The sequence below is a fragment of the Actinoallomurus vinaceus genome (genome assembly GCF_039542055.1).
Taxonomy (GTDB): Bacteria; Actinomycetota; Actinomycetes; order Streptosporangiales; family Streptosporangiaceae; genus Actinoallomurus; species Actinoallomurus vinaceus.
Window position 1 is genome coordinate 274,646 of the sequence record NZ_BAABHK010000008.1, and the last position, 114,057, is coordinate 388,702.

Annotated in this window: 103 protein-coding genes and 4 tRNA genes (1 of these 107 running past the window's edge); 54 read left to right on the top strand and 53 right to left on the bottom strand. The window is 70.0% G+C overall.

Features of this window, described 5'->3' with window-relative positions; all coding sequences use genetic code 11:
- The 5 genes from ABEA24_RS27960 to ABEA24_RS27980 form a co-directional block, all read right to left on the bottom strand.
- On the bottom strand, positions 1-622 hold the beginning of the coding sequence (locus ABEA24_RS27960; RefSeq protein WP_345434116.1) for a dihydrolipoamide acetyltransferase family protein. Its footprint begins 827 nt before the window's first position; the window shows 622 of its 1,449 coding nt (coding positions 1-622); it begins with the start codon at positions 620-622; its stop codon lies off the left edge, out of view.
- A 2-nt stretch (positions 623-624) separates the two neighbouring features.
- Positions 625-1,602, bottom strand: a complete 978-nt coding sequence (locus ABEA24_RS27965; protein ID WP_345434117.1) for an alpha-ketoacid dehydrogenase subunit beta — start codon at positions 1,600-1,602, stop codon at positions 625-627.
- A gap of 48 nt (positions 1,603-1,650) precedes the next feature.
- Positions 1,651-2,772 (bottom strand): pyruvate dehydrogenase (acetyl-transferring) E1 component subunit alpha, encoded by a 1,122-nt coding sequence (gene pdhA / locus ABEA24_RS27970; protein WP_345434118.1) that lies wholly within the window; start codon positions 2,770-2,772, stop codon positions 1,651-1,653.
- 219 nt (positions 2,773-2,991) lie between these two features.
- Positions 2,992-4,602 carry a hypothetical protein gene (locus ABEA24_RS27975; RefSeq protein WP_345434119.1) on the bottom strand — a complete coding sequence of 537 codons (1,611 nt, stop codon included), beginning with the start codon at positions 4,600-4,602 and terminating at the stop codon, positions 2,992-2,994.
- Between the two features lie 44 nt (positions 4,603-4,646).
- A complete protein-coding gene (locus ABEA24_RS27980) occupies positions 4,647-6,494 on the bottom strand; it encodes a hypothetical protein (RefSeq protein WP_345434120.1) in 1,848 nt (615 codons plus the stop codon).
- A gap of 121 nt (positions 6,495-6,615) precedes the next feature.
- Between ABEA24_RS27980 and purS the strand changes: the two genes are divergently transcribed.
- The 4 genes from purS (at position 6,616) to purL (ending at position 10,509) form a co-directional block, all read left to right on the top strand.
- Complete coding sequence (gene purS / locus ABEA24_RS27985; protein ID WP_252845398.1) at positions 6,616-6,858, top strand: phosphoribosylformylglycinamidine synthase subunit PurS; 243 nt, start codon at positions 6,616-6,618, stop codon at positions 6,856-6,858.
- A gap of 130 nt (positions 6,859-6,988) precedes the next feature.
- Positions 6,989-7,432 carry an ATP-binding protein gene (locus ABEA24_RS27990; RefSeq protein ID WP_345434122.1) on the top strand — a complete coding sequence of 148 codons (444 nt, stop codon included), beginning with the start codon at positions 6,989-6,991 and terminating at the stop codon, positions 7,430-7,432.
- 51 nt (positions 7,433-7,483) lie between these two features.
- On the top strand, positions 7,484-8,161 hold the full coding sequence (purQ, locus tag ABEA24_RS27995) for a phosphoribosylformylglycinamidine synthase subunit PurQ (RefSeq protein ID WP_345434123.1): 678 nt from the start codon (positions 7,484-7,486) through the stop codon (positions 8,159-8,161).
- A complete protein-coding gene (gene purL, locus ABEA24_RS28000) occupies positions 8,158-10,509 on the top strand; it encodes a phosphoribosylformylglycinamidine synthase subunit PurL (RefSeq protein ID WP_345434124.1) in 2,352 nt (783 codons plus the stop codon). Before purQ ends, purL begins: the two co-directional genes overlap by 4 nt.
- Positions 10,510-10,547: 38 nt before the next feature.
- Here purL and ABEA24_RS28005 read toward each other — a convergent pair whose 3' ends face one another.
- Positions 10,548-11,216, bottom strand: coding sequence for a TetR/AcrR family transcriptional regulator (locus ABEA24_RS28005; RefSeq protein ID WP_345434125.1), 669 nt, complete (start codon positions 11,214-11,216; stop codon positions 10,548-10,550).
- Between the two features lie 83 nt (positions 11,217-11,299).
- On the opposite strand from ABEA24_RS28005, the gene ABEA24_RS28010 reads away from it, so the two are divergent.
- Positions 11,300-12,727 carry an MFS transporter gene (locus ABEA24_RS28010; RefSeq protein ID WP_345434127.1) on the top strand — a complete coding sequence of 476 codons (1,428 nt, stop codon included), beginning with the start codon at positions 11,300-11,302 and terminating at the stop codon, positions 12,725-12,727.
- A gap of 71 nt (positions 12,728-12,798) precedes the next feature.
- Here ABEA24_RS28010 and ABEA24_RS28015 read toward each other — a convergent pair whose 3' ends face one another.
- Together ABEA24_RS28015 and ABEA24_RS28020 are read right to left on the bottom strand one after the other, a co-directional pair.
- Positions 12,799-14,001 (bottom strand): helix-turn-helix domain-containing protein, encoded by a 1,203-nt coding sequence (locus ABEA24_RS28015; protein ID WP_345434128.1) that lies wholly within the window; start codon positions 13,999-14,001, stop codon positions 12,799-12,801.
- On the bottom strand, positions 13,998-14,306 hold the full coding sequence (locus ABEA24_RS28020; protein WP_345434129.1) for a putative quinol monooxygenase: 309 nt from the start codon (positions 14,304-14,306) through the stop codon (positions 13,998-14,000). Before ABEA24_RS28020 ends, ABEA24_RS28015 begins: the two co-directional genes overlap by 4 nt.
- A gap of 153 nt (positions 14,307-14,459) precedes the next feature.
- On the opposite strand from ABEA24_RS28020, the gene ABEA24_RS28025 reads away from it, so the two are divergent.
- Together ABEA24_RS28025 and ABEA24_RS28030 are read left to right on the top strand one after the other, a co-directional pair.
- Positions 14,460-14,867, top strand: a complete 408-nt coding sequence (locus tag ABEA24_RS28025; RefSeq protein WP_345434130.1) for an ATP-binding protein — start codon at positions 14,460-14,462, stop codon at positions 14,865-14,867.
- On the top strand, positions 14,864-15,043 hold the full coding sequence (locus tag ABEA24_RS28030; protein ID WP_345434131.1) for a hypothetical protein: 180 nt from the start codon (positions 14,864-14,866) through the stop codon (positions 15,041-15,043). The genes ABEA24_RS28025 and ABEA24_RS28030 overlap by 4 nt, the downstream gene beginning before the upstream one ends.
- Positions 15,044-15,109: 66 nt before the next feature.
- Here the strand turns inward: ABEA24_RS28030 and ABEA24_RS28035 are convergent, their stop codons facing one another.
- Positions 15,110-15,949, bottom strand: a complete 840-nt coding sequence (locus ABEA24_RS28035) for a helix-turn-helix transcriptional regulator (RefSeq protein ID WP_345434132.1) — start codon at positions 15,947-15,949, stop codon at positions 15,110-15,112.
- A gap of 22 nt (positions 15,950-15,971) precedes the next feature.
- Here ABEA24_RS28035 and ABEA24_RS28040 point away from each other — a divergent pair, with 22 nt between their 5' ends.
- Positions 15,972-16,115: a hypothetical protein gene (locus tag ABEA24_RS28040; protein WP_345434133.1), complete on the top strand. Its 144-nt coding sequence runs from the start codon at positions 15,972-15,974 to the stop codon at positions 16,113-16,115.
- A gap of 6 nt (positions 16,116-16,121) precedes the next feature.
- On the opposite strand, the gene ABEA24_RS28045 is transcribed toward ABEA24_RS28040, so the two are convergent.
- Positions 16,122-16,694 carry a hypothetical protein gene (locus ABEA24_RS28045; RefSeq protein WP_345434134.1) on the bottom strand — a complete coding sequence of 191 codons (573 nt, stop codon included), beginning with the start codon at positions 16,692-16,694 and terminating at the stop codon, positions 16,122-16,124.
- Positions 16,695-17,081: 387 nt separating this feature from the next.
- Positions 17,082-19,424, bottom strand: a complete 2,343-nt coding sequence (locus ABEA24_RS28050; RefSeq protein WP_345434135.1) for an amidase domain-containing protein — start codon at positions 19,422-19,424, stop codon at positions 17,082-17,084.
- An 819-nt stretch (positions 19,425-20,243) separates the two neighbouring features.
- Here ABEA24_RS28050 and ABEA24_RS28055 point away from each other — a divergent pair.
- The gene (locus ABEA24_RS28055; protein WP_345434136.1) at positions 20,244-20,399 is read left to right on the top strand and encodes a hypothetical protein; all 156 of its coding nucleotides are present in this window, start codon (positions 20,244-20,246) and stop codon (positions 20,397-20,399) included.
- Between the two features lie 610 nt (positions 20,400-21,009).
- On the opposite strand, the gene ABEA24_RS28060 is transcribed toward ABEA24_RS28055, so the two are convergent.
- Positions 21,010-22,155: a S8 family peptidase gene (locus tag ABEA24_RS28060; protein ID WP_345434137.1), complete on the bottom strand. Its 1,146-nt coding sequence runs from the start codon at positions 22,153-22,155 to the stop codon at positions 21,010-21,012.
- A 186-nt stretch (positions 22,156-22,341) separates the two neighbouring features.
- On the opposite strand from ABEA24_RS28060, the gene ABEA24_RS28065 reads away from it, so the two are divergent.
- Positions 22,342-22,794 carry a sterol carrier family protein gene (locus tag ABEA24_RS28065; protein ID WP_345434139.1) on the top strand — a complete coding sequence of 151 codons (453 nt, stop codon included), beginning with the start codon at positions 22,342-22,344 and terminating at the stop codon, positions 22,792-22,794.
- 171 nt (positions 22,795-22,965) lie between these two features.
- Here the strand turns inward: ABEA24_RS28065 and ABEA24_RS28070 are convergent, their stop codons facing one another.
- Both ABEA24_RS28070 and ABEA24_RS28075 read right to left on the bottom strand, forming a co-directional pair.
- Entirely contained in the window at positions 22,966-23,529 is a 564-nt protein-coding gene (locus ABEA24_RS28070; RefSeq protein ID WP_345434140.1) for a hypothetical protein, read from the bottom strand.
- 221 nt (positions 23,530-23,750) lie between these two features.
- Entirely contained in the window at positions 23,751-24,107 is a 357-nt protein-coding gene (locus ABEA24_RS28075) for a DUF4190 domain-containing protein (RefSeq protein WP_345434141.1), read from the bottom strand.
- A 179-nt stretch (positions 24,108-24,286) separates the two neighbouring features.
- On the opposite strand from ABEA24_RS28075, the gene purF reads away from it, so the two are divergent.
- The 6 genes from purF to ABEA24_RS28105 all read left to right on the top strand — a co-directional run bounded on the left by purF (position 24,287) and on the right by ABEA24_RS28105 (position 30,090).
- On the top strand, positions 24,287-25,723 hold the full coding sequence (purF, locus tag ABEA24_RS28080) for an amidophosphoribosyltransferase (protein WP_345434142.1): 1,437 nt from the start codon (positions 24,287-24,289) through the stop codon (positions 25,721-25,723).
- Positions 25,720-26,763, top strand: coding sequence for a phosphoribosylformylglycinamidine cyclo-ligase (gene purM / locus ABEA24_RS28085; RefSeq protein WP_345434143.1), 1,044 nt, complete (start codon positions 25,720-25,722; stop codon positions 26,761-26,763). Before purF ends, purM begins: the two co-directional genes overlap by 4 nt.
- 78 nt (positions 26,764-26,841) lie before the next feature.
- Positions 26,842-27,498: a SanA/YdcF family protein gene (locus ABEA24_RS28090; protein ID WP_345434144.1), complete on the top strand. Its 657-nt coding sequence runs from the start codon at positions 26,842-26,844 to the stop codon at positions 27,496-27,498.
- A 236-nt stretch (positions 27,499-27,734) separates the two neighbouring features.
- Positions 27,735-28,658 carry an RNA polymerase sigma-70 factor gene (locus ABEA24_RS28095; RefSeq protein ID WP_345434145.1) on the top strand — a complete coding sequence of 308 codons (924 nt, stop codon included), beginning with the start codon at positions 27,735-27,737 and terminating at the stop codon, positions 28,656-28,658.
- 158 nt (positions 28,659-28,816) lie between these two features.
- A complete protein-coding gene (locus ABEA24_RS28100; RefSeq protein ID WP_345434146.1) occupies positions 28,817-29,395 on the top strand; it encodes an NADPH-dependent FMN reductase in 579 nt (192 codons plus the stop codon).
- Entirely contained in the window at positions 29,395-30,090 is a 696-nt protein-coding gene (locus ABEA24_RS28105; RefSeq protein ID WP_345434147.1) for an NAD(P)-dependent oxidoreductase, read from the top strand. The genes ABEA24_RS28100 and ABEA24_RS28105 overlap by 1 nt, the downstream gene beginning before the upstream one ends.
- 106 nt (positions 30,091-30,196) lie before the next feature.
- Here ABEA24_RS28105 and ABEA24_RS28110 read toward each other — a convergent pair whose 3' ends face one another.
- The 6 genes from ABEA24_RS28110 to ABEA24_RS28135 all read right to left on the bottom strand — a co-directional run bounded on the left by ABEA24_RS28110 (position 30,197) and on the right by ABEA24_RS28135 (position 39,603).
- Complete coding sequence (locus tag ABEA24_RS28110; RefSeq protein ID WP_345434148.1) at positions 30,197-31,675, bottom strand: SulP family inorganic anion transporter; 1,479 nt, start codon at positions 31,673-31,675, stop codon at positions 30,197-30,199.
- Positions 31,676-31,702: 27 nt separating this feature from the next.
- Entirely contained in the window at positions 31,703-32,308 is a 606-nt protein-coding gene (locus tag ABEA24_RS28115) for a carbonic anhydrase (protein WP_345434149.1), read from the bottom strand.
- Between the two features lie 188 nt (positions 32,309-32,496).
- Positions 32,497-32,865 carry a hypothetical protein gene (locus tag ABEA24_RS28120; RefSeq protein WP_345434150.1) on the bottom strand — a complete coding sequence of 123 codons (369 nt, stop codon included), beginning with the start codon at positions 32,863-32,865 and terminating at the stop codon, positions 32,497-32,499.
- Positions 32,866-33,243: 378 nt separating this feature from the next.
- The gene (locus ABEA24_RS28125) at positions 33,244-37,437 is read right to left on the bottom strand and encodes a carboxypeptidase regulatory-like domain-containing protein (protein ID WP_345434151.1); all 4,194 of its coding nucleotides are present in this window, start codon (positions 37,435-37,437) and stop codon (positions 33,244-33,246) included.
- A 634-nt stretch (positions 37,438-38,071) separates the two neighbouring features.
- A complete protein-coding gene (locus ABEA24_RS28130; protein ID WP_345434152.1) occupies positions 38,072-38,299 on the bottom strand; it encodes a DUF3073 domain-containing protein in 228 nt (75 codons plus the stop codon).
- Between the two features lie 236 nt (positions 38,300-38,535).
- Entirely contained in the window at positions 38,536-39,603 is a 1,068-nt protein-coding gene (locus ABEA24_RS28135; protein ID WP_345434153.1) for a Glu/Leu/Phe/Val dehydrogenase dimerization domain-containing protein, read from the bottom strand.
- Positions 39,604-39,936: 333 nt separating this feature from the next.
- On the opposite strand from ABEA24_RS28135, the gene ABEA24_RS28140 reads away from it, so the two are divergent.
- Both ABEA24_RS28140 and bldC read left to right on the top strand, forming a co-directional pair.
- Positions 39,937-40,803: a DUF8083 family protein gene (locus tag ABEA24_RS28140; protein WP_345434154.1), complete on the top strand. Its 867-nt coding sequence runs from the start codon at positions 39,937-39,939 to the stop codon at positions 40,801-40,803.
- A 240-nt stretch (positions 40,804-41,043) separates the two neighbouring features.
- Positions 41,044-41,247 carry a developmental transcriptional regulator BldC gene (gene bldC, locus ABEA24_RS28145; RefSeq protein ID WP_141956617.1) on the top strand — a complete coding sequence of 68 codons (204 nt, stop codon included), beginning with the start codon at positions 41,044-41,046 and terminating at the stop codon, positions 41,245-41,247.
- Positions 41,248-41,500: 253 nt separating this feature from the next.
- Here the strand turns inward: bldC and ABEA24_RS28150 are convergent, their stop codons facing one another.
- Positions 41,501-42,202 carry a TetR/AcrR family transcriptional regulator gene (locus ABEA24_RS28150; protein ID WP_345434155.1) on the bottom strand — a complete coding sequence of 234 codons (702 nt, stop codon included), beginning with the start codon at positions 42,200-42,202 and terminating at the stop codon, positions 41,501-41,503.
- Between the two features lie 226 nt (positions 42,203-42,428).
- Between ABEA24_RS28150 and ABEA24_RS28155 the strand changes: the two genes are divergently transcribed.
- From ABEA24_RS28155 to ABEA24_RS28175, 5 genes are all read left to right on the top strand, one after another.
- The gene (locus ABEA24_RS28155; RefSeq protein ID WP_345434156.1) at positions 42,429-43,466 is read left to right on the top strand and encodes a LacI family DNA-binding transcriptional regulator; all 1,038 of its coding nucleotides are present in this window, start codon (positions 42,429-42,431) and stop codon (positions 43,464-43,466) included.
- Between the two features lie 321 nt (positions 43,467-43,787).
- Entirely contained in the window at positions 43,788-44,024 is a 237-nt protein-coding gene (locus ABEA24_RS28160; RefSeq protein WP_345434157.1) for a hypothetical protein, read from the top strand.
- 137 nt (positions 44,025-44,161) lie between these two features.
- Complete coding sequence (locus tag ABEA24_RS28165; RefSeq protein WP_345434158.1) at positions 44,162-45,031, top strand: N-acetylmuramoyl-L-alanine amidase; 870 nt, start codon at positions 44,162-44,164, stop codon at positions 45,029-45,031.
- A 2-nt stretch (positions 45,032-45,033) separates the two neighbouring features.
- Positions 45,034-46,473: a DUF7059 domain-containing protein gene (locus ABEA24_RS28170; protein ID WP_345434159.1), complete on the top strand. Its 1,440-nt coding sequence runs from the start codon at positions 45,034-45,036 to the stop codon at positions 46,471-46,473.
- Between the two features lie 2 nt (positions 46,474-46,475).
- Positions 46,476-47,570, top strand: coding sequence for a DUF711 family protein (locus ABEA24_RS28175; RefSeq protein WP_345434160.1), 1,095 nt, complete (start codon positions 46,476-46,478; stop codon positions 47,568-47,570).
- 200 nt (positions 47,571-47,770) lie between these two features.
- Here the strand turns inward: ABEA24_RS28175 and ABEA24_RS28180 are convergent, their stop codons facing one another.
- Complete coding sequence (locus tag ABEA24_RS28180; protein WP_345434161.1) at positions 47,771-48,661, bottom strand: alpha/beta fold hydrolase; 891 nt, start codon at positions 48,659-48,661, stop codon at positions 47,771-47,773.
- 88 nt (positions 48,662-48,749) lie between these two features.
- Here ABEA24_RS28180 and ABEA24_RS28185 point away from each other — a divergent pair, with 88 nt between their 5' ends.
- Both ABEA24_RS28185 and ABEA24_RS28190 read left to right on the top strand, forming a co-directional pair.
- A complete protein-coding gene (locus ABEA24_RS28185) occupies positions 48,750-49,241 on the top strand; it encodes a 2-thiouracil desulfurase family protein (RefSeq protein ID WP_345434162.1) in 492 nt (163 codons plus the stop codon).
- Positions 49,242-49,398: 157 nt separating this feature from the next.
- Positions 49,399-51,069 (top strand): MFS transporter, encoded by a 1,671-nt coding sequence (locus tag ABEA24_RS28190; protein ID WP_345434163.1) that lies wholly within the window; start codon positions 49,399-49,401, stop codon positions 51,067-51,069.
- Between the two features lie 187 nt (positions 51,070-51,256).
- Here ABEA24_RS28190 and ABEA24_RS28195 read toward each other — a convergent pair whose 3' ends face one another.
- Entirely contained in the window at positions 51,257-51,895 is a 639-nt protein-coding gene (locus ABEA24_RS28195; RefSeq protein WP_345434164.1) for a DUF1707 SHOCT-like domain-containing protein, read from the bottom strand.
- Between the two features lie 70 nt (positions 51,896-51,965).
- Between ABEA24_RS28195 and ABEA24_RS28200 the strand changes: the two genes are divergently transcribed.
- Together ABEA24_RS28200 and ABEA24_RS28205 are read left to right on the top strand one after the other, a co-directional pair.
- Complete coding sequence (locus ABEA24_RS28200; protein ID WP_345434165.1) at positions 51,966-52,682, top strand: L,D-transpeptidase family protein; 717 nt, start codon at positions 51,966-51,968, stop codon at positions 52,680-52,682.
- A 58-nt stretch (positions 52,683-52,740) separates the two neighbouring features.
- Positions 52,741-53,514, top strand: a complete 774-nt coding sequence (locus ABEA24_RS28205; protein ID WP_345434166.1) for an arylamine N-acetyltransferase family protein — start codon at positions 52,741-52,743, stop codon at positions 53,512-53,514.
- A 46-nt stretch (positions 53,515-53,560) separates the two neighbouring features.
- Here the strand turns inward: ABEA24_RS28205 and ABEA24_RS28210 are convergent, their stop codons facing one another.
- Entirely contained in the window at positions 53,561-54,040 is a 480-nt protein-coding gene (locus ABEA24_RS28210; protein WP_345434167.1) for an SRPBCC family protein, read from the bottom strand.
- Positions 54,041-54,212: 172 nt separating this feature from the next.
- Between ABEA24_RS28210 and ABEA24_RS28215 the strand changes: the two genes are divergently transcribed.
- Entirely contained in the window at positions 54,213-55,874 is a 1,662-nt protein-coding gene (locus tag ABEA24_RS28215) for a carboxylesterase/lipase family protein (protein WP_345434168.1), read from the top strand.
- Positions 55,875-55,976: 102 nt separating this feature from the next.
- On the opposite strand, the gene rodA is transcribed toward ABEA24_RS28215, so the two are convergent.
- The 4 genes from rodA to ABEA24_RS28235 all read right to left on the bottom strand — a co-directional run bounded on the left by rodA (position 55,977) and on the right by ABEA24_RS28235 (position 59,474).
- Entirely contained in the window at positions 55,977-57,164 is a 1,188-nt protein-coding gene (gene rodA / locus ABEA24_RS28220) for a rod shape-determining protein RodA (RefSeq protein ID WP_345434169.1), read from the bottom strand.
- Positions 57,165-57,406: 242 nt separating this feature from the next.
- The gene (locus tag ABEA24_RS28225) at positions 57,407-57,991 is read right to left on the bottom strand and encodes a carbonic anhydrase (RefSeq protein ID WP_345434170.1); all 585 of its coding nucleotides are present in this window, start codon (positions 57,989-57,991) and stop codon (positions 57,407-57,409) included.
- A gap of 93 nt (positions 57,992-58,084) precedes the next feature.
- Positions 58,085-58,486 (bottom strand): hypothetical protein, encoded by a 402-nt coding sequence (locus ABEA24_RS28230; protein WP_345434172.1) that lies wholly within the window; start codon positions 58,484-58,486, stop codon positions 58,085-58,087.
- A 268-nt stretch (positions 58,487-58,754) separates the two neighbouring features.
- On the bottom strand, positions 58,755-59,474 hold the full coding sequence (locus ABEA24_RS28235) for a hypothetical protein (protein WP_345434173.1): 720 nt from the start codon (positions 59,472-59,474) through the stop codon (positions 58,755-58,757).
- Positions 59,475-60,508: 1,034 nt separating this feature from the next.
- Between ABEA24_RS28235 and ABEA24_RS28240 the strand changes: the two genes are divergently transcribed.
- Both ABEA24_RS28240 and ABEA24_RS28245 read left to right on the top strand, forming a co-directional pair.
- On the top strand, positions 60,509-61,198 hold the full coding sequence (locus tag ABEA24_RS28240) for a phosphatase PAP2 family protein (RefSeq protein WP_345434174.1): 690 nt from the start codon (positions 60,509-60,511) through the stop codon (positions 61,196-61,198).
- A 447-nt stretch (positions 61,199-61,645) separates the two neighbouring features.
- The gene (locus ABEA24_RS28245; RefSeq protein WP_345434175.1) at positions 61,646-62,428 is read left to right on the top strand and encodes a phosphatase PAP2 family protein; all 783 of its coding nucleotides are present in this window, start codon (positions 61,646-61,648) and stop codon (positions 62,426-62,428) included.
- Positions 62,429-62,498: 70 nt separating this feature from the next.
- Here ABEA24_RS28245 and ABEA24_RS28250 read toward each other — a convergent pair whose 3' ends face one another.
- Positions 62,499-64,013, bottom strand: coding sequence for an alpha/beta hydrolase (locus ABEA24_RS28250; RefSeq protein ID WP_345434311.1), 1,515 nt, complete (start codon positions 64,011-64,013; stop codon positions 62,499-62,501).
- A gap of 281 nt (positions 64,014-64,294) precedes the next feature.
- On the opposite strand from ABEA24_RS28250, the gene ABEA24_RS28255 reads away from it, so the two are divergent.
- Entirely contained in the window at positions 64,295-65,263 is a 969-nt protein-coding gene (locus ABEA24_RS28255) for an RCC1 domain-containing protein (RefSeq protein ID WP_345434176.1), read from the top strand.
- Here the strand turns inward: ABEA24_RS28255 and ABEA24_RS28260 are convergent.
- Complete coding sequence (locus tag ABEA24_RS28260; protein ID WP_345434177.1) at positions 65,260-66,504, bottom strand: MFS transporter; 1,245 nt, start codon at positions 66,502-66,504, stop codon at positions 65,260-65,262. The two genes, ABEA24_RS28255 and ABEA24_RS28260, sit on opposite strands and share 4 nt — an antisense overlap.
- Before the next feature lie 69 nt (positions 66,505-66,573).
- Between ABEA24_RS28260 and ABEA24_RS28265 the strand changes: the two genes are divergently transcribed.
- Positions 66,574-67,539 (top strand): ArsR/SmtB family transcription factor, encoded by a 966-nt coding sequence (locus ABEA24_RS28265; RefSeq protein ID WP_345434178.1) that lies wholly within the window; start codon positions 66,574-66,576, stop codon positions 67,537-67,539.
- A gap of 4 nt (positions 67,540-67,543) precedes the next feature.
- On the opposite strand, the gene ABEA24_RS28270 is transcribed toward ABEA24_RS28265, so the two are convergent.
- The 6 genes from ABEA24_RS28270 to ABEA24_RS28295 all read right to left on the bottom strand — a co-directional run bounded on the left by ABEA24_RS28270 (position 67,544) and on the right by ABEA24_RS28295 (position 74,606).
- Complete coding sequence (locus ABEA24_RS28270; protein ID WP_345434179.1) at positions 67,544-68,200, bottom strand: hypothetical protein; 657 nt, start codon at positions 68,198-68,200, stop codon at positions 67,544-67,546.
- A gap of 51 nt (positions 68,201-68,251) precedes the next feature.
- Positions 68,252-71,002: an alpha-amylase family glycosyl hydrolase gene (locus ABEA24_RS28275; protein WP_345434180.1), complete on the bottom strand. Its 2,751-nt coding sequence runs from the start codon at positions 71,000-71,002 to the stop codon at positions 68,252-68,254.
- Positions 71,003-71,163: 161 nt separating this feature from the next.
- Positions 71,164-72,105, bottom strand: coding sequence for a CPBP family intramembrane glutamic endopeptidase (locus ABEA24_RS28280; protein ID WP_345434181.1), 942 nt, complete (start codon positions 72,103-72,105; stop codon positions 71,164-71,166).
- A gap of 147 nt (positions 72,106-72,252) precedes the next feature.
- Positions 72,253-72,963, bottom strand: a complete 711-nt coding sequence (locus ABEA24_RS28285; RefSeq protein WP_345434182.1) for an FAD-dependent monooxygenase — start codon at positions 72,961-72,963, stop codon at positions 72,253-72,255.
- 171 nt (positions 72,964-73,134) lie between these two features.
- Positions 73,135-73,707 (bottom strand): YbhB/YbcL family Raf kinase inhibitor-like protein, encoded by a 573-nt coding sequence (locus ABEA24_RS28290; RefSeq protein ID WP_345434183.1) that lies wholly within the window; start codon positions 73,705-73,707, stop codon positions 73,135-73,137.
- A gap of 26 nt (positions 73,708-73,733) precedes the next feature.
- Positions 73,734-74,606, bottom strand: a complete 873-nt coding sequence (locus ABEA24_RS28295; RefSeq protein ID WP_345434184.1) for a CE1 family esterase — start codon at positions 74,604-74,606, stop codon at positions 73,734-73,736.
- 104 nt (positions 74,607-74,710) lie between these two features.
- On the opposite strand from ABEA24_RS28295, the gene ABEA24_RS28300 reads away from it, so the two are divergent.
- Positions 74,711-75,160 (top strand): MarR family winged helix-turn-helix transcriptional regulator, encoded by a 450-nt coding sequence (locus ABEA24_RS28300; protein WP_345434185.1) that lies wholly within the window; start codon positions 74,711-74,713, stop codon positions 75,158-75,160.
- 13 nt (positions 75,161-75,173) lie between these two features.
- Here ABEA24_RS28300 and ABEA24_RS28305 read toward each other — a convergent pair whose 3' ends face one another.
- The 3 genes from ABEA24_RS28305 to ABEA24_RS28315 form a co-directional block, all read right to left on the bottom strand.
- Positions 75,174-76,154 carry a 1-acyl-sn-glycerol-3-phosphate acyltransferase gene (locus ABEA24_RS28305; RefSeq protein WP_345434186.1) on the bottom strand — a complete coding sequence of 327 codons (981 nt, stop codon included), beginning with the start codon at positions 76,152-76,154 and terminating at the stop codon, positions 75,174-75,176.
- Between the two features lie 6 nt (positions 76,155-76,160).
- Positions 76,161-76,994, bottom strand: coding sequence for a patatin-like phospholipase family protein (locus ABEA24_RS28310; RefSeq protein WP_345434187.1), 834 nt, complete (start codon positions 76,992-76,994; stop codon positions 76,161-76,163).
- Positions 76,995-77,166: 172 nt separating this feature from the next.
- A complete protein-coding gene (locus tag ABEA24_RS28315; protein ID WP_345434188.1) occupies positions 77,167-77,583 on the bottom strand; it encodes a LapA family protein in 417 nt (138 codons plus the stop codon).
- Positions 77,584-77,849: 266 nt separating this feature from the next.
- Between ABEA24_RS28315 and ABEA24_RS28320 the strand changes: the two genes are divergently transcribed.
- The 5 genes from ABEA24_RS28320 to ABEA24_RS28340 all read left to right on the top strand — a co-directional run bounded on the left by ABEA24_RS28320 (position 77,850) and on the right by ABEA24_RS28340 (position 82,658).
- Positions 77,850-78,503, top strand: coding sequence for a class I SAM-dependent methyltransferase (locus ABEA24_RS28320; RefSeq protein ID WP_345434189.1), 654 nt, complete (start codon positions 77,850-77,852; stop codon positions 78,501-78,503).
- 2 nt (positions 78,504-78,505) lie between these two features.
- Positions 78,506-79,411: a fructosamine kinase family protein gene (locus ABEA24_RS28325; protein ID WP_345434190.1), complete on the top strand. Its 906-nt coding sequence runs from the start codon at positions 78,506-78,508 to the stop codon at positions 79,409-79,411.
- Positions 79,412-80,233: 822 nt separating this feature from the next.
- Positions 80,234-80,647 (top strand): hypothetical protein, encoded by a 414-nt coding sequence (locus ABEA24_RS28330; protein WP_345434191.1) that lies wholly within the window; start codon positions 80,234-80,236, stop codon positions 80,645-80,647.
- Between the two features lie 378 nt (positions 80,648-81,025).
- Entirely contained in the window at positions 81,026-81,163 is a 138-nt protein-coding gene (locus tag ABEA24_RS28335; protein ID WP_345434192.1) for a hypothetical protein, read from the top strand.
- A 475-nt stretch (positions 81,164-81,638) separates the two neighbouring features.
- Positions 81,639-82,658: an aldo/keto reductase gene (locus ABEA24_RS28340; protein ID WP_345434312.1), complete on the top strand. Its 1,020-nt coding sequence runs from the start codon at positions 81,639-81,641 to the stop codon at positions 82,656-82,658.
- Positions 82,659-82,781: 123 nt separating this feature from the next.
- Here the strand turns inward: ABEA24_RS28340 and ABEA24_RS28345 are convergent, their stop codons facing one another.
- On the bottom strand, positions 82,782-84,086 hold the full coding sequence (locus ABEA24_RS28345; protein ID WP_345434193.1) for a M20 metallopeptidase family protein: 1,305 nt from the start codon (positions 84,084-84,086) through the stop codon (positions 82,782-82,784).
- Between the two features lie 320 nt (positions 84,087-84,406).
- Entirely contained in the window at positions 84,407-86,395 is a 1,989-nt protein-coding gene (locus ABEA24_RS28350; RefSeq protein WP_345434194.1) for a trypsin-like serine peptidase, read from the bottom strand.
- A gap of 36 nt (positions 86,396-86,431) precedes the next feature.
- Between ABEA24_RS28350 and ABEA24_RS28355 the strand changes: the two genes are divergently transcribed.
- The 5 genes from ABEA24_RS28355 (at position 86,432) to ABEA24_RS28375 (ending at position 90,606) form a co-directional block, all read left to right on the top strand.
- A complete protein-coding gene (locus ABEA24_RS28355) occupies positions 86,432-87,334 on the top strand; it encodes a hypothetical protein (protein ID WP_345434195.1) in 903 nt (300 codons plus the stop codon).
- 618 nt (positions 87,335-87,952) lie between these two features.
- A complete protein-coding gene (locus ABEA24_RS28360; RefSeq protein ID WP_345434196.1) occupies positions 87,953-88,720 on the top strand; it encodes a M4 family metallopeptidase in 768 nt (255 codons plus the stop codon).
- Positions 88,721-89,261: 541 nt separating this feature from the next.
- Positions 89,262-89,519 (top strand): type II toxin-antitoxin system Phd/YefM family antitoxin, encoded by a 258-nt coding sequence (locus tag ABEA24_RS28365; RefSeq protein WP_345434197.1) that lies wholly within the window; start codon positions 89,262-89,264, stop codon positions 89,517-89,519.
- Positions 89,504-89,902 (top strand): type II toxin-antitoxin system VapC family toxin, encoded by a 399-nt coding sequence (locus tag ABEA24_RS28370; protein WP_345434198.1) that lies wholly within the window; start codon positions 89,504-89,506, stop codon positions 89,900-89,902. Before ABEA24_RS28365 ends, ABEA24_RS28370 begins: the two co-directional genes overlap by 16 nt.
- A 482-nt stretch (positions 89,903-90,384) precedes the next feature.
- On the top strand, positions 90,385-90,606 hold the full coding sequence (locus ABEA24_RS28375) for a hypothetical protein (protein WP_345434199.1): 222 nt from the start codon (positions 90,385-90,387) through the stop codon (positions 90,604-90,606).
- Positions 90,607-91,022: 416 nt separating this feature from the next.
- On the opposite strand, the gene ABEA24_RS28380 is transcribed toward ABEA24_RS28375, so the two are convergent.
- Positions 91,023-91,084 (bottom strand) — tRNA-Ser (locus tag ABEA24_RS28380).
- A gap of 230 nt (positions 91,085-91,314) precedes the next feature.
- Between ABEA24_RS28380 and ABEA24_RS28385 the strand changes: the two genes are divergently transcribed.
- Together ABEA24_RS28385 and ABEA24_RS28390 are read left to right on the top strand one after the other, a co-directional pair.
- On the top strand, positions 91,315-93,552 hold the full coding sequence (locus tag ABEA24_RS28385; RefSeq protein ID WP_345434200.1) for a DEAD/DEAH box helicase: 2,238 nt from the start codon (positions 91,315-91,317) through the stop codon (positions 93,550-93,552).
- A gap of 101 nt (positions 93,553-93,653) precedes the next feature.
- Positions 93,654-93,875, top strand: coding sequence for a hypothetical protein (locus ABEA24_RS28390; protein ID WP_345434201.1), 222 nt, complete (start codon positions 93,654-93,656; stop codon positions 93,873-93,875).
- A gap of 56 nt (positions 93,876-93,931) precedes the next feature.
- Here ABEA24_RS28390 and ABEA24_RS28395 read toward each other — a convergent pair.
- The 4 genes from ABEA24_RS28395 to ABEA24_RS28410 form a co-directional block, all read right to left on the bottom strand.
- Positions 93,932-94,005, bottom strand: a tRNA-Phe gene (locus ABEA24_RS28395).
- Between the two features lie 24 nt (positions 94,006-94,029).
- A tRNA-Asp gene (locus ABEA24_RS28400) sits at positions 94,030-94,104 on the bottom strand.
- A 30-nt stretch (positions 94,105-94,134) separates the two neighbouring features.
- A tRNA-Glu gene (locus ABEA24_RS28405) sits at positions 94,135-94,207 on the bottom strand.
- Between the two features lie 96 nt (positions 94,208-94,303).
- On the bottom strand, positions 94,304-95,878 hold the full coding sequence (locus ABEA24_RS28410) for a metallophosphoesterase family protein (protein WP_345434202.1): 1,575 nt from the start codon (positions 95,876-95,878) through the stop codon (positions 94,304-94,306).
- Positions 95,879-95,925: 47 nt separating this feature from the next.
- On the opposite strand from ABEA24_RS28410, the gene ABEA24_RS28415 reads away from it, so the two are divergent.
- Both ABEA24_RS28415 and ABEA24_RS28420 read left to right on the top strand, forming a co-directional pair.
- Positions 95,926-96,267 carry a metallopeptidase family protein gene (locus ABEA24_RS28415; protein ID WP_345434203.1) on the top strand — a complete coding sequence of 114 codons (342 nt, stop codon included), beginning with the start codon at positions 95,926-95,928 and terminating at the stop codon, positions 96,265-96,267.
- A 143-nt stretch (positions 96,268-96,410) separates the two neighbouring features.
- The gene (locus ABEA24_RS28420) at positions 96,411-97,643 is read left to right on the top strand and encodes an MFS transporter (RefSeq protein WP_345434204.1); all 1,233 of its coding nucleotides are present in this window, start codon (positions 96,411-96,413) and stop codon (positions 97,641-97,643) included.
- Here the strand turns inward: ABEA24_RS28420 and ABEA24_RS28425 are convergent.
- The gene (locus ABEA24_RS28425) at positions 97,640-97,909 is read right to left on the bottom strand and encodes a PspC domain-containing protein (protein WP_345434205.1); all 270 of its coding nucleotides are present in this window, start codon (positions 97,907-97,909) and stop codon (positions 97,640-97,642) included. The two genes, ABEA24_RS28420 and ABEA24_RS28425, sit on opposite strands and share 4 nt — an antisense overlap.
- Positions 97,910-98,067: 158 nt before the next feature.
- Here ABEA24_RS28425 and ABEA24_RS28430 point away from each other — a divergent pair, with 158 nt between their 5' ends.
- Together ABEA24_RS28430 and ABEA24_RS28435 are read left to right on the top strand one after the other, a co-directional pair.
- Positions 98,068-99,219 (top strand): acyl-CoA dehydrogenase family protein, encoded by a 1,152-nt coding sequence (locus ABEA24_RS28430; RefSeq protein WP_345434206.1) that lies wholly within the window; start codon positions 98,068-98,070, stop codon positions 99,217-99,219.
- Positions 99,220-99,376: 157 nt separating this feature from the next.
- Positions 99,377-99,772, top strand: a complete 396-nt coding sequence (locus tag ABEA24_RS28435; protein ID WP_345434207.1) for a DUF7144 family membrane protein — start codon at positions 99,377-99,379, stop codon at positions 99,770-99,772.
- Between the two features lie 256 nt (positions 99,773-100,028).
- On the opposite strand, the gene ABEA24_RS28440 is transcribed toward ABEA24_RS28435, so the two are convergent.
- On the bottom strand, positions 100,029-100,433 hold the full coding sequence (locus tag ABEA24_RS28440; RefSeq protein ID WP_345434208.1) for a VOC family protein: 405 nt from the start codon (positions 100,431-100,433) through the stop codon (positions 100,029-100,031).
- Positions 100,434-100,521: 88 nt separating this feature from the next.
- Between ABEA24_RS28440 and ABEA24_RS28445 the strand changes: the two genes are divergently transcribed.
- The 3 genes from ABEA24_RS28445 (at position 100,522) to ABEA24_RS28455 (ending at position 105,711) form a co-directional block, all read left to right on the top strand.
- Entirely contained in the window at positions 100,522-101,466 is a 945-nt protein-coding gene (locus ABEA24_RS28445; protein WP_345434209.1) for a helix-turn-helix transcriptional regulator, read from the top strand.
- Between the two features lie 270 nt (positions 101,467-101,736).
- A complete protein-coding gene (locus ABEA24_RS28450; protein WP_345434210.1) occupies positions 101,737-103,356 on the top strand; it encodes a serine/threonine-protein kinase in 1,620 nt (539 codons plus the stop codon).
- Between the two features lie 81 nt (positions 103,357-103,437).
- Positions 103,438-105,711, top strand: a complete 2,274-nt coding sequence (locus ABEA24_RS28455) for an NACHT domain-containing protein (protein WP_345434212.1) — start codon at positions 103,438-103,440, stop codon at positions 105,709-105,711.
- A gap of 52 nt (positions 105,712-105,763) precedes the next feature.
- Here the strand turns inward: ABEA24_RS28455 and ABEA24_RS28460 are convergent, their stop codons facing one another.
- Entirely contained in the window at positions 105,764-106,342 is a 579-nt protein-coding gene (locus ABEA24_RS28460; protein WP_345434213.1) for a helix-turn-helix domain-containing protein, read from the bottom strand.
- Between the two features lie 46 nt (positions 106,343-106,388).
- Here ABEA24_RS28460 and ABEA24_RS28465 point away from each other — a divergent pair, with 46 nt between their 5' ends.
- Positions 106,389-106,895 (top strand): GNAT family N-acetyltransferase, encoded by a 507-nt coding sequence (locus ABEA24_RS28465; protein WP_345434214.1) that lies wholly within the window; start codon positions 106,389-106,391, stop codon positions 106,893-106,895.
- Positions 106,896-106,904: 9 nt separating this feature from the next.
- Here the strand turns inward: ABEA24_RS28465 and ABEA24_RS28470 are convergent, their stop codons facing one another.
- From ABEA24_RS28470 to ABEA24_RS28480, 3 genes are read right to left on the bottom strand one after another with little or no spacing between them, the layout of a single operon-like run.
- Positions 106,905-107,351, bottom strand: coding sequence for a nitroreductase family deazaflavin-dependent oxidoreductase (locus ABEA24_RS28470; RefSeq protein WP_345434215.1), 447 nt, complete (start codon positions 107,349-107,351; stop codon positions 106,905-106,907).
- 12 nt (positions 107,352-107,363) lie between these two features.
- Entirely contained in the window at positions 107,364-109,427 is a 2,064-nt protein-coding gene (locus tag ABEA24_RS28475; RefSeq protein WP_345434216.1) for an NAD(+) synthase, read from the bottom strand.
- Entirely contained in the window at positions 109,424-110,383 is a 960-nt protein-coding gene (locus ABEA24_RS28480; RefSeq protein WP_345434217.1) for an SMP-30/gluconolactonase/LRE family protein, read from the bottom strand. The genes ABEA24_RS28475 and ABEA24_RS28480 overlap by 4 nt, the downstream gene beginning before the upstream one ends.
- A gap of 224 nt (positions 110,384-110,607) precedes the next feature.
- On the opposite strand from ABEA24_RS28480, the gene ABEA24_RS28485 reads away from it, so the two are divergent.
- The gene (locus tag ABEA24_RS28485; protein ID WP_345434218.1) at positions 110,608-112,332 is read left to right on the top strand and encodes a serine/threonine-protein kinase; all 1,725 of its coding nucleotides are present in this window, start codon (positions 110,608-110,610) and stop codon (positions 112,330-112,332) included.
- Between the two features lie 39 nt (positions 112,333-112,371).
- On the opposite strand, the gene ABEA24_RS28490 is transcribed toward ABEA24_RS28485, so the two are convergent.
- Positions 112,372-113,859 carry a nitrilase-related carbon-nitrogen hydrolase gene (locus ABEA24_RS28490; protein ID WP_345434219.1) on the bottom strand — a complete coding sequence of 496 codons (1,488 nt, stop codon included), beginning with the start codon at positions 113,857-113,859 and terminating at the stop codon, positions 112,372-112,374.
- Between the last annotated feature and the right edge of the window lie 198 nt (positions 113,860-114,057).

A 114,057-nucleotide genomic window follows, 5' to 3' on the forward strand; every position in this document is an offset into this window, starting at 1 on the left:
TGGCCAGCTTGCGGACCGGGGGCTTGGCGAGCACCGCGACGCGTCCCCCGGCGGGTGCCGGCGCGGCGGCAGGCTCCGCCCGTACGGCCGCACTCACGGAAGCGGCCACGGCCGGGCTCGGGCCACCGGACGCGGCCTGGCTCGGCGCGGCGGCTGCCGCCGCCGGGCTCGGGCCGCCGGCTGCGGCCGGCGCGGCCTTACGCGGGCGGCGCTGGGTGGAGCCCGCCTTCACGCCGTAGCCGACCAGCACCGGGACGCGCTTCTGCTCCGGGGCGGACGGGTCGACCGCCGGGGCGGGGCTGCCCTCCATGCCCGGCTCCCGCGCACCCTCGGCAGGCGCGGTCCCCTCCGCGGGCGTCCCGGTGACCGGCACGTCGCCGCCGACGGCGACCGAGATGATCGGGACGCCGACGTCGACCGTCGTGCCCTCCTCGACGAGGAGTTCGGCGACGGTCCCCTCGTACGGGCAGGGCAGCTCGACGACGGCCTTGGCCGTCTCGATCTCCACGATCGTCTGGTTGACCTCGACGGCGTCACCTGGCCGCACGTGCCACTTGACGATGTCGGCCTCGGTCAGGCCCTCACCGACGTCCGGCAGCTTGAACTGCTTCAGCTCGCCCATGCTCACCACGCGAAGGTCCGGTCGACGGCGTCCAGGACGCGGTCGAGGTCGGGCAGGTAGTGGTCCTCGAGACGGGACGGCGGGTACGGCGTGGAGAAGCCGCCGACCCGCAGCACCGGTGCCTCCAGGTGGTAGAAGCACTTCTCGGTGATCCGCGCGGCCAGCTCGGCGCCGTACCCGTTGAAGACCGGGGCCTCGTGCACGACGACGCACCGCCCGGTCTTGCGTACGGAGGCGAGCACCGTCTGCTCGTCGAGCGGGTTGAGCGAGCGGATGTCGATGACCTCGATCGAGTGCTGCTCGTCGGCCTGCGCGGCCTCCAGCGAGGTCTTGACCATCGGCCCGTACGCGAGCACGGTCACGTCCTCGCCCGGACGCGCCACGACGGCCTTGTCGAACGGCGCGGCGTTGGACAGGTCGCGGTCGACGGGGGCCTTGTCCCAGTAGCGGCGCTTCGGCTCGAAGAAGATCACCGGGTCGGGGCACTCGATGGCCTGCTGGATCATCGTGTACGCGTCGGCCGGGTTCGAGCACGCGACGACACGCAGGCCGCCGGTGTGGGTGAAGTACGCCTCCGGCGACTCGCTGTGGTGCTCGACGGCGCCGATGCCGCCGCCGCACGGGATGCGGATGACCACCGGCAGCTCGAGCGTGCCGAGCGAGCGCATCCGCATCTTGGCGAGCTGCGAGGTGATCTGGTTGAACGCCGGGAACACGAACCCGTCGAACTGGATCTCGCACACCGGCCGGTAGCCGCGCAGGGCGAGGCCGATGGCCGTGCCGACGATGCCGGACTCGGCCAGCGGCGTGTCGATGACGCGGGCCTCGCCGAAGTCCTTCTGCAGGCCGTCGGTCACCCGGAACACACCGCCGAGCTTTCCGACGTCCTCACCCATGATGAGGACCTTCGGGTCGTTCTCCATGGCCTTGCGAAGGCCCTCGTTCATGGCCCTGGAAAGAGTCAGCGTCTCAGCGCTCACCGTCGCACTCCCCTCCGCGCGTACCCCCGGCCTGGGTCGGCCGCCCCCTCATCGGGACACATCCTCGAACGTCGACAGGTAGGACATGAACTGGTCGCGTTCCTCCGCGAGCAGCGAGTGCTCGGTCGCATAGACGTTCTCCCAGATCGCCGTCGCCTCGGGGTCGGGCAATTCTAGGCACCGTTTCCGCAGGTCCGAGCCGACCTCTTTGGCTTCGGCCTCGATCGCGTCGAAGAAGTCGCGGTCGGCCATCTGGTTCTTCACGAGGTACGCCTTGACGCGCTCGATCGGGTCCTTGAGCTTCCAGGACTCCAGCTCGGCCTGGAGCCGGTAGCGCGTCGGGTCGTCGGTCGTGGTGTGGGCGCCCATCCGGTACGTGAACGCCTCGATGAGCGTGGGGCCCTGGCCGCTGCGGGCGTTCTCAAGGGCCTTCCTGGTCACGGCGAGGACGGCGAAGACGTCGTTGCCGTCGACGCGGATGCCGGGGAACCCGAAGCCCTCGGCCCGGCGGTACAGCGGGATCCGGGACTGCTTCTCCAACGGCTCGGAGATCGCCCACTGGTTGTTCTGGCAGAAGAAGACGATCGGGGCGTTCTGCGCGGCCGACCAGACGAACGCCTCGTTGACGTCGCCCTGGCTGGTGGCGCCGTCGCCGAAGTAGACGATCGTGGCGTCCTCGGTGCCGTCCCGCTGGATGCCCATGGCGTAGCCGGTGGCGTGCAGGGCGTGGCTGCCGATGACGATCGTGTAGAGGTGGAAGTTGTGCTCTTTCGGATTCCACCCGGCGTGGTTGACGCCGCGGAACAGGCCCAGGAGGTCGAGCGCGTCGACGCCCCGGCACCAGGCCACCCCGTGCTCCCGGTAGCTCGGGAACGCCATGTCGCTCGGCCGCAGGGCGCGGGCGGAGCCGATCTGCGCGGCCTCCTGGCCGAGCAGTGAGGCCCAGATGCCCAGCTCGCCCTGGCGGGTCAGCGCGACCGCCTCAGTGTCGATCCGGCGGACGATCACCAGGTCCCGGTAGAGACCCTTGATCTCGTCGGGGGTCAGGTTCACGTCGTAGTCGGGATGCTCGACCCGCTCGCCCTCAGGCGTGAGCAGCTGGACGAGCTCCGATGGGGGAGACTGTGCGTCGGTGCCCAGGGGCGCACCGCGCGCGGCGTCGACGGTCACGTGCCACTCCTCGTGCGTTCAGGGCCGTTCGCGGGATCGCCGCGGTCGGCCTGGTTGCGCGTCACCCTTCCCGCGGGGTCCCGGCGGTTGCGGGAGACGTAGTCGTCATCGTGACAGACCTCACGTACCCGGGCGCAAGCCTCGGGTTCTACGGATTCGTACCCGCAAGGTTGTGCCCTGCCACCAACGCGAATCACGCTCCGATTCGGTAAACGTGGATCACTCGCGGGACAGTACGCGCGTCGCGCCGGCGGCGACGGTCAAGCCGAGGATGAAGCCCGCGACGACGAGCGCGTCGGATATCCACAGGTAGATGCCATGCGGCGCGAACTCTCCCTCCTGGCCGAGCGAGCCGATCGGCAGCAGCACGTCGAGTGTGTAGAGGAACGGGTTGAACTGCGTGTTGTGCCCCGGCTCCTGGATCATCGGGTGGTGCTGGAAGATGACGGTGCCGAACGCCAGCAGCGCCACCAGCCACGCGGTGGCGAGGAACGGCCGGTAACCGTAGCCGACCGTCCAGTCCTGGAGGTAGCCCCACACCCGGCCCGGCACCGGCTGCGTCGTACGGCGGTGCCGCTGCTTGGCGAGCAGGACGGTGCGCCGCTCGCCGTCGTGCCCGAGGGCGCGGTAGGTCTCGGCGAGCTTCTCGTACGGCTGGGGAATGTAGCCGTCCGTGTCGCGGCGCACCCACTTCAGCCGCTCCTTCGCGATCAGCGGCGGGTCGATCATCTCGTACGTGAGGCCGTCGAGCTGGTACCTCGGCGCCCAGGACAGCGGGTCGTCGCGCAACAGCTTGAAGTGCGCGTAGCTCAGGTCGACGACGCCCTTGATCGGCTCGGCGGGCCGCAGCAGCACCTCTTCGGCCTGGGCCCGCTGGAGGTTCAGCGCCACCCCGGCCGGGTTGCTCAGGCGTCCGCCGCGCAGGTTGAACAGGCCGCCGATGTGCGCGCCCGCCAGGCTGACCACACCCTCGGCACGGAAGCCGTCCGAGCAGTAGATGTCGGTCTCGATGCTCATGTCGTCGCAGTTGAGCGCCGCACGCGCCGGGTTGGACACCGACGCGCCGACCAGGGACAGGTAGCCGCCGATCCGCGCGCCGCGCAACCGGATCTCCCCCTCGGCGCTGAACCCGCCGTCGCAGAAGACGTTGGCCGCGACCGCGAGCCGGCTCGCGTACAGCGCCTGCCCCTTCGGGTTGCGCAGCCGCGCCCCGCGGAAGATCAGCTGCCCGCCGACGTTCGCGCCCGGCAGCCGGACCTCGCCCTCGGCGGTGAACCCCTGGTCGCAGTAGACGTTGTTGTCCACGACGAGGCGGTCGGCCAGCAGCGGTGCGTCACCGCCCGGGTGGGACAGGTGGGCGCCGGTCAGGTTGAGGATGCCGGTGATGTGGGCGCTGTCGAGCCAGACGCCGCCGTACACGTGACTGCCCTCGAGCCACAGGTGCCCGTCGATTCGCGCACCGGAGGCGACGAGGCCGGGCAGCCGGCAGCGCATGAAGTGGACGCTGCGCAGCTGCGCCCAGTAGAGGTGCGGGGCCTCGGTGAGCTGGCAGCCGGTGAGCGCGAGCGGCACGGTCACGTGGGCGTGCCCGAGGTTCAGCGTCCCGGCGATCCGCGCGCCCGTCAGGCGGACGGCGGCGACATGGCCGGGCTCGTTCTCCCGCGCGCCGAGCAGCAGCGCGGAGATCACCTCGGCGCGGATGGTGCGCTCGGGGCCCCAGGCGTTCGTGCTGTCGAAGTCCTGATCGCCGCCGGACAGGTCGACCGTCTCACCGCGGGGGAACGCGTCCCACAGCACGCGCTCGGGCGGGGTCAGCTCATCGCTCAGCATCAGACGAACTCCGGGGGAAGACGAGAGAACTTCCATGTATATCGCTACTGCCGCGAAAGAACTCGTGTGACGCCCGTGGCGATCGTGGTTGCGAGGATCCAACCCGACGCGACGAGCCCGGCGGCGAGCCACTGCTGCCAGCCGCGCGGCCCGAAGGCGTCCTCCTGCCCGAAGCCGATGATCGGCAGCAGCAGGTCGAGCGTGTAGAGCACCGGGTTGAACGGCGGTGCCTCGCCTGCCTTCAGCGGCGGCGGGTGGTGGGCCCCGAACGCCACCACACCGACGGTCAGCAGCCCCGCCAGCCACAGCACCGCCCGCTGTGGCCGGTAGCCGTACCCGACCGTCCAGTCCTGCACGAGGCTCCAGACGGCGAGCCAGCGCGGCAGCGTACGACGCCGGCGGCGCTGCCGGGCGAGCTGGACTCTACGGGCGTCGGCGTCCTGCCCCAGCCGCCGGTAGACGCCTGCCAGCTGCTCGTACGGCTGTGGCTGGTACCCGTCGGCGCGGTCCAGCCAGCCGAGCCGGTCGGCGCCCGCGCCGGGATCCTCGATCGTCTCGTACGTGAAGCCCTCGAGCCGGGAGCGCGGCGGCCAGCCCGCCGGAGCGTCGCGGAGCACCTCGACGCGCGCGTGCCGTACGTCGATCGCGCCGTCCACGTCCCGCGTCCTGAGTCGCAGCGTGGCGGAACGCAGCTGCCGGCAGCTGATGGCGGTCTCCCCGGGCGCGCTGATCGTCGCATTGTCGAAGCACAGGTCACCGCCGATCCGCGCGCCGGCGAACGAGACCCGGCCCTCGGCGGTGAACCCGTCGCAGCAGTCCACCACGCCGCCGACGTTGATCCCGTGCGCCTTGAGCGCCCGGGTCCCCGGCGCGGTGAGCCGGGCGCCGGACAGGTCGACGCTGGCCCCGACCCGCGTGTCCACCAGGTGGATGGCCCCGTCGGCGACGAACCCGTACTTGCCGAACAGGCCGCCGGTGATCTCCGCGCGGGAGGCCCGCAGCGCGATGCCGCCCGGGTTGGACAGGTGCGCCCCGTCGAAGTCGATCGATCCCTTCACGTGGGCCGCGTCGAGGTAGATCTGCCCGGTCGCCCGGAAGCCGTCCGAGGCCCGCAGGCTGCTCCCGACGGTGACCAGGTGCCCGCGCAGCGCCATGCCCGAGGGATTGACCAGCTCCGCGCCGTTCAGATCGAGCATGCCGCCGATCACGGCCGAGCGCAGGCTGACCATCCCCTCGGCGCGCAGGCGCCCGAGATCGAGGACGTCCTCCACCCGGACCCGGTCCAGGTTCAGCGCCATGCCGCCCGGACAGGACAGCCGAGCGCCGTCGAGGACGATCGCGCCCTGCACCCGGATGCCCCGAAGGAAGACCTCTCCGGAGACCTGCAGATCGTCCGCGATCAGGTCACGGGACACCGTCAGGCCGTCCGCGCGGAGCGCCGGCCCGCCGTCGATCCGCGCCGAGCTCAGCGACAGCGCGCCGTTGACCTCAGTGCCGACGAGTATCACCGGACCGTCGAAGCGGCACTCTTCCAGCCAGAGCAGGCCGTCGACGTGGGCGTCGGAGGCCTGCAGACCCGGCAACCGTGAGCCGATGAGATTCACCTGTCGCAGGCGCGCGCCGTACAGGGTGGGCCTCTCGGTGAACTCGCAGCCGCGCAGCAGGGCGGCGTACGGGACGTCGGCGAAGGACAGGTCGAGGAGCCCCGTGATCCGGGCGCCGGTCAGCCGGACCGCCGGGACGCGGCCCGGCTCGGGCGGTCGCGCGCCCAGCAGCAGGGCCGCGATCACCTCGGCGCGCACCTCGCCCTGGCCGCCGAGGTCGACGGTCCGCGCCGCGGGGAACGCCTCCCAGAGAGCGGACTCCGGCTCGGTCAGTTCCTCGGCACGCATGACGACTCCTCGGGGGGCGGGGGATCGGCCCTTACGATCCCATCGGCCGAGGGTTCGCGTCACCGGCGGCGCGGAGTGCCGTACGCTTCGGTGCCGTAGCTGCAGATCAGAGGGGGTTGTCATGGCGCGTTTCATCGTCGACGTCATGTTGAAGCCGGAAATTCTCGATTCCCAGGGCCAGGCCGTCGCCCGGGCGTTGCCACGGCTCGGTTTCGAGGGCGTCACTGGGGTACGCCAAGGCAAGAGGTTCGAGATCGAAGTCGAAGGGCCGGCCGACGAAGCGGCCACCGAACGTGTACGGAAGATGGCTGAGACGCTGCTGGCCAACCCCGTCATCGAGACGTTCGAACTCCGCGCAGAATAGTCGCCTAAAGTTAGCTCGGTCCCGCGATTACGCCAGTTTCCACCGGGGAAGCCTTAGCTTCGTTGAAAGAATCAGAAGACGGGGTCGACCCCAGGTCGGGGGTCAAGATGACACGAGGTGTCCGGTGGATATGAAGTTCTCACTCGACTTGCCGCGTGAGACTCTGAGCATCCCGGTGATCCGACGGGTCCTGGGCGATACGCTGCGCGGGTTGGGGGTTTCGGAAGGCTGTATTGCCGACCTTCTCGTGGCCGCATCCGAAGCCTGCACCAATGTCGTGCAGCACGTTGATTCGGCGACCCACTATGAAGTGATCGCCAGTATCGCCGGTGACCACTGCGTGCTGAAGGTCGCCGACACCGGTCGCGGCTTCCAGAGCGACAGGCAGAAAGGCGCGGGGCTCGATTCGGAGTCCGGGCGCGGGATCAAGATCATGCAGGCGCTCGTCGACGACGTCACCTTCGACAGCCGCCCCGACGCCGGCACGGTCGTCTACCTCCAGAAGAGACTGAGCTGGCAGGAGGAGTCCCCGATGCGCCTCCTGGAGCCCGAGCTGTTGAAAACCGCAGGCTAGACCCCGGATAAGCTGGGGCACGTCCCGACCGTTCCTGATCGGAGTGTGCCCATGTCAGCCCGTGTGGGCGTCATCACCTTTCCCGGTTCGCTGGACGACCGGGACGCCGCACGCGCGGTCCGCCTCGCCGGCGCCGAGCCGGTGTCCCTCTGGCACGCCGAGGCCGACCTCCTCGGTGTCGACGCCGTCGTCCTCCCCGGTGGCTTCTCCTACGGCGACTACCTTCGCGCGGGCGCCATCGCGCGGTTCGCCCCGCTCATGGACAAGCTCGTCGCGGCCGCCGGTGACGGCCTTCCGGTGCTCGGCATCTGCAACGGCTTCCAGGTGCTGTGCGAGTCGCACCTGTTGCCGGGCGCGCTGACCCGCAACGCCGGCCTCCACTTCGTGTGCCGCTCCCAGCGCCTGCGCATCGAGAACGCCGACACCGCCTGGACCACCGACTACGAGCAGGGCCAGGAGGTCGTCATCCCGATCAAGAACATGGACGGCTGCTACGTCGCCGACGAGGCCACCCTCGAGGAGCTGGAGTCCACCGGCCGGGTCGTCGCCCGCTACGTCGACGTCAACCCCAACGGCTCCCTGAACGACATCGCCGGCATCTGCAACGAGGCGGGCAACGTCGTCGGTCTGATGCCCCACCCCGAGCACGCGGTCGAGATCCTGACCGGCACCTCCACCGAGGGGCTCGGGTTCTTCACCTCGGTCCTCAAGAAGATGGTCCTTTCATGACTGAGCAGGTCCACACCTCCGTCAACGAGCCGGGCGACGAGCGGCCCGGCGCCGACCCGTCGGTGACCGATCCCGACCTGTCGGCCTCGGAGCCCGCCGTGCCGCCGGTCGACGTGGACACCGTCGCCCGCGCGGAGCGGACGCCCGAGCGCGAGCTGCCGTACGCCGAGCTCGGCATGAAGGACGACGAGTTCGCCCGCGTCGTGGAGATCCTGGGCCGGCGGCCCACCTCCGCCGAGCTGGCCATCTACTCCGTCATGTGGAGCGAGCACTGCTCGTACAAGAGCTCGCGCGTCCACCTGCGGCAGTTCGCCGACAAGGCGCCCGAGAGCGACGCGCTGCTCGTCGGCATGGGCGAGAACGCCGGGGTCGTCGACGTCGGCAACGGCTGGGCCGTCACCTTCAAGATCGAGTCGCACAACCACCCGTCGTACGTCGAGCCGTACCAGGGTGCGGCCACCGGCGTCGGCGGCATCGTCCGCGACATCATCTCGATGGGCGCCCGGCCGGTCGCGGTCATGGACTCCCTGCGCTTCGGCCCGCCCGAGGCCCAGGACACGCGCCGGGTGCTCGACGGCGTCGTCCGCGGCGTCGGCGGCTACGGCAACTGCCTCGGCCTGCCGAACATCGGCGGCGAGGTCGTCTTCGACCCCTGCTACGCCGCGAACCCGCTGGTCAACGCCCTGTGCGTCGGCGTGCTCAGGCCCGAGGACATCAAGCGGGCGATCGCGCCGGGGCCGGGCAACAAGGTGATCCTGTTCGGCGCGGGCACCGGGCCGGACGGCATCGGCGGCGCGTCCGTGCTGGCGAGCGCGACCTTCGACGAGGAGTCTCACCAGAAGCGGCCGTCGGTGCAGGTGGGTGACCCCTTCATGGAGAAGGTCGTCACCGAGTGCTGCATGGAGATCTTCGCCGAGGATCTCGTCGTCGGCATCCAGGACCTCGGCGCGGCGGGCGTGTCCTGCGCCACCACGGAGCTGGCCGCGGCCGGCACCGGCGGCATGGACATCGACCTGACCCTGGTGCCCCTGCGCGACGCGACGCTGCGGCCCGAAGAGATCCTGATGAGCGAGTCTCAGGAGCGCATGATGGCCGTGGTCGAGCCGGCCAAGGTCGAGCGCTTCCTCGAGCTCTGCAGGAAGTGGGACGTCCCCGCCACCGTGATCGGCGAGGTCACCGACACGGGCCGGCTGCGGATGACCTGGCACGGCGAGACGATCGTCGACATCCCGCCGGGCACCGCCGCCGACGAGGGTCCGGTGTACGAGCGGCCGTACGAGCCGCCGGCCGACCTGGGGCAGCTGCAGGCCGACGGCCCCGGCCGCCTGCCGCGCCCCGCCACCGCGGAGGACCTGCGCAACACGGTCGTGTGGCTCGTCGGCTCGCCGAACCTCGCCGACAAGACGTTCGTCACCTCGCAGTACGACCGGTTCGTGCTCGGCAACACCGTGCTGGCCATGCCGGAGGACGCCGGGGTGATCCGCATCGGCGACGGGCCGCAGGGCATCGCGCTGGCCACCGACGGCAACGGCCGCTACACCCGGCTCGACCCGTACGCCGGCGCGCAGCTCGCCCTGTCGGAGGCGTACCGCAACGTCGCCACCACGGGCGCGCGGCCGCTCGCGGTCACCAACTGCCTCAACTTCGGCTCGCCGGAGGACCCGGGCGTGATGTGGCAGTTCGCGCGCGCCGTCGAGGGCCTCGCCGACGCCTGCCAGGCGCTGGGCGTCCCGGTGACCGGCGGCAACGTCAGCTTCTACAACCAGACGGGCAGCACGCCGATCAACCCCACCCCGGTGATCGGCGTCCTGGGTGTCCACGACGACGTCGACCGCCGCGTGCGGATGTCGTTCAACGTCGAGGGCACCACGCTGCTGCTGCTCGGCGAGACCCGGCCGGAGTTCGGCGGGTCCGAGTGGGCGAACGTCGTGTTCCAGCACCTCGGCGGGCTGCCGCCGCGCGTCGACCTCGCGGCCGAGGCGGCGCTGGCGTCCGTGCTCGTCGCCGGGGCGCGGGAAGGGCTGCTGAGCGCCGCCCACGACCTGTCCGACGGCGGCCTGTCGCAGTCGCTGGTCGAGTCCTGCCTGCGCGGCGGGCTCGGCTGTGTGATCAGCCTGCCGGACGACCCGTTCACCGAGCTGTTCAGCGAGTCCGTGGCCCGGGCCGTCGTGGCCGTCTACCCGGAGCACGAGGAGCGGGTCACCGCCCTCGCCCAGGCCGCCGGGATCCCGGTACGCCGTCTCGGCACGGTCGGCGGCGACGCCTTCGAGGTGGAGGGCCTGTTCTCCATCCCGCTGAGCGAGCTGCGCGAGGTTCACCAGGGCGCCCTGCCCGCCCTGTTCGGCTGAGCGAGAGGCCGCGCCGGGCCAGGGCTTGTCCGGCGCGGTCAGCCGTTCGGGGCCAGGGCCCGGACGCCGGCGATGAAGATGTCGATCCCGAGGGCGATCTCGGCGTCGGAGTCCTGCCCGGCGGAGAGCGCGGGCGCGGCGGCGATGACGTGGCCGTACCGCTCGGGGGACATCGTCTCGAGCATGATGCGCTTGTGGCGGCGGATCTCGGCGACCTCCTCGCCCGTCATCGTGGGCTTGACCTGCGCGTCGCCGATGACGAGCGTGATCCCCGTGCGGAGGCCGTACTTGCAGATGGCGGCCGCCGTCTCGGGCTTGAATCCGCCCTCCGCGAGGATCGCCAGCCCAGCCTCCATGGAGTCATAACAGTGCGGGGCGTCGATCCAGGCGGCCATCAGCAGGCGAGCGGCGCTCGGATGCGCGCGTAGCACGCTCACGGCGGACGCCATCAACGCGTGGAGCCGGTCGTACCACGGCGCTTCCGGGTCGACCTTCGTGTCGACCAGCGACCACACGCGGTCGACGAGCGCGACGTGCAGCTCGTCCTTGTTCTTGAAATGCCAGTAGAGCGCCATGGGCGTGACACCCAGGCGCTGGGCGAGCCGGCGGATCGTCAGCCCTTCGAGACCCTCTTCGTCGGCGAGCGCCAGGGCGCCGTCCACCACTGTCTCCCGGCTCAGGCGAGCCCGTTCCTCATCTGCGGCCACTTGACAACTATACGCCGTACAAGCTTCCCTATACGAGGTACATGTACGACGTATAAGAACGCTGTATAGGAGAGTCGGGGACGATGGAATCTCGTCGACGCTGGTGGACCTTGACCGGGGTCGCGCTGGCGACCTTCATGACCTACCTGGACAACAACGTCGTCAACGTGGCGCTGCCGTCCATCCAGCGCGACATGCACCTGACGCTGTCCGGGCTGGAGTGGATCGTCAGCAGCTACATCCTGGTGTTCTCCGGCCTGATGCTCGTCGGCGGCAGGCTCGGCGACGTGTACGGCCGCCGCCGGCTGTTCCTGGCCGGGCTGACCGTCTTCACCGCCGCGTCGCTTCTCGCCGGGATCGCGGGGAACGAGACGACGCTGATCGTCGCCCGGGTCCTGCAAGGGGTGGGGGCGGCCGCGTCGGCGCCGTTGACGCTCGCGATCATCTCCTCGACCTTCCCCGACCCGCGCGAGCGTACGAGGGCGGTCGGGGTGTGGAGCGCGGTCGGCGCGCTCGCGCTGGCACTCGGGCCGCTGACCGGCGGGTTCATCTCCGAGCGCTGGCACTGGGGCTGGATCTTCCTGATCAACGTCCCCGTGGGCGCCGTGACGATCGCCATCATCGCCTTCTCGATGCGCGAGACCGGCGAGGCCGTACGCCGCCGCCTGGACGTTCCCGGCCTGCTGACCTCCGCGGTCGCGCTGTTCTCCGTCACCTACGCGCTGATCGAGGGCCACGACCGGGGCTGGACCTCGGCCCTGATCCTCGGCGCGTTCGCCCTCGCCGCGGTCTCGGCGGCGGTGTTCATCGCGGTCGAGACCCGCACGGACGACCCGATGGTGGACCTGTCGATGTTCCGCGAGCGCGTCTTCAGCGGCGGCCTCGGCGCGATGGTCCTCTGGGGCTTCGGCGTGATGGGCGTCTACCTCTTCACCGCGATGTACCTGCAGAACATCCTGGGGTTCTCCCCGACCAAGGCGGGGGCGTCCATCATCCCGATGGCGCTGATGATGATCGTGGTAGCGCCGTTCGCCGGAACGGTCGCGCGGCGCTTCGGCACGAATGTCACCGTCGCGGCGGGCCTCGCCCTCAACGTCGTCGGAATGGTCATGGTCTCGTTCGTCGGCGAGGGTGGCAGCTTCATGGACCTGCTGCCCGCGTTCGTGGCCTTCGGCATCGGCTCCGGCTTCACCATGATGCCGCTGACCGACGCGGTCATCGGCGTGCTCCCGCCCGCGCGGGCCGGCGCGGCCTCCGGCGTGCTCAACGCCTCCCGCGAGGTCTCGGGGCTGCTCGGCGTCACGATCATCGGCGCGATCCTGACCTCACGCCAGTCCGCGGTCCTGCGCGGCGGCTCCACGCCGATCCACGCCTTCCTGTCGGGCTACCAGCTCGCCATCCTGGTCGGCGCCGCGATCGTCTTCGTCGGCGTCCCCCTCAGCCTCTACACCCTGCGTACCCGCCGTGAGACTCCGATGGAGGCGGTTCCGGTGCCGGAACCGATCGCCTGAAGGCCAACAGGGAGATCACCGGTGATCGCTGTCATTGGAGACGCAGCGATCGCCGGTGGATCCTGGGACGGTTACGCGCCAGCCCTTTGAGCCAGTTCGCGTAGTTTGGGGCTGGGCGGGTTCTGCATGGTCATCAAATCGGAGACGAGTCGGTGGACGAGGGGATGGGTGTGGATCTGTTCGGGGGTGATGCCCTCGCCTTGCCGGAGCACGTTCACCGCCTCGTCGACCTGGCGCCGCTGGGCGTGGGCGCGGGCCACATCGATGAGCATGCGTCCGCGGCGTTCGGCTGACAGACGAGAGGTGTCGACCTGGTCGGCGGTACGCAAAGCTCGGCCGGCGTCGCCGAGTTCGACTGCGACGGCGATTTCGTGCAGGGCGACGTTCGCGGGTCCGAATTCGGTGTTGTAGTCGTTGCGTCCCTCGCCGAGCCGTTCGGCCATCTGATGCGCCCGCTCCAGGTGTGCGTAGGCGGACTCGCCGTCGTTGACGCGCGAGGCGGTCACCGCGCGCTGCAGCGTCAGCCCGCCCCACAACGCCATGGCCTCCGGCCGTCCTTCATCGGCCATCGGCCGCAGCGCGTCGGCCGCCGTACGGGCGGTCTCCTCTGCCTGGTCGTAGTGCTTGGAACCCAGGAAGACGAACCCGAGCCGGAAGGCGCCGGCTGCGACGAGGAGGGGATCACCCGTGCGCTCGGCGGCCGTCATCGCACGGTCGGCCGCGACCCAGGCCGCGTCCGGCTCACCCAGCTTGGCCAGTGCCGCCGAACAAGCCTGGTAGGCCGTGGCCAGTAGTTCGAACAGCTCGGCGCGCTGCGCCTCCGGTGCGGCACGGGCCGCTGTTTCAAACTGGGGGATCAGGTCCCGGAGAGTGCCGATCAGCTCGGTGTAGCGCCCGGCGTGCGTCAGCTCCCACGCCTTGTCGACCTTGCCGCCCAGGGCCGATGGATCGGGTGTCATCGGCTCGGTCAGCATTGCCCGCAACGCATGCGCACCGGACAGCACCAGCCGAAGGTCCGTGGCTTCGGGCGGTTCGTCACTCACCGCGGCAACGACCGGGGCCTCGGCCGCCAGCTCCGCCAACGGGACGTCCAGCGCCTCGGCGACGGTCTCCAGGACCGACATCCGGTCGACCTTGCGGACCCCACGCTCGACCTGGGAGACCCAGGCCACCGAGCGGCCGATCAGCCGCGCGAGTTCGGGCTGGGACAGCCCGCGTCGCTTGCGGTGGTCGGCGATCTTGCGGCCCAGTGCCTGCTTGTAGTCGGTACTCACCCGGCGGTTCCCTTGCCCGTCTGGAGCGTCAGCCAGTCGACCTCGGTGGCCGACAGGTACTGCTCACGCTCGTCGAGGAACTTCTTCGTGTGCTCTTGAGCTTCGTGCGCCTCGAAAGCGGCACGGTCACGGTAGAGCTCGTAGAAGACGCGCTGCAGCGGTTCGCCCTCGACGCGGTTCACCGCATACACCAGCGTTCCCGGTTCGTTGTCGCGGATCTTGCCGACGGTGGCCGCCACAAGCCGATCGAATGCCTCGGCGCTGGCTTGATCCTCGCATGTGAAACGGACGACGAGACCGAACATCCGGTACCTCCTGAGGCAGATCGTCTGGCCGCACGTACTAATTGTGCGGCACGCGTACACCAAAGCGGTTGTACTCAAAGTACTGCACCCGTACTTTGAGTATTAGCTCAGCGTAACCATCCCTGTGAGCTGCGTAAGCAGAGGCGGACATCCATGACGATCTCTACGCTTCCGGAAGAACCAGGCACCTGCATCTACCGGCGCGTCTTCCCCGGACACTCCGATCAGATCGGCGAGGTCCGCCAATTCCTCCGCACACACCTCGGCGGACATCCCAGCGCGCCGAACGTGACTCTGGTAGCCAGCGAACTGACGACCAACGCATGGGAGCACACCCGCACCGGCAGCCCTAGCGGGACCTTCACCGTCGAGGCCCGGCAGCGCGCCGACAACACGATCCGCCTCGAAGTCCACGACAACGGCGGCCCGACCGGGTTCGGCGAAACCAACCTCGACAAAGAAGGCGGACGCGGGCTCGGCATCGTCGCCGCCCTCACCGTCGCCTGGGGCGTAAGCGGAGACGCGACCGGCCGCACGGTTTGGGCGGAGTTCAAGCCATGACCGACCCCTACGGCCTCCAGCGCGCCATCGACGACTACTACCGGACGCTGGAGTCCCTAAGCGTCCAGGGCGTCAGCCAACTGGCCGACCTCGCGCGCCTCAAGGTGCTCATCCAGAAGTACCCCGACCACGCCCGCCAAATGATCACCGAGATCAATCAACCGCCCACCAGCTGATCCCCGGCATTCACTGTGTCCTATCCGCAGTGAACGCCAGGGATCACCGATATGGCGGCGCGCTGCTCAGGTCAGGACGTGCACGGGAGCGTCGGAGGCCTGGCGGGCGGCCAGCAGCCTCAGCCGTTCCTCGGTGGGCGAGCCGGCGGCCACGGTGTAGATGACGAGCAGTTGATCCTGGTCGCCGGGCGGCGCGAAGGTCTCGTAGCCGAACTCCAACTCGCCGACGAGCGGATGGCCGATCAGCTTCCGGCCGTACGTTTTCTCCACGACGTCCTGACCGGCCCAGAGACGGCGGAACGCTTCGCTGCCCGCCGAGAGCTCCTCGACGAGGTCGGCCATCCGGGCGTCGCCCGGGTACCGGCCGGCGTCGAGGCGCAGGTACGCGACGGTCTCCGCCGCGACGGCCTCCCATTCGGGGTACAGGGCGCGGCCCGTCGGGTGCAGGAAGGCGTGCCGAGCCGCGTTGGGCCGATCCAGGCCGGAGAACCCGGTCACGGCGTCGGCGAGCGGGTTCCAGGCGAGGACGTCCATTCGGCGGCCGAGGATGAAGGCCGGAATGTCCCGCATCATCTCCAGCATGCGGAGCAGCCCGGGCCGTACGCGCTGTGGCCGCTGTGCCGTGCGCGTCGTCCGGTCAGGGCGCGCCAGGTTGCGGAGGTGGGCACTCTCGGTCCCATCGAGGCGCAGTGCGCGGGCGATCGCGTCGAGCACGGCGTCGGACACGCTCGGACTGCGCCCCTGCTCCAGGCGTACGTAGTAGTCGACGCTGACGCCGGCGAGCTGCGCCAGTTCCTCGCGGCGCAGGCCGGGCACCCGCCGCCGGCCGTACTCGGGCAGTCCCACGTCGCCAGGCTGGATGCGGGCGCGCCGAGAGCGGAGGAACTCACCGATGCTCTGGTCCATTGGTCCAGTATCGGTGCATTCAGTGGACCAGCGCGCAGGGTCCTACCTGCACCGGGTCGACGACGCGATCCCCGTCGAGAAGTCGTGGGGCGGACTGAGCGAGCTGGAGGGCAAGCTGCGCGCGCTCTACTCGCTTTGGTTCCTGCGGCCTACGAACTCACCATGAGCACGATCAGAAGTCGCGGAAGGACACCGACCGCCCATGGGCGTCAAGCGGGGTCACCGTCCAGTATCGCCGACCATCGTTCCGTGCCGTGACGCTACCGTCCGGGTCGGAGTCGACGATGAAGTAGCGGCCTTGTGGTATCCCTTTCATTGCCGGAAGCGGTGAGGTCGGCACCACATAGGTCTTCAGCCCCGGGCCAGCGAGGCGGACCTGGGTTGCGTTTGTCGGCACCGGCCCCAGAAAGAAGGTCGAATAACCGGGCCCTTTTCCTGAGCTCCAGTAACCATAGGACGGTCGTGCATCGAACTCGCATCCGCCGGCAGACTGCTCACCCCCAACGATGAGGTTGAGGCATAGCCGCGTCTTATCGCCACTGGAGTGATGCTTGTGTTCGACGCGGGCGACCAGCTGCCACCGCTCACCATTCGGTCCGGATCCCTCGGTCAGCGGAATCGCCTTTCCCATCGTGACCGTGCTCGCATTGAAGAATTTCTCGTAGGCGAAGACGCCGACGATGGCGAAAAACGAAACACCGACGGCCAATGCTAGTCCGATTGCTGTTTTTCTGGTCCTTTTCACGTTGTGCCATTCTCGGTAACGTGTCGCGACTTTAGGTGACGGTTAGGTCGTTCGATGGTTTTCGTGATGGAGCAGGGGGGCGGTTGCCTCCTTTGCCACGGTCGGGACGTGCCCCAGGTCAGGAGCGTGGGCGGCGAGCAGGTCATGCCCTCGTGCAGGTACCGGTATACCGTCTTGACGCTGAGGCCGTCGTCGGCCGTGGGCTGTCGGATGCACTGGACTATGTGACGCTTGAGAGCACGTGAAGCCTCTGCCTATGAAGTTGGTCTCTGAACAAGACCATTTTTAGCAGAGGCTTCACGACCTTCAACAGACGGGGGAACCGCCCAGACGGTCACACTCCGCCGTACAGAGAGTGGCTCAGGGTGCCTCTCGCGTAATCATATGTTACTTCCGATGGACCCAGGCGATCCAGAAGCTTCCGTGGCCTCCGTAAGCGGCTTGCCAGACCGCGATGGATTCACGCACATTCCTGCTGTGCTGAGCGATGAAGATGCCACGCGATATCGCCACGATGACTCCAGTATGGGAGATCCCGCCGAATGAGCCACCACTCCAGTTGGCGAAGATGATGTTGCCAATTCCAGCTTGGCCGTAGGAGGTCATCCAAAAGCTCCCGGACAAGTTCAGATAATTCGCCAGGTGCTTGGCGCCGCCCCATGAGGATGTTGCTCCGAAGGAGTTGTGGGCCCAGTAATGGTCGTTTGTGTGATGTAGCATCCAACTAGAGCCAGACATTGACATTCCGCCGCCGGTATGCAGGGCCCTGGACGCAAAGTCGGTGCAATCGGGGCTATAGCCGTTGTTGTTGTGACTGTAGGCATTATTCCAGGCCCAGTTCGCGACACCCTGACGATTCGGGTAGTAGCCGGTCTGCGTGGTCACACCGGGTGGAAGCGTACTCTGTCCGTCATCGGTGCCGACATCGGCGATGTTGAACGTTCCCATGCTACCCACCGCAGGTGCATTCTGTATTTCTTGGTCGCTGGCTGCGGTGTCCGTGGCCGTGGCAGTCGAATCGGCCTGGTCGGCGTCGACATAGCCTGTCAGCGTTGGGGAAGAGCCGGCCGTGAAGCTGAATCGATAGTTCGTGTCCTCATAGCTGGGCTCACTACCAGGGCTTGATGTGTCGGTAGCCGTTATGGTGCTGTAGGTAAATGAGTCGCTGGCATAGACCGTTACCGTGGTGCCGTCACTCGACGGTACCACCAATGTATTGGTTATGGAGTTGAGCGGATTGGACATCGCTTGGTTGCTGGTGGCAAGGGCTGAGTGGATTCGCAAGCTGATCGCCTGCTCGGCCGTCAGCTGGTTGGCAAACAAGGCTCCGCTGCTACTGGCGGCGACGGCCGATGCCGCATCGGCGTACTGTCCGCTCTGCAGGCCGCTTTTTGCGTCGAGGAATTGCTGGATAACCTGCGTGTAGGTCGAAGATCCGCCCGCAATAGCGGTCGGTGTGATAGGGGCGCTAACGGTCGCTGATCCAGTGTTTGTACTGTTGATCGCGGCCACTGAGATCGTATAAGAAGCGCCGTTGCCGAGTGAGTCGATGACAGTGTGATCGTCTGTCGTATTTATAGTTTTCGCGATTGATCCGGAGGAGTCAAAGGCCTTCACGACATATCCGGTGACGCCGCCTGAGTCGCCCACACCCTGGGGGGCGTCCCATGTCGCGTAGACCCCGCTGTCACCTGGTACTACGTTCAACTGTGTCGGTTTTGTAGGCGCCGCGGCCGTGCGGTAGTTCACGACGATCGAGACCGAGTAGGTGACGCCGTCATAGATGTCCGGATTATCTGCCTCAAGCACGAGTCCGTTATTGACACCGCCGCTGGACGTCCAGTCCTGGAAAGCTGAGGTGATATCGGCCGAGACGGTCTTCGCTTTGACAGCCTTCTGATACAGAAGCGTTGAATCGGCTGCAGCTTTGAGCTGAGGGCCGGTCGTCAGGCTAGCGACGTCAGAGTCGGCTGGATATACGTCGAGTGTGCCCGCCCAGCTGGGATCTGGGTCGATCCCAACGCATCCATAACAGGCGCTTTGTGTGAGGTTGAGCGTTGCTGTAGTGATCATCGCGCCGACGGGTATTTTTGTGAGCTTGGGCTTGATTCCGGTGGCCCATATGTGGGTGCCGTCACCACCGATTTTGGCTGTCGTCTTTGTGGTGAGAGCGCAGCTCGAGCCGGAGCAGGCATTTGTAATTCCGTTGTATGCGGTGAAGTCAGAGGTGGTGAGCGTTGCGGATGCTGGAGTTCCGGTTTCGGTGGTGGTGATCAGACTCGTATCGATCGTGAAGGTCTGCGTAGGGGTTTTATTCGAACAGGCGCTCTGGTAGCAGGCCTGCATGTACCAGCTGTAGGTCGCCCCATTGGTGAGGATTCCCTCGGGAACCTGGTATGTCACCCGTTCGCCGCTTGGTACCTCGCCGGTCGCCGTGGGTGAGGACCCAACGGCCTTACCTGAGCTGTCGAACAAGAAGATCTTTCCGACGACAAGCTCTTGGTTGGTGTCTTGTACGAGCCCTGAAAGAGCTGGCGTCAAAGTGTTGGTATATCTGGCCTGTAGTTGGCTTGGAATGTCCGGTGTAATTACGTCCGCCGTTGCGATGCTCGGCTTCCAGATTGCGTAGGTGTTACTGGCAATGAATATCGCGAATATCGCGAGTAGGGCGAATGTTCGATTGTTATAGCTTTTTTCTGTGCATCTCGATTTTATTGGCCTTTGGAACATGGAAGCAGCTCCAATATATCTTAAGCGTTGTGATAATTTTTGAGGGTTGTGGCGTCTTGGTGTGATAGTCGCCATTATCGGTTGGCAGGGCGGGGTGCGGCGAAAGATCTTGTGTTGATCGGCGCAGCCGGTGCCGGCACTCGTGACCGAGCCGACTGGCCATCGGAGGTCACCTCCCTTCGGCTTCGGTACCGCACGCTCCAGAGAAAGTGCTCCGTTAGATGCGCGGGTTCCACGGCGCCTGGCCACGGTCGCCCTCGTCGCTCGGAACAGAGAAAAGCGACGGGATCGTAATGAACGCCGGGCAGAAGTGCCCTCACTGCCGCACCCTCTCGGACCGTCATGCCGCGCGGGACGGGCCAGGCGGCGATCAACAAACGAACGCGATCATCACCCGCGAAGAACATCCCGTCAAGATTCAGTAAGGCCCATGCACAGTATTGACGCGCTGCGGCGAAACAGATACAGAAACCCCGCCATATAGCGTTTCTCCCTGTTGATGCGTCACGCCTGGAGGGTTGAATGGCAGGATCCGGCCCAGCCAATACTCGAAAACATGCGATCCGCACATAAAGCGTTGCTGACCGTAACGAGAAATCCCCGTGGAACGACGATCCAAGAAAGGCATACGCGGCCTGGCCGCATGCGGCCATCCAGACCTCAACACAACCACCGCACCAAACACAGGCCGGCCACTCACCGGCTCCCCAGTCAACTCAGCGAACAGCCCCGACAGCACGCCGATCGGCCGCGTTGCGTCCGCCAGCCCGCTCTACTCCGCAAGCACAAGGAGCACGGCATGAACCTGCAGGTCCTCGGGTGAACGGCGGGAGGCTCGACTCCGACCCGACGACCCCGACGGGCCGCACGGCGCTGCCCACCGACCCGAAGGCCCTGCTCGCGCTCGTCTACCGGCAGTCCGGACATACGCCGTTCGGCCGCGACGCCGCGGCGTTCTCCACGATCAGGTCCTGATGCGCGGCAGTGTCCTGCCGCCGAAGCTGCGCGCGGCGCTTTACGGCGCGCTCGCCGCGATCCCGGGCATGCACTTCGCCAAGGACGTGGCGGACGCGGCCGGCCGCCATGGTGTGGTCCGTACCGGATCGACGAGGGCTACCTGCGCACTGATGTCATCATCGACCCGAAGACCTACGCCTACCTCGGCCACCGTGCCGTCGCTGTCCAGCACCACACCTCGACCGGCACCGACGGCACCGCCCGGTACATCAAGGGACAGATCATCGGCAGGTTGGCCCAGCTGACGACCGCTATCGTCGGCCAGCCCCGGCACCCACCGCTGAGCCCACTCCTTGATCGTTGGCGTTCCCCGCCTCTTCAGCGATTGCTGCCGTAAGAGGCAGCAATCGCTGGTGAAGCTGGATGGTGCTTTTTACGCGTCGACGCGTTGCACCAGTTCGCACAGCTCAGGACTGGCGGGCGTCTGCATGGTGATCAGGTCGGAGACGAGTTGGCAGATGAGGGGATGCGCCACCGGCTAGAGCGGATAGACGGCTCCGGGCGGAAACTCAGACGCGAGAAGGCCGCCGACCCCGGTGGGGCGGCGGCCTTCTCGTGGATCAGCGGATCAGAGGGAGCTCTTCTTGTAGAGCAGGCGGTTTTTGGTGTTCGGCTTGTTGTTCTTGATGGCGTTCAGGGTCGCCGCCAAGTGGATCCGCTCCTGGACCTTGCCGAACGACTCCTGGCCGTACGTCGACTTGTAGATCGCCGCGACACCGGTCACGAACGGCGTGGCCATCGACGTGCCGCTGAGGATCTCCGTGCCGCCCGGGTAGGTCGACTTGATGTTGCTACCGGGAGCGTAGATGTCCACGCACTTGCCGTAGTTGGTCCACGAGGTGCGCTTGTCGGTCGACGTGCTGGCCGCGACGGCCTCGACGCTCGCCGCGCTGGCCGGCGAGGTCTTGCAGGCGTCCACCGGGTTGCCGTTCTCGTCGCCGTTGCCCGCGGCGACGGCGACGAACACGCCGGCCTTCGACAGCTTGGTGACCGCGTTGTTCAGCGCGGTCGACTTGCCGCCGCCCAGGGACAGGTTGGCGACCGACCTGGCGCCGTGGTGCTTGATCACCCAGTCGATGCCCGCGATGACATCGGAGTACTCGCCGGTGCCGTCGCAGCCCAGGACCTGAACGGCGTGCAGGCGGACGCCCTTGGCGACGCCGTACGTCTTCGACCCGATGATGCCGGCCACGTGGGTGCCGTGGCCGTTGCAGTCGGCCTTGCCGTACACGGTGTTCGCCCGGCCCTGGAACTCGCTGAGGGAGGTGTCGATGCCGGTGTCGATCACGTAGGCGTCGACGCCCGAACCGGTGTGGTTGTACTTGTAGGTGTGCGAGAGCGGGAGCTTGTGCTGGTCGATCCGGTCCGGACCCCAGTTGACGTTCGGCTGGGTGGTGTTGATCTTGATGACCTGGTCCGGCTCGATGGCGGCGACGTTCGGGTCGCTCTGCACCTTCTTGAGCTCCGACGGCGTCAGCTTGGCGGCGAAGCCGTCACCGAAGTCGTGGAGGCGGCGCAGACCGGTGAGCTTCGACAGGCGGGCGCCGGTGTGCTTCAGCGTCACGATGTACTGCCCGGGCACGGCCTGGGCCGAGGCGGACGCGACCGCGACATGGGTGGTGGGCGCGGTGATGGCGGCGTAGGCGGGGACGGCCGCTGCCGTGATCGCGACGGCGGAGGACGCGATGACGAGTCTTCTGGCTCGGACCCTCACGTGGGGGCTCTCCTTCGAGTGGGGGGCGCGGGCCGGGAGGGGGTCACCGGCTGCGAAGTAACTAAACAACCACAAGACAGTACAGGTGTGGCAAGTGGTCTTTAGTGGCATATGGGGGACTAGGGCAATTTAGCGCGTCCAGCGGGACAGCGGGCGACGTTTTCAGCCGGTAGCGTCGGTCCTGCCATGGCCCGACCCACACCTGAGCGGCTGCGCGCCGCCCTCGACGACCAACTCGCCGCGCTCGGCGAGGATCCTTACGCCGGCCCGGCGACCCGCCTCGCCGACGTCCTCATCGACGCGGTACTGGCCGCGTACGCCGCCGGCGCCGAACCCGAGCGCGCGGCCGTACGCCTGGCCGTGAAACTGCTGCTGGACCGGCTCGCCGGGGAGGCGCCGGGGCGCTCGGTGGAGGTGCGCGTGCCCCCGTACGCCGCGGCGCAGTGCGTCGAGGGACCGCGCCACACCCGCGGCACCCCGCCGAACGTCATCGAGACCGATCCCAAGACGTGGATCCTGCTCGCGACCGGCCGGCTCGCCTGGACGGACGCCGCCGACCGGATCGCGGCGAGCGGCGCCCGTGCCGACCTGTCCGCCCATCTCCCGGTAAAGCCGTACAGCGTGGCGATCGGCGAATAGACGGAAGGCCCTCCCGCCGGACCGGGCCTGGCCGTCCTACCGCTGCGCCGCGGTTTCGGCCGGCTGCGGCTGCCGGAACACGCGGTCGGCTTCCAGCGGCGCGCCGGTGACATCGACGTGGCCGCGCCGGCGAACCGTGCCGGCCGGCCGGCACGCCCACGTCGGCCGCGGTCAGTTCAGGTCGAGCAGTTCGAGACGCTCGGCGATCGAGCGGAAAAGGGGGTCGTCCTCCTCCGGGACGGCGGAACCGCAGCCCAGGCAGAAGCCGACCCCGTCCACGACGACGAAGTACTCGCGGACGGCCCACGTCCGGCCGGCGTCGTGCCGGGCGCAGTCCAGCCGCGCGCCGGCCTGCCCGGCGACGGTCACGTCGCTGATCTCGAAGTCGACGAAGCCGACCCCGGCGAGTGAGTGCTGCGCGCCCTCGGCGATCTCGGAGGCGGACCGCCCGGGCCGTACGGGCTGGCGGAAGACGATCAGACTGTGCCGCCGGTCGTCGGGGTCGACGAACCGGGCGGTCTCCCACGGGCTGTTCTTCAGGTTCGGCTCCCGTTCCTCCCAACCCCGCGGGACGTGAACGGCGTAGCTGAAGTCGGACTTTTCAATGCGCTGCCACTGCACTGAGCGCTCCCTCGCGTCCACACGTCGAAGGTGCCTGAGGGCAGCGGTGTAGGACTCGCCCGTACGGCGGGCGCGCTCGCGGACGCGTCGCTTGAAATTCTTGTTCGCTGTCATCAGGCCCTCGACACCACGCGACCCGACCCCCGGCGTACGAGCCCGTGGCGGGCGGATGACCAGCGACCCGAGGAAGGGATCCCCTTTGCCTCCACCGAGCGGCCCGGCCGGGGAGGGCCGAAGGAGGTTGGGCGGTGGATCAACGCCCGCCGTCATGTTCTCCCCACCCGCAGGGCATGTCAAGACGGCGGCCGACGGCGCCGCGGTGCTTCGTCGGGCGCTCAGGGGCGGGGCGTGGCCTGGAAGAAGGGGACGCGTTTCTGCAGGCACTCGTCGCGGGCCTGCTTCGTGGGGTAGCGGGCCTGGTTCGAGCAGGGCGCGATCCGGCCGTAGAACCAGACGGCGAAGGCGATCGCGAGCGCCAGCGTCACCGCCGACAGGATCAGGCCCGCGATGGCCATGCCGCGGCCGTTCCGCTTGACCACCGCGATGACGCCGACGACGACGCCGGCCAGGGCGGGCAGCGTGCCGAGGCCGCAGAGCCACAGCGTGAGGAGCCCCGCGATGCCGAGGACGAGTGCGGCGATGCCGAGCCCCCTGCGGTGTTGCGTCACCTCGCGCACCGGTTGATACACCATGTCACCCCCCGGTCACCCATCGTGATGTATCGGTGCCGGGTGAGGCGGCGCGGCACGCCGACCATCCTCAGGGAACCGCGTCCGTCGCCCGTCCGTCGTACCCGCTCCGGACCCCGGCCGGGAGGGCGTCGCCCACCCGCGGCGGAGGGAGCTCGGCGAATGCCGCCTACACTGGCCATGTGTCGCGTGGAGACGGACGGCTGAGCCACAACCTCGACCCCCGGGATCAAAGCCCCCAGGACGCCTGCGGGGTCTTCGGCGTCTGGGCACCCGACGAGGAGGTGAGCAAGCTCGCCTACTTCGGGCTGTACGCCCTGCAGCACCGCGGCCAGGAGTCGGCCGGTATCGCGGTCAGCGACGGCGCGCGGATCGTCGTCTTCAAGGACATGGGCCTGGTGTCCCAGGTCTTCGAAGAGCCCGTGCTCAACACCCTGCGCGGGCACATCGCGGTCGGCCACTGCCGTTACTCCACGACCGGGTCGAGCGTCTGGGAGAACGCCCAGCCGACGTTCCGCTCGACCGAGTCCGGCAGCCTGGCGCTGGGCCACAACGGCAACCTCATCAACACGCCGGAGCTGGCGGCGCGGATCCCGGCCGGCGAGCTGACCGCCACCACCGACACCGAGGTGCTCACCGCCCTGCTGGCCGATGGCGAGGGCGGCGTCGAGGAGACCGCGCTGGAGGTGCTGCCGCTCGCCCGCGGCGCCTACTCCCTCGTTTTCATGAACGAACGCACCCTGTACGCCGCGCGCGACCCGCAGGGGATCCGCCCGCTGGTGCTCGGCCGCCTCGAGCACGGCTGGGTGGTCGCCAGCGAGACCGCCGCCCTCGACATCGTCGGCGCCACGTTCGTCCGCGAGGTCGAGCCGGGCGAGCTGATCGCCATCGACGAGGCGGGCGTGCGCTCCACCCGGTTCGCGGTCGCCGAGCCCAAGGGCTGCCTGTTCGAGTACGTCTACGTCGCCCGGCCCGACACCTCGATCGCCGGGCGCAGCATCCAGGCCACCCGGGTCGATGTCGGCCGCCGGCTCGCCCGTGAGCACCCGGTCGAGGCCGACCTGGTCATCCCGACGCCCGAGTCCGGCACGCCGGCGGCGATCGGGTACGCCGAGGAGTCCGGCATCCCGTACGGCCAGGGCTTCGTGAAGAACTCCTACGTCGGCCGGACGTTCATCCAGCCGTCGCAGACCATCCGCCAGCTCGGCATCCGGCTGAAGCTCAACCCGCTGCGCGAGGCGATCGAGGGCAAGCGCCTGATCGTCGTCGACGACTCGATCGTGCGCGGCAACACCCAGCGGGCGATCGTGAAGATGCTCCGCGAGGCGGGGGCCAAGGAGGTGCACGTCCGCATCTCCAGCCCGCCGGTGGCCTGGCCGTGCTTCTACGGCATCGACTTCGCGACCCGCGCCGAGCTGATCGCCGGCAACCTCTCGGTCGAGGAGATCCGCCAGTCCCTCGGTGCCGACACGCTCGGCTACATCTCGCTCGACGAGCTGATCGCCGCGACCCAGCAGGACAAGAGCCGCCTGTGCCGGGCCTGCTTCGACGGCGTCTACCCGATCGACGTCGCCGAGGACGCCCGCGGCAAGCACCTGCTCGAAGAGGCCCGCCGGTGACCGACGACTCCACCGGCACGTCCTACGCCGCGGCCGGGGTGGACATCGCCGCGGGCGAGCGCGCCGTCGAGCTGATGAAGTCCAGCGTCGCCAAGTCCCGCCGGCCCGAGGTCGTCGACGACGCCAGCGGCTTCGCGGGCCTGTTCGACGTCTCGGCGCTCACGCGGTTCGAGCGGCCGCTGCTCGCCACCTCCACGGACGGCGTCGGCACCAAGGTCGACCTGGCGCGGCGCCTCGGGGTGTACGACACGATCGGGCACGACCTGGTCGGCATGGTCATCGACGACCTGGTCGTCTGCGGGGCCGAGCCGCTGTTCATGACCGACTACATCGCCTGCGGGCGGGTCGTCCCCGAGCGGATCGCCGCGATCGTCGGCGGCATCGCCGAGGCCTGCTCCCTGGCGGGCTGCGCCCTGGTCGGCGGCGAGACCGCCGAGCATCCGGGGCTGCTGGAGCCCGACGAGTTCGACGTGGCCGGGGCGGGCACGGGCGTGGTCGAGGCGTCGAAGGTGCTCGGCCCGCACCTGGTGCGGCCCGGTGACGTGGTGCTGGGCCTGGCCTCCTCCGGGATCCACTCCAACGGCTACTCCCTGGTCCGGCACATCCTGCGGGAGAGCGGGCTGTCGCTGGACGCGACACCGGCCGAGCTGCCCCGGTCGCTCGGCGAGGAGCTGCTCACGCCGACCCGGATCTACGCCAAGGACTGCCTGGCGCTGATCGCCGCGTCCGAGGTGCACGCGTTCGCGCACATCACCGGCGGTGGGCTCGCGGCGAACCTCGCGCGATCGCTGCCGCCCGGCTGCGACGCCGTCCTCCAGCGCTCCTCCTGGGAGCTCCCGCCGATCTTCGGCCTGCTGGAGGCGTACGGCCGGGTGCCCCGCGCGGAGATGGACAAGACCTTCAACATGGGCGTCGGCATGGCCGCCGTCGTCGCCGCGTCCGACGCCGACACCGCGCTGCGGACGGCCGCCGAGCGCGGCCTCCCCGCCTGGGTGCTCGGCGAGATCGTCGAGGGCACGGGCCAGGCCCGCCTGGTCTGATCCGGCAGATCCCCAGCGTACGCGAACCCACGTACGGACCCGAGCGTCTGCACGGGTATGGGGCGGTTCTGGACTACCGTGTGGCGCTGCCGTGCGCCGCTGACCGTACTGGGCGCGCTCGGCGGGTACGCGCTGTACCTTCCCGCCGGCTGGATGTACGCGGAGTCGGGCCGCTACTGGACCGATCCGGCGCGGGCCCCGAAGGTGACCGTGGGAATGGTCCTCGGCGCGGGGGTCCTCGCTGGCAAGCCGACACCGATGCTGCTGGAGCGCCTGAAACTGGGCGCGGAGCTGTACCGGAGGGGCAAGGTCCGGGTCCTGCTCGTCACCGGGGACAACAGCCGCAAGTCCTACGACGAGCCGTCGGTCATGCGCGACGTCCTGACCGCCGAGGGCGTACCGCCGGCGCGGATCGTCCTCGACTACGCGGGGTTCAGCACGTGGGACTCCTGCGTCCGCGCCAAGCGGATCTTCGGCGTCGACCAGGCCATCGTCATCACCCAGAACTTCCACCTGCCACGCGCCCTCACCCTGTGCCGCGCGGCGGGCGTCCAGGCATGGGGCGTCGGTGACGACAGCACGCGGTACGCGACGGGCGTCACCGTGTCCCTGTACATGCGGGAGGTCCCGGCCGCGCTCAAGGCGACCTACGAAGCGGCCCTGCATCCGCGGCCGTACTTCCTGGGCCCGCGCGAAGCGGGGATCCGCCGCGCACTCGAGGCGCCCGGCAACTGAGCCCTCGCACCGCTCAGGGCGGGCGGCACGCTGGGCGACAACGCCCTGGCACCGTCGTGTGTGACGCTCCGACGATCTTCTCCCCGGTTTCTTCCGTTCCCATGTCACAGGCGGCGGGGCTGTCTTGTCTCGGGTAGCGAAGAAGGCGCTCACGTCGGGAAGGTGATGGTCATGCGGGTGTTCGGCCGGCAGCTGCGCTGTCCGTCGTGGCGGCAGGGCTTCGAGGAGGAGGCGGCATGAGCAGGACCGAGGAGTTCCAGGAGCTGCGGCCGCTGCTGTTCTCGATCGCCTACCGGATCCTCGGCAGCGTGACCGAGGCCGAGGACGCGGTCCAGGAGACCTGGCTGCGCTACGAGGCATCCCCGACGCCCCCCACCTCGGCCAAGGCGTTCCTGTCCGCCGTGGTCACCCGCATCTCGATCAACGTGCTGCGCTCGGCACGCGTCCGGCGCGAAGAGTACGTCGGGCCGTGGTTCCCCGAGCCGCTGCTCACCGACCCCTACCAGGACCCCGAGCGCTCGGCCGAGCTGGCCGACTCACTGTCGATCGCGGCCCTGCTGCTGCTCGAACGACTCACCCCGCTCGAACGCGCGGTGTTCGTGCTGCGGGAGGTCTTCGGGTTCGGCTTCCCGGAGATCGCCTCGGCGGTGGGCCGGTCGGAGGCGGCGTGCCGCCAGCTGGTGGTGCGGGCGCGCCGCCACATGGACGACGGCCGCACCCGGTTCGAGGCCGACCGCAGGGAACGTGCGGAACTCGCCGGACGGTTCTTCGACGACTTCGCGGAAGGGGACGTCGACGGACTGCGGGAACTGCTCGCCGCCGACGTGCGGCTGGTCGCGGACAGCGGCGGCAAGGCCCCGCAGTGGGCCGGAGGCTTCTTCGGCGCGGACCATGTGTCCCGGGTGCTCGCCGCCCTTGTCCCGCCGTTCGTCCGGATCGGCGGCGTCGTGGAACCGCACCAGGTGAACGGCCAGCCGGGCGCGATCTTCCGCGACCGGGACGGCAAGGTCATCAACACCTGGACGCTCGACATCCTCGACGGGCAGATCCAGACGATCCACACGGTGAGCAACCCCGACAAGCTCGCGCATGTGGGCCCCGTGGCGGACGCCTGGGCGGTCCTGCGCGAAACACAGCAGGCTCGCCGCGACTCCGACTGACCGGAAGAGCCGACTGCGCTCCGCCCCTGTGGTCCCGGGCGCAGCGGGCGGGCAAGGGGAACCCGCCGAGAGCAATGACCAACTCGCCGCCACGGCGCCGGCAGGCGTGCCGACCGTGGCACGCCATGCACACGAGAACCAGAACGAGAGGTTCGGACATGATCAGGATCGGCATCATCATCGGCAGCACCCGCCCCGGCCGCAACGGCGACCGGGTGGCCCAATGGGTACGGGACCTGGCAGCCGAGCACGCGGGCGACGCCGCCGACTTCGAGCTCGTGGACCTGGCGGACTACGCGCTGCCGCTGCTCGACGAAGCCATCCCGGCGGCCAAAGCGCCGGGCCGGCAGCCGCACACCCGGCGATGGGCCGAGCGGATCGGCGCGTACGACGCCTACATCGTCGTCACCCCCGAGTACAACACCGCCCCACCCGCCTCCCTGACCAACGCGATCGACTACCTCCACCAGGAGTGGGGCGGCAAGCCGGTCGCCTACGTCGGTTACGGCATCTACGGCGCGGTCATGGCGGTGCAGAAGCTGCGCGCACAGGCGGGCGTGCTGCGGATGGCCGACATCGGGCCGCAGGTGGCGCTGACGCTGCGCGAGGACTTCGTGAATCTCGTCGACTTCCGGCCACGGGAGCTGCACACGGCGCAGGTACACGGGCTGGTCGACGAGCTGCTGGCGTGGGCGCAGGCACTCGGTCCGCTCCGCACAGCCTCCCGGACCGCCTGATGCGTATCACGGTCTTCGGAGCCAACGGTCCCACCGGCCGCCTGCTCACCGGCCAGGCACTCGCCGCCGGACATCGGGTCGCCGCGGTCACCCGGCAGCCGGACTCGTTTCCGCTACACCATGATCGGCTCGAGGTGGTCGGTGCCGACGTGCTCGATCCGGTGGCCGTCGACGCCGCCGTGGCGGAGCGGGATGCGGTGCTGTCGACGCTCGGGGTGCCCGCCGGCAAGGAACCGATCAGCACCTACTCGCGCGGAGTGGCCAATATCGTCGCCGCGATGCAACGGCATCAGGTGCGTCGGCTCGCCGTGGTCAGCTCGAGCGGGGTCGACCCGCACCCGTACTCCGATGGCGGGTTCCTGTTCAACCGGGTACTCCTGCCCTACGTGACGCGGGTGCTGGGCAAGACGTTGTACGACGACATGCGGCGGATGGAAACGCTGGTCAGGGCCAGCGATCTGGACTGGACGATCGTGCGCCCGAGCGGGCTCTACCACCTGCCCGCGGCCACCGACTACACCCTTGTCGAGGGCCACGCCGACGGCAGGTTCACCGCCCGCGTGGACCTGGCCGCGAGCATGCTGGCCCTGCTGGACGACGACCGCCACCTCCGCGCCACCGTCAGCGTCATCACCACCGTCGACAACCCCACCTTGTTCCGGTGGATCCGGCGCGAAGCGCTCGCCAAGAGCTGAGCGGATTCGTCCGCGCCCCGCCGAGACGGGGCTCCCCAGCGTCCGCTCCGGAGACCGGTCAGGGGCGCGGCCGCGCCGCCGAGCCCCTGACCGAGTCGATGGGGGGTCAGCCGGTCAGGGCCGGCTCCTTCATGCGCACGGAGGACTTCTCGTCCCGGCCGTCGTGCTGCGCCGCCCAGGCCTGCAGTGCCGTACGGCAGGCGTGGTCGAGGTGGCGCAGGCCGGACAGGTCGAGTTCGACCGCCCGTCCGTGCGGGATCGTCTCCAGCGTGTCGAGCACCTTCGGCAGGCGGAGGAACGTTGCGTTCCCGCTGAGCCGGATGACGATCGGGTCCGCCTCCTCGTCCACGTCGATGTGGATCTCGGAGACGTCCCAGGCGGTCTTCACGACGGCCAGCAGCAGCCCGATGAGGACGCCCTCGAACAGGTTGGTGACGACGATCGCCAGCGCGGTCCCGGTCAGGACGACCGCCTCACCGCGCTCGGTCCGCCAGAGCCGGCCGACCTCCCGCAGCGACAGCAGCTTCCAGCCCGCGTGCACGAGGATGGCGGCCAGGGCGGTCACCGGGATGTACCCGAGCGCCACCGGGAAGGCGGCGGTGAAGGCCAGCAGCCAGACCCCGTGCAGGATCCGTGACGCCTTCGTACGGGCGCCGGCCTGCACGTTCGCGGCGCTCCGCACGATCACGGCGGTCATCGGCAGCGCGCCGAGGAGGCCGCAGATGGTGTTCCCGGCACCCTGCGCGATGAGCTCCCGGTCATAGTTGGTCCGGGGGCCGTTGTGCATGCGGTCGACGGCCGCCGCGCTGAACAGGCTCTCCGCCGAGGCGATCAGCGCGAAGGCCACCACGGTGCCGATCGCGCCGACCGACGCCAGCCCGCCGAGCTCGGACAGGCCCGGCGGCTGGATCGAGCCGAGGAGGCCCTTGACCTCGATGCGCTTGACCGGCAGGTCGAACGCGATCGTGACCAGCGTCGCCAGCGCGACCGCCACGAGCGCGCCCGGGACGACCCGCAGGCGCTTCGGCACGTGCTTCCAGCCGGCGAGGACGACGATCGTGCCGACCCCGATCCCGCCGGCGGCGAGGGCGGCCGGTTCGTTCGCCGAGTCCGTGAGCAGGTTGGGCAGCCCCGCGACATTGGCCATCGCGGCGCCGGGGGACTTGCCGTCGAACAGGTTGAACATCTGCCCGGTGACCAGGACGAGGCCGATGCCGGCGAGCATGCCGTGCACGACCGAGATGGAGATCGCGCGGAACCAGCGGCCGAGCCGCAGCACCCCCATCCCGAGCTGGATCAGGCCGGCGGCGATGACGATCGCCCCGAGGGTCCGCAGGCCGTACTCCTGCACGGCCTCGTACACGAGCACGGTGAGGCCGGCGGCGGGGCCGCTGACCTGGAGGCTGCTGCCGGGCAGAGTGCCGGCGACCAGGCCGCCGACGATGCCGGTGATCAGGCCGAGCTCGGCCGGGACACCGGACGCGACGGCGACGCCGATGCACAGCGGCAGTGCGACGAGGAAGACGACGATCGACGAGAGAAAGTCCTGTCGCAGGTCACCAGGTCGGGAGAAGGGCAGTCCCATGGGCACCTCGTTTCAGGGTCGGGGGGATCAGAGCGGCGGGAACGTGCCGGTCTGCGGGCGGTGGGCGCTGACCACGCCGGTGTCGATGGCGTAGAACCAGGCGTGCAGTGCGAGCCGCCCCTCGTCCACCCGGGCGGTGACGCTCGGGTGGGAGCGGAGCCGGTCCAGCTGGGTCAGGACGTGCCGCTGCACGGCGGACGTGATGGCCGCGCCGTCGGCGTCGGTCATCGCGTCCCGGACCGGGTCGTGCGGCTCGGTGTCGGCGAGCCAGCGCTGGACGGAGGGGATGGCGGTCAGGTCGCCGGCGCTCAGGAGCGCGCCCACGGCCCCGCAGTGGGAGTGCCCGCAGACGATGATGTTGGCCACCTGGAGGACCTCGACGGCGTACTCGATGGTGGCGGCCTCGGCGGTCACCCGCTCGGCGTCGTGGACGGGAACGATGTTCCCGGCGGTGCGGAGTTCGAAGAGCTCGCCGGGGCCGGCGCCGGTGATCAGCGTCGGCACCACGCGCGAGTCGGAGCAGGTGATGAACAGCGCCTCGGGGTGTTGGCCCTCGGCGAGGCGACCGAGGTCCGTACGCCGGTCGGCGGCTCGCTTCGGGAACAGGCGAGCATTGTCGATCAGCGACTGCATGGCACAGCCTTTCGGTGGGTCGTCGGAACCGACGGGGGAAACCGACGGGGACTGACGAGGATCACGCGGCACGCGAGGCACGGCGCTGGGCCTTCGCGGGCAGGCGTCGACCAGGCGGCGCGAGCGATTCACGCCGTCTGCGAATGAAAGGGAAAATTCGGGCGAAGGGCGACGGCCCTAGGCGCCGATCAGCAGCGGAACACCTGCAGTGACTCGGGTGAGCAGCCGCTCGACCCATGCGTGAGATGGCCGTCGGCGATCGAGCCGGACGGTCCGGCTCCGAGGCGGTCGGCGCCGGCGTGCCCGGTCACCGCCGCGGGACGGGTGTTGTCCTGAGAGGGCGGCAGCCCCGGCATCCGGCGGCGGCCGAGCGCGAGGTGCTCGCTCACCGAAACGGGGCTGTCGAGGTCCTCGCCCGCGCGGTTGTCGCGCTCGACGGCCGACGTGGCCGTGGCCTTCGCGGACGGTGGGTGCTCATGGAGGAGGTCGGGGCCGCCGAGGAACGCGAGGGCGATCAGCAGCAGTGCTGCGATCCAGCCTCCGCGCACCCTGAGCACAGCGTCCCCCGACTCGAGTTCTGACCGAATTCGACGAAGGTCAGACTAACCCGGAACGCTGCGTGATGGGGAGGCCGCATTTCGTGGTGAATCCGGCGCTGGCCAGCGGATTTTAGGGAGGTTTCCGGATGAACCGTGATAATGCCCACTGCTCGGGAGGGGTGATTTAACCGGGAAGTTACACGCAGTCAGTGACTCGTAACCGCCTGGACAGGGCCCGTCCCGACCCCGAATGCACGGCCTGGCCCGGACCTCGAATGCACGGCCCGGCCTGGACCCCGAAGGCGCGGGATCGGCCCGGACCCCGAAGGTGAGGGTCCGGGCCGGTCGCACTCCGCGTGCGGGCCGCGGGAGGATCCCCGCGGCCCGCACGACTCGTCAACTACAGGTGTGGTCCGGCTTGAGCGCGAAGTCGGCCGTAGTCGACGCGAGCTTCACGATCCTTATGGGCCTCGTCTGCGGCGCCCAGCCGTCCTTGGCCGCGATCAGTGTGAGCGGGTTGTTGCGGACGTCGAGCCACAGCACGTACTGACCGTTCTTGTCGGTCTTGAGCGTGTAGCTCGCCGTCCAGCTGTCGATCTGCACGGTCGCCCCGGCCAGCGGCGCCGCCGCGCCGGTGCACCCGGCGCCCGTCACCGTCCCGGTGATCTTGCCCCAGGTCGACGGCGGGTTCACCGCGAGCGTGACCGGCACGGGCGCCACGCCGTACGGCGTCTTGGCGTCCACCGTCAGCTGCGCGGTGAACGTCCCCGGCTGGGTGATCGCCGCGACACTCGCGTCGAACTTCACCGTGACCTTGGCGCTCTTGCCCGGCTGGATCGTCACCTCGGTCGTGTCCTCCGACAGCCACGGGACGTCGGCTCCGGCCGCGGTGCACTGGTCGTAGCCCGGCAGGGTCTCGCTGTTCTTCACGGCGTTGAACCCGCCGCTGGAACCTCCGATCTTGTACAGGCCGCAGGCGGCGCCGCCGCGGTAGAGGGTGTTGTTCGAGTTGGGCAGGGCCGTCCACGAGTCGGAGTCCGGGCGGTAGGCGAAGCCCTGGTTGGTGAGGGTGCTGGTGCCGTTGGTCACGCCGCCGGACACCAGGAGCTGCCCGCCGGCCGCCGCGTAGCCCATCGCCCACAGGTCGATCGGCAGGTCGGCGATGGACGACCAGGTCCCGCTCGACGGGTCGAGGACGTACCCGTGCTTGCTGCTGACGCTGGACGACGAGCCGCCCGCGCAGTACAGCTTGCCGCCGAGCCCGCCGCAGGCGAGCCAGGCGGTCTTCTCCGGGTAGGCCGCCGCCGAGCTCCAGGAGTTCGCCGCCGGGTCGTAGACCTGCACGTTGTCCGCGCCGCAGCTGTCCAGGCAGCCGCCCACGACGTAGACCTTGCCGCCGACGACACCGACGCCCGCACCGGCGTACGGCTTGGGGTTGTCGGCGCCGGCCGACCAGGCGCCGGTCGCCGGGTCGTAGATCTCGGTCTTGGCGACCGCCGCGCCGGTGGAGCCCCAGCCGCCGAAGACGTACAGCTTGCCGCCGACCGTCGCCGCCTCCGGGGCCTCCCGCGCGGTGCCCAGACCGGCGATCGGCGACCACGCCTGCCCGGCCGGGTCGTAGACGTACGCCTTGTTGAGGACGGACGCGGAGTCGACGCCGGCGATCGAGTAGACCTTGCCGCCGACGTTCACGACGGCGTTGTCCATGATCGTCGACGGGTAGTCGGCGATGCTCGTCCACGGCGGCGCGTACGGCGACGCGGCCGCCTTGGCCGCGGCCTTCGTCCGTGCCTTCGCCGCCTTGTCGGGCCGGAAGCGGCCCTGCGCGTAGTCTCCCTTCACGTTCTGCAGGGGCGCGCCCTGCGCCGCCGGGTGGTAGTCACCCGGCTGCTCACCGATCTTGGCGGTCACCGGGGCCGAGCCGGTGTTCTTCAGAGTCAGGGTCGCGCTGCCCTGGCCCTGCCACGCGACCGTCTTCTTCAGCTCGGTCGGCGTGACCGCGAGCCGGGGTGCGGCCAGCGAGAAGTCACCCGCCGACGCCCAGCCGGCCGCCACGTTCACGGTGACGTCCTTGGCGGAGTAGCCGCTCGCCGACGCCGTGAACTTGTGGCCACCGGTGACCGAGGAGAACAGCCAGTAGAAGCCGTCGCCGAGGTTCGGGTCGTCCGGTGTCGCGGCCGAGGTCGCGTTCTCCGCCGGCCGGTCGGCCGACGTCACCTTGGCGCCGTTCACGCCGGCCCCGGTGTTCTGGTCGAGGACCTGACCGACGACGAGGCCGCCGGAGGCCGGGTCGCACGTGCGCTCGCCCAGGAAGACGTCGTCGAGCTGCCACCAGTAGCCGAACTTCCCGGTGAAGTGGAACCGCACCTGGGCCGTGCTCTTGCCGGCCGCCGCCGACAGGTCGACGGTCTCCGTACGGGGCCCGCGCGCGCTCGTCGTGTGGTGCGAGACCGTCGTCCACGTCTGCCCGCCGTCGACGCTCAGGTCCACGTCGCCGACCTGGCCGGAGTAGCCGTAGTAGTCGCTGCGGAACGACACGATCGGATGCGCGTCGCCGCTGAAGTCGGTGACCGGGCTGATCAGCGAGGTGTCCTGACTGTTGCCCGACCCGTACTTGTCGCTGTCGACGATCGCGAACCCACCGGTGCCGCCGGTCTTGTTGCCGCGACCGCCCGGGTCGTTGAACACCCAGGTCTGGCCCTTGCCGACCTTGTCGTCGACCGTCCACCCCGTCGGGGCGGCCGTCCCGTCGAAGCCCTGGGTCGTGCCCGCGTAGTGGTAGCCGTACCCGGGCGCGCTGCACGTCGTCTGGTCCACCACCGTGGTGACGTCGTGCGTCGCGTCGGCGGACCCGACCTTCACGTCCTGGCTGTCCGCCGTGTATCCCGGATACAGCGGGTCGACCTGGAGCGTGTAGGTGTCGTCGGCGGGCAGGCTGAGCGCGTACCGGCCCGTCTTCGGGTCGGTGTAGGCGACCGCGGTCGGTTCGTCCTTGACGCGCACGGTCGCGTAGACGGGCCAGCCGTGGCCCGACCCGTCCCGTACGAGACCGGTCACGTTGACGCGCGTCTTCGCGGCCAGCGCGAGGTTCTCGGTCACCGTCTGGCCGTCGTCGACCTGGACGCCGCTCACGGTCTTCGAGGAGTACCCGAACTTGCTCGCGGTCACGTCGTACGTCCCGGGCGGCACGCTCAGCGTGTAATTGCCCTGGCCGTCCGTCGTGGTCGTGGCGTCGCCCGCCTTGACCTTGGCGGAGGCCAGCGGGGTCGTCCCGTCGGTCACCGTGCCGGTGACGATGCCGTGCGGCCCGGACCGGAACGCCCCGACGCCCTTCGGCGTGCCGAGCCCGGTCGGCCCGTCGTACCCGCTGCCCGCCGTGCACAGGTAGGCGGGGCTGCAGCTGCCGTTGGAACCGCTGGTGACGTCGTTGAGGTCGCCCGGGTGCGCGTACGGGAGGGCGTTCGGCGAGGAGCCGGCCGCCGGTGCGCCGGCCAGTGCGTAGACCGAGGCGATGATCGGCGCGGACACGCTCGTGCCGCCGTAGACGTGCCAGCCGCCGTTGTACACCGCGACGCCGGTGTTCGGGTCGGCCACCGCCGACACGTCGGCGATCGACCGCTTGGAGCAGCCGGTGTCCTGCTGGAACGACGGCTTGGCCTCGTAGGTGGAGCAGCCGCTGCCCGCCCCGTTCCACGTCGTCTCGGTCCAGCCGCGCGAGGAGGTGTCCTTGACGAGGGACGTGCCGCCGACGGAGGTCACGTACGGCGACGCCGCCGGATAGCTCGTGCCGTACCCGTCGTCGCCGCTGCTGGCCGTGACGACCACACCGGGGTGCTTGAAGTAGGCGTCGTCGGCCTGGCCCTCGTCGGAGCCCTCACCGCCGCCGTAGCTGTTGGAGACGAACTTGGCGCCCTGCGCGACCGCCTGGTTCACCGCCGTGCCGAGGTTCTCCATGGAGTTGTCGTCGGCCTCGACCAGCAGGACCTTGCAGCTCGGGCAGATGGCGCTGACCATGTCGATGTCGAGCGCGATCTCCCCGGACCATCCGGCGTCCGGCGCGGGGTAGCTCGTGCCGCCGCGCTGGTCGATCTTCTTGAAGCAGCCGTTGGCCGTCGTGCAGGCCGGCAGCCCGTACTGCTGCCGGTAGACGGCAAGGTCGGCCTCGGCGTTCGGGTTGTCGAACGCGTCGACGATCGCGACGGTCTGGCCCGCGCCGGTCGCGGGCAGGTCGTACGCGCTGATCAGATCCGTGGGCGCCAGTCCGGCCGGCGTACTCTTCGGCTGCACGCCCTTCGGCCCGACCACGTCGTCGCGGACGAACGACAGGCACGCCATCTCACCCGCCCGCGAGGGCTTGGCGCACGCCCGGCTGGTCGGATGCAGTCCAGGCGACGTGGGGCTCGTCGCCTTCGTGTTGGGTACGGGGCGCTTGGCCGGGATGCCGGAGGCGGATGCCGCCGGGACCGTGACGGCCGTCAGAACGGCCACCATGAGCGCCACGATCAGGGCGCTCACGCGTCCGCCCGTGGGCAGCGCCACGGGCGGATGGGGCAGGCGGCGAGACCGCCGCCGGCTGGGGGGTTGGGGCATGTACGTCTCTCCTGGCGGGGAGTGCTGGACCCGGATCGCGGGTCTCGGACACGCTAATCGTCACCCAAGAGCCGCCAAAGATCACGTCCGCATTTGGCCGGAAGTCAAGGTCATTGTCAGCTTGAAAACTACTGAAAAAACGCTCAAAACGGAGGGAAGTTACCAAGCGTGAGTTTTCCGGCCTTTCGGCACATTCTTGTGGACCGTGCCAGTGACGACTCCTACAAACGGCGACCGGCAATCTTGGCCGCGTACCGGATCGGTCACAGTGGGCATCCAACGCCTCAGAACGGCGGGCCCAGGGGAACGACGCGAAGGTCGTGGTCGCGAGGACGCGCTCGCGTATCTGGGCGTCGGTACCGAAGGGTGGCCGGTCGCGGCGTACACGACGATGCCCGCCCAGGCGAACACGCCCGCGACGCGGATCCGTCGCGGGTTGCGCGTACGCGAGGAAGGGCCCGCGCTTACGCCACTACACCCGAGTCGGCGCGGATGTACGAAAAGCGCCCCCGCCGCGGTGGCGGGGACGCTTTTCGGTCGTACTTCCCGGCATACCCCTCAGGCCTCGGCCGGCCGGGCGACCGGGTGGCCCAAATAAGACAGCACGTTGAGACGGCAAAAGCTGAGACGGCACTCAGCTCTTACCCGTGCCGTCCTTCTCGTCGTAGTCCTCGGCGTAGTCCGCATAGCGTGCTGCGAGGTCTTCGTACGACGAGTCGTCGTCGTAGGGGTCATGGTCATCCTGCGAGTTCTGGTTGACGCCCAGCTCGCCCCGCAGGCGATCCAGGTCTGTCCCGCCGCTGTTGTATTTCAGCCGGCGAGCAACCTTGACCTGCTTGGCCTTGGCTCGGCCGCGCCCCATTGGCTCGACCCCCTCGATGGTCGGGGACCCGTCGTATCGGCCCCACTTACGCTCGCTTACGCATCCGCAACCGGGCGCGACGTTACCCCACGCACCGGCTACGGATACAACCGTACCCGTTTTGCGCCCAGCTCGGTACGTCGTCTACACGGCGACGGCTGGTCTAGAGCTTAGCCGACCATTCCGGAAGACGCTCCGGCGGCCTCCAGGAGAGGGAGATCCCCAGCGTGCGGCGATCAACGGGGGAGCAGGATGGTCCGCAGACGGCCGATTTCGGACATCCGTCGCTCGGCGAGCCGATCCGCCGCAACCGCGGGCGGCACGCCCTCGTCGGCGGCGATCGCGAAGATCCGCCGGGTCGTCTCGAAGATCCCGCTCGCCTTCTGCTTCGCCCGGTCGAAGTCGAAGCCCTCGATCTCGTCGGCGACCTGGATCACACCGCCGGAGTTCACGACGTAGTCGGGCGCGTACAGGACGCCCCGGTCGTCGAGCTGCTTCTCGATGCCCGGGTGGGCGAGCTGGTTGTTGGCCCCGCCGCACACGATCTTGGCGCGCAGTGTGGCGACCGTCTCGTCGTCGAGGGCCGCGCCGAGCGCGCACGGGGAGTAGACGTCGATGTCGGAGCTCGTGAGGCCCTCGTGGCCGTCGACCACGTCGACCTCCGGGTGCCGCGCCCGGACGCGGGCCACGGCGGCCGCGCTCACGTCGGTGATCACCACGTCCGCGCCGTCCTCCCGCAGGTGCTCGACGAGCCGGTGGCCGACCTTGCCGACACCCTCGACGCCGACGCGCCGGCCGCGCAGCGTGGGCGAGCCCCACACGCGCTCGGCCGCCGCCCGCATGCCCTGGAAGACCCCGTACGCGGTGAGGATCGAGGAGTCCCCGGCGCCGCCGTGCGCGACCGTACGGCCCGTCACGTAGTCGCACTCGCGTGCGATGACGTCCATGTCCTCGGAGAAGGTGCCCACGTCACAGGCCGTGAAGTAGCGGCCGTTCAGCGACTGCACGAACCGCCCGTACGCCCGGAGCAGCGCTTCGGACTTGTCTGCGGAGGGATCGCCGATGATGACCGCTTTGCCGCCTCCGAGGTCCAGGTCGGCCAGGGCGTTCTTGTAGGCCATGCCCTTGGACAGGTTCAGGACGTCGGCCAGGGCCTCGTCCTCGGAGCCGTACGGGTAGAAGCGGGTGCCGCCGAGCGCGGGACCCAGGGCCGTCGAGTAGATGGCGATGATCGCCTTGAGGCCGCTGGTCTCGTCGTGACAGAAGACGACCTGTTCGTGGGGTGTGCCGAAGACCTTCGTCACTGTGGTGGCTCCTCTCTGAGCACACGCTGCCCGTGGCCGGGGTGAGGCACGAGCGGAATACCCGGCGCCGACGGCGAACACCGTGGATCGCACGGCCGCGACCGGCACCGGGGCATGAGTCCGACAGGTTCAGGGTAGGCGTACCGGGGTCGGAGTGCGGTCAACGGCACGACGGAACGCCTAGGAGCCCGCGCGGAATGGGCGCCGGATCAGGGAGCGGCGAGCCCGGCAGTCCATTCCGCGCGGGCTCCTAAGAACGCCTGAGAGGTCTCAGGAGCATCTCGGCGGCCCTGGCGACGAGCGTTCTGCGCCGTGTCGTGTCACGATGCGATCGTGTTGCCTTACGCCGCCTACCTCCGGGTGTACGAACCACTGGCCGCCTATCCCGAGCCGGAGCGCGCCCGGTGGTCGGCGTACGCCGAGTCGGAGGATCGACCGCGGCGGGTCGGGGCGCTGGGCGTCGAGCATACTCGCGCGCTGTGGCGGATGATCGCGGTTCCGCCCATCGTCGCGCCGACGCGCGAGAGCGGCGACGCGTACGTCCGGCGTGTCGAGGGCGTGACATATGTCTGTCCGTGGGAGACGCGCCTGCGGTCGTGGCTGGCGTTCGACCGATTCCGGGCGGAGATGCCCGAGCGGCTGACGGACGCGTTCGTGCCGCCCCGTGTGGCCGAGCAGGCGGAGGCGGCGTTCGAGAGCTGGAAGCGCGAGTCGGGGTCGCTGACCCCGCACATCCTGTCGAGCACCTGGCAGGTCCCCCTGGTCTGGTTCCTGCCGTTCGTGGCCAAGGAGCGGTGGCTCGTGCTCGGCGGGCAGGCGGAGGCCGGCTCCGGCGGCCCGACGACCGCCACGCCGACCCGCACGCTGATCTACGTCACGCCGATGGCCCAGGCGCGCCGGCGTGTCGCGCGCGCCCGGAGCGTCCTGCGGCGCCAGGTGGGCGAGGGGTTCGACCTCGGCGACGTCGAGTCGGTGGGCCGCTGGCTCGAGGAGTTTCATCCCCACTCTCTGGTGGAACTCGATTACGGCGGGTTGGTGCACCTGCTCGACGACGCTGCGTTGCGGGCCGACGAGTCGGTGGCGGAGATCGCTGCGGCCCTGATGGGGCTGGAGACCGGGCAGACCGAGCTCGCGGTCGCGATGCACAAGCGCGTGACCGCCCGGTGGCGGGTTGTACGAGCTCTTGAATCCGCCAACTGAGCAAAATTAGCCGAATCACCGCGCGATGCGACTATACGTGTCGCTAGAATCACGCAGCGTGACTCGACCACCAAAAATCACAGAGTTGCTATCAGGGACTTGCCTGTTGCGCTCAGTGGTGGCATGGTTACGTCTTGTGATGTCAAAGTGGTCCATCCAGACCATAAGAGACATCAGTGGCACGCGCGAGGTTCAAACGCTGGATCGCTGTCATCGGTCCACGGAGGAGAGGCCGCACAAATGTCAGCTCGTACGCCAGAGGCCGAGCCCCTGCTGACGCCGGCAGAGGTGGCGACGATGTTCCGCGTCGACCCCAAGACCGTCACCCGTTGGGCGAAGGCCGGGAAGTTGACGTCAATCCGGACGCTGGGAGGACATCGGCGCTACCGCGAGGCCGAGGTCCGCGCTCTGCTGGGGGGGATCCCGCAGCAGCGGTCGGAGTAGTCGGAAGGGACCCCGATCAGTCGTCGGCGAGCCGCACGGACCCGTCGGCGACGATTCGACTGGGGGGCGCACGGTCGGCAGGGCGCCGGGCGTGTCGCTATGAGCCGCGACGTGGCGGGTCACCGCCGCTCGCGGAGATCGGGGAGCTTCCGTGAGGTTCGACCGGTCCCGTTCCTTCGGGACCGTGCCGGGGGGTTGCACGGACTCCAGGTGATGGATGCCCCGCCCGAGACCGGGCGGGGCGTCCGTACTGTCAGCCGGTCCGGGATTCCCGGGACAGGCGGTCGAACAGCGCCGCCACGTCGGGGTCGTGCCGGGCGGCGACGTCCAGTAGCACGACGTGATGGTCGACGAGCAGGCGTTCGAGCTCCTCGCGGGGGATGTCGCGGTGTTCGAGCCAGTCGAGGCCGGCGGTCTCCACGGAGGCCATCCACGAGCGCAGTGTGATGCGCAGGACGGGGCCGGGCTCCTCCACGCCGATGGCGGCGATGATCCGGCTCATCACGAGGCTGCGGATGCCCTCGATGACCTCACCGATCTCACCGGTCCGGTACGCCGGGCCGCCGCGCAACAGCGCGACGAACGCCGCCGCGTAGTGCTCGACGAAGTCGAAGTAGCGGTGCAGCGACACCGCCAGCCGCTCCAGGCCCCGGCCCTCCGCCGGCGGGTCGAGCAGCTCGTTCAGCTGCCGGGCGGCGGTGTGCAGCGCGGCGAGGTAGAGCTCCTGCTTGCCGCCGAAGTAGTGGTAGACGAGCGCGCGGGAGGCTCCGGCGGCGTCCGCGACGTCGTCGATCGAGATCTCCTCGGGCGGCCGGTCGCTGAACAGCTCGAGGGCGGCGGAGATCAGCTCCTCGCGTCGCTCGTCGACGCTGAGACGCCGCCTTCCCGGCCGGGCGCCGGAAGAACGCCGGGACGGCTCCGCCTGGCCTTCCGGAGTGGTTGCGCGATCAGCCACATTGGAAGCGTATCGGAGCGGGCTTTCCGCGCGGTGACTCCGTCAACGGCTGGTCAGCGCACGGGCGCGATGTAGTGACCCGGCCCGAATTCCCACTCGTGCATGCCCCTTACTCAGGGTCACGGGCGTCGGAGGCGATGTAAGGGCATCATGGCATCTCCTCCCTTGCGGCGGTCCGCCGGTATCTGTCCCTGATTCAGGCGGTCGCTGGGACAGGAGATCCCCCATGCCCGAGGACCCACGCCAGGAGGCGGCCGTGCCCAAGGTGCCGGCGGCGAAGCCGACGATCCGTAACGTGGCCGAGCGTGCCGGCGTGTCGAAATCGCTGGTCTCTCTCGTCATGCGCGGGTCGCCGCACGTCAGCGACGCCCGCCGGCAGGCCGTGCTGAAGGCGGCCCGGGAGCTCGGGTACCGCCCCAACGCGGTCGCCCGAAGCCTGGTCGAGGGACGCACTCGGCTGATCGGCGCGCTGGTGGCCGACCTGCACAACCCGTTCTTCGCCGAGTTCCTCGACGGGCTGCAGGAGAGCCTGCACGGCGCGGGCCTGCGCATGCTGGTCGGCAGCGGCCGCTGGGACCCGCAGTTCGAGGCGGAGGCCGTCGAGGCGTTCCTGGAGATGCGCGTGGACGGGCTCGTCCTCCTCAGCGTCGTGCCGGACACGCTGACCGAGACGGCGAAGAACGTCCCCGTCGTCGTCGTGGGCGAGCGCGACATCGAGGGGGTCGACATCGTCGTCGACGACGACGAGCTCGGCGCCCGGCTCGCGGTCGACCACCTCGTCGAGCTGGGCCACCGCCGGATCGCCCACATCGAGGGCGCCCCCTCGACCACCGCGCACTACCGCCGGGCCGGGTACGAATCGGCGATGCGCCGGCACGGCCTGGCCGACCGGATCGTCGTGGAGCCGGGCGACTTCACCGAAGAGGGCGGCTACCGCGCCGCGCGGAAACTGCTCGCCCGGGACGAGCCGCCGACGGCGATCTTCGCACCGAACGACCTCGTCGCCACCGGCGTGCTGTCCGCCGCGGACGAACGCGGGCTGCGCGTCCCCGCCGACATCTCCATCGTCGGATACGACAACACCCACCTGGCCGCCATCCGCCACATCGCCCTGACGAGCGTCGACCAGCCGCGCCGGGACATGGGCCGGGTCGCGGCCGAACGCCTCTGCGCCCGCATCGAGGACCCGTTCCGGCAGCCCCGGCAGACCCTCGTCACACCGCACCTGGTCATCCGCTCGACCACCGGCCCGGTCCCGCACTGAGGCCCCGGTCCCGGGGGACCCAGGCCCGCGCTGGGGGCTCGGACCGCGGATTCAGCCGTCGCGAGATCTACGTAGGGCATCGCTGATCTACCCAGAGGGCTTCCCGGGTCCCGCCGCGGTCTCCGGTCGGTAAGGGCGTCGCCAAGGCTCGCCGAACCCCCGTGCCGCGGGCCGGCGCGGCCGCCTTAATGGGTGCGTGACCGGCCGCCCGGCGGGTCGCCATCGGGACTGTCGCGGCCCTACCGGGGGGAGGGCCGCGGCGCCGGGGCGGAGACCGCCGGGCGGCGGACGGGGTATTCGCCGGAATCCTGGGGGCCGATCGTGCGTGATCCGGAGTTGGTGTCATCCGCGCAGCGCGCGGCGAGTGAGCTGGAGAGCGCGTGGTCGCAGTGGCGGCACGCCCGCGGGTTGATCGAGGAGGTCACCGAGTCCGTCGCCGGGTACGTGGCCCATTCGATCGACCACCCGTGGGGACGGCCCCGCGTGGTGCTCGGCCTGGACGCGGACGAGGCGCGTGCCCTCGCCGCCCTGCTCGGCAAGGAGAGCGTCGTCCGCTGACCCGCCCGATCGTGGCCGCCGTCGCACGACTCAGCGCGGAGGGAGCGGCGGCGGCCACTCAGCGGTTCCGGGGAGCGGTACTCGGCGATTCCGGGGAGAGGACACGGCATTACCCGGCGTTTGGCACACTGGGCTTGATGCGTTATTCCACGGTTCGCTCCGGCAGGGCGCTGAGCGCCCTGGTCATGACCGTACTCGCGGGTGCCGCGCTGAGCGCCTGCGGGACCGGGAGTTCCTCTGCGGCCTCGGCGACCCCGCCGTCGGCCAAGGCGTCCTCCTCCCAGCCCGCCGGCATCGCACCCGGAGAGCCCTCGCCTGGCGGCGGGTCCCCGAGCAAGGCGTCCAAGGGCTCCCTCGCCGGGAAGGTCATCGTGGTCGACCCCGGCCACAACGGCGGCAACGCGAAGCACCCGGAGATCATCAACAAGCAGGTCGACATCTACAACGGGCACAAGGCCTGCAACACGACCGGCACCTCGACCGACGACAACTACAGCGAGCACGAGTTCACCTGGGACGTCGCCAACCGCCTCGCCAAGATCTTGAAGGCGAAGGGCGCCAAGGTCGTCATGACCCGCTCCAGCGACACCGGCGTCGGGCCGTGCGTCGACGAGCGCGCCCGGATCGGCAACCGCGCCCACGCCGACGCGGTCCTGGCCATCCACGGCGACGGGGCACCGGCCAAGGGACACGGCTTCCACATCATCGAGCCGGCACTGATCAAGGGCCACAACGGGGCCATCATCGCGCCGTCCAAGCGGCTCGGCGGGGACATGCGCGACGCCTTCCACCAGGGCACCGGCATCCCGTACTCCACCTACCTCGGCAAGGACGGCATCGACGTCCGCAGCGACCTCGGTGGCCTGAACGTCTCGACGCGGCCGGCCGTGTTCATCGAGTGCGGCAACATGCGCAACCCCGGTGACGCGGCGAAGATGAAGAGCCCGCAGGGCCGCCAGCAGATGGCCGAGGCCCTCGCCAACGGCTTCGTGAAGTTCCTGGGCTGAGGATGTCCGTCGACCAGGGTGCCGCCGAGCGCGTGCGCGGCTTGTTCGAGCACGCCGACTACACCGTCGCCGGGGTCCGGCACCTGCTCGGCCCGGTCGCCGGGGCGGCGCTGGCCCGCGACGAGATCGTCCCCGCCCTGCGGGCCACCCGGAGCGGCACGACCCTGGAGACGCTCGTCCGGTTGTTCTGGCTCCAGGTGCCGGTTCCGGACTCGGCCCTGCCGTTCGAGGACCTGGCCGCCCTCGGCCTGGTCGAGCGGTCGAACGGAGAGGTCCGCGCGCTCCTGCACGTCGAACCGGTGGAGTCCGCGTCCGGGGTGCCCGGCGACCCGCCGTCCGCCCGGGGCCACGTCGTCTCCGACCTGAAGGCACGGCCGGGCGACGCACGGCTCCGCCCCGACCACGTCGTCGGCCAGGGCGGGGCGTCGGGCAACCTGGCGCAGCTGGTCGTCCGCGGTCCGGTCGGCGACGTCCTGGACCTGGGGACGGGATCGGGCGTACAGGCCGTCCACCTCGCGGACCGGGCCCGGAGCATCACCGCCACCGACGTCAGTCCGCGCGCCCTCCACCTCGCCCGGCTTGGCTTCGCGCTGTCCGGGATCGAGGCGGAGCTCCTGGAAGGGTCGCTGTTCGAACCCGTCCAGGGCCGGACGTTCGACCTCATCGTGTCCAACCCGCCGTTCGTGATCTCACCGGACCTCCGGTTCGAATACCGCGAGTCCGGGCTGCCGGGTGACGAGCTCTGCCGGCGGCTGGTCCGGCGGGCACCGGCCCACCTCGCGCCGGACGGCTGGTGCCAGTTGCTCGCCAACTGGCTGCACGTGGAGGGCGAGGACTGGCGCGAACGCGTCGCGGACTGGATCGAGGGCGTCGACGGCTGGGTCGTCGAACGCGACGTCCAGGACCCCGCGGAGTACGCCGAGCTGTGGTTGCGCGACTCGCTCGACGCCGGTTCGGCGGAGTACCGGCGGCGCTACGACGCCTGGCTCGACTACTTCGAGGCGAACAAGGTCACCGGGATCGGCTTCGGCTGGATCACCCTGCACAACTCCGGCGGCGAGGACGTCCGGGTCGAGGAGCTGCGGCACGCCATCGACCAGCCGGTCGGCGCCTACGTCCGCGACGTCGTGCGAGCCCGGCCGCACCTCACCCCGGCGACGACGCTGCGCACCGCGCCGGGCATCGTGCAGGAGCAGATCGGCCCGCCCGGCGTGGAGGATCCCGAGCGGATCCTGCTCCGGCAGACGCGCGGGCTGCACCGCGTGGCGCAGGTCGGTACGGTCGAGGCCGCGCTGGCCGGAGCCTGCGACGGCGACCTGCCCCTCGGCCCGCTGCTCGACGCGATCGCCCAGCTCACCGAAACGGACGCCGCGGCCGTACAGGACCGTGCCCTCGCGGTGCTGCCCGATCTCGTGGCCGACGGGTTCTTTGACATCATTTGAGCATGGTCCCGATCCGTACGCTCACGCTCGGCGTGCCCGAGCCGCACCCGCTGGCCGCGGACGTCGTCACGAAGGGCGCGGACGCGCTGCGCCGCGCGGAGGCGGTCTTCCGCGAGGCGGGCTACGAGGTGCAGACCCTCCGGCTGTCCACGCGTCCCGTGTTCGACGACATGACGCCGACCGTCGCGTACGCGCGTGACCTGCAGGCCGCGCTCGACGACGCCGGCCTGACGTACTGCTCGCTCGGCCCCGCGACGTCGGGCGTCGAGACGATCCCGGACCTGCTCATCGGCAACGACGCCCTGAACCTCACCGTCCGTCTCGACGGCAACACCTCGGCGGCCCGGCCGGCGGCGGAGGCGATGCTGCGACTGGCGAACGAGACGGAGGAGGGCTTCGGCAACTTCCGGTTCGCGGCGCTGGCGTGCGTTCCGCCGGGCGGCCCGTTCTTCCCGGCCGCCTACCACGAACGCGCCGCGAACCTCACGGTCGGCCTCCAGGGCGCGAGCATCGCGGTCGGCGCGGCCGCGGGCGGCCTGGACGGTCTGACCGAGCGTTTCGCCGGGGCCCTCACCGAGGAGGCCGCTCCGGTGGTCCGCCTCGCCGAGCGGGTGGCGGCCGAGCTGGGGGTGCGGTTCGGCGGCATCGACCTGTCCCCGGCCCCGAACGGCGCGGACAGCATCGGTGCGGCGTTCGAGGAGATCACCGGGGAGTTCGGCGCTCCCGGCACGCTCGCGGTCGCCGCCGCGCTGACCGCCGGGCTGCGCAGCACCGGCCTGCCGACGTGCGGCTACAACGGGCTGATGCTCCCGGTGATGGAGGACGTCGTCCTCGCCCGGCGCTGGAAGGAGGGCCGGATCGGCCTGCACGACCTGCTGGCGTACTCCTCGGTCTGCGGCACCGGCCTGGACACCGTGCCGCTGCCGGGCGACTCCTCGTCCGATGCCCTCGCCCGGCTGCTCCTGGACGTCACCGCCCTGGCCGTACGCCTCGGCAAGCCGCTGTCCGCGCGGCTGTTCCCGGTCCCGGGCACGCGGGCCGGCGACCGCACCGCGTTCACCTCGGAGTACCTGACGAACACCACGGCCCGCTGGTGACCTCCGCCCGGCCCTGGCGCGTGCTCAGACGATGACGCCCCGGAGGGCGTTCGGCGGATGGCGTCACACGGGGGCGTACGGCTGCGGTCAGGCGGTGACGCGCTGGGCGTGCGGCGGGCGGCTTCGCAAGGGGGCGTACGACGTCAGGCGATGACACCCCCGTACGGCGAGCGCGTCGCGCGTGAGCGTGCGGTCGGCGGTCAGGCGGTGACGCGCCGGATCGCTTCCATGGTCGTGGCGATGTACGTCTCGGGGTCGGCGAGGAACACGTCGTGGTCGTCGTCGATCTCGAGCACCTCGGCGTCCAGCAGCCGCGCCATGTCGCGCTGGTCGGCGGGCGGCACCGCGCGGTCCCGGGTCGTCACCACGACCGCGGTGGGCAGGCCGGCGACCAGGGGAGCGTGCGGCCGGAAGTCGAACTCGTACTCGGCCAGCATGGTGTCCACGATCGCGCGGGGATGGGCCCGTACGAGCTCGCGGCGCAGCCAGGGCCACAGCCGCTCGGTCTCCGCGCTGCGCTTGCGCGTGTCGCTGAAGTAGCGCAGCGGGGCGGTACGGCCGATGTCGAAACGGGTCAGCGGCCGGGCGGCCTTCAGCAGGGGCCGGGTCACCCGGTCGGTGGGGCTGTCGAAGCGCAGGGCCGTGGACTGCAGCACGAGACCGGCGACGCGGTCCGGGTGGCGCCGCGCGAGTTCGAGTCCCACCGGCCCGCCGAGGGAGAAGCCGCAAACGACGACCTCCTCGATCCCCAGCGCGTCCAGCAGCGCGGCATGATCGTCCGCCGCCGCGTCGACGCGGAACTTCCCCGGTCGGCTCGGCCCTCGCCCGTGTCCGTGGTGGTCCATCGCCACCATGCCCTCGGACAGGTGCGGCATGAGATGGCAGAAGTTGACGTCGGCCGTGAGCGCCCAGCCGTGCAGGAGGAGGACGGGCGCGGGGCCCTCGACGACCCGTACGGTGACCTCGCCGCGCCGGGGCAGGTGGACGACCCGCGCGGGCGGGAGAGGAGGCTCGACGACGGCGTCATCGACCCTGCCGACCCGGCGGACGAAGGAGAGTCCCCGCCGAAGATCGGCCTGCATCGAACTCATGATCGCAAGCTTGGCACGATCGGGTGACGACGAGGTATGAGACCGTGGTCACATCCGTGTATTTCTGTGGTGACCTACGCTGAATGTGATGGAACGCATCCTCGTCAGCGCCTGTCTCCTGGGCCGGCCGGTCCGGTACGACGGCACCGGCAAGCGCAGTGACCACCGCGTGTTCGAGCGGTGGCGGGCCGAGGGGCGTCTCGTGCCGGTCTGCCCCGAGGTGCACGGCGGGCTGCCCGTGCCGCGTCCGCCCGCGGAGATCCGCGGCGGCCTCGGCGGTGACGTCCTGGACGGGCGGGCCCGGGTGGTGACCCGCGACGGCGAGGACGTCACGGCCTACTTCCTCGAGGGCGCGCGGCAGGCCCTCGAGCAGGCGCGCGCGAATGGCGTACGCATGGCGATCCTCAAGGAGAGCAGCCCGTCCTGTGGGGTCGCCCGCGTGTACGACGGGACGTTCAGCGGAGCGTCGGTGCCGGGCGAGGGCGTGACCTCCGCGCTGCTGGAGCGGCACGGCATCGCGGTCTTCGCCGAGGACTCCATCGACGAGGCCGCCACCCATCTGGCCGACCTCGAACGCTGACCCGCCGACCTCTCGTGGCCGAGAGCGCCGGCGAGAGTCCGGGCGCTCGCGTCTCAGACCGGCACCTCGACGGAAACGCGATATGTCTTGACTGTCTCGACAAACGCGATATATCTTCTCGCTGATCGAGTTAATCCGTCATGACTGGAGGAGATTCGTGGCCGCGACCGAAACGGCCCTGGCCGGGCCTTCCACCGCAGCGCCCCCGTACCGCTGGCGCTGGATCGCGCTCTTCGTCCTGCTGGCCGCCGAGGTCATGGACATGCTCGACGCCATGATCACGAGCATCGCGGCGCCGTCCATCCGGGCCGACATCGGAGGCGGCGTCAGCACGGTGCAGTGGCTGGGGGCCGCCTACACCCTCGCGATGGCGATCGGCCTGCTCACCGGCGGGCGGCTCGGCGACGTCGTCGGGCGCAAGCGGATGTTCGTGATCGGCGCGCTCGGGTTCACGGCCTGCTCGCTGCTGTGCGCGCTGGCGCAGTCGCCGGAGACGCTCATCGCCTTCCGCGGGCTGCAGGGGCTGTTCGGGGCGGTCATGCTTCCGCAGGGCCTCGGCGTGATCAAGGAGATGTTCTCCGACGAGGAGTCCTCCAAGGCGTTCGGGATGTTCGGCCCGGTCATGGGACTGTCCTCGGTCGGCGGGCCGATCCTCGCCGGCTGGCTGATCGACGCCGACTTCTTCGGCACCGGATGGCGGATGATCTTCCTCATCAACCTGCCGCTCGGGCTGCTGGCCGTCCTCGGCGGCCTGCGCTTCCTGCCCGAGTCGCGGTCGGCGCGGCCGCCCAGGCTCGACCTCGTCGGCGTTGTGTTCGCCGGAGTGGCCTCACTGCTCCTCGTCTACCCGCTGGTCCAGGGCCGCGAGCTCGGGTGGCCGGCATGGACGTTCCTCATGATCGCCGCCGGTGTCGCCGTCTTCGGCCTCTTCGGGTGGTACGAGAGTCGCAGGCAGCGCGGGGGCGGCGACCCGCTGATCGTGCCGAGCCTGTTCCGCAAGCGCGGCTTCACCGGTGGGCTGATCGTCGGGATCGTGTTCTTCTCCGGGATGACCGGGTTCTCGCTCGTGTTCAGCCTCTTCCTGCAGATCGGCCTCGGGTACTCGCCGCTGCGGGCGGGTCTGTCCACGGTGCCGTGGTCGGCCGGCGTCGTCATCGGGTTCGGCATCGCGCAGGCCGTGCAGCGGTTCGGCCGGCGGGTCATCCACGGCGGCACCCTGGTGATGGCCCTCGGCGTGGCGGGCGTCGTCCTCACCCTGCACCTGGCCGGCTCCGACGTCGGCCCGTGGGAGTTCGTTCCCGCGCTCCTCGTCACGGGCGCCGGCATGGGCCTGCTGATGGCGCCCTTCTTCGAGACCGTGCTCGCCGGAGTGGAGCAGCACGAGACCGGCTCGGCGTCCGGTGCGCTGACCTCCATCCAGCAGCTCGGCAGCTCCCTCGGCGTCGCGGTTCTCGGCACCATCTTCTTCGGCATCCTCGGCGGCCAGGTCGCCACGGCGACGGACACGGCGGGGCCGAAGGCGTTCGCCGCGGCGGGAGTCTCCGGCCCGCAGCGGGATCGGCTCGTCACCGGGCTGCGCGCGTGCGGTCACGACCGGGCGGTGGCCAAGGACGCCGAGTCGGTTCCGGCGTCCTGCGTCCGCGCGGAGGGAGAGGTGCGTGCGGCGGGGCTCCCGGCGCAGCGTGCGGCCGCCGAGGTCGGGCGGACGGCACTGCGGAAGGGGTTCATCGAGGCGATGAAACTGACGCTGTGGGTGGAGGTCGGCCTGCTCGGCCTGACCTTCCTCGCGGTGTTCCTGCTGCCGAGGCACGCGCGTCCGCAGGAGTGAGCCGTCGACGCGTGCTCGGTGAAGGCCGCCGCGAACCGGCCGCTCGCCGATGCCTTCACCGAGCATCGCGTACGGGCCTGCCGGAGCCCGGCTCCATTGCGGCCGTCCGGGAGCCAGCCTGTGAACGGGCCTGCCGGAGCCGAGGCTCCGTTGCGGCCGTCCGGACGACGACCGGGCGCGCCGGGGCTCAGTCCTCGATGGAACGCTGTCCGTCCTGGCGTTCCTCCAGCTTGCGGCGTCGTTCGGCGTCGGATGCCTTGCGCGTCACGCCGACCCCGCCCCAGAACGCGAACCCGGTGATGATGATCTTCGGTGCTCCCGGGGAGCCCACGCCGCTCGCGCGGTGGTCGAAGCCGCCCATGATGCCGATGCCGTTCACGTGGACCTCGGCGTCCTCCGGGACGATGATCTCCATGCCGCCCATCACGGCGAACGCCCGGATCGTCACCTGCCGGGTCTCGAACCGCGCCTCGCGCAGGTCGAGCTGCCCGCCGCCCCAGAACGCCACGGCGGTGAGCTCTTCCGGGACGACCCAGGCGCCCTTGCGCTGGAAGCCGCTCATGATCCCGAGGAACGTCCGAGATCCGGGCGTGCCCCCGAACCGGTCACCTTGGGCGGCGGCCGGCCGGGCCGCGGGTTCGGGCAGGTCGCGGGTGATGGGCTCCAGGTCGCCGAACGTTTTCGCGGCGTAGACTGCCGTGAGGCGTTCGTCGAGTTCCTCGAAGTCCAGCCGACCCTCTCCCGCCGCCTCCCGAAGGACCGCGGCGACCTGATCGCGCTCGGCGTCGGAGATGCGCATATCGCGCCGCTCCGGAAGATTTGTCATGGCCACACCCTAGATCGCCTGCTTGCCGATGCGTAGGCTGTCATCCGCCAACATGCTGGGGGATTTCACCGTGAAAAAGCAACGAACCGCCCTTCTCGCGTCGATCGCCCTCGCGGGCGGGGTCACGCTCACCGCTCTCGCGCCCGTCGCCGCGCAGGCCGCCACCTTCAACCCGTGCTCGGCCGCGAACCACGGCAGGCTGAAGTACTCAACCGGGTCGGCCAAGCACGTGGTGTTCGCGATCTCCTCCGCGTACTCCTCGAACCACGTCGTGGTCACCGAGTGCGTCAAGCAGGGGAAGTCCTGGAAGAAGGTCAGCGCCACCACGGGGCGCGCGGGGACGAAGGCCTTCGCCCGGCCGGGCGCCAAGCGGGAGGGCGACGGCAAGTCGCCGACCGGCTCCTTCACGCTCACCGAGGCGTTCGGCCTCGGTAACCCCGGTACCAAGCTGAAGTACCGCACGCTGCACAGCAGCGGCGACTGCTGGGGATCGACTTCGGGCAAGAGCCACTACAACGACTACTACGCGGCGGCGAAGTGCCGCTCGACGGACGAGGACCTGTCGGCCACCGCGCGCCGTGGGCCGTACCACCAGGCGGTCGTGATCAACTACAACCGGCCGCACGCCAAGTCGGGGTACGGTTCGGCGATCTTCTTCCACGTCGGCGGCGTCACGCCCACCGCCGGCTGCATCTCGATCAAGGAGTCGAAGCTGCGCGCCGTCATGCGCACCCTCGTCGCCAACGACCGGATGATCATGGGCCCGAAGAGCGCGCTCTTCCGCTGAAAGCCCTACGACCCACGACCGATGGCGGGGCGCCGTCCCGGCGTGGGTGAATCAGGGCATGGACGAAACCCGGGTGAAGGACTACCTGGCCCGCATCGGCGCGGAGCGGCCCGCGCGCCCCGACGCCGCGGCACTGCGCGACCTGCACCTGCGCCACATGCGCACCGTGCCGTTCGAGAACCTCGCCATCCACCTGGGTGAGGACATCGTCCTCGACGAGGACGCCCTGGTCGCCAAGGTCGTCGACCGGCGCCGGGGCGGGTTCTGCTACGAACTCAACGGGGCGTTCGGGGCGCTGCTGTCGGCGCTCGGCTACGACGTCACGCCGCTGGCCGGACGGGTGTTCGGCGACGACGGCCCCGGGATCCCGTACGACCACATGGCGTTGCGAGTGGGGCCCTGGCTGGCCGACGTCGGCTTCGGCAGCCACACCCACCATCCCCTGCGGATCGACGAGCGCGGCGACCAGGCGGACCCGGCGGGCGTCTTCCGGATCGTCGAAACCGCCGACGGCGACCTCGACGTGCTGCACGACGGCAGACCGGTCTACCGCCTGGAGACGCGCCCGCGCACGCTCCGGGACTTCATCGCGGGCTGCTGGTGGCACCGGACGTCACCGGAGTCGCACTTCACCCGGTCCCTCGTGTGCTCGCTGCTCACCGAGACCGGCCGGATCACGCTCAGCGGCCGCACCCTCACCCGTACGGTCGGCGAGGAGCGCGAAAAACAGGAGCTCGGCGACGACGCCGAGGTGCTCGCCGCCTACCGCACCCACTTCGGCATCGAGCTCGACCGCGTCCCCGAGGGCGTGTCTGACAGATCCCGTTCGTAGCGAGCGCCGCGCAGCCGGACAGCGGATCTGTCAGACACGCCCTGGCTCAGGAGCCCGGCGCCCTGAGCGCGTCCTGGCGCTCGGCCGCCCGTACGAGCCGGCGGGTCAGCGAGCGGACGATCGCCAGCATCACCCGCTCCGCGAGCGGCCCGGTGCCGGGGATCAGCTCGGTGAACGCCCCCTGCCAGACGACGTCAGTACCACCGCCGTCGCGGGGTTCGAACCGCACCTCCGCCCGGTAGTCGCGGACCGGGGTGGGCGTGCGCATGGTGTAGCCGTGCAGCCGGTCCTGCTCGTAGGCGACCGTCTCCTCGCGGACCACGATCGGCCACAGGCCGAGGCGGCGGATCGCGCCGATCCCGCCGGGCGGCGGGTCGCCCTGCCGCTCCCACCACGACCGGGGCGCGAACAGGCCGGCCCACTCCGACCAGCGGGCGCCGTCCGCCACCAGCCGGAAGAGCGTCGCGGCATCCGCCCGGCTGTGCGCCGTCGCCCTGAACGAGAACCTTCGCCCGTCGCGCGCCATACCGACCTCCTCGCGCTGTCGCCCCTACGATCTCGCGGCACGCCGTCGTACACCAGGGCGTGTCCGGTGGATCCCTGCCCACCGGACCGCCCTGGGGCCGCTGACAGGGTGGTGCGCCGACTGTCAGCGGGTGGTCCGTGGCCGGTCAGCGCCGTCGCCCAGGCTTCCGGTCATGACGACGAACGAGAACATGCGGAACGCGGCCAGGATCGGAATCGCGGCGTCGGCCGGCGTGCTGGCGGCGGCGCTCACGGCGGCTCCGGCCCTCGCCGCCGGGAGCCCGCGGGCGGCGGAGGACGGACGGCTCGTGACCACGACGTCCGGACCGGTGCTGGGCACGGTCGGATCGGACGTGCGGGAATTCTCTGGCATCCCGTACGCCGCGCCCCCGGTAGGCGCGCTGCGGTGGACGCCGCCCCGGCCGGTGACCCCCTGGTCCCAGGCCCGGGACGCGACGAAGCCGGGTCCGGTGTGCGCCCAGGGCCCGTACAACAGGCCGGTGGGCAGCACGGTCAGCGAGGACTGCCTGACGCTCAACGTCACCACACCGCGCGACGCGTCGGCGGCGCGCAGGAAGCCGGTGATGGTGTTCGTGCACGGCGGTGACCTGACGACCGGGTCGGGCAGCCAGTTCGAGCCGCGCCGGATGGCGGCGCAGGGCGACGTCGTGGTGGTCACGATCAACTACCGGCTCGGGATCTTCGGGTTCTTCGGCCACGCGGGTCTGCCCGGTTCGGGCACGTTCGGGCTGCAGGACCAGCAGGCGGCGCTGCGCTGGATCCGGCACAACGCCGCGGCCTTCGGCGGCGATGCCCGCAACGTCACGCTCGTCGGCCAGTCGGCCGGGGCGGTCAGTACGTGCGGGCAGCTGACCTCCCCCGCCGCGAAGGGCCTGTTCGACAGGGCCGTCATCCAGAGCGCGAGCTGCGGCAGCTACACCCCGACCCTCTACCCCGGGCAGCCGGCCCCGGCGACGACGGCCACGACCAAGTGGAAGCCGCTCACGGAGATCGACGCACAGGGCGGCGCGCTGGCCAAGACGCTCGGCTGCGAGGATCAGGCGGACGCGATCGCGTGCCTGCGCGGGCTCGGCACCGACCGGCTCCTGGCGCACACCGACGAGTTCGGAAGCGCGGCGTACGGCACGCCGACCCTGCCCCGGAACCCCGAGGCGGCCATCCGCGCCGGGAGGTTCACCCGGGTGCCGGTCGTCATCGGCCACACCCGTGACGAGGGGCGCATGGTCACCGCCGCCCTGGTCAACCCGGCGATCGGCGGGACGCCGATGACCGAGCAGCGGTACGTCGAGCTCACCGACCAGGCGTACGGGGCGCAGGCGGCCGAGGTGCGCCGCCACTACCCGCCGTCCGCCTACACGGAGGCGGGCGCCCAGTGGGCGCCGGCCCTGGCCTGGGCGGCGATCGAGACCGACCGGACCACGGCCTGCCCGGTCCTGCGCGACGCGGACGCCATCGCGCGCCGTACGCCGGTGCACGCGTACGAGTTCGCCGACCCGAACGCGCCGACCTGGACGGCCGTCCCCGCCGGATTCCCGGCCGGTGCCTCGCACATCTCCGACCTGACGTACCTGTTCGACGTGAACCGGCCGGACGGCACCCCGGTCACCCTGTCCGCCGCCCAGCGGAGCCTCGCGGCCACGATGATCGGCTACTGGACGGCCTTCGCCCACGGCGGCACGCCGGTCGCCGACGGCGCCCCAAGCTGGCCCGCGTACGCGGCCGGTGGCCACGTCCGGACGCTGGCGCCGGCCCGGATCGGCTCGGTCGACGACGCCACCGAGCACCAGTGCGCCTTCTGGAAGACCGTCCGGTAGGACACCGGCGACGGCCCTGACCCTCGGCATACGGCCCCGGTCTCGGCCGGCGGAGGACCCCGGCCCCGGCACCGCGATGGTGCCGGGGCCGTCCGGCGTCGGTCAGGCGAACGCCCGCTGCCGTAGGTGCACGGCCTCGAGCAGGCCGAAGGCGATCATGTTGGCGAGCGTCGCCGATCCGCCGTAGGAGATGTACGGCAGGGGCACCCCCGTGATCGGCATGATGCCGATCGTCATGCCGATGTTCTCGAACGTCTGGAACGCCAGCCAGGACACGACGCCGGTCGCGACGAGCATCCCGAAGCCGTTCGCGCACAGGGCGGCGATGCGCAGGCCGCGCCAGAGCACGACGCCGACGAGCACGACGATCAGCGCCGAGCCCAGGAAGCCGAGCTCTTCGCCGGCGACCGTGAAGATGAAGTCCGTGTGCTGCTCGGGAACGAAGTGCCCGCCGGTCTGCTGCCCCCGGAACAGCCCCTGCCCGGTCAGGCCGCCCGAGCCGACGGCGATCCGGGCCTGCGCGGCGTTGTAACCGGCGCCCTTGGGGTCGGCCGCCGGGTCGGCGAAGGCGATGAACCGGTTGATCTGGTACGGCTTGAGCAGGTGGAACCGCCATGCGGCGATCGCGCCGCCCACGGCCCCGCCCACCATGGCCAGGAGCCAGCGCTTGGGCGCCCCGGAGATCGCCACCATCGCCAGGACGACGACGGCGAGGACCATGGTCGTCCCGAGGTCCGGCTGCATCATGATCAACCCGGCGAGCAGTCCGGCGAGGAGGAGGGCAGCCACGATGTCGCGTGTGTCGGGCGCGGTCTGGGCGTCGCGCGGTTCCCCGAGCAGTACGGCGAGCACCACGACGAGCCCGACCTTGGCGAACTCCGACGGCTGGAGCTGGAACCCGCCGCCCAGCTCGATCCAGGAGTGATGCCCCTTGATCGTCGATCCGAGCGGGGTCAGGACGAGGATCAGGCCGACGCAGGACAGGCCGTAGAGGATCGGGGCGTACGCGCGGACGAGCCGGTAGTCCAGCGCCGCGACCACTGTGGCGAGCGCCAGGCCGATGGCGACCGTCAGCAGGTGCTTCTTGAGGAAGCTCTGCGGGTCGCGGCCGGCGCTCAGCAGGGCCGGGCGGGTCGCCGACCACACCAGGAGCGTGCCGATCAGCGTCAGCATGACCACGGCGCTGACCAGTACCCAGTCGATCCGGCGCAGCGGCGACTCGTGGGCGGACAGCCGGCGCAGCAGCGAACGCCGCGACGCCGTCGTCACCGAGTTGTGGCTCCCGAACATGGCACCCCCCGCCCGCCCCCCGACGGGCCCCGACCATCGGCCGCCGGGGCCCACGGCGTCGGGTGACGCGGTGGCCCCGGCGGCCCGGCCCTTCCCTGCCGTCCTCCGGCGAGCCGGACGGCGAGGCGAGGACCGACCCCACCGATGGCGTCTCTCTGTGTAACTGATCCGTTACGCTGTGAGCATACCCTCGGGTGGTGCGAACCTCGCTGAGGCGAAGGCGTGGGGACCCGCCGACCGGGTCACAGCGGTACGAAGGCGCCCGTGTCCGGGGCGTGCCGCCACACCGCGCCGGTCTCGACGTCGAAGAACCAGCCGTGTAGCCGCAGGGTGCCGTTGGCCAGGCGCCGCGCCACCCATGGATAGCGGCGGAGCTTGTCGAGCTGGGCGACGAGGTGGGAACGCCCCGGATCCTCCTGGGTACGTTCGGGGATCCCGCGCCACCGGTGCGTGTGCAACAGCCAGAATCGCGTGGTCGGGGCCTGGCGGAGCGCCCGGCCGCTGGTGCGGCCGCGCACCGCGCCGCACCGGGTGTGGCCGCACACGATGAGGTCCGGGACGCCGAGGACCACCACGGCGTACTCGAGGGTGGCCGCCTCCGCGGTCAGCCGCCCGACCCGGTGGGGCGGGATGACGTTCCCCGCCGTCCGGAGCTCGAACAGATCCCCCGGGGCGGAGCCGGTGAGCAGCGTCGGGACCACGCGGGCGTCGGAGCAGGAGACGAAGATCGCCTGTGGCCTGCTGTCGGGCAGGGGAGGGGAGAACGGCCCCCGTCGCGTGGCGACCTGCTGGTGGAAACTGCGGGCATGGTCGATCAGTGACTGCATGGTGCGTCCTTCGCGCTGATGACGGGTGAGGCGGACCGGAGCTCCCGTCGCGCGTGACCGGTCGTCGTCGCGCGGGTACGGGAGAGCCGCCTGTCAGCAGCGGAAGACCTGCAGCCGGGCCGGTGCGGCGTCGGCGGCGAGTCGGGTCGACCGCACGATCCGATGGGGAGCGGCCGAGCGTGCGGCTGGGTTCACCTCGGTGGGCGGCCCGGAGCAGCCTCGGGGCGCCTGCCCGCCGTGGCCGGAGGGCGGCGCGGGCACGCGGTGCAGCGTGGCGTCGCAGTGGCCCCACGGAACGGGCCGACCTCCGTCGCCGGGGTCGGAACGCAGGTGATGCGCCGACCGGGCGGCCTGGCAGGGGCCGAGGGCCGGCCGATCGGCCCGGAGGGACACGAGCGCGCCCCCGGAGTGGGTGCCGTGCGGAGCCGTGCCGTGCAGGAGAAGGACGACGGTCACGGTCAGCGCCCACAGGATGACGGCCGCCGCTCGTGCCATCCGGAGCGCACCGTCCCCCGCTCGCCGCCTCCGGGCCAACCCGTCTCCAATCGACTACCAAGAGTGTTCAATCGACGACTCTATGTTGCCACCGACGTCACGGGTCTACACGTGTGGCGACGCAGAGGTGTCGGCGCGGCTAGGAGGCGTCCCCTACGGCGGTCGCTCCGGAACGCCGCGCATGCCACGCTCGCGGTCCGGGCGCTCATACGCCGAGGACCGGGCCGGTTCGGTCCCGGTCCGGTCCTCGGCGTTCGGCGCCCGAAGGTCAGGGCGAGCCGGGACGGGGCGCTCCGCCCGAGGGTCCCTCGCCGCCGACGTGCCAGGTCATCTCCGCGCCGAGGTGGCCGGTGCGCACCACCCAGATCGCGGACACGATCGCCACCACGACGGTGACGGCCGCGACCGCGGTGACGATCACGGGGCGGGCCAGGAGGCCCTCCGACGTGGCCGCCTGGTACCGCGCGAGGATCACCAGGACGACCAGCAGGAGGGTGAGCAGGGCCACGAGCAGGCGCAGCTGCGAGCCGAGCTCCGCGTGCCGGTCCAGCAGCGAGCCCTCGCCGCCCCCGCCCTGGGGAGCGCGGGCACCGCCGCCCTGAGGCGCGCGGGCGGCGCCGCCGCCGAACTGCTTCATCCGCGCCATCCGCTCGTCCCGCAGCTTCTCGCCGGCGCCGGCGGTGAGGACGGTCGCCGCCATCGTCACGATGGCGAAGACCCCCGCCGCGAGCCCGTACCGCACCCGCCAGACCGGGCGGACCGCGAGCGCGATCACCACGCCCGCCAGGATGGGGACGAGCACCACGGGGACGTGCAGGAACAGCGCGTGGGCGGGCAGCCCGAAGGCGGTCGACAGCTCGAACGGGGCGACGGCGACGGCCACCACGACGGTCGCCACCAGCAGGAGGACAGAGGGGTCCGAGCGGAAGAACCGCCGCGTGGGCGGTCCCGCGGGGGCGCCGGACTCGGACAGGGCCGTTTCGGTCATGGCCGGTGACCGTATTGGCGACGCCGCAGCGTTCGCTGAGAGAAGTCTATGAATGGTCTCTGAACCTCGAGTCGGCCGCGCGTGCCGTCGATCACTCACCGTTCCTTTTCAGTGTGCAGGTGTTGGTTCCTGCTCACTGGCGCCCCGAACGGTGGTGGGCGTACTGGTCGCCTGCGTTCGCCGCATGGTCCGGGGGCGCGCATCGTGTGCGTGGTCCGGGAACCGGGGGCAGGGTCCCTCACGCCCTGGGATACCTGATGGGGCCTGGACGGTCCGATGCCCCTGTTCATCGCTCTGGTGAGCAGGGGGCGGTGTCGTCCGTCGCCGGATCGGGTGTCCGAGGGCGCGTCGTCCGATCGCGATGCCGGCGGCATCGTGACGGGTGATCGTGCGGTTGGAGGTGGTCAGGGGTTTCTGCCAGTGCTGGGCGCCCCATTTGGTGGTGTAGGCCGGGTCCACAGCCACGATCGCCACACCGTGGCCAGTGGCCATCGACACCAGGCGGGCCTTCAGCCTGGCGGTGGGAAACCGGGAGATTAGGTTCCGGAACTGCTTGCGGCGACCGTGTTTCTCGCGGGTCTTGTCTTGTTCGAAGTTCAGGTCTTCGATCGCGATCGGCGGCCCCGAGACAACGAACGGCGAGACGAACCTGCGAGCAGGGCCACCGGCTGGGGACGGAACGGGTTGCGACGCTGAACGCACGTTCGAAGGCTAGGGGCACTGTGACCGCGATGTCAACTCAAGGTAATCACTCGGATGCAATATGTTATAGAGAATGCTGTCATCGTATGCGGCTTGCCCGAGCCGGTAACGGCACGGCCCTTCATGTATTGGGAGAATCCCATCCTGATATCGCCCGCGCTCCCATGTGTCGCCGGATTTGCCACCGGTTGACCCATGGCGCAAATCGTTCTCGAGGCGAACTTTTGGCCGCCTCGCGTGCCGCGTGCGGCGCACACCGTGGCGATCGCGGCGATAACGTGTCTTGATCATGAAGTTGCGGTGAACGCCGTGGGACGGCCGGAGGGTGGGACGTGTCGAGTCGGGTCAAGATCATGGGAGGTGTCCTGCTCCTGATGGCGCTGGCCGCCTTGGGTCTCGCCGCGAAGACGTCCGCGCTGACGCGCGCCGACATCCGCCTCGACGAGCACCTCGCCACACTGCGGACGCCGGTCTTCACCCTGGTTGCCAAGGCGGCCACGCTCGCGGCCCAGGCAGAGGTGGGCCTCGTCGCCGCCGTCGTCGTGCCGGCGGCGCTGTGGCTGCTCCGGCGCCGCCGCGATGCGCTGCTGACCGGTTGCCTGATGGTCGGCGCGCTCGCGATCGCCTTCGCGGTGAAGACCCTGGTCGCCGAGCACCGGCCGCCGAAGCGGCTGTGGGCCATCCCGCCGGACAACGCGATGAGCTTCCCGAGCGGGCACACCACCGTCGCCGCCGCCGTCGCGCTGCTCCTGGGCATGCTCGTACGAGGGCGGCTGCGGCCCCTGGCGACGGCGGCCGGGGTGATCTTCGCCGGCGTCGTGGCGTCCGCCCGCATGTACCTCGGCGTCCACTACCTGCTCGACGTCGTCGGCGGGTGCCTGGCCGCGGTGAGCGCCGCGCTGCTGGTCTCCGGGTTCCTCGACCTGCCGCGCATCCGGCGCGGCCTCGAGGACGTCGGAACGCCCGCCGCGGGCCGCCACCACGCCGGCCGTACGCCACGGATCCCGGCCGGACGACGCTGACACCGCGCCGTACGGCGAGAGTCCTTTTGGGCGGCGCTGACGTGGGCCCGCCCTCGGCGGCCATCCCGCCGGCGCCTACACCCGCGCCGTCCTCGCCATCACGGTGTGTCGGAGCGAGGCCGCCGAACGCCAGGCGCCGAGACGCAGCAGAGGTCCGTGGCGATCGCCGCGCTCGCCGGCCGTGCCGAGCGGGACGGCCGGACTCTCACGCTGCAGGTCGAGGAGCTACGGCGTGCGCGGTCGTGCGCCGATAATCCTTCCCCGATGACGCTGACTCCGGGCCGCGCGGCGAGCGTCCTTCGGGGGCGGCGCTGACGCCGGGACGTCGCCGCCGGGCGACATCGACATCGCGTCGTGCGTTCCTCTGGGGAAGACCGCGGGTGACGGTACGGCGGAGAACCGGGGGGTAGAGGCTCGGACATGTGGCCACAAAGGGTGCGCCGATGGATGTATCGGCGGTTCAGCCCCGACGGGCGGCTCGGCCTGCGGCTGACGTTGGCCTGCGCCGCCGTCTTCCTCATCGCGGTGCCCTTCGTCGTCCTGCTGGCCCTGGTGAACGCTCGCTGGGCGCCGCTGCGACACCTCGACGACGTCGCCACCGTCGACACGAACACCTTCGTCCTGCGGCACCGGGCGCTGGCCGGGCCGTTGCGGGCCACCGCGTACGTCTTCCACCCCTGGGTCTTCCGCGTGATCGTCCTGGCGCTGGCGGCGTGGCTGCTCTTCCGGGGCGCGCGGCGTCTCGCCGCGTGGGCGGCCGTGAACGTGCTGGTGGCGGGTGTGCTGTCCGCCGGACTCAAGACGGCCGTCGGGCGGCCGCGCCCCGTGCTGCTCAGCCCGATCGCGCACTCCGGCGGGACGTCGTTCCCGTCGGGGCACGCGCTGATGACGGTGGTGGGCACCACGACAATCGTGCTCATCATGCTGCCGGTGCTGCGCGGCGCCTGGCGCGCGGTCGCCTGGACGGCCGCGGCGGTGCTCAGCGTGGTGTCCGGGATGTGCCGCGTGCTGCTGGGCGTGCACTACGTCAGCGACGTCGTCGCCGGCTGGATCCTCGGTGTCGCGATCATGCTGGCCACCACGGCGGCGTTCGAGGCGTGGCGGCGAGGCGAGGGCCGACGCCCGGCCGACCCGCTCCGCGAGGGCGCCGACCCCGAGGCGGGAGCCACGACCGCGGACGCCGATCACACTCGGTCCGCCGCGGGCGAGGGGCATGCCCGTTCCGTGTGACGTCCGCCGCCCCTGGAAGAGAAGAGACCCCGGGCGGCGTTCGCCCGGGGTCTCTCGTCGATGCTGCGTGTTACGAGTGGACCGGCCGTGACGGTTCTTCGGCGGCCTTCGTGGTCGGCGTGGTGCCGGTGGGCCAGACGGCCGCGCAGTGCGTGCCCGCGGCGGGGAGCTTCAGCGAGGTCAGGTACGTCTCGATGTAGCCCTTCGCGCAGGGGCTGTTGCGGTAGTCGCCGTGGCCGACCCCGTCGTACTGCAGGAGCCGGGCGCTCGGGATCTGCTTCGCCACCGTCGTGCTCCACACGTGCGGCGTGGCCACGTCGTACTTGCTCGCCGTGACCAGGATGGACGTCCCGGCCTTGACCGACAGGCGGTGCTGCGGGTTCGTCACCTTCGACGGCCAGCCGAGGCAGCTCGTGATGTCGCTCCAGAACTGCGACATGCGCGTGTGCGGCGCGACCTTCGCCAGGTTCTTCCGGTAGCGCTGGAGCTCGGCGAAGCCGCTCACCTGCCACTTCCAGTCCTGGCACCAGATGGCCTGGTAGGAGTTCTCGCCCAGGTCCGCGTGGGCGGGCCGGGCCGGCGAGGACAGCGTACGCGCGGTGGACTTTCCGTTCGCCAGGGAGGCCAGCTTCGTGGCCAGTGCCGCCCAGCGCTCGCCCGGCCGGTACATCGGGCTGAACGCGATCTCCCGCAGCCCGTTGGCATCGATCTTCGTGCCGTTCGACGGGTCGGTCAGCGTGCCCTTCTCGGCCTTGGCGTACAGGCCGTCCCACACGGCCCGGACGTTCTGGCCGTGCAGCGCGCAGCCGCTCGTACGGGCGCACCAGTCGGCGAAGGCGTTGAACGACGACTCGAAGTCACGCGTCGCCGTCTCCAGGTACCGGTACGCCGACGTGATGCTGTGGTCCATGTTGGAGTCGATCGTCATCGCGCGGATGCGGCTGGGGAACAGCTCGGCGTACTGCTGGCCGATCTGCGTCCCGTACGACCCTCCGTAGTAACTGATCTTCTTCTCGCCGAGCGCCGTGCGGATGGCGTCCATGTCCCGGATGGTGCTGACCGTGTCGACGTGGTCGAACAGCGGCCCGGTGTTGGCGCGGCAGTCGGCGCCGAGCTTCGCGTTGTACGCCAGCAGGCTCTTGTACTCGGCCTGCGTGCTCGGGAAGTCGGCCGGCGCCTTGTCGAGCAGGGCCTGACTGCACTGAACCGGGTGGCTGCGCGAGACGCCGCGCGGGTCCCAGCTGACGATGTCGAACCGCTGCCGCAGGACGCTGTCGTCGGCGATGTTCCGCCCGATGATGTACGAGTCGATGCCCGAGACGCCCGGCCCGCCGGGGTTGACGAGCAGGATGCCGATCCGGTGCTTCGGGTCGAGGGCGGGCAGCCGGCCGACCGCCAGGTCGAAGGTCGCGCCCTTCGGCTTGGCCCAGTCGACGGGCACCTTGATCGTCGTGCAGTCGGACTTCTGTGTGCCGCCGCAGTCGTGCCACGACAGGCTCGCCGGCTTCGACGTCGCGCCGGCGGTCGCGGGAGCGGCGACCATGGCCGTGGCACCGGCGATCAGAGCGGCCATCGCCGCCGTCATTCTTCGCACCCGTTCGTCTCCTGGAAGTGGGGGGAACAGCGCCGTCGGACAAGACGGCGTGATCTTGAACAAAGATGATCTTAGTGAGATCACCGACAGGCGGGGATGAGACGGACCTTTCGCCGGTGGATCGCGCGGCTCGCGCCGTTCCCTTTCCGGCTGCTGACGTTGTCGTGACCGGAATCGATCGTGTCTCTCGGTGATCGCGCGAGAGCATGGAGTGCCGATCCGTCATCCGTCGCATCCACCGTGCGGCCGATCTCGTAGGGAGCCTGATCGTCATGTGGCCGAGAACGCGAACGCCACGGCGGCGTGCGGTGCTGCGCGCGGCGGCCGCGGCCCTGACCCTGCTGACGTGCGCCGCCCCCGGTCCGGCGTTCGCCACACCGTCGGCCCCGGGCCGGCCCGACGCCCTTCCGATGCCGATCCCGCCCGTCCGGCTCCACGGCATCACCGCGGTCTCCGGCGGCGGTGACTTCGCGCTGGCGCTGCGGACCGACGGCACGGTCGTCGGCTGGGGACGGGACGACTTCGGCCAGGCGAGCTCCGCGCGGTTCCTGCGCGGCATCACCGCGATCTCCGCCGGCAGTGACTTCGCCATCGCGCTGCGCACCGACGGGACGGTCGTCGGCTGGGGCAACGACCAGTTCGGCAAGGCCAGCCCGCCGCGCTGGCTGCGCGGCGTCCGGGGCATCTCGGCCGGCGGCGACTGGGCCATGGCGGTCAAGTGGGACGGCACCGTGGTGGCGTGGGGCAGCGACTCCTTCCGGAAGGTCAGCTCGGCGAACCGGCTCTCCGGGATGACGGCCGTCTCCGCCGGTCCAGACTTCGGCCTCGCGCTGCGCTACGACGGCACCGTGGTCGGCATGGGCAATGACGAGTTCGGCAAGTCGAGCCTGACGCGCTTCCTGCGCGGCATCACCGCCATCACCACCGGCAACAACTTCGGCATCGCCCTCCGGACGGATGGCACCCTCGTGGGCTGGGGAGGCAACGAGTTCCGTCAGGTCACGTCCGCCCGCCGGGTCTTCGGGATCCGCCAGGTCTCCGCCAGCGCCGGGTTCGTCAACGCGGTGCGCTGGGACGGCACCGTGGTCGGCTGGGGCCGGGACGAGTTCGGCCAGGCGAGCCCGCCGCGCTGGCTGCGCGGCGTCATCGAGGTCTCCTCGGCCAGTGACTTCGTGCTCGCCCTGCGGACCGACGGCACCGTCGTCGAGTACGGCAACGTCCGCCTCCCGGACAGGCCCTAGCCCGCGGCGACGGGCTGGGGCACGGCGGGCGGTGCCGACGGAGCGGCGGGCACGGGCAACGGCGCGGCCTGGCGGCGGGCGATCCGCGGAGCCAGGGCTCCGACCCCCAGGGCCGCCGCGGTGCCGGCGATCGCGCTGAACCACCACACCGCGGCCGGCCCGGCCGACGCGTAGACGCCGGTGCCCACAGAGAGCGCGGCGAACCGGGCGATGCCCCAGGTCCACTGGAAGGCGCCCTGGTAGCGGCCGCGAGCGTCCTCCGGCGCGAGGCCCGCCACGATCGAGCCCGGGACGCCGCCGACCGTCGCCTCGCCGGCCGACCACAGCACGACCGTCCCCGCGTACGCCCAGAGGTCGTGGGCGACTCCCGTCAGGGCGATGCCCACCGCCACCAGCACGCTGCCGGCCACGTACACCGGCACCTGCCGGAACCGCGACAGCACGTGCAGGGCCACCGGCTGCAGGACCACCACGAGGACGGCGTTGAGCGTCGCCATCACGCCGAGCGTGGCGGTCGACAGGCCGTCGTCGCGGATCGCCAGCGGCAGGGCCACCTCGGTGAGCGAGTAGATCGCCAGTGCGATGCCGAACAGCGGGAGCAGCGCCCGCATCAGCGGATCCCGCAGCACCACGCCGTATCCCGCGCCGCCCGTGGAGGAACCGGCCCGGACCGCCCTGCCGCGCCCCCCGGGCAGCAGCGTCACCGCGATGACGGCGAACGCCAGCGAGCTCACCGCGTCGACGAGGAACAGCAGCCAATAGCCGTGTGCCGCGAGGAACCCGCCGAGGACGCCGGCCACCGCCGTGCCGATGTTGACGCCCCAGTGGAACAGCGAGAACGCCCTGCGGCGCCCGTCGACCGGCACCGTGTCGGTCATCAGGGCACCGGTGGCCGGGCTGACCATGCTGCCCGCCCCGCTGAGGAGCACGGCCGCGAACGCCAGGGTGAGGACGTTCGGTGCGGCGTACAGCAGGCCCTGGGCGGCGGCGGTACCGAGCAGCCCGGCCAGGATCGTGGGACGCCGCCCGACGCGGTCGGCGAGCAGCCCGCCGACCGCCGGCCCGATCAGGTTGCCCGCGCCCAGCGCGCCGAGCACGTACGGCACCTGCCGGGTGGAGACGCCGCGCGACCCCAGATAGAACACGAGGAAAGGCGTCACGACGTAGCCGATCCGGTTCACGATGGTCCCGGCGAAGATGATCCAGACGGTACGGGGCAGCCCGCTGAAGGTGGAGAACATGACCGAAATCCTGCGGCTGCCGTAGACTCACGGCCATTGATTAAGGCATGACCGAATCCAAGGGGAGCCATGCAGTCCGAACTGGCCTTCTCCGCGGACGACCTGGCGCTCACCCGGCTCGCCGTCTCCCCGATGTGGGAGGTCGTCACCAGCTTCCGGCTCCTGATCACCGGCTCCCCGCATCCGGTGCATCGCCCCTGGCTCGAACAGGTACGGCCGCGGGTGGCCGCCGCCGGGCTCGACGCCGGCTGGCTCGCCCAGCTGATCCCGGCCAGCGGGCACCTCGCCGACTTCCTCACCCCGTCCCCCGGCGAGCCCGCGCCCACCCTCGACGCCGAGCTGGCCGCCATCCGCGCCACTCCCGTCGAACTCGTCCTCCACGACATCGACCTGCTCGGTGAGCCACGCCGCGCGGCCATGCGCGCGGATCCGGAGTCCCACCTGGCCCAGGTCTGCGCGGAGATCGAGACATATTGGGAGCTCGCACTCGCGCCGTACTGGGCGAGGATCCGCGCGGTGCTGGACGCCGACGTCTTCCACCGCGCCCGCCAGGTCGCCGAGCGCGGCACCGCACACCTCTTCAACGACCTGCACAAGTCGCTGAGCTGGGACGACAACACCCTGCGGATGGTCCGTCGACAGTGCATCCTCTCCAGGGAGACCGCCGGAAGGGGACTGGTGCTGCTGCCGTCCGTCTTCGCGGACACGGTGCTCACCTGGTCCTGCCCGCCGGAACCGCCACAGCTCGCCTATCCCGCCCGCGGCATCGGCACGCTGTGGGAGCACCGCCCGGTGCAGCGTGCCGAGGCGATCGCCGCCATCCTCGGCCGCTCCCGTACCCTCCTGCTGACCGAGTTGGAGGCCCCTGCCTCCACGACCGAGCTCGCCCACCGCACCGGCATCTCGGCCGCGGGCGTCTCCCAGCACCTCACGGCACTACGGGACGCCGGCATGGTCAGCGCCCACCGCGCCGGCCGCTCGGTCCTCTACGCCCGTACGGCGATCGCCGAGTCCCTTCTCGGCACCGCGGCCTGACCGCTCACGCGAGGTGGTGCGCCGCCAGCACCCGGTCCACGCTGCGGAAGCGGCGCTGGTACACCGCCTGGATCCCGCTCCACTTCGGCGGGTCCTGGGCGATGGCCCGACGCTGGTACGCGATCTCCAGGGCGTTCCACACCACGGCGACGCGGGACCGGTCGACGCACCGGGCGTCGGCGACGGCGACCTTGATCTCCTTGTCGCCGGGCTTCGGCCGTGGCCTGACGTCGGGCAGGTGGAGCCGGTCCGACGCGGCGAAGACGTCGGCCGGGAGGTCGTACCCCTTGTCCTTCATACAGACGGACCACGTCTTCTCCGCCGCCTTGACCTTCGGGTCCCGCCGGGTCGTGTGGAAGGAGTCCATCTCCATCTCGTTCGCGGCCCGGAAGGCGGTCATGTAGGCGTCCGGGCCGTCCAGCGTCCGGTCCACCTCGCCGCCGCAGCCGCCCTTCGGCACGGCCCGGCCCTTGAACGTCGAGACGGCCCCGGAGGAGACGTCCTGCTCGGCCCGGCTCGGCGTCGGGACGTCAGGCGCCGCGCGGTCGTCGCCCGGCCACCAGTAGCCGTCCCGGGCCGCCCGGGACTCGTCCCGGCTCCCGTACCGCAGCTCGGTGATGGTCGCCGGTCCCCGCTGCCGGCCGCTCTCCTGCGGGTACACCGAGGCGATCGGGCCGCCTGGAAAACGTGATCTTACCCTGACTCCTCGTGACTAGGAGACCTTCTCGACCGAGGGGACGTGGGTGACCTGGTTCCAGGTGAACCGGTACTTGGCGCCGTCCGCCGGCACGCTGAGCTTGAGGTTCTCACCGCCGGCGGCCCCGCCCACGCCGTAGTTCTCGTTCCACGAGTCGTTGATCGCGATCTTCCACTCGTAGTCGCCGGCGGGCAGGGTGAACGTGCCGTGCCACTGGCCGTCGGTCGTGTCGAAGGCCAGTCGGCTGCTCGCACAGGCCGGATCCCAGTCGCCGCCGCAACCGACCTCCGACTGCAGCGACCCGGCCACCGTCACGTGGTCCCGCGCCGGCTTCGGCTCGGCGGTCGTCACCGTGACCGGTGCGCTCGTGACGGGCCGCGAGCCGGGCTCGAGCAGGATGGCGCGGTACCGGACCTGCGTGCCCAGCGGCAGCTTCGAGACGTCGTCGGTGACGACGTAGTCCGGTGAGGAGGTGTCCGTGCCCAGGTCCGCCCAGGCGCCGCCGCCGACGCTGCGCTGGAACCGTACGGACTGCGTCGCCCGCTCGGGGTCGACGTTCGCCTGCACGGTCACCGGGTCGATGCTGGTCACGGTGCCGCCGTCCTTCGGGGCGGCCACGGTGACCGACGGCGCCGGCACGGCCGTCGACCGTACGCCGCTCCAGCGGGTGTGATCGGCGTTGTCCAGGACGACGGCGCGGTAACGCAGCGGGGTGCCGGTCCGGTAGCCGCTGGTGTCGTGGAACACCTGGTACGGCGCGTTGTCGTCGGTGCCGATCGTCTGCCACGGGCCGTTTCCGACCTTGGCCTGGAACGTCACCTCGGCGAACGAGGAGCCGGCGACGTTCGCGGCGACGTGCATGCGGCCGTGGGACACGTCCGCCGGCGCGGGCGCGTCGAGCCGGATCGCCGGAGCGGCCTTGGACGCGGGGATCCGGCCGTCCGCGAGGTACACCACCGCGGACAGCGGCGGCACCGTCACGTCGAGGGTCCGGTCGCCCTTGCTGTGCAGCGTGGCCGCCCCGGTGCCGTACACCTTCGTGAAGCCGCCGTCGGCGACGTACGTCGGGATGGACGCCGACTGCGCCGTCCCACTGTTGTTGAGCGCGACGACGTACTCCCGCTGCCGCGTGCGGTCGACGCGGGAGAACGCGAAGATCCCGGGGCCGTCGGAGGCGTAGCGCACCTGCTCCGCGCCGCTCCGCAGGGCGGGGTGCTGCTTCGTGACCGCGGCGAGCTCCTGGATCGTGCGGTACAGCGGGTGACCGGGATTGAAGTTGTCGACCGCGTGCGTCGAGTCGGTCCCGAGCAGGTCGTCCTTGAGGTACTCCGGCACCTTGCTGGCGAACATCGTCTGCCGCGCCAGCTGGTCCCCGCCCGTGCCGGTGAAGCCCTGCTCGTCGCCGTAGTAGACGACCGGGTTGCCGCGCGAGAAGTACATCAGCTCGTGCGCGAGCCGGTCGCGTGCGACCAGCTCCGCGTCCTGGGCGCTCGGGTTGTCGCTCTTGAGGAAGTAGCCGATGCGCCCCATGTCGTGGTTGCCGAGGAAGGTCGGCAGCTCATAGGCGTTGGAGTCCGCGTCGGTGTACCAGTCGTCGTTCTGGAAGAACTTCGCCAGCCCGGCGTTCTCCCCGCTCCGCGACGCGAAGTCGCGCGCGGCGCTCTGGAACGGGAAGTCCAGGACCGCCTGCATCCTGTCGTGCGTCGTGTAGTGCGAGGTGAAGCTCTTCGCCGCCGCGTCGCTGCCGTCGAGGGCCACCTCACCGAACATGAAGAAGTCCGGCTTGCCGTGCTCCCGCGCGTACCGCACGATGCCCGGCCCGAACGTCTGCCAGAACTCGTCGTTGACGTGCTTCATCGTGTCGATGCGGAAGCCGTCGATCCCGAAGTCCTTGATCCAGGTCTCGTAGATGTCCATGAACCCGCGCACCACGCGCGGGTTCTCGGTCATCAGGTCGTCGAGCCCGAAGAAGTCGCCGTACTGCGAGTCCTCGCCGGTGAACGTCGTGTTCCCGCGGTTGTGGTACAGCGTCACGTCGTTCAGCCAGTCCGGCTTCTTGAGGTGCTTCTCGCTCTCGTCGAGCACCGGCGTGTACGGGAACGAGGTGTTCGGATCCAGCTTCGGGAAGGTCGAGGTGCCCGCGTAGTCGCGGTCGTCGAACGGCTTGCCGTCGGCGGTGCGGTACGGCTTCTGGTCCTTGGAGACGTACGCCGTGCGCGCCCCCTGCTTGTATCCGATCACGTCGGCGGTGTGGTTGGTGATGATGTCGAAGTACACCTTCATGCCGCGCTGATGCGCGGCCTTCACCAGCGCCGCCAAGTCGGCGTTCGTGCCGAGGTGCGGGTCGATCTGCGTGAAGTCCGTGATCCAGTAACCGTGGTAGCCGGCCGACGGTCCGTCCTCGAGCTGAACCGCCTTGTTCTTGAAGCTGGGGGTCAGCCAGATCGCGTTGGTCCCGAGCCCCTGGATGTAGTCGAGCTTCGACGCGATCCCCTTGAGGTCGCCGCCGTTGTAGAACCCCTTGTTCGTGGGGTCGAACCCGGAGACCAGCCGGTCGTTCCCGAGACCGCCGGTGTCGTTGGCCGTGTCACCGTTCTTGAAGCGGTCGGCCATCACGAAGTAGAAGTTCTCGTTCGGGCTGCGGAGCGAGTGCAGGGCCCCACCCCCTGGGGCGGGTTCGGCGTTCGCCGGCAGGGCCGCCGACCACGCGGCCACGCCGAGCGTGGCCGCGGCTGCGGCGAGGGCGGTGCGTACCGAGTTGCGCATCGTGCGGACTCCTGGCTCGTGGGTGCCAAGACGGTAGTTCACCGCGAGCCCGCAGGAAAGATCTTCGGCGCCCTACTTCCGGGGCCGCCCAGGCGTCGAGGTGCGAACGTATGCGCCGAGGCTCCACCGGGAACGCCTCCGGTGGAGCCTCGGCGGGTGTGTCAGTCGCGGGGGCCGCGGTAGCCGAGGCGGCCGCGGGTGGCGATGAGGAGTACCACGACGGCGGAGCCGTAGCCGATGGTGCCGGCGGTGAGCATCCACGAATCGTGGGTGTTCTTGAACAGTTCCGGCAGGACGAGGCTGGCGACGGTGTTGTTGCCCGCGTGCAGGATCAGGGCGACGGGCAGGCTCTCATTCGTGTGGTTGAACACCCAGGTGATGAGGTAGCTGATCGCCACCGCCATCGTGACGAAGGTGCCGACCGTGATCCACCAGTGGGCCGTGTCGGGCCGGGTGCCGGCGAGCGACCAGCTCGTGAAGAACAGCGGCAGGTGCCAGGCGGCCCAGACGACGCCGAGGATCAGGGTGCCGAGGGCCGCCCCGTGACGGCGCTGGATCAGCGGGAGGGCGAAGTCGCGCCAGCCGGGCTCCTCCGCCAGGCCGGTGGTCAGGATCTGGATGAGGAGCATGGGCAGGTAGGCGGCGAGGACCGCGACCGAGGGCGTGCGGAGGCCGTCGACGGCGCCGGGCAGCAGGAGGGTGCCGCCCACCAGCAGGGCGGGGACGCCGGTCAGCACGATCAGGTACCAGTACCAGCGCACCCGCAGCCGGAACAGCCGCCGTCGCCATTGGCGCAGCCCCTCCCGCCCGCTGGTGATCGCCGTGACCAGCAGTGCCGCGCCGAGGGGCCCGACGTACGCGCCGGGGAGGACGCCGGTGAGCTGGTTCGTGCCCAGCACCTTCGGGAAGTGGAAGGCCAGGACCCCGAGTCCGTCGGCGGACAGCACGTACGGCAGCCAGGCCAGCCAGCTCGCCGCGTACGCCAGGACGAAGAACGCGACCAGCGGGTGCCGCCGGACGGCCCCGAACGGGCCGCGCCCGTGTTCCAGGGCGTGGGCGTGGGCTGTGTTGCCGGGTGGCGTCGGCGCGATCGACGTGCTCATCGGGAGGACCCTCCAGGGGGTGGCGGGGCGGTCTTGCGAACGGGAACATCGCATCACCGCGCGACCCCCCGGGTCGCTCCTGTCACCTGCCCAGACGCGCTCCAGCGCCCTGCCCGGTCGAGGTGGTGCAGGCTGGAAATCCGCAGGTCAGCCGCCGAACATCGCGACGGCCTCCCGCCCGTGCTTCTGGTTCTCCGTCACGTACGGCCGAACCTCCTCCTCGTACGCGTGGAAGGCCGCGGTGTGGTCACCAGGGGATCCGGCCAGGTGACGGGCGAGCGAGTGGGCGCCGATCAGCGCCTGGGACGTACCCATGCCGGAGGTCGGCGCGGCGCAGTAGCCGGCGTCGCCCACCAGCACGACCCGGCCCTCGGACCAGCGGTCCAGCTGCACCTGGCACGCCGACGAGAAGAGGAAGTCGTCCGCCGCCGTCATCTCATGAAGCAGGCGGGGCACCTCCCAGCCCGCTCCGGCGAGGCGCTCGCGGGCGATCTCCTGCTGACGGTCCCGGTCGAGCAGGTCGATGTCCGGCGAGTCGGTGGCGAACGACAGGCTGACCGTCATCCGCTCGGCGTCGCCGGCACTGAAGACGTACGCGGCCTGGCCCGGAGCGCTGTGCAGCACTCCTCTACGCTCCAGACCGAGGTAGTTGGCGGTGGTGAAGCCGACGCCGGACATGCCCAGGTGCCGCACGAACTCCGGGTGCGGGCCGAACGCCAGCCGCCGTACGGTCGAGTACACGCCGTCGGCGCCGACCACGAAGTCGAACGCACGCTCCTCGCCGCGCTCGAAGGCGACCAGGACCGTGCCCTCCTCCTGCGAGATCAAGCTGATCGAATCGCCGAAGACGTATTTCACGTCACGCGACCCTCGGCCGGAACGGCGCCTTCCAGTTCTCCGTGCCCAAGAGCCACGGTTACTACTTCAAGGTCACCTTCCCGACCCAGGGTGCTTTCCAGTCCTCCACCAGCCGCACTCTGTGACCGAGCCGTCGTACCGACGAAGGATCACCCGCCTTCGGCCGGCGGCTCAGGAGCGTTCGTAGAAACCGTCGAGACGGCCGCGGGCGAGAACGCCGCCCGCGGCCGCCACTACGTCGTGTGGCTTCGCGGAGTCCAGGGCGGCACCGCTCGCCGCCGCGGTGATCGGCTCCGCGAGAGCGAAGAGCTGGAACACGTACCGGTGCGGGCCGTGACCTTTGATCGGCGCCGGGCCGCGGTAGCCGCGGCCCATGCCCGAACGCAGTACGCGAACGCCGTCGGAGGGGTTCTCGGCGTCGAGCGCCCCTCGGTCGAGGCCGGCCACGGAGGGGTCCAGCAGGGCGACGCAGTGGACGAACGGCGCGGGTGTGGGCGCGTCGGGGTCCTCGACGACCAGCAGCAACTGCCCGGTGGCCTCCGGCGCCGGGGACCAGGCCAAGGCCGGCGACAGGTCCTCGCCGCCCAGTCGCTTCGAGGCGTGAAGGGTCGGGATCGTCCCCTCGTTCTCGAAGTCCGGGCTGGTCAGGGTCAGCGTGTCCGCGCCGGCCAGGTTCGATGAGTTCCAGGCGAGGCCTTCCTGCCCGGCTCGCCGGTTCTTCAGCAACTTGCCGATCACTGCCATGGGGGATCTCCTTTACAAAGGTGGGGTCAGAGCCGCCGGGCGTCCGCGGGAAGAAGCAGGGGCTGGGCGAAGCGGCAGATCTCCTCGGCCGCGTCGAACTCCTCAGTGGCCGGTTCGTCCCACTCGGGCGGGGTCGGCGTACCCGGCCAGGTGTGGCCGCCTCCGAACACCGTCCAGGCGACGACCCGGGTTCCGCCGACGCCGCCGCCGGCCGTGGTACGGCTGGAGAACTCGGTGGTGTGCGTCTCGCCCGGTCCAGGTGGGCACCGGTCGATGGTGCGCCAGTGCTCGGCCGTCTCCCGCAGCGACAGCGTGCGGCCTCGCAGCTCGCCGCCCGGTCCGCGGCGACGGGAGTACCCGCCGTCGATCGGTGCGAGCCTGTCGGCCGTGCCGTGGATCAGCATCGCCGACACGGCGTGCGTCGGCTGACGGTCGCGCAGGGCCGCGGGCAGCCCGCCGGCGACGGCCGCCAGCACCGCGACCTGGTCGCTCGCCTCCATCGCCATCCGGTGGGCCATGAACGCGCCGTTGGAGATGCCCGCCATCACGACCCGATCCGGCGATGTGCCGTGCCGTTCGGCCGACCAGTCGATGAGCGCGCGGAGGAAGGCGACGTCGTCCACTCCCGCCTCGTCGGCCGTCGTAACACCACGGCCGTCCGCCCAGCACCCGCCGTGACCGTCCGGGTAGGCGACCGCCAGACCCCAGGCATCGGCCTGCTCGTCGAAGGTGGTCCACTCGCGCATCAGCGACCCGCCGGCGCTCGGATCGTTGCCGTGCAGCACGAGCGCGAGCGGCACGGGGTCATCCGGCGCTGCTCGGGGCAGCCGGACCGTGAAGCCGCGCTCCCTCCCGCCGATCCTCAGCCGACCAGCGACCAGAGCGTCATCGCTCGCCACGAGCCTCACTCCTCGGAGTCACGACGATGCGCAACTGAACTGCGCAGTTTTCCTGTACTTTAGCGGATATGAGACGGAACTCCGCAAGCGCGGAAGAAGGAGCGGTGGCCATCGGTGGAGACGCGGCCACCGGGCCGGACGCCGCAGCCATCGCCGATGAGCTGCAGTTCCTGGTCGGCGCGCTGGTCCGGCAGGTCAGGACGGTATCGCCGGCTCGCGAAGTGACGCTGTCGCAGATCTCGATCCTGAAACGGCTCGATCGCGAGGGCCCGCACACCGTCGCCGACCTGGCCCGGCTGGACAAGATCACTCACCAGTCGGTCGCGGTCTCCGTGGCCGGTCTGGTCGACCGGGGGCTCGTACGGCGCACCCCGGACCCGGGCGATCGACGACGCAAGCTGCTGGTCATCACGGACGACGGCAAGCGCCTGCTGGTCGAGCGCCGGGACGCCGGCCACGAGAACCTCACGGACGCGATCGCCGGCCGACTCGACGACGCCGAGCGGGCGCAACTCTCACAAACGCTCGTACTGCTCCGCCGCCTCCTCGACTGACCGTCGTCGCCGCTCACTCGGCGGTCCGGGCCCGGTTCTCCGCGATCCAGGCGTCGATCGTCTGCCACCAGTCGAACAGCCACCGCTCCCGGTCGTCCTCGGGGATCGCTTCGCGTGGAACGCGCCACCACCGCGCGCGCAGCGGCCGTTCCAGGGGGATCCGCCGCCAGACGTCACCCGCGGTCATGAGGTCGTCGAGCCCCGTGTGGGCGACGAAGACGACGTCGGCGTCCGGCGCGGCGTCGATCGCCGCGAGCGAACCGGACGGCTGCGGCGGCAGGACGTTGGCCATCCTCCGGGCACGTTCGGCCTCCTGCGGCCGACCCTGCCGACGCAGCCGGCGGATCGCACGCACACGGCGCCGCGGCGTGAAGTTCCCGCCCTCGGGAAAGATCAGCAGCGCGTCCGCGGGGCCGATCCCGGCCGCCAGGCGGCCGATCTCGTCGACGATCCGCTCGCGCGGCGCGGGACCGCCCGGCACGAACGCGTTCGGCAGCCGGTTCAAGAGCACGTCGACCGAGGGATCGAGCTGCAGGGCGGCCTTCATGACGATCCGCGGCCGGCGCGCGTACACGTTGAGCAGGTAATGCACGATCAGGAAGGAGTCGCCCGGCCCGGCGTGCCGGCTGAGCACGATCACCGGGCGCCCGGCAGCCACGTCGAGCGGTTCCTGGATCTCGACGACGAGCCGGACCATCCGGGCGCCGACGTCGTACACACGGGTGAGGAACCATCCGCACAGCGCGTAGTGCCGCGTGCGTACGGCCTCGGGGGGCCCGCCGCGCACCCACAGGAACAGGCACGCCGTGAGTACGACGCACTCCAGGGCGAGCCACCAGACCGAGACGACCGCGATCCGCAGGAACCGATGGCGGCCGCGCGAGGCCACCACGCCGATGAGCAGCAGCAGTGGAGAGGCCGCCACCGCCACGATCGCCACCGCGAACAGCAGCGGAGGAAGGGCCAGACGCCTGACGCACCGTGGGGGGAGCACGGAGGGTCACTGATCCGACAGGGTCGCCAGGTACGAACTGCTCGCCGCGTACGCCCGCTCGATGTTCGACTCGACCCGCGAGGCATCGCGGTAGCGCAGCTGGGACAGGCCCGCACTCTGGCCGGGCGACCCGGTGGGCAGGACGTGGACGGTGACGTCATCGGGCAGTTCGGCCATCTCTTCGGCGAACCGGTGCCGCCGCGCGATCTCGAAGGCGACCAGCCCCACCTGCCAGGGCCTGGTCGGCGCGGTGAGGGGAGTCTCGATACGGCCGACCTGCAGGACGTACACCGTCCGAGACCCCTCCCGCAGAGCCCGGCCGACGGGGATGCTGTGCACGAGGCCGCCGTCGTAGAAGTGCTCGTCGCCGATGCGGACCGGCGGGAGGACACCGGGGACCGCGCAGGAGGCCAGCACCGCCGGGACGAGCGGGCCGCTGGTGAACCACCGCGCCTCGGCGCGCTCGATGTTGGCGGCCACACAGCGGAACGGCACGGCGAGGTCCTCGATCCGGTCGACCGGGATCATCTCGTTCAGCGCGGCCGTCAGGAGTTCGGTCGAGTGCAGGTGCGTGCCGGAACGGATCAGGGTCGACATGCGGCTGAGGAACGAGCCGGCGAACACCGAGCCCGCCCCGTCGCCCTGCCATGCCTTGGTCAGCAGATCGGCGGCGTTCGCCGGGTCCGCGGCCACGAACGCCCCGTTGAAGGCGCCGACCGAGGTCCCGACGACGAGGTCCGGCCGGATCCCCGCCTCGGCGAGCGCCCGCAGCATGCCGACCTCATGGGCGCCCAGCAGTCCGCCACCACCCAGTACGAACGCGGTCTTGGGGTGATCCACAGCGTCTCCCGTCGTACGACCACAGCGCACCCCTCTTACCCCGATCGACGCCATCGATGGCCAGAAGGCGCCTCCGCCTCACTCACGGTCGGCAGGGCGCCTCGCAGTCGCCGCCCCTCCTACACGCGAGAGGCCCCGCATGCGGGGCCTCTCGCGTGTAGGAGCTGCAGGGTCAGGCAGAGTGGTCGAAGAACGGGGACGCCGGCTCGGGCTCACGACCCTGGTGGGTGACGGGTACCTGGCTCGTCACCGATGCGCTCCCGGCACCACCGCGGGTGCGGGCCAGCTCCCTCTCCAACTGCTGATTCTTCGTTACCAGCGCCGACATCGACTCCTCACGCTCATCCCGCAGGTCACGGATCTCGCGGCGGACGCGCATGGAACGTAGTAGTGAGAGCAAGGACACCGCGAGGCCCACGACGACGAACGCCGCGACGATCCCCCCGGCGATGAATATCTGTGCGGTGGTATGTACTCCGGGCACATGGTGGCCAAAGATGCTGAGCGAGGCAGATGACGAGTTGTCGGCGATGACCCCGACGCCCACTGCTACGGCGGCGGCGGCCAGAACGATTCCCAGGAAGACCATCCCGGTCCTCTCCTCTCCTCGAGTGCTCCAGCGGCTGGAGGCACACGAATCGATGGTTCCTGCGGCATCGTGCCACCCTCTAGTCACATGGGCGGTTTGGTCAAGTACGCCGGAAATCTCCTACTTCGACAAAGTGTCAATAAGTCCAGCGCTCCGCGTTTGTCCGGTAGCTGATTGTCGATTTCCGCGGCAGCAGGCGTCTTGGGTCGGGCTCCTGCCGGACTCGGCCATGGCGGCGGCCGCCGCCACGTGATGACGTGTAGGCCATGGACGAGCTTCTGGCCGATCAGGTTGGTTACTACCGTCGCCGTGCGAGCGAGTACGACGTGACGGCGTACGGGGATGTCGCGGCGGCTCGTGAGCGCATCGCGCGGCTGGTCGCGCAGATGCGTCCGAGCCGACGAGTGTTGGAGATCGCCTGTGGAACCGGCCTATGGACGGAGGCGCTCGTGGCCGTGGCCGACACGGTCGTGGCGATCGACGCGGCGCCCGAGGCGGTGGCCATCGCCCGTGATCGGGTGAGGTCGGGCAACGTCACGTTCGAGATCGCCGACGTTTTCTCGTGGACGACGGATGACCGGTTCGATGTGATCTTCTTCTCGGCCTGGCTTTCCCATGTGCCGATGAGCCGGTTCGAACAGTTCTGGAGGATGCTGCGGCGTCTCCTGGCCGAGAATGGACGAGTGCTGTTCATCGACGAGCACGTCAATGTCCGCGAGAAAGAAACCTACGTTGCGGGCACCGAGGAGATCGTCGAACGGCGGCTGCGAGACGGCGGGAAGTTCCGGATCGTGAAGAACTTCGTGGACCCCCAGGCGTTGCAAGACCGGCTGCGGGACATGGGATGGGACTGTCAGATTCGCCGGGACGGAAGTGACTGGATCCGTGGCGAGGCGCGTCCTGCGCAGCACCTCGGCTGACGATGTCCAGGCCCGCAGGTTGCGACGCCGGCGACGACGTCCTGCGCAGCGAACTGCGCGCGCTCGGCCGAGCCGACGGTGTCAGCGTGGTCCGGCGGCTGTCCGGCGGGGCCGTCGCCGACACCTGGCTGATGACCTGCGCGGACGGCACGCACATGGTCGGCAAGACCCTTGCCGACGCGGTCCCCGGCCTGTTCCAGACCGAGGCCGACGGCCTGGCCGCACTGGCCGGGACCGGCTGCGTGGCGACCCCTCGGGTAATCGCGGTGACCAGGCGGATGCTGCTGCTGGAAGCTCTGCCAGACCGGGATGACAGCGAACGGTCCTGGGAAGCGTTCGCCGATGACCTGGCCGCCCTGCACCGCAGCACGACCGGTGACCGGTTCGGCTGGCATGATGACGGCTACCTGGGCCGACTCCGGCAGGTCAACACCTGGACCGCCAACGGGCACGAGTTCTTCGCCCAGCACCGGCTGCTGCGCTACCTGGCCGAGCCACTCGCCGAGCAGGCCCTCACCGCCGCCGACCGCCGCGCCGTGGAACGCCTGTGCGCTCGCCTGCCCGAGGTGATCCCCGCCATGCCCGCGGTCCTGACCCACGGCGATCTGTGGGCGGCCAACCTGCTCAGCCGGCCCGGCGGCCGGATCACCGTCATCGACCCGGCCATCTCCCGCACCTGGGCCGAAGTCGACCTGTCCATGCTGCGGTGCTGCCCCCGCCCCGCGGCCTCCCAGCGGTTCTTCGCCCGCTACCAGGAACGCAACCCCTCACCAGCCGGCTGGACCGCCCGCATGCCCGTACTCCACCTGCGCGAGCAACTCAGCGTGATCGCCCACTTCGGAGCCAGCGCCACCCGCGCCATCACCCACACCCGGAGCACGCTCGCCCCCTTCTACGTCCGTAACTGAAAACAGCCCGAGAAGCGCAACAGGTCTTCACCTGTGGGTGGAGTCTTCCGACTCGGCCTGTGGGTGGTGGTGATTCACTTCGGGCGCGGCGCAGCCTTGAGCCATGGACTCTCTTCATTCCGTACTCGTCGCTCTCATCGGCGCCTGTGTCCTGATCTTTGTTGTGGCCTGGGCTTTGGGCGCCGTCTATTTCGGTGTGAAGAATCACGCTGGTCTGGGCGGCTGGGTCCGCGGCTTGCGCCGAACCTTGCCCCGCCGGGCTCTGCTCATGGTGGGCATCTGGGTGTTCATCGCGGCGGCGAGAGGTCTTCCGCATTCCTTGGGCACGCATTCGGCACGGCCACCCGTTGACGACCGAACACAACCAGACACACACCGAACAGCGTCCGACCTCGATCATGCAGGTCGGACGCTGTTCTTGAAGAACATGACTTGCGGGGCTCTCTTAGCAGGTCACATATGGTGGGCAGGGGCGGGGTCGAACCGCGGACCTTCCGCTTTTCAGGTGACTTACGCGCGTGTTTCGCCAGCACCTTTGGCATTACTGGCTGCCCTGGAAGGCCCCAACCGAGCGGGAACGTTCGTCGCGGTTGTCGCGCAGTTAGACACTCGCGGCTGCTGCGGACCTTAGCTCCCGCACGACAGAGGTTCATCGTCGCCGTGTTTCCGGATGGCGCTCAGCTGTTCCCTCAGACTCCCCGCTACCCGCTGTTCCGTCGGGCACGTCAGGGGCACGGCGTCACTCGCAGATCCAGACAGCATCGGCGAGGGTGGCGCTCCTCCGGTAAGGTTGCGTCATTCTCATACCATTTTGGAGACCGCATGCGCATACGCCTCGTCACCGCCCTCGGCGCCGCCGTACTGTCCGCGGGCACGCTGCTGAGCGCCCCCGCCGCTCAGGCCGCCACCAAAACCCGTTTCGACGTGGAAGTCGGGAACACTCGGACCGAGGGAATCATTACCTGGTACGGCCGATCGGTGCGCCTAAGTGGAGCGCAAACGTCGGTAGCTGATCGAACCGTTGGGCAATTCCGGAACACCGGCGGGTACACCCTCAACAGTCGAGGGCGCACGTTGTCCCATGCGGTCAGCCGAGCCGAAGACGAGGCCCATGCCGACACGAGGTTGTTCCACTTCGTCGTTCCGGCAAATGTCAAGGGGGGAGCAGCGTTTGTGCGGATCTGCCTCCTCGACGGCTCTCTCAATCCCCTGAAGTGCAAACGATACAGCCGCTGATCTCCCTGCGGGAACCGACACCGGGGTTCGGCAGTGGTGATACTTGAGGCATGGAGTCCACTGACCTGCGGCCCGGGTACCTCACCGCCTACTAGAGCCTGTGTGATGTCGTGATCATCCGGCTGAAAGACCGGCGCGGCATCGCTACACGCCTCGACAAGATGCCCGAGAGCTACCTCGCCGGCAAACCTGGTGCCCAGCGTCGGAGGTGGGCTGGGAGCACGAACAGTTCGCCGTCTACGTCTGGTGTTCCGTGCGGAAGACGGCGACACCAAGACCGTGAAGTCGCGCCGGTCGCTTCGACTCCCTGACCGGTGCGTAGCGGTGCTGGAGGCGCTCAAGTCCGAACAGGACCGCCGTCATAGCCTCGCTGGCGACGTGCGAGGCGGCAAGCAACTGGTGTTCTACACCAGGAGCGGGACAGCGCTCAGCGCGGGCAACGTCCGACGCGACTTCCGTGCCGTCCTCAGCCGGGCTGGGCTGAACGAGATCTTCCCGGCGGAGTCCGAGCCGTAGTCACCCGGTTAAACACTTACGCCCCGTCTCCGAAAACGGAGGCGGGGCGTTGTCGCTGGCCGTTCCAACGGAGGCGACGGGTGGCGTCGCCGTGGTGCCCGCGGCGGTCGAACTGCAGGCGCAGGCCGCTGGGAGTGCCGCGACGATCGCAAGGGTGGCGAGACGCATGTCCCTCTTCTCGTGCTGCCGACATGGGAGCAGGAGCGGGCGGCGATGCTCGCTGAGCCTCTCCGGCTGCTGCTCGAGGCGACGAAGCTCTGACGCCGGTTCCGCTCGTTCTGACACCTCATGCCCCTGGGTGCCCGGCCGAGCGCGACGGTCAGCGCTTCGAGTCTCGATGCGCCGTCGCTGGTATCAAGGTGATCCGGGTGCACGACACCCGGCACTATGAGCATCATGCTGGCCCCGCCGATTTCGGCGGGCGGGTTCTGCGGTGTCTCGACAGATCGCAGTCGATGAGTTGAAAGGCGTGAGGATGGAATACCGCCCCCTCGGCAGTACCGGAACCGTCGTGTCCACGCTGTGCTTGGGCACCATGACCTTCGGCAAGGAGTCCGACGAGAAGTTGTCACACGCCCAGCTCGACCGATTCGTCGAGCGAGGCGGAAACTTTATCGATACTGCGGATGTCTACTCGCAGGGGCGGTCCGAGGAGATCATCGGGCGGTGGTTCGAGGCCCGGCCGGGTGTCCGGGATCAGATCGTGCTCGCTACCAAGGGGCGGTTCCCGATGGGCGGCGGACCCAACGATCACGGTCTGAGCCGTACTCACCTGACGCGTGCGCTGGACGCCAGCCTGCGTCGGCTGGGCGTGGAGGCGATCGACCTGTACCAGGCGCACGCGTGGGATCCGATCACCCCGATCGAGGAGACCCTGCGGTTCTATGACGACGCCGTACGCGCTGGCAAAATCCGCTACGTCGGGGTCAGCAACTTCATTGGCTGGCAGCTGCAGAAGGCCGCCACGCTCGCCGAGCTGCGCGGGCTCACACCGATCGTGACCCTGCAGCCGCAGTACAACCTGATCACTCGCGACATCGAGTTCGAGCTGGTGGACGTGTGCAGGAACGAGGGCATCGGGATCCTGCCGTGGTCACCGCTGGCCGGCGGCTGGCTGACGGGGAAGTATCGGCGGGACGAGGTTCCGACCGGGTCGAGCCGATTGGGGGAGGACCCGGAGCGAGGGATGGAGGCGTACGCTCCGCGCAACGCACAGGAGCGGACCTGGCGGATCGTGGACACGGTCCGAGGGGTGGCCGAGGATCGGGGCGTGTCGATGGCACAGGTGGCGCTGGCGTGGGTCGCCGACCGCCCGGTGGTGACTTCGGTGATCCTCGGTGCCCGGACCCTGGAACAACTCGACGACAACCTTGGCGCTGCCGGTTTGCATTTGTCGGAACGCGAAATCGCACTGCTGGACGAGGCCAGCGCACCGGCGGTGGCCGATTACCCGTACGGCGGGCCAGGAGTAGAGCAACGGTCCCGGCGGTTCTGACCTTCGCCGGCCGATTAGGGCCGCGGTGCATCCCCGACCCCGCGGCGTCGACCTCGTCGCGCGTGGGTGGTGAGTCGTCCGGCAGGGCCTGTATCAAACGCTCATCTGGCAACCAAGCGCTCGTTAGCGTATAGAGGGCCCGGCCCTGGTGCGATGGGCGAGCCAGCCGGCCATCGCGCGGACGCCGACGCCGATGGCGCGCTCGTCCGGGTCGAAGGCGCCGAAGTGCGGATACGCGGTGGTGATGTCCGCGACGGGCCGCCGGACGCCGAGGAAGCTGAACGTCCCGGGGACGCGGCGGAGGAACAGCGCGAAGTCCTCGCCACTGAACGGGATCGCCGCGTGCATGGTCGTGACGGCCGGACGGCCGAGTCTGCGCGCCAGGTAGTCGCGGACCTCCCGTCCCGGACGCGGCGGGCACACCATCGCTGGGAACGCGTCGGCGGGGAACTCGATGCGGGCGTCCGGGTACCGGCCGGTCAGGTGGCGCAACCGGTCGCGGATCTCCGGGACGCGCTCCTTCGGCCAGCACCGGTACATCGCGCGCACCTCGACGTCGCCGTTGGCGGCGGTACGCGCGCCGGCCCTCATCCAGACGAACCGGGCCAGCGGCCCGTGCGGCGTCTCCACCTCCCGGATAAGCCGTTCGAGGTCGGCGGACGTCTGCGGATACGCGACCGTCGACAGCGCGCTGAGGTCGGCGACGAGCCGCGCGGCCCGGTCGGACGCACCGGACCCGGTCAGCGTGATGCTGCCGTGGTCCAGACCCGGCAGCCCGGTGCCTGGCGTGACCGCGAACGTGCCGACCGGGAAGGGGCCGCAGTGCAGCGCGTGGATCTCGTCCGGCCTCGTCCGCTCCAGCACGCCGTCGGAGATCATCGCCTTCGCGCCGGCGAGGGCCTCCTCTCCCGGCTGGAAGAGGAACACCACCCGGCCGTGGAGCCGGGTCCGCAGGCGCGCCAGCACCTCGGCGACCCCGACGCCGATCGTGGTGTGCAGGTCGTGGCCGCACACGTGCGCGGGATCCGGACCGCCGTTGATCTGCGAGTCTGGCGGCACCGCGTCCATGTCCGCCCGGTAGGCGACCGTCCGGCCGCGTCCCTTGCCCCGCAGGACGCCGACGACCCCGTGGCCGCCCACGCCCGTGGTCACCTCCAGGTCGGCGGCGCGCAGCCGGTCCGCGACCAGCGCGGCGGTGTGGACCTCGCCGCCCGCCAGTTCGGGATGGCGGTGGATGTCGCGGCGCAGGGCGATCAGGTCGGCATCGAGCCGTCCGGCGAGGGCGTCGATCTGATCTTCAAGCTTGGACGGCTCGGCCGCGTGAGCTGGAATGCCGGTGGTCAGGACGCCTCCCGCGCCGAGCGCGACGGCGCCGCCGAGCACGCTCCGGCGGGTCAGGGCGGGGTTTCCAAGGCGGCGATCAGTCATGCCCCGGACGCTACGGATCTCGGGCCGCGCCCTCGATACGGCTGGCTACCGTCCGGAGGTGTACTCAGGTCCACTGTTCCGGTCAGCGTCAGGCCGCCAGGCGTCGCGGTGACGTGGTCGGGGACGATCTAGTCGGCCTCGCCCTCACGGGCGGCCAGCAGGTAGGCCATGGGTGCCGTTGGTCGGTCTCTGCCATCGTCGTTGCGGTCTCTGCGTGTACGGCGAGCGCTGCCGCCGACCGTCGATACGGCCGTCGGCAGCGCTCGCATGTCTTCGTCCCCGGACTCCGGCTTGACCAACGCGCCGGTCGAGTCCGCCGGTCATTCCGGTGGTACGAGCATGACCTCGGTACCGATGCGGTTGGCACGGGTGTCGACGTACATCGTCGTCTCGCCGTCCGACCACCTGATGATGAGGTCGTCGGCCAGGCCGTTGGCCGTGTAGCCACCGGTGGACATGACCTCGTCGTGGGTCCACAGCTTGTTGGGATCGTAGATGCGCTGTTCGGTGCCGAGGCCGGAGGCGTTCGTGCCCACGTAGTTGTCCAGTTCGCCGTCGACCCACCGGACCATCAGGTCCCATTTCTGGTTGCCGGCGAACTGGCCGCTGGTGAGCAGGGTGGCGTTCCTCCAGGTGCCGTTGGGCGGTTCGAGCTGGGTCTCCTGCCCGAAGGTGCCGGCGCCGACGCGACCGTAGAGAGTGAGTTCACCGTCGGTCCAGCGTACGACCAGGTCGGTGACGTAACTGTCGGCCACGAAACGGCCGGCGGCGATCTGGACGGCGTCCTTCCAGACGGAGCCTTTGGGGGCCATCTGTGTGCCGTCGTTGTTCAGACCGAGGGTGCCCACGTCCGGATAGAGGGTGACCTCGCCGTCGGACCATCGGACCAACAGGTCGAACTGGTTGCCGCCGGCGAAGTCGCCTCCGGTGATGGTCTCGGGGTGGGTCCACAGTTCGCTCGGCGCCAGCAACTGCCGTTCGGGTTGGAACCCTCCCTTGCCGTCGCCGGGATAGAGGGTGACTTCGCCGTCGGACCAGATCACCAACAGGTCGCTGTGCCCGGTTCCAGAGAAGTCACCGGAGGCCATCAGCTTGGCGTGCTTCCACAGACCGCCTCCGCCGGGCAGCTTGGGGCTGTCGCCTGGCGGATTGTACGGCGGCTTCGGGCCTGGAGCACGGTCGGCGTTGGCGTCGTTGTAGAGGTCCACGGCGTCCTTGCCGTAGATCGGCGCGTAGGTGATCCAGTCATCGTTGGCGTCGTTACCGCCGCCGTTGTAGCCGCCGACGTTTCCTATGACCTTGTTGCCGTCCTCGATCCACGGGCCGCCTGACACACCTCCGTAGAAGCCATTGCACAGCATCTTCATCTGCCGAAAGCCCGACAGCCGCGACGTGGCGACATCGCAGTACAACGCCTGGTGCTGGGAGTTATGGCTGCCGGGGTAGCCAATAACGCGGACGTTGTGGTTGAAGCTGGTCGTTGGTGTGAACGTCAGCGCCCCGACGACGTTCTCGGCATTGCCCTTGTCGTTGGCGCCGACGCGGATGAACGCCAGGTCCAGATCGGACACGGCCGCTTTGGTGTTCGCCTGATACCGGGGGTCGAGGTAGGTCTTCTTCACCGGAAAGACGCCGTGGGGCTGATCGGCGACGGTCTTGGGGTATCGGTACTGGGGCACGAAGATCGCATGTGCGGCTCTCGCGATGCCGACGCCGCAGTGTCCGGCGGTCAGTACCAGGTCGTGCTTGTCGCTGTGCACGACACTGCCAGTGCAGTGCGTATCGCCCGTTTCCGGAGCATTGAAGAAAAACGTGCCCACCTGCGGTATGCCGCCGTAATAGGTGCCCGTTTCGGTGCCGGGTGGCGGGGGTGCCAGGCGCCGGTGAGCGGCTGAGGCGGTGCCGCGCTGAGCATCGACAGGGACGGCTTTGGCCATCCGCTCGGCCGTCCAGTACTTCTCGTCCTCACGAAGCGTCGCCCCGTCATCCCTGCTCGGTTTCCCGTTGCCTGGCGTGGCCGTTGGTGCGGGGACCGATGCAGGCGAGGAGGCGCCGGGCCGCTGCGTCTTCGGTTTCTGCACCGGTGGTTTCGTCGTGGTGGCGGTGACGGGTGCCGAGGCGGTGGGGGTGGGCGGCGACGCGGTGCTGATCGCGGCCCTGGCCGGCCCGATACTTAGCAAAACGCTCGCGCATACGCTCACGCTCAGTATCGGGAACCATCGAGAACGCAATATTGACCTCCTGGTGCGGTGGCAGAACAAGGCAACGCCCCCCGTCGGCCGCCGTAAGATCGACACGATACGTGACATTAGCGTCAGATTTTCGTTGACGGAAGTGGGTTGATCATGAGGCATTCCAGCGCGACCATCGCGGCGGTGCTGTCCCTTCCGGCTGCGCTAGGTTCGGTCGCTATCGCATCTTTCGAACCTCCACCGCTGGCCTTCGGCGTGGTCCGCGTTGCCCGCCCCGGTGATTCGCTCACCGTGACCATGGATGCGGGGCGGATCGTCGGTAACAATCACGACAAGGTCGTCTCGGCGGTGTTTGTCAAGCCCGGGATAATTCGAATGCACAACCCAGTTCTGACCGCCGTGGTGACCATCAAGTGTGACGCCAAGCCCGGCACTTATCCCGTCGGGATCAGCGCGGGCAATGCGTCGACTCCCGCACATTGGGCCAAGGTTCGCGTTCCGCCGGTCGATGAGGCCGTAAGGGAACAGTGCCGCGCGAAAGTGAAGAAGCTGGCTCCCGATCCGCAGGAAGAACAGTGGCCCGCTGACCGGCCGTGGCCACAATCGGACTGGGACGTGCGGAACTTCCGTCCCGGTGACCGCATCCTGGTCACTGACAACGATGACGAAGGACACGACGGCGAACTGATCCTGGTCTCCCCGGCCTTCACCGACGCCCCTGTACTGCGCGGAGCGAAAGCGGTCCTCACCACGAATGCCACCATCCGCTGCGACGCCAAACCTGGGCTGTACGCCGTCTACCGGTACAGGAACGGTCGCAAGCGAGAGATGTACGACCGCCACGTGTGGGCGCGTTACCGGGTCGAACCCGCCCGGCCTGGCACGGGCGACTGTGGCACCAAGCACGCGACGCCCGCTGCAGCCCGCACGGGCGGCGACCGCAGCGGCGGGAACATCACTGCCTGGGCGGTCGGTGGCGCACTGGTGACGGCGGCCGGTGCGGGTGGGCTGGTCATCGTCCGGAGGGCACGGTTGCGTCGCAGGAGCCACATCTGAGGCGCGGCTCCCTCGCTGACGCGGTCCCCGGCCTGTTCCAGACCGAGGCCGACGGCCTGGCCGTATAGAGGCCGGCGAGCATGCCGATGAGCAGGCCCGTCGCGCCGAGGGCCGACAGCATGAGTGATTCGGTGAGGAACTGGGGTTCGGATTCTGCCATGGGCGGCGCCGAGGGCAGGGTCCGAACCTTCGGCGTATCCGCCGGCATCCAGGAAGGCCGCGATGCGGTATCCGACGTTCCGCGCCGCCGCCAGGACAACTTCCACCAGAGCCCCCGGCCCGCGGTAGGCGAACGTCCACAGCACCGGACCATGCGGGCGGCACGCTCTACACAGGTCATCCAGTCGCATCTACGCTTCGCGCATGCGTACGACAAGTCGCCTTGCGCTGGCAGTCGCGCTCGCGTTTCCACTGGTGGGAACGGTGAACGCGGCCTCGGCCGGTCCTTCCGCCGCCACAGCGGCCGGAACGGTCTTCTATCCGAACCCCGTGTAACAGCTCGGGGACCAGACTCTCACCGACGACGACGCCGACTACGCCGCCCTGCAGTCGGCGTACCGGCAGATCACCCTCACCGACCTGGACGGCTCGGGGTCGCTCAGCGGACGCTACGTGGCTGTGAAGAGTTCGACGGGCAAGGCGGCACAGGCGGTCAACGGAGCCTTCCCCGCCTACCACCGCGACGCCGACGGGTTCGAACAGGTGATGGGCTACTACTGGGTGACCACTGCGCAGCACTACATCCAGCATCTTGGCTTCGGATCGTCCCTGCGTCCGGTGAACCAGCGGCAGATCAAGCTGCGGATCGACCAGTACGGCGGCGACAACTCCTTCTTCCGCGACGACAAGGCCAACATCACCCTCGGCAAAGGCGGGGTCGACGACGCCGAAGACGCGGAAGTCATCGTGCACGAGTACGGCCACTCGGTGCAGGACGGCCAAGTGAGCGGATTCGGCACGACCGAGGAGTCCGGCGCCATCGGCGAGGCCTTCGGCGACTACCTGGCCGTGGCCGTCACGAGCTGGGCGACCGGACGGCCGTCGAAGACCCCCGAGGCCTGCGTCGCCGACTGGGACTCCACCTCGTACACGAGCACGACGCCGCACTGCCTGCGCCGCCTCGACGGCACCAAGCACTACCCGGAGGACATCGTCGGCGAGGTCCACGCCGACGGTGAGATCTGGTCACGCGCGCTGTGGGACATCCGGCAGCAGCTCGGTGACACCCAGGCGAGCACGCTGATAATCGAAGCGCAGTTCGCGTTCACCCCCGACATCTCGTTCCACGACGCGGCGCAGCAAACCGTGGCCGCCGCCCAGCGCCTGTACGGCGCCAATGCCGCTCAGGTCGCCCAGTCGGCCTTCAAAGCCCGCGGCATTCTCTGAACCGGACGCGGGGACGGCCTCGTGACTCCGGTCACGGGGCCGTCCGGGCGCTCTCGTGCGGGTTCGGGCCAGGCGGTAGACGAGCTGTAGATCAGACGCCGCCACCGCGACTGCTCGATCGAAACCCCGAAAGGTATCTGATCAGCGCATCTACGACGAACCGTCACCAGTCAGTGGTGGAAATGGCAGAAACGGACGGTCGTTGCGCTGCGGTTGCTGTCCTCAGAAAGCCCTGAGACACGAGATCTCAGGGCTGTTCCTGCATGTCAGATGCGGTGGGCAGGGGCGGGGTCGAACCGCCGACTTCCGCTTTTCAGGAGTAGCAACCACTCTGCTCGCGGTGTCCGCGCCGAGGTAGACGGCAGTCCGCGTGTGCCGGCGGCTGCTCGTGGTTGCCGATGTTGCCGTCACGGTTGCCGTCAACGGGCAACGTCCTTGACGTCGAGGAGGGGGTGGGCGAGTGACCGCGGGCAACAGCGCGTATCGCTCCCGAGTGCGCTGGGCGATCAGCATAAATCTGATTATCAGATATGCTGGTCTCATGAGGACCATGACCGCAACCGAAGCCTCCCGGAGGTTCTCTGACCTCCTCGACGCCATCGAGCGCGGCGAAACCATCACCATCACCCGGGGTAATCGCCCGGTCGCTGAGATCGGTCCCGCGCGCCGCCGCACGGGCGCTGACCTGCGGGCAGCGCTGGACGGTATCGAACCGCCGGATGACCGGTTCGCTGAGGACATCAACAGCGCTCTGGATCTGCTCACGACGGAGGAGCGGGACCCGTGGGCCGACGTCTGATCCTCGACACCAACATCCTGATCGCGTACGAACGGGGCACCATCGACCGGGCCGCCCTCGACGATGATGAGCTGGCCGTCGCGGCGGTGACGATCGCCGAATACCGCGTGGGGATAGAGCTGGCCGACACCGCCGCGCGTGCCGCCGACCGTTCCCGTGCACTCGCCGCGATCACCTCGGTGGTCGAGGTTCTGGACTACACCGACACCACGGCCGCCCATCATGCCCGCCTGATAGCGCACGTCCGCCGCGCGGGCACCCGCCGGGGAGCGCACGACTTGATCATCGCGGCACACGCGACAGAGACCGGCAGGACGATCCTGTCCCGTGATGCCAAAGCGCGCTTCGCCGATCTCCCCTCGGTGATCGCCGCCGAAGCCTGAAGCGCTCGCCGCGCTCAGATCCCTTCGGTATTGGGCATGGCACGCCGGGCCCGTCAGGACGACATCGCGCTGCGCCGACGACTCCTGCCGTAGGACTCGACGCTCTCATAGACGGCGTTGCCCACGACGCTGACGACGGCACCGACGATGAAGGTGCCGAGGATGCCGCGACGCCGATGAGTTCGCCGATGGTGGCGCCGCAGCTCCAGACGAGCATTGCCGGGAAGGACCCGTCGGTCCTGCGGCGGTAAGGCCTACCGCGCCCGTCGCCATCGGTAGAACGGTGCACCCTTCAGACTGGTCTGATCCGACGTCCAGCCCCATCGTGAACACCAGCCGGCGTTCGTCCGGCGAGAAGAAGAAACACGGTGATCTTCCCGCATTCTGGGCTTGCTTACGCCCATCACGCGATAAAAGCGAGTGATGCGGGTGTTTGCCCGCTGACGTACACCATCACTCCAACACGTCCCGAGAGGACCTCAGTGGCTTCGATCGACTTGAACAACGTGCTCGACAAGGCGTGGGCGGACAAGAGCCTCCCGGAGATCATGGCCGCGCCGGTGGCGGCCCTGAAGGGGATCTCAGACCGTACCGGTGAGCTCCTGAACGAAGCACTCGGCATCAAGACGGTCGCCGACCTGGCCAATCTGCCGTACGCCCGCTGGGCCCAGGCCTTGGCCGAACTGGACGCGGCCGCCAAGTAACGAGTCCCCAGCACGTCGGTCGTGGCGTTGCGCCACTCATCTCGGGGTTACGACCCGGCGGAGTCGACGCTCTGGCGGGTCGTAACCCTCGACGGCTGGTCTGAGGTCGCGCCCGATGGGTTCACGTAGGTAGTAGACCGGAGACGAGGATGCCCCCGCTGGCTGAACCGGATCCACTGCCGAGCTGCGCCAGCCGATCGGTGAGTACCTCGACGAGGCGGGCGGTCTATCGTCGGCTTGGAGAGCCGATAGGCGAGAGGGCGCTCGCGCGATGGACGTCATCTTCCCGACGGAGGCGGTGACCGGGGATGCGGGGGCGGAGCCCCCGCATCGGGGGTTCCAGGGGGTCGTCCCCCTGGAAAAGCACAAAGCCCCCGGCGAAGTCGATCGAAGATCGACGAGCACCAGGGGGCGAGTGGGCAGGGGCGGGGTCGAACCGCCGACCTTCCGCTTTTCAGGAGTAGCAACCACCCTGCTCAGAGACTCTATGCCGAGGTGGACGGTAGTGGGCGTGCGCCGACGGCTGTCCACGGTGGCCGACGTTGCCCCCAGAGCTTACAGAGCTCACCCGACACACTCCCGCGAGTCGGAGAGCCCGGAAGGTAGGTAAGGGCGCCAGCGCGCGTCGGAAGCCAATCTGTCCGTGATGTCCTCCATCTTCGCAATTCGCACCGATCGCCGGTTCCGATGCGTAGACTCTCGACCACTTTGGCACGCACAGCGGAACTGACGAGTGAAACGGAGCCTGCGAAGGCCGAGCTCCGCGCGGGAAGGGCGGCCCGCGCTATCGTCTCCGACGGCCGCGCGGTCCACGACGCCATCGAGGCGGTCCTGGCCGCGCCGGGGGAGTCCCGCGAGATCGCGCGACGGGCGTACGAAGTGGTGCGCGATCAGCTTGTCACTGACGAACTGGACACGATGCCGGTGGACCGGCTCCGGGAGCTTATCCAGGGCCGGGTCACGTTCGTCCCCGTCAGGGACGCCGGCATCGACACAGTCGGCGCGGTCCTCACGACCGGCGCAGAAGCACTCAGGCGAATCCCCCGAGTACGCCGGAAGACGGCCAAGCGGATCATGGCCGCCGCATGGCAGATGCGGGAGTCCGTCGAGGAGAGCACCCGCGTCCGCATCGAACCAGACGCCCGTACCCCCGAGCAGACCGCTCTCATCGCCGCCTTGCGCCGCTACGAACGCACCAGGTCCGTGATGAAGGGCCCGGACCCGAGCCCGCTGGCAAGTGAGCTCGGGGGTTACCTCGGCCCTGCGGCACGCGGCGCGAGCCGCCTGGGAATGCTCTTCACATTCTCCAAGCGGAAGAGGCAGGAAGCTCGTGATGCACTCGTCCAGCTGGACGCCACCCTGAGTTCCAAGAAAGTCACTGCGGTACGCAAACGCCTGTCCACAGCCGAGTCCCGGCTGGAGAAGGCCGGAAAGACACCGAGGGCTGCCCGGCTATGGAGCGATTACCTCGCCCGCCCGGTCATCTACAACGGCCTGTTGATCGAGGTTGGGGGGCTCGACCCGGTCAAAGAGGCCGGTCAGGGATTCCTCCCCGCCGATATCGCCGAGCAGGTCCGCGTGTTTCCCCTCGACCAGTCCCGCCTCAAGACCTCGCTGCGTGGCTACCAGCTGTTCGGCGCGAAGTTCGCGCTGGTTCAGGAGCGGGTGATTCTCGGCGACGAGATGGGCCTTGGTAAGACGATGCAATCGCTCGCCGCGATGTGCCACCTCGCGGCCAAGGGCGCGACGCACTTCCTGGTCGTCTGCCCGGCGAGCGTGGTCGTCAACTGGACTCGTGAGGTTGAGCGGCACACGCTGCTGGAGGTCCGCCGCGTGCACGGGCCTGGCGAGAAGCGGGAGGCGACCCAGCAGGAGTGGGCGGCCAGGGGTGGCGTGGCGGTCACGACATTCGAGGTGCTGCGCGCCATGCCAGAGGACCTGGACGTCTCTGTGGCGATGATGGTCGTCGACGAGGCGCACTACGTGAAGAACCCGACTGCGCTTCGCACGCAGGCGGTCAGCGAATGGGCGGCGCGGAGCAGGCGGGTGCTGTTCCTGACGGGGACGCCGATGGAGAACAAGGTGGGGGAGTTCCGAGTGCTGGTCGGGCACCTGCGCCCGGAGCTCGCCGAGAACCTGGACATACCGGACGGGGCGCTGGACGGCACCAAGTTCCGGGAGGCTGTGGCGCCGGTCTACCTGCGGCGCAACCAGGAAGACGTGCTTAGCGAACTTCCGCCGCGGCTGGAGACGCAGGAATGGGTGGCACTCGAGGGACCGGCGCTGCGGGCGTACCAGAAGGCGGTCCTCGCGGGGAACTTCATGGCGATGCGCCGGGCGGCGTTCGGCCCGGGGACGGTGAAGGGATCGCCGAAGCTCCGGCGGCTGGTGGAGATCGTCAGCGAGGCCGCGGACGGCGGGCGCAAGGTCGTGGTGTTCTCGTACTTCCGCGACGTGCTGGACACGGTGACACAGGTACTGGGCTCCGGGCGTCATGGCGTCCCCGGCGTGCATGTCGTCGGCCCGCTGACCGGGGGCATCCCGCCGACGAACCGCCAAGCGATGGTGGACGAGTTCACTGCCGCCAAGGGGGCTGCGGTGCTGGTCTCCCAGATCCAGGCGGGCGGCGTGGGCCTGAACATCCAGGCCGCCTCGGTGATCATCATCGCCGAGCCGCAGCTGACGCCCTCGATCGAGGAGCAGGCGATCGCCCGCGCGCACCGGATGGGCCAGGTGCGCCGCGTGGACGTGCACCGGCTGCTGTGCGGGGACAGCATCGACCAGCGAGTCCTCGAGCTGCTGGCGGACAAGCGCGAGGCGTTCGACGAGTACGCGCGCCGCAGCGACATGGCGAACGCGACGCCGGACGCGGTGGACACGGGCTCCGAGACCGAACTGCGGCGCCAAATCGTGGCCGCGGAACAGAAGCGCCTCAAGGCGGCGTGACCCGCAGAGCTTTCGTGGTCGCACGTCGTCGCGTTCGATGAACGCTCAGCGCGGGGAACGTCCGGCGCGACTTCCGCGTCGTTCTCGACCTCGCTGGCCTGGTGGGCAAGGAGTGGACGCCTTGGGAGCTGCGGCACAGCTTCGTATCGCTGCTCTCCGCCCATGACGCACCGATCGAGAACATCTCCCGGTTGGTCGGGAACACCAACACCGTGGTTACGGAGACCGTCTATCGCAAGCAGATACGGCCGGTGGTCCAAGAGAGAGCGATCGCGATGAACGACATTTCCCTGGTGGATTCCGAGCCGTTGTCACCCAGTTAGACACTCACGCCCCGTCTCCGAACACGGAGGCGGGGCGTTTGGGCAGTTCAGAGGAGTGGGCAGGGGCGGGGTCGAACCGCCGACCTTCCGCTTTTCAGGCGGACGCTCGTACCGACTGAGCTACCTGCCCGCGCGGCGCCGAACGGCGCCTCAGCGGTCCTGACGGGATTTGAACCCGCGGCCTCCACCTTGACAGGGTGGCGAGCACTCCTAGCTGCTCCACAGGACCTTGCTTTGTAGTACCCCCGGAAGGATACCGTGCCCCCAACGGGATTCGAACCCGCGCTGCCGCCTTGAAAGGGCGGAGTCCTAGGCCGCTAGACGATGGGGACTCCGACGACCTTGGCCGCCGTTGCCCTTGGCGCCTGCCGTCGGGGACTCCGTCAGCATAGGGGACAACCGCCCCAACCACCAAAGTGATTCCCTCCCTACCGCGGACGGCTCGCCTGGGACGGGCGGGGCGAGGGGCTGGCCGGGGTCGGGGTGAGTGGGGTCCCTGAGGGTGTTTGCGCAGGTGAAGGCATTATCGGGCGGTCCGGCTTGGGCTCCAGAGTGCGTTCGATCTGGGCGGAGGTGAGACCTAGGCCACCCAGGCGGATGTCGTCCCAGCCCTGGAGGCGGTGGGTGGCGCGGTTGAAGTACAGGACCGACATCTCGATGGGGGTGGGCTGTTCGTGTTCGAGGCCGCGCATGCCGGCTCCGCCGGTCGAGCCCTGGATGAAGAGGCGGGTGCCGCTCGGCAGGAGCCGGGTGGAGCGCTGGTGGGTGTGGCCGGACATGATGAGTGGCGTGGTGCCGTCGAACGCCTGGCCCTCGTTCGGGTCGTGGGCGAGGACGATGTCGGGGTTCTTGCCGAGGTATTTCAGCCTCTGCACCGCGATCCGGCCGTACCCGAGCATCTCCTGGGCGTTGACCTGGTCCCCGCGGGTGGTCTTGTCGGGGGTGAAGCGCGGATCGGGGGTGCCGAAGATCCGCAGGCCGCCGACGTCCGCGATCTGGTCGTCGAGGACGACGGCGTTCTTCTGGCGGCGTACGCCCTTCTCGATCGCGGTGGAGTCGTGGTTGCCGCGGATGAAGACGTACGGGACCTTGAGCTTGCTGATGCTGTTCGCGAACTTGTCCTCGGTCTTGGTGCCGTGGTCGGTGAGGTCGCCGGTGTCGATGACGACCTGGATGTGGAACTGGCTCACGACCTGGCGGATGACGCCCCAGGCGACCGGGTTGAGGTGGATGTCGGAGACGTGCAGGACGCGGATGGTCGTGGGGTCCGGCTCGTACGTCGGCAGGGTGGACGTGACGTCGTACAGGCGGGACATGTTGCCGACGAGGCGGGCCAGTTGCTCCCGGTAGGCCCCGATGCGCGACACGATCGTCTTGGCGTCGCCGACGACCTGTGGGGCGCTGGCGAGGATGCCGGTGAAGCGCGGCTCGGCGATCGACTCGGGGTTGAACGTCAGGCTGGCGAGCAGGCCGATGACGATCAGGCCGTTGAAGGCGCTGACCGTGCTCCACAACACCCCCCGCCAGCTGCGGAAGACGAGGAGGCCGGCGAGCGCCGCGCAGCCGAGGGCGGCCGCGGTCGCCTTGACCGCCATGACGATGAACGCGTGCCGTACGTCGCCGCCGATCGTGTCGGAGAGGCGGTCGAAGGCCGCGGGGTCATCGATGAGGGTCTTGGCCCGGTCGGGGCGGATCCGGGTCACCTGGGCGTCGATCCGTACGGGGCCGGAGTGGCTGTCCAGGCGCAGCGTGCCCAGCGGGGGGATGTCGATCACCGTGCCGCCGGACATCGAGGGGTGCAGTGCGAAGTCCACGTCGGCGGGGCCGACGTCGGTCTGGGCGTGGCCGCCGGCCAGAAGGCCGATCCAGCCGCCGATCAGGCCGACGGCGATGACCGCCGTGACGCGCCCGGCGAGGCGTACGCGGCGCCGGGAGGTGAACCGCCGCAGTGCGTCGCACCGGGCGGTGAACTGCCGTAGTTCGTTCCATGCTCGGGTCAACACGTTGGTACCTATGCTCATCCGGGCCCTCATCCACGCACAATGACGACGTGATCGATATAACGCGGGCGGAGTTCGAGGATCTGGTCGCCGAGGCGCTCGACACCATCCCTGAGGCTCTCACTACTTTGATGGACAACGTCGTGGTGATGGTCGAGGACGACGCGCCCGAACCGGGGCTGCTCGGGCTGTACGAGGGTGTGCCGCTGACCGAGCGCGGCGACACGTACGCCGGGTATCTGCCGGACCGCATCACCGTCTTCCGCCGGCCGCTGCAGGCGATCTCCCGAACCCGCGATGACCTGGTGAAAGAGGTTCGGGTGACGGTCGTTCACGAGATCGCCCACCACTTCGGTATCGACGATGAACGATTGCACGAACTCGGCTGGTGATCCCGATTGCGCACGTTGGGTCACCTTCTTTGAACGGAGCGTGAGATAATCCGCGCAACCGGCCGTCTGCGGGTGGCGGCCGGACGACGTTCACCGGCAGGGGAGCGCGCGTGGGAAGACATCGGCGGCCGTTCGATCGCCAGGTGACCTATCGGGAGGTTTTCGGAGTCGGTGAGTTCCGCTCGATCTGGCTCGCCCAGACGCTGTCGTACATCGGCGATCAGCTCGCTCAGATCGCTCTCGCGGTGCTCGTCTACAACAACACTCATTCGGCGTTGCGGACCGCGGTCGCGTACGCCCTGACCTATCTTCCATCGATCATGGGCGGGCCGGTGCTGTCGGTGCTGGCCGACCTGCTCCCGCGGCGCCGCGTGATGATCGTCTGTGACGTCGCGCGGACCGGCATCGTGGCGCTCATGGCGTTGCATCGCATGCCGTTCGCGGCGCTGTGCTTTCTGATCTTTTGGACCGTTCTCCTGGGCACGCCCTTCACGGCGGCGCGTGCCGCGTTGCTGTCCGAGGTGCTGCCCGGCGACATGTACGTCGTCGGCTCCGCGATCAACAACATCACCCACCAGCTCACCCAGACGCTGGGCTTCCTCGTGGGCGGGGCGGTCATCTACGCCGTCGGCGCGCACCAGGCCCTCGGGCTCGACGCGGCAACGTTCGCGATCTCGGCGGCCATCCTGCTGGCGGGCGTGCGGCCGCGTCCCGCGCCGCGTCGGGAGGGCCGCAAACGCCCGTCGCTGTGGAGCATCACGGGCCAGGGTGCGCGCCTGGTGTTCGGCGACCGTACGCTCCGGCCCCTGGTGTGCTTCGCGTGGCTGTGCGGGTTCTACGTGCTGCCGGAGGGGCTCGCCGCGCCGTACGCGAGGACGTTCGGTGCGAGCCCCGTGATCGTCGGGTTGCTGATGTCGGCGATGCCGTGCGGCATGGCGGCCGGGGCGTTCGCCTACAGCCGGTTCGTCCGCCCCGAGGACCGCCTGCGGCTCATGGGCTGGATGGCGATGTTGTCGTGCGCGCCGCTGGTCGGCGCGGGGCTGCGGCCGCCGCTGTGGGCGATGATCGTCCTGCTGGCGCTGTCCGGGGTGGGCAGCGCCTACCAGATCGCGGCCAACGCCGCGTACGTCGCCGCCGTGCCGCCCGCCGGGCGTGGCCAGGCGTTCGGGCTGGCGCAGTCGGGCATCCTGGCGAGCCAGGGCATCGGCATCCTGATCGGAGGCGCGCTGACCCAGGCGCTGGGGCCCGAACCCGTCATCGCCCTGGCGGGGATCGCCGGTCTGTCGGCCGCGACGATGCTCGCGATGTCGTGGACGCGGATCAGGGGAGAGGTGATCGCCTCTAGCCAGGAGCGGGCGATGAGCGCCGCCGCCTAGGCTCGCGTCTGCTTGTTGATCAGATCCTGGGCGATCGAGGTCTCCTTGCCCTCCTCCGGGATGATCAGGGTGGCGGCGACGTACAGGAGGATGCCCGCGCCACTGGTCAGGAGGGTGACGACGGCCAGCACGATCCGTACGATCGTCGGGTCGACGCCGAAGTACCGGCCGGCACCGGCGCAGACTCCGGTGATCATGCGCCCGTCGCGGGTGCGGCTGAGACGGCGCGGTTCGCTGCCGTCGGTGTGGAAGGTGTTCTCGCTCATGGTTCGATCGTGCCCGCGGAGGGCTCGGATCGCCATGGGGGCTTGCCCTGAGGCGTCCCTGAGAGCCCCCTGATCGCCGGATCGCCACACCGACGTACGCTTTGCCTGCGAGGCTCCCCTCCGCCGTCTCGGCGTCCGGGAAGACCCTGGGAGGACCGATGGATCTGCTGCGCGTCGACGATCAGCTCACCGATGAGGAGCGCCTGGTCCGCGACACCGCGCGGCGTTTCGCCGCCGACCGGATCGAGCCGCGCGTCGCCGACTGGTTCGAGGAGGGCGTCTTCCCCGTGGCCGAGCTCGCCCCCGAACTCGGCGAGCTGGGGTTCCTGGGCATGCACCTGTCCGGGTACGGCTGTCCCGGGGCCGGCGCGGTCGCGTACGGGGTCGCCTGCCGGGAGCTGGAGGCCGCCGACTCCGGGCTGCGCAGCTTCGTGTCCGTGCAGGGCTCGCTCGCCATGACGGCGATCCACAAGTACGGCTCGGAGGAGCAGAAGCAGGAGTGGCTGCCCCGGATGGCCGCCGGCCGGGCCATCGGCTGCTTCGGGCTGACCGAGCCCGACCACGGCTCCGACCCGGCGAACATGCGGACGCACGCCAAGCGCGAAGGCTCCGACTGGGTCCTGAGTGGCTCCAAGATGTGGATCACCAACGGCTCGATCGCCGACGTCGCGGTCGTCTGGGCGCGTACGGACGACGGCGTCCGCGGCTTCCTCGTACCGCGCGGCACCCGCGGGTTCACGGCCCGGGACGTCCACCGGAAGCTGTCGCTGCGCGCGTCCGTGACGTCGGAGCTGACGCTCGACGACGTACGCGTGCCCGGCGACGCGCTGCTGCCCGGCGTGAAGGGCCTCAGGGGGCCGCTCGGCTGCCTGTCGGAGGCGCGGTACGGCATCGTCTGGGGCGCGGTCGGAGCGGGCCGTACCTGCTACGAGACGGCCGTCGAGTACGCCCGCACGCGTGAGCAGTTCGGCCGGCCGATCGGGGCGTTCCAGCTCACCCAGGAGAAGCTCGCCTGGATGGAGGTGGCGCTGGGCCAGGCGGGCCTGGTCGCCCTGCACATCGGGCGGCTGAAGGAGGCCGGGAAGGTCACGCCGCAGCAGGTGTCGTTCGGCAAGCTCGCCAACGTACGGGCCGCGCTCGACGTCGCCCGCCAGGCCCGCTCGGTCCTCGGCGCGAACGGCGTCACGCTGGAGTACCCCGTGATCCGGCACATGGCCAACCTCGAGTCCGTCCTGACGTACGAGGGGACCCAGGAGATCCACACGCTGGTGCTCGGCGAGGCGATCACGGGCCTGTCCGCCTACCGCTGACCGGCGGCCAAGATCCGGCAAATTGTCGCATATGACCTGATCAGGGGAGCGGCGCCCCGCGTTTGACCTGCGCTCGCGTACGGGAATGTCTGCTGTCGGCGATGGACCGAGTCGGATCCGATCGACCCGCGCACCGCCGCTCCAAGGGAGGTCGGCCATGACCACGCATCGCATGCCGATGACCTCGAGCTGGCTGACATTCGCCGGAATTCTGGCGATCGTGACCGGGATCTTCAACCTGACCGATGGGTTGGTCGCGTTGCTGCGGTCGGACTACTACCTGGTGACCGACCGCGACATCCTCATTCTCAACTTCACCGCCTGGGGGTGGATCTGGCTGATCCTGGGGGCCATCCAGATCATTGTCGGGGTCGGCATCCTCGCCGGCCGGACGTGGGCGCGCGCGGCAGGCGTGGCGCTGGCCGTCCTCGCGGCACTCGGCCATCTGGTGTTCCTCCGAGCGTTTCCGGTGTGGTCGGTCCTCGTCATCGCGATGTCCGTCATCGTCGTGTACGCGCTGACCGCCCCACCCCGAGGTTCCCGGGCCGCCTGACCGCGTCCACCACGGCTTCCGTGTCGGCGTTCCGCCGGGGGAGCGACGCGGCAGGCTTCGGCGACGGCCTTCGGGCCGCTGCCGAGGAGTGGCGTGCGCACGGCTTCGCGGCCGAGCCGTCGCACGCGCTTCGAGCGACTCGTGCCCGTCGCCCGAGACGAAGTGATCACGCCCTGATCCGGGGCCGGGCCCGGCGATCGGAGCCGGCCATGGGCTTCACCGGTGTCCTCCCGCCGGACGGCGGCCGGGAAGTGCGTCATCGGCTCGCGACCTGCAGGTAGTGCTGGTTGTACATGACGCCGAGGACGTTGCCGAAGGGGTCGACCACGGAGGCGGTGACGAAGCCGGGACCGCGCTCGACCGGCTTCTCGTACGCCGTGGCGCCCAGGGACAGCAGCCGCGCGAACGCGGCCTCGACGTCGTCCACGTGCCAGTACGTCACCGCGCCGCCGGCCTCTTCGGGGCGCGGGCGGGGGGCGAAGCGGCTGTCGATGATGCCGAGCTCGTGCTCGTAGTCGCCGACGCGGAACTCGGCGTAGACGAGCGTGCCCTCGACCGGGCGCGTGAAGTACGGCTCGACGCCGAGCAGTTCGGTGTACCAGCGGGCGGCGGCGGTGACGTCGTCGGCGTAGAAGCTGACGGTGGTGAGGCCTCGCAGCATCGGGGGGTCCTTCCTGTTCGGGCGATGTCACCCATGCTTCACGTCAAAGTGCTCATCTTCTGAGCGCTTTGGGGGAGAATCCGGGGGCATGCGCGCCGACCGTCTCGTGGCCGTCCTGCTGTTGATGCAGACCCGTGGCCGAGTGACCGCGGCCGAACTGGCCGCCGAACTCGAGGTGTCGGTCGCCACCGCCCGCCGGGACCTGGAGGCGCTCGCGGCGGCGGGCGTTCCCGTCTATCCACAGCCCGGTCGCGGTGGCGGCTGGTCCCTGGTCGGCGGTGCCCGTACCGACCTCAGCGGTCTGACGGCGGCCGAGGCGCAGGCGCTGTTCCTGCTCGTCGGCCCCGCCGCAGCCGTTTCGGCCGAGGCGAGAGCGGCGCTGCGCAAGCTGATGGGAGCCCTGCCCCGGACCTTCCGGGCCGACGCCCAGGCCGCCACCGACGCGACGATGGTCGACCCCGTCCGCTGGGGCGAACGCGACCGTCCCCGGCCCGCGACGGTCGACCTGCTGCAGACCGCCGTGATCCGCCGCCGCAAGGTCCGCCTCACCTATGCGGGCCGCACCACGGAACCGACGGTACGGCTGGTCGACCCCTGGGGCCTGATCGACAAGGACGACGTCTGGTACCTGCTCGCGGGGACCGACCGAGGACGGCGGACGTTCCGCGTCGACCGGATCACCGAGGCCGAACCGACCGACCGGCCCGCCGAACGCCCCGACGAGTTCGTCCTCACCGCCGCCTGGCAGGAGGTCGTCGAGGAGATCGAACAGCGGCGCTCGCGCACCTGGGCGACGGTGCTCATCGAGGAGCGGTTCGTGCCGATCCTGCGCGACCGGTTCGGACGGCACTGCCACATCGACGGCGAACCCGACCACGGGCGGGTGCGGGTCCACCTCGCCGCTCCGACGCCGCTGGACATCGCCCGTCACCTCGCCGGCTGGGGCGCGCTGGTCGACGTCGTCGAACCCCGCTCCGTACGGCACGAACTCGCCCGCATCGGCGCCGAACTCGTCGGCCGCTACGCCGACTGATCTTCCGGTAGGCCTGACCTGACTTTTCGGCCGTGCCGCGCTGAGCCGATTTACGGTCGAGATCATTTTGTGATCGGAGGCGACCGAACGGCCCTCGACAAGTCAGCGTCAGATTCGCCGGCGGAAACGATCTCGGGTGCCTGCGGCGCTCACCGGATTCTCGGGGAGTTCGTACGGGGGTCCGACTCCGGCCGGCTCCCCTTTGACACGGATCACGCGGGCCGGTTTCTCGATCGAACAGGATGTTTCGGCGGTGTGGAGGCTCACGCGGTGACCAGTCGAGTTCTGCGGCCTGGCGACCCCCGGCGTCTTGGTCCCTACGAGCTGGTGGGACGCCTGGGGCAGGGCGGCCAGGGCGTCGTCTACCTCGCACGACGGGCCGACGATGCCGAGGGCTCCGGTGAATTCCCGCAGCGGCTCGCGGTGAAGATGCTGCGGCAGGATCTGGCGATCGACGACGCGGCGCGCGCCCGTTTCGTGCGAGAGGTCACGGCGGCCAAGAAGGTCGCCCGTTTCTGCACGGCGCAGGTGGTGGACGCCGACGTGACCGGCGACCGCCCGTACATCGTGAGCGAGTACGTCGACGGCCCGTCTCTGCAGCGGCTGATCTCGGAGAACGGCCCACGCGGCGGCGCCGATCTGGAGCGGCTGGCGATCGCGACCGCGACCGCGCTGGTCGCCATCCACGACGCGGGGATCGTGCACCGGGATTTCAAGCCGCACAACGTGCTGATCGGCCCGGACGGGGCGCGAGTGATCGATTTCGGGATCGCCCGTGCCCTGAACGCCGGTTCCTCGGTGTCGAGTCAGGTCTTCGGCACCCCGCCGTACATGGCGCCCGAGCAACTCAAAGGCGGTCTCATCACGACCGCCACCGACGTCTTCGCCTGGGCGTCGACCGTCACCTACGCGGCGTGCGGGCACCCGCCGTTCGGCGATGACACCCTCGACGCCGTCACCGCCCGCATCCTGACCCATGAGCCCTTCCTCGGCGACCTGGAAAGGCCGCTGCGCGATCTCGTCCTCGCCTGCCTGGCCAAGAACCCCGCCGATCGCCCATCGGCCCAGCAGGTGCTGCTGCATCTGCTCCAGCGCCGCGAGGCGTTCGTCGTGCCCACCGGTGCCGCCGGCGAGCCGGCCACCACGGTCATGCTGGCCGAGGGCACCGCGCTCGCCGACCCCGGGAGGACCGATCCGGCGCCCCGCGCACCTGCCGCCGACGCCCGCCCGCGGCCGGCGGACGTACCTCCCGGGAGTGCCACGGCACGGGCACCCGTGGATCTCGGCTCTGACACCTCGCCGCTGCCGCGACAGGTGCCGCCCGAGGACGAGCCCGCGCCCGGCGCGGCGCGGCGCGGCCGTGGCCGGCGGCGCGTGGTCATCCTGTGTTCCGCGGCGGTCGTGGTCGTGGCCGTCGCGGCGACGTTCGCGGTTCGCGGCCTCGCCCATCGGGGGCCTGACCCCACCCAGGCCAAGGCGCTCAACGAACTTCTGGGCTCGCACCTCAACCCGCTGACCGGGAACTCCACGACCTGTGACGACGTCGCCGCCTTGGCCCCGGCGTTCGAGCAGCTCGTCGGGACCCGCGGGCGGGAACTGACCCAGGCGAAGGTCCTGCGGGTCGATCGGCTGCCACAGGGCGCCGATCTGCGGCAGACCCTCGTCGACGCCTACCAGGCGTCGCTCGACGCCGACCAGGCCTACCTCGCGTGGGCCCGGGAGGTGGCGACGAAGGGATGCGGCACCCAGAACGTGCCGCAGACCGATGACTACCAGCGGGCGATCACCGCCGACAACAGGGCCGCCCCCGCCAAGCGGCGGGTCGTCGCGCTGTGGACCCCGATCGCGCAGAAGGCACACCTGCCGATCTACAAGTGGAACGACATCTGATCGTCCCTGGGGAAGCCTCTCGGAAACCCGGTATCGCCTGCCGATATCGGTCACTTTTCGTAGTGTCATCCTCTGTACTCAGTGACCACGAATGTCACGATGACGGTCATGGCGGGGCGAGGCGCCGCGCGGTGGCGCGAAGTGGTGGTCGTGGCGGGCATGGCGGTGCTCGCGGGGCTGGTCGTGGTGGTGACGATGGTCGCCGTAGGTCTGCGGGGCGGGGACCTGTCGACGGCGGCGAACGTCGCCCAGCTGATGTCGGTGGCGCTCGCGGTCCCGCCGCTCGCCGTCGGCCTGATGGTCTGGTGGAGACCCTTCTCGTCCAGGAGGAGTTCCGAGGAGCAGCTGCAGCGGGCGGAGGCGGCACTGCGCGCTCTCGTGAGCGAGCAGTGGCGCGATGAGATCCGGATCCGCGGACTGGACGACATGACCCCGCTCGTGGTCCGGTGGCGGCTCACCGAGCTCGACGCCGCCGGCGATCCGCGACCGCTCCGCGTGTTGCTCCGCCACGGGCGGATCCGCTTCACCGGCCGTACCGACCGGATGGACCGGATGGCCCGTCGCTTCCGTCGCCTGGCCCGGCGGCGGCTGGTGATCCTCGGTGAGCCGGGGATGGGCAAGACCACCCTGGCCGTACTCCTGCTGCGCGAGTTGCTCAAGGATCCGCCGTCGGGCGAGCCCGTGCCCGTGCTGCTGTCGATGACAGGCTGGGATCCGAGAGCCGAGCCGGTGCACCGATGGCTCGCCCGGCGACTCGACGAGAACTACCCGGCGCTGCGGGCAGCCAGTTTCGGACGGGACGCACCGCGCGCTCTCGTGTCCAAACACCGCATCCTGCCGGTCCTCGACGGGCTGGACGAGCTGCCCGAGCATGTTCAGCCCCGGGTGCTGTCGGCGCTGAACGCGGCCGCCACCACGGAGGCGGTCATCCTCACCTGCCGTACAGCGGAGTATCGGCACGTCGTCGAGCTGTCCGGCGGCCACATGCTGGCCGGCGGAGCCGTCATCGAACCTCGCACCGTCAAGGCCGCGGACGCGGCCGCCTACATCAGGAACCGTCTGCCGCCGAGCCGGCAGGCCGACTGGGCGGCGGTGCTGAGCAGCCTGACCGGGAACCCGGACGGTCCGCTCGTACGGGCCTTGTCCACACCGCTCGCCCTGTGGCTGCTCCGGAAGGTCTACATCGATACGCGGCGCGACCCGGCCCCGCTGCGCGACCGGACGCGCTTTCCCACGGCCGACGCCGTCACCGAGCACCTGCTGGACGACCTCGTCGACGCGACGCTGGCGGCCAACCCGCCCGAGCACGACCCCGACGACCCGAACGACTACGACCACCCGTTCCGGCCACTCCGCAGGTGGGACCCTGACGACGCCCGGCGCTGGCTGTCCTTCCTCGCCCACCATATGAGCGAGACCGGAACCCGGGACCTTCAGTGGTGGCGGCTGCATCGCGCGGTGCACCGGCGCTGGGGCACGCTCGGCGGCAAGGTGACCGTCGGCTTGGTCGTCGGCCTCACGGTCGGGCTCACCGGCGGGGTCACGATCGCGCTGACCCGCGCGCTCCACGGCACCTTCGTCGACGCGATGCTCTTCGGCGTGACCGGTGGTCTGATCGGCGGTCTCGTCGGCGGGCTCACCGCCGGGCTGCTGCTGGAACTGCGCGCCGATCCGACGACGGAGCCGGCGTACGCGAATCTGCGGCCGAAGGGCCGGGTCGGGACGCTCCTGGCGAACCTGGCGTTCGGCCTCACGGTGGGGCTGGTCGTCGGCGTCATCACGGCGCTGGCGTTCGAGCTCATCGGCGGGCTGGTCGGCGGCGTTCTCGCCGGCCTGGCCTTCGGCCTGGCCGTCGGCGCGGCGGGCGGACTCACGGTCGGGCTCAGCCGCTGGGCGGCCACGCCCGTCACCGACGCCCAGCCGCAGACGCCCAGTGTCACCCTGCGGCGCGACCTGGAGCTGGTCTCCGTCCGCTCGCTCGCCTTCGGCCTGATGCTCGGGCCCGCCTTCGGCATCGCGGGCGCGGTGGCGCAGGGATTCACCGGACTCATCGCGGCCGTCGAGGCCGGGATCTCCTTCGGGGTCGCGGGCGGTGTCGTGTTCGTCGCCACCTTCGGTTTCACCGGGGCCGGCCCCGTCTATCTCGTCGCCGTGTCGGTGCTGTACGTGCGCCGACGAGTGCCCCGGCGCCTGATGCGCTTCCTCGATGACGCCCACCGGCTGGGGCTGCTCCGCGAGGCGGGACCGGCGTTCCAGTTCCGTCACGCCAAGTTGCAGGACCGCCTGGCGCAGCTGTACGACGCAGGCCCGGCGGGCGGCGACGAGGGGAAGGGCATCGCGGGCCGAAGGTACTGAACGGACTGAGACGGACGAAACAATTCGTTCCGGGGCCGGTCCGCGTGGCTTCTCAGGCGCCTGGGTGGGCTGCGCGGGGACGCATGATGAGCGCGGCGACGTAGTACGTGCACGGCCTGGAGCCCGTGTTGGCGTAGGCATGGGTGACGTCCGCGGCGAAGTAGGCCGAGTCGCCCTCGCTCAGCTCGACGGACGTGTCGGCGATGGTCAGCCGGAGCGTGCCGGACTCGACGACGACGTACTCGTGGGAGCCCGGGGCGTACGCCGGGAACCGGCCGGCGTCGCACTCCGGCGGCAGGGTCGTACGGATCCACTCGAAGTTCACTCCCGGCACGACCGGTGACAGGATCGTCCGCCGCCATCCCCCGCGTTCGTCGATGCTGTCCTGGTCGGCGGCGCGGCGCACGATGACCCGGTTGTCGTCGGGCTGGGCGACGAGATCGGTGAGAGGCACACCGAGGCCGTCCGCGATGCGCGCGAGAACCACGATCGTGGGCGCCTTCTGCCCGCGCTCGACCGAGGACAGCATGCTCACGCTCACGTCCGCTGCTTCGGCCAACTGCTGAAGGGTCAGGCTCCGGTCGTGCCGCAACGCCTGGATGCGCCTGCCCAATACCGCGAGATCCAGCATTCCTCTATAATGTCATTGGATTTCGCTATAGAGAAATGAGCGTATCGTGACAGCTCAGCAGGTGATCATCCGCCCCGTGGCCCACGCGGACCTGAAGGCCGTGGCCGAGATCTTCGCGCACTACGTCTCCCACACCGTGACCACCTTCGAGCAGACCCCGCCGACGGTCGCCGACTGGCAGCAGAAGCTCGACGACCTCACCGCCCGGGGGCTGCCCTTCCTGGTCGCCGAATGGTCCGGCGACGTGGCGGGGTTCGCCTACGCCGGGCCATGGCGTCCCAAGCCGGCCTACCGCCACACGGTGGAGAACTCCATCTATCTCGCGCCGGACCTGACCGGCAAGGGCCTGGGCAGCGCGCTGCTCGGCGCCCTGGTGGACCGGTGCGCCCAGGCGGACATGCGCCAGATGATCGCGGTCATCGCGGACAGCGGAAGCCGGGCCTCGGTCGCGCTGCACGAGCGTTTCGGCTTCACCCACGCCGGCCGGCTGACCGGCGTCGGTCACAAGCACGGCCGCTGGATCGACACGGTGCTCATGCAGCGCGCCCTGTGACGGACGGGCCTACGCGTCCGCGGTGCCGGAGACCAGCCGGAACACCGGATGACGGGATGCCTCGGCGGCGAACTGCTCGTCGGTCGAGTCGAGGGTGACGTCGAAGTACGCGCGGGTGACGGGGACCTCCCTTAGGTACTGCCGAAGAACGGGAACGCTGTCTTCGGGGGCCAGCTCGACGACGCGCAGAGTCTCGCGATGACGCCCTCTGGCGATCTCGACCTCTCCCGCGGCGCGAGCGTTGTGCACCCAGTTGGTGACACCGTAGGCGGCCACCAGCCATCGTTGATCGCCGTTCTGCATGACGTCGACCGGGGTCGAGCGCGGTTCGCCGGTCTTCCTGCCCCGTACGGTCAGAATGTGCCGGTAGTCCTTGCCCCGGCCGAGGCGGGTCATCACCGCGAAAACGAGATTGATGAGCCTCGTGCCCGCTCCGACACGGTAGGTCTTGGCCATCGTCCGCTCCTGTCAGGTCCTCGGCTCTCGGTGCGGTTCGGCGTCAAGATTGTCCCAGCGGGCGAGGTCGCGCAGCCAGGCCCGCGCCGTACCGTCGGACGGCGCGCGCCAGTCGCCGCGCGGCGAGAGGGAGCCACCGGCCGAGACCTTCGGCCCGTTCGGCATCGCTGACCGCTTGAACTGCGCGAACGCGAAGAAGCGGCGGCAGAAGTACTCCAGCCAGTGCCAGATCTCCGGCAGGTCGTAGGCCGCCCGCTTAGGCCCGGGGAAGTTGGGCGGCCAGGCGCCCGCGTCCCGGTCGTGCCAGGCGTGCCAGGCCAGGAAGGCGATCTTCGACGGCCGGAAGCCGTAGCGCAGTACGTGGAAGAGGGTGAAGTCGTGCAGCGCGTACGGGCCGATCTTGGACTCGGTGGACTGCAGTTCCTCGCCCGGCACGAGCTCCGGGCTGATCTCCGTGTCGAGGATCGCGGTCAGCGTCTCGCCGGTCTCCTCGTCGAACTGCCCGCTGCTGACGACCCACCGGATCAGGTGCTGGATGAGCGTCTTCGGCACGCCGGAGTTGACGTTGTAGTGGCTCATCTGGTCGCCGACGCCGTAGGTGCACCAGCCGAGCGCCAGCTCGGACAGGTCACCGGTGCCGAGCACGATGCCCCCGCGCTGGTTGGCCACCCGGAACAGGTAGTCGGTGCGCAGTCCGGCCTGGACGTTCTCGAAGGTGATGTCGTACACCGGCTCGCCGGAGGAGAACGGGTGGCCGAGCTCCCCGAGCATGAGCCGTGCGGTCGGTGTGATGTCGAGCTCGGCCGCGGTGACCCCGAGCGCGCGCATCAGCTTGTGGGCGTTGTCCTTGGTGTGATCGCTGGTCGCGAAGCCGGGCAGGGTGAAGCCCAGGATGTCGCTGCGCGGGCGGCCGGCACGGTCCATCGCCCGGGCGGCGACGATCAGCGCGTGCGTGGAGTCGAGACCGCCGGACACCCCGATGACGACCTTCGGGCCGCCGATCGCCGACAGCCGCTGCTGCAGACCCGCGACCTGGATGTTGTACGCCTCGTAGCAGTCCTGGGCGAGGCGGTCGGGGTCGGCCGGCACGAACGGGAACCGCTCGACCCGGCGCTTCAGCCCGAGGTCCGTCGTCGGCGGGTCGAGCCGGAACGCGACCTGCCGGAAGCCCCCGGTACGCGCGGCGTGGACGCGGCGGTTGTCGTCGAAGCTGCCCATCCGCTGCCGCTCCTGCCGCAGCAGGTCGAGGTCCACGTCGGCCACCGCGTACTGGTCGTCGAGCGGGAACCGGTCGGTCTCGGCCAGCAGGGCGCCGTTCTCGTAGATCATGGTCTGGCCGTCCCAGGACAGGTCGGTGGTCGACTCGCCCAGCCCGGCCGCCGCGTAGACGTACGCGGCGAGGCAGCGCGCGGACGCCGAGCGGCACAGCAGGCGCCGGTCCTCGGCCCGGCCGACCGTGATCGGGCTGCCCGAGAGGTTGGCGAGGACGGTCGCGCCGGCCAGCGCCGCCTCGGCGCTCGGCGGCACCGGCACCCACATGTCCTCACAGATCTCCACGCCCAGCACCAGGCCCGGGACGTCCTCCGCCGCGAAGAGCAGGTCGACGCCGAACGGCACGGTCGCGCCGCCGACGCGGATCGTCCCGCCGCGCTCGTCGTCGCCCGCGGCGATCTGCCGCCGCTCGTAGAGCTCCCGGTAGTTCGGGATGAAGGACTTGGGCGTGATGCCGAGGATCCGGCCGCGGTGCACGATCACCGCGCAGTTGTAGACCCGGTGGCGATGGCGCAGCGGGGCGCCGACGACGAGCACCGTCATCAGCTCCGCCGACCCGGCCACCACGGTCTCGAGCGCCTCCTCGACCTCGTCGAGCAGCGCGTCCTGCAAGAGCAGGTCCTCGATCGAATAGCCGGTCAGGCAGAGCTCCGGGAAGACCGCGACGGCGACCCCCTCCTGCGCGCACCGGCGCCCCTGCCGCAGCACCGCCTCCGCGTTGGCGGGCGGGTCGGCGATGGCGACGTGACCGGTGCACGCGGCGATCCGCGCGAAGCCGTGTTGATAGATCGACCAGAAGTTCACCGGGACTCCGAATCCAGCCAGGGCCTGCGCCCCGGTCCGGTCGGGTGCGTGCCCGTGACGCCCATGACCACCGAGTAGAGGCTGGTCTCCGCGGCGATGAAGAGACGGTTGCGCTTGGCGCCACCCCAGGTGATGTTGGCAACCCTCTCCGGCACGTTGAGCCGCCCGATCAGCGTACCGTCGGGGTCGTAGCAGTGCACTCCGTCGTTCATCGCGGCCACCCAGAGCCGGCCGGCGTCGTCGAAGCGGATGTTGTCGAAGCGGGCCACCCTGCGAGCCGCGGCCTCGGCGAAGATCTCACCGTCGGACAGCGTGCCGTCGTCCCGTACGTCGAAGACCCGGATGAAGCCAGCCCCGGTGTCGGAGACGAAGAGCCGCCGCTCGTCGGCCGAGAAGACGAGGCCGTTCGGGGCACCGAAGCAGTCCGCGACCAGCCGCACCTCGCCGGTGGCGGGATCGACGCGGTAGACGTTGTTGGAGCCGATCTCGCTCTGCGCGCGATAGCCCTCGTAGTCGCTGGTGATACCGAAGTCCGGGTCGGAGAACCAGATCGAGCCGTCGGACTTGACCGTCGCGTCGTTCGGGCTGTTCAGGCGCTTGCCCTGCCAGCGGTCGGCCAGAACCGTGACCGTGCCGTCGTGTTCGGTCCGCGTCACCCGGCGGTTGCCCTGCTCACAGGTGACCAGCCGGCCCTGGCGGTCGAGGGTGTTGCCGTTCGTGTGCCCGGCGGAGCGGCGGAAGACGCTGACGGCGCCGGTCTCCTCGTCCCAGCGCAGCATCCGGTCATTGGGGATGTCGCTCCAGACCACCTGCCGCCAGGCGGGCACGTAGATCGGTCCCTCGGCCCAGCGGCAACCGGTGTACAGGACCTCCAGGTCGACGTCGCCCTTCATGCACAGGCCGGTACGGAACCGGTCGTCGAGCATCTCGTACAGCGCTGGCCGCTCGCTCGTCATGCGGGTCCTTCCTCATCCACGCGGGTGCCGAACTCGGTAGGGCACATGGCGAAGATAGTCACAGGACGCATCGCGCGATCAACGGGGCAGGCGTGATGGCGCTCCGGCCCTGCGCACCTCTTGCGGCCGTAGATCAAATCTTGACAGCGCTGCGACGTCGCGGCATCGTGGCGATCAAGCTAAAAGAACACGACTGTCTGTACTAGGCCGTAGAGGGTGCGCAGGTGTCCAGCGACAGGCTGAAGCAGCTCCAGCCGGGTGACCCGAAGCGAGTCGGTCAGTACCGGTTGCTGGCCCGGCTGGGCGCCGGCGGGATGGGGCGGGTCTACCTGGGCCGCTCGCAGGGCGGACGTACGGTCGCGGTCAAGGTGATCCACCCGAGCTTCGCCGAGGACCCGCGGTTCCGGCGCCGGTTCAGGCAGGAGGTCGCGGCGGCGCGGCGCGTCGGGGGCTTTCACACCGCGCACGTGGTGGACGCCGATCCCGAGGCCGATCCGCCGTGGCTCGTGACGGAGTACATCGCCGGTCCGTCGTTGCAGGAGGCCGTCGACGACCACGGCGCGCTGCCCGAACCGTCGGTGGCGGCGCTCGGCGCGGGTCTGGCCGAGGGGCTGACGGCGATCCACGCCCACGACGTGATCCACCGGGACCTCAAACCCGGCAACGTGCTGCTCGCCACGGACGGGCCCCGGATCATCGACTTCGGCATCGCCCGCGCGCTGGACGGCACCTCGCAGACCACCCGCACCAGCCTGGTCGGCACGCCCGGGTACATGTCGCCCGAGCAGTACCGGGGCCGCGAGGTCGGGCCGGCCAGCGACGTGTTCTGCCTGGCCGCCGTGCTGGCCTTCGCCGCCACCGGCAGACGGCCGTTCGGCGAGGGTCCGGGCGAAGCCCTCGGCTACCGCGTCGTCAATGAGGACCCGGACCTGACGGGCGTGCCGGCGTCGCTGCTCCCGCTGGTCGCGGCCGGACTGGAGAAGGACCCGGACGACCGGCCCGGCGTCGAAGAATTCCTCGACCGCTGTTCACGGTTGGCGGCGGGCCGGGGACTGTCGCTGCCCACGCCCGTCACCACGATGATCGCCACCCGGGTGGCCGAGACCGATGCCCTGACCGCCCCGCCGGAGGCCACCAAAGCGGATTTCGCCGAGAAGGCACCCCTGCCGCAGGGCCCACCCCACGTCCCACCGCAGGCCCCGCCGTGGCCGCAGCGTCCCCCGGCACCTCCGTACCCGCCGCCGGCTCCCTCGGGCGGACCGCCGGCGCAGACCTCGTTCGGCATCGGGGCGGCCGCGGTCGTGGGCGCCCTGCTGATCGTCGCGGCCATCTGGTTCATCGCCGACCACAAGGGCAGGACCGCGGCAGCCGGTTCCGGGATCGCCTCGGCGACCGCGTCGCCGACGTCCGGCGCCGGGTCGGAGAGCCCTACCTCCGACCCGACCTCGTCCGCCGACCCCACGCCGACCCCCGATCCTTCCCTCGAGGCGTTCGAGGCCATCTCGGCCGGCGACTGCCTGGACGCGTACATGGACCCGTACGAGTTCGACGACTGGAGCGAGCACCTGCCGAGCGCGGTCGACTGCGACCGGACGGACGCGTACCTGAGGGTGACCAGGGTGCTGGACGACGACGGCGGCGACTGCGATGCCAAGGCCCTGGACGGGGAATCGACGTGGAGCTACGTCGGCGGAGGGAAGACGATCCGCCTCTGCCTGGAACGCCAGTTGCGCGTGGGCGAATGCTTCCTGGGCCTGAAAGGCTCGCAGAAGGGGAGGATCGCCATCAACAACCACGGCCTGATGACCTCGTGGGGATGCGACAAGAGCACCGTTCCCAAGGCTTTCGACTACATCCTCCAGGTCACCGGCCTCACCAACGGTGACTGCCCCTCCGACTCCCGTTCCTGGGACTTCCGCGGCGGCAACCTCTGCGCCAAGGTCACCTGAGGACCTCGGCGCCGAGGCCGACACGACCGCTGCTGAGGACTACCGCGTCATCGACGGGTCCGGCGCGGTGACGCGTGCGGGCGGCGGCCGGCGGGGGCCCGCCGCACGCCGGGTTCGGGCGAGGGACACGAGTCCGGACAAGAACAGGAGGGCGCAGGCCCAGGCGAACCAGTCGCCGAACCTCGTGTACGCCGTACGGGCCGAGCGGGTGGGCAGCGCGGTGACGACGGAGACGAACGGAGCGTCCGCGCTGTGCGCCTCGGCCCGGATCCGGCCGTGTGCGTCGCTCACGACCAGATCGCCGTTCCGCGCCGCGCGCGCCACGGTCATCCCGTTCTCGACTCCCCGGGTCACCGCCATCCTGCCGTGCAGCCAGCGGTCCCGGTCGAAGTCCCAGGCGGGCACGAAGAGCGTGGTCGCGCCGCTCTTGCGGTAGTCGCGCACCAGGCCGGGCAGGTCCAGGTCGAAGCAGATGGCGATCCCCCAGCGGGTGCCCGAACCCGGCACGAACGCCTGCCGGGTCCCGGGTTCGAAGTCGCTCTCCAGCCCCGGGATGAGATGGTGCTTGAAATACTCGACCGGCCGGCTCCCGTCCGCGGGGAGGTCGATGGCCGTGTTGTGGAGGGCACCGGCCCGCTTGAGGATCAGCCCGGCGATGATGTCGACGTGCTGCTCGGCCGCGAGCCGTGCCAGGGGTTTCGTCAGGGCCGGCAGCGTCGCGTCGTCGGCGATGAACGCCTTCTCCGGCATGACCACGACCCGCGCGCCGCGCGCGGCGACGTCCGGGATGCGCGCCGTGTACCGCCCGAGAAGGGCACGTCCCTCTGGCGAGCCGACCGGGACCCAGCCGTCCCGGTCGGTCACGAGCAGCGCCACCTTCTCGGCGCCTTCGCCGTCCGGCGTGCGCAGCCGCCAGGCGCCGTAGCCGACCGCCAGGGCCAGGACGACCACGGCGGTGACCGCCACCCGCAACCGCCCGGCCGCCTTCGGCGCGAGGAGCACGGCGGCGGCCGCGGGAGCCCCGAGGAGCAGGAAGGTGATCCCCCACGGTCCGGTGAGGGAGGCGGTCTGCAGGATGGGAAGGACGTCGGCCTGGGTGTAGGCCAGGCTCCACCACGCTCCGTTCGGCGACACCACCGAGAGCGCGTACTCGATGGCGACCCAGGCGGCCGGCACGGCGGCGACGGCCGTCAGCGGACGCCTCCTCAGCATCAGCGCCCGTGCCAGGAGGACGATCGCCCCGAACAGCAGCGCCGACCCGACGAGTACCGAGACGGCCAGGGGCGGCGGGACCCGCACCGTGTTCAGGAAGTAGCCCCACATCGTCGTCTCGCCGCCGAGCCACGCGGCCGACGCCGCGAGGAACGCGGTCCGAGCGCCGACGCGGGGAGCGAGGACGAGCACCGGCAGCGGTGCGAGCCAGGTGAGCCAGGGCACCGGTCTGAGCCCGGTGCCGAAGTGGAACAGCGTCGCCGACAGTGCGGTCGCGGCGAGCGCCACGGCGAGACGTCGAATCGGTGAGTTCATCGTGCGGCCTCCTTCTTCAGCCGCCCCGACGGTGCAGGACCCGGGCCTGGACGCACATCGCCGACGGGAGCGATCCGCGCACCGGCCGCACGGACCGGGACCGCTCGGAGATTCGTCGCACCGGGGCTCACTCGAAGGAGTGAGACGGCCATCGGCCGGGCGGCGGAGGCGACCGCGGATGCCGCGCGCCTAGTCTTT

Bases quoted from the DNA above. Each gene is read 5' to 3' on its own strand.
- ABEA24_RS28070 (WP_345434140.1), bottom strand. From the start codon at position 23,529: ATGACAGCGAACAAGAATTTCAAGCGACGCGTCCGCGAGCGCGCCCGC.
- ABEA24_RS28165 (WP_345434158.1), top strand. From the start codon at position 44,162: ATGCGTTATTCCACGGTTCGCTCCGGCAGGGCGCTGAGCGCCCTGGTC.
- ABEA24_RS28325 (WP_345434190.1), top strand. From the start codon at position 78,506: ATGTCCAGGCCCGCAGGTTGCGACGCCGGCGACGACGTCCTGCGCAGC.
- ABEA24_RS28320 (WP_345434189.1), top strand. From the start codon at position 77,850: ATGGACGAGCTTCTGGCCGATCAGGTTGGTTACTACCGTCGCCGTGCG.
- ABEA24_RS27975 (WP_345434119.1), bottom strand. From the start codon at position 4,602: ATGCTGAGCGATGAGCTGACCCCGCCCGAGCGCGTGCTGTGGGACGCG.
- ABEA24_RS28110 (WP_345434148.1), bottom strand. From the start codon at position 31,675: ATGGGACTGCCCTTCTCCCGACCTGGTGACCTGCGACAGGACTTTCTC.
- ABEA24_RS28330 (WP_345434191.1), top strand. From the start codon at position 80,234: ATGCGCATACGCCTCGTCACCGCCCTCGGCGCCGCCGTACTGTCCGCG.
- ABEA24_RS28035 (WP_345434132.1), bottom strand. From the start codon at position 15,949: ATGGACCAGAGCATCGGTGAGTTCCTCCGCTCTCGGCGCGCCCGCATC.
- purQ (WP_345434123.1), top strand. From the start codon at position 7,484: ATGTCAGCCCGTGTGGGCGTCATCACCTTTCCCGGTTCGCTGGACGAC.
- ABEA24_RS28250 (WP_345434311.1), bottom strand. From the start codon at position 64,013: ATGACGGCGGCGATGGCCGCTCTGATCGCCGGTGCCACGGCCATGGTC.
- ABEA24_RS27980 (WP_345434120.1), bottom strand. From the start codon at position 6,494: ATGCGTGCCGAGGAACTGACCGAGCCGGAGTCCGCTCTCTGGGAGGCG.
- ABEA24_RS28315 (WP_345434188.1), bottom strand. From the start codon at position 77,583: ATGGTCTTCCTGGGAATCGTTCTGGCCGCCGCCGCCGTAGCAGTGGGC.
- ABEA24_RS28290 (WP_345434183.1), bottom strand. From the start codon at position 73,707: ATGGCAGTGATCGGCAAGTTGCTGAAGAACCGGCGAGCCGGGCAGGAA.
- ABEA24_RS28115 (WP_345434149.1), bottom strand. From the start codon at position 32,308: ATGCAGTCGCTGATCGACAATGCTCGCCTGTTCCCGAAGCGAGCCGCC.
- ABEA24_RS28275 (WP_345434180.1), bottom strand. From the start codon at position 71,002: ATGCGCAACTCGGTACGCACCGCCCTCGCCGCAGCCGCGGCCACGCTC.
- ABEA24_RS28255 (WP_345434176.1), top strand. From the start codon at position 64,295: ATGTGGCCGAGAACGCGAACGCCACGGCGGCGTGCGGTGCTGCGCGCG.
- ABEA24_RS28030 (WP_345434131.1), top strand. From the start codon at position 14,864: ATGACCGACCCCTACGGCCTCCAGCGCGCCATCGACGACTACTACCGG.
- ABEA24_RS28470 (WP_345434215.1), bottom strand. From the start codon at position 107,351: ATGGCCAAGACCTACCGTGTCGGAGCGGGCACGAGGCTCATCAATCTC.
- ABEA24_RS28430 (WP_345434206.1), top strand. From the start codon at position 98,068: ATGGATCTGCTGCGCGTCGACGATCAGCTCACCGATGAGGAGCGCCTG.
- ABEA24_RS28365 (WP_345434197.1), top strand. From the start codon at position 89,262: ATGAGGACCATGACCGCAACCGAAGCCTCCCGGAGGTTCTCTGACCTC.
- ABEA24_RS28260 (WP_345434177.1), bottom strand. From the start codon at position 66,504: ATGTTCTCCACCTTCAGCGGGCTGCCCCGTACCGTCTGGATCATCTTC.
- ABEA24_RS28065 (WP_345434139.1), top strand. From the start codon at position 22,342: ATGGCCCGACCCACACCTGAGCGGCTGCGCGCCGCCCTCGACGACCAA.
- ABEA24_RS28225 (WP_345434170.1), bottom strand. From the start codon at position 57,991: ATGCAGTCACTGATCGACCATGCCCGCAGTTTCCACCAGCAGGTCGCC.
- ABEA24_RS28195 (WP_345434164.1), bottom strand. From the start codon at position 51,895: ATGACAAATCTTCCGGAGCGGCGCGATATGCGCATCTCCGACGCCGAG.
- ABEA24_RS28185 (WP_345434162.1), top strand. From the start codon at position 48,750: ATGGAACGCATCCTCGTCAGCGCCTGTCTCCTGGGCCGGCCGGTCCGG.
- ABEA24_RS28490 (WP_345434219.1), bottom strand. From the start codon at position 113,859: ATGAACTCACCGATTCGACGTCTCGCCGTGGCGCTCGCCGCGACCGCA.
- ABEA24_RS28425 (WP_345434205.1), bottom strand. From the start codon at position 97,909: ATGAGCGAGAACACCTTCCACACCGACGGCAGCGAACCGCGCCGTCTC.
- ABEA24_RS28175 (WP_345434160.1), top strand. From the start codon at position 46,476: ATGGTCCCGATCCGTACGCTCACGCTCGGCGTGCCCGAGCCGCACCCG.
- ABEA24_RS28075 (WP_345434141.1), bottom strand. From the start codon at position 24,107: ATGGTGTATCAACCGGTGCGCGAGGTGACGCAACACCGCAGGGGGCTC.
- ABEA24_RS28445 (WP_345434209.1), top strand. From the start codon at position 100,522: ATGCGCGCCGACCGTCTCGTGGCCGTCCTGCTGTTGATGCAGACCCGT.
- ABEA24_RS28095 (WP_345434145.1), top strand. From the start codon at position 27,735: ATGAGCAGGACCGAGGAGTTCCAGGAGCTGCGGCCGCTGCTGTTCTCG.
- ABEA24_RS28205 (WP_345434166.1), top strand. From the start codon at position 52,741: ATGGACGAAACCCGGGTGAAGGACTACCTGGCCCGCATCGGCGCGGAG.
- ABEA24_RS28480 (WP_345434217.1), bottom strand. From the start codon at position 110,383: ATGACGAGCGAGCGGCCAGCGCTGTACGAGATGCTCGACGACCGGTTC.
- ABEA24_RS28235 (WP_345434173.1), bottom strand. From the start codon at position 59,474: ATGACCGAAACGGCCCTGTCCGAGTCCGGCGCCCCCGCGGGACCGCCC.
- ABEA24_RS28350 (WP_345434194.1), bottom strand. From the start codon at position 86,395: ATGTCACGTATCGTGTCGATCTTACGGCGGCCGACGGGGGGCGTTGCC.
- ABEA24_RS28155 (WP_345434156.1), top strand. From the start codon at position 42,429: ATGCCCGAGGACCCACGCCAGGAGGCGGCCGTGCCCAAGGTGCCGGCG.
- ABEA24_RS28125 (WP_345434151.1), bottom strand. From the start codon at position 37,437: ATGCCCCAACCCCCCAGCCGGCGGCGGTCTCGCCGCCTGCCCCATCCG.
- ABEA24_RS28170 (WP_345434159.1), top strand. From the start codon at position 45,034: ATGTCCGTCGACCAGGGTGCCGCCGAGCGCGTGCGCGGCTTGTTCGAG.
- purL (WP_345434124.1), top strand. From the start codon at position 8,158: ATGACTGAGCAGGTCCACACCTCCGTCAACGAGCCGGGCGACGAGCGG.
- ABEA24_RS28245 (WP_345434175.1), top strand. From the start codon at position 61,646: ATGTATCGGCGGTTCAGCCCCGACGGGCGGCTCGGCCTGCGGCTGACG.
- ABEA24_RS28460 (WP_345434213.1), bottom strand. From the start codon at position 106,342: ATGCTGGATCTCGCGGTATTGGGCAGGCGCATCCAGGCGTTGCGGCAC.
- ABEA24_RS28345 (WP_345434193.1), bottom strand. From the start codon at position 84,086: ATGACTGATCGCCGCCTTGGAAACCCCGCCCTGACCCGCCGGAGCGTG.
- ABEA24_RS28100 (WP_345434146.1), top strand. From the start codon at position 28,817: ATGATCAGGATCGGCATCATCATCGGCAGCACCCGCCCCGGCCGCAAC.
- ABEA24_RS28230 (WP_345434172.1), bottom strand. From the start codon at position 58,486: ATGGCACGAGCGGCGGCCGTCATCCTGTGGGCGCTGACCGTGACCGTC.
- ABEA24_RS28025 (WP_345434130.1), top strand. From the start codon at position 14,460: ATGACGATCTCTACGCTTCCGGAAGAACCAGGCACCTGCATCTACCGG.
- ABEA24_RS27990 (WP_345434122.1), top strand. From the start codon at position 6,989: ATGAAGTTCTCACTCGACTTGCCGCGTGAGACTCTGAGCATCCCGGTG.
- ABEA24_RS28215 (WP_345434168.1), top strand. From the start codon at position 54,213: ATGACGACGAACGAGAACATGCGGAACGCGGCCAGGATCGGAATCGCG.
- ABEA24_RS28180 (WP_345434161.1), bottom strand. From the start codon at position 48,661: ATGAGTTCGATGCAGGCCGATCTTCGGCGGGGACTCTCCTTCGTCCGC.
- ABEA24_RS28280 (WP_345434181.1), bottom strand. From the start codon at position 72,105: ATGAGCACGTCGATCGCGCCGACGCCACCCGGCAACACAGCCCACGCC.
- purS (WP_252845398.1), top strand. From the start codon at position 6,616: ATGGCGCGTTTCATCGTCGACGTCATGTTGAAGCCGGAAATTCTCGAT.
- ABEA24_RS28435 (WP_345434207.1), top strand. From the start codon at position 99,377: ATGACCACGCATCGCATGCCGATGACCTCGAGCTGGCTGACATTCGCC.
- ABEA24_RS28265 (WP_345434178.1), top strand. From the start codon at position 66,574: ATGCAGTCCGAACTGGCCTTCTCCGCGGACGACCTGGCGCTCACCCGG.
- ABEA24_RS28020 (WP_345434129.1), bottom strand. From the start codon at position 14,306: ATGTTCGGTCTCGTCGTCCGTTTCACATGCGAGGATCAAGCCAGCGCC.
- ABEA24_RS28130 (WP_345434152.1), bottom strand. From the start codon at position 38,299: ATGGGGCGCGGCCGAGCCAAGGCCAAGCAGGTCAAGGTTGCTCGCCGG.
- ABEA24_RS28210 (WP_345434167.1), bottom strand. From the start codon at position 54,040: ATGGCGCGCGACGGGCGAAGGTTCTCGTTCAGGGCGACGGCGCACAGC.
- ABEA24_RS28050 (WP_345434135.1), bottom strand. From the start codon at position 19,424: ATGTTCCAAAGGCCAATAAAATCGAGATGCACAGAAAAAAGCTATAAC.
- ABEA24_RS28355 (WP_345434195.1), top strand. From the start codon at position 86,432: ATGAGGCATTCCAGCGCGACCATCGCGGCGGTGCTGTCCCTTCCGGCT.
- ABEA24_RS28440 (WP_345434208.1), bottom strand. From the start codon at position 100,433: ATGCTGCGAGGCCTCACCACCGTCAGCTTCTACGCCGACGACGTCACC.
- ABEA24_RS28105 (WP_345434147.1), top strand. From the start codon at position 29,395: ATGCGTATCACGGTCTTCGGAGCCAACGGTCCCACCGGCCGCCTGCTC.
- ABEA24_RS28010 (WP_345434127.1), top strand. From the start codon at position 11,300: ATGGAATCTCGTCGACGCTGGTGGACCTTGACCGGGGTCGCGCTGGCG.
- ABEA24_RS28340 (WP_345434312.1), top strand. From the start codon at position 81,639: ATGGAATACCGCCCCCTCGGCAGTACCGGAACCGTCGTGTCCACGCTG.
- rodA (WP_345434169.1), bottom strand. From the start codon at position 57,164: ATGTTCGGGAGCCACAACTCGGTGACGACGGCGTCGCGGCGTTCGCTG.
- bldC (WP_141956617.1), top strand. From the start codon at position 41,044: ATGTCAGCTCGTACGCCAGAGGCCGAGCCCCTGCTGACGCCGGCAGAG.